Below are 115,343 nucleotides of genomic sequence, written 5' to 3' on the forward strand. Positions count from 1 at the left end.
AGGCACTAGCTTTATCTTCCTTTTCGGGTCTGATAAAGACGCTCTCCTTTGGCATGGTAATCATAACTTCAGCGCTTTTGACTCCGCTAATCTTTGTCATCAAATTTGCCAATTGCTTTTGAATCGTTTCCCGCTCAATGACATCCAATTCCTGCTCGGTCACCCCAAATTTTAAATCCTTCGTCTGATCTGAAAAGCTGATGGGACCGCTTTTAGGAAGACCTTCAGAAGCCAAATTCACAATGAGATCCGGCGCCGATTCCTTGGGAACAAGGATTTGCGTGCCATTGCTGGCGATTTTGTAATCGGTGAACCCTTGTTTTTCCATAGCGGCTTTGATGTCGCCGATTTCTTTTTGACTTAAACTATTGCTATAAAGGGGTACATAATTCGTTCTGAATAAAAAGAATAGGGCAAAACTGATAATAGCAATAAAGAAGATAAAACTGCCAAGATATAAGGTTTTGCTTTTTGGGCTAGTATTTTTCCAAAACTGCGATATTTTTTCCGTAAAGCCTACGATCTTTTGTTTCATAGGATCTCCTCATTAAACTTGCATTCTCATAATTTCCTGATAGGATTCAACCACTTTATCCCTTACCTGGGTGGTAAGTTGCAGTGCAATTTGTGCTTTTTGTGCTGCAATGGTGACATCATGAATATTTTTTATTTCACCGGTTGCGATTTTTTCGGACATTTTTTCTGCGTTGACAATCGTTTCGTTGGCGCTTTGCAATGCTTCCCCTAGAGCTGAAGAGAAGGAAGTTTTTGGGTGTGAAACAACATCAACATTACGGTTTGTTTGTAAAAACGAGGATGCGGATGGAATGAACTGTTCAATTTTCATCTTTTAAACTCCTTATTTACCAATATCTAAAGCTTTTAAAGACATGGTTTTTCCAACATTGAAGGCCGTTACATTTGCTTCATAGGCCCTGGAGGCACTCATAAGATCGACCATTTCTTTGGTGATATCGACGTTTGGCATCATGACGTACCCTTCTTTATTTGCATCTGGATTGGTCGGGTCGTAAACGGGCTGAAACGGGGTCTTATCCTCCACAATCCCAGTTACTTTGACACCATTTGCACTCATTTCATTGTTTAAATAGGAACTAAATGGCGCTGTTCCATTTGGTTCGACCTCAACCATCTTTCTTCGATAAGGGATCCATTCCCCATTCACCAATTTCCCTCTAGTTGTGGTGGCATTGGCGATATTGGAAGAAATAATATCCATTTTCAGACGTTCCGCTGTTAAGGCGGAAGAACTGATATTTAATGGCTGGAACATGGACATGGCTAATCACCTACCTTGACCTTATGGCTGTTTTTAATAGATTGAATTCTTCACCTATCTGATACGTTAACGTTTGGTACCAAATGGAGTTTTTGGTTAAGTCAGTCATTTCCTGATCGACGTCAACTCCATTCCCACTATTTTGCATCATCACTGGTTGCTCGGTAACATAAGCTTGAGTGAGTGAACCCCCAATTGGGATATGCTTGGAACTTGTCCGTTTCCCGATAAAATTGGAGTTTGTAAGTTCCCCCTTTAACATTTCCTCAAAAACTACTTTTTGTGGCTTGTAATTAGGAGTACTAACATTTGCTAGATTGTTTGAAATGGTATTGTGTCTTAACACAGAAGCATCTAAAGCTTTTTGAAGGATTGAAATGTTTTGAAGCATAAGTAACCTCCTAAAGATATCGGAAAATATTCCTAATCCGTTTAAAGGCAAAAAAATGCACTATTCCGAAGAATAGTGCATAGCAAGCTAAACTATAACTCTTCGGCAACTGGCTGGCATAATCTTGATAGATGTTAGCCCCTATAGCTTTGCGTCCCTGGATTTCCCCAGGTTTGCCATTATCGGATTGTAAATGTCGTTTTCTGGTATTATTGGTCGAATTTTCACCAATATTATTATATTACAATGTACTAATAAATATTACAATGATAAAAAACAAAAAAAGACCTACTTATGATTAAGCAGGCCTTACCATTTTCATTACCTCTATCCAAGTACCTAGCAATTCTGTCAGCATTTCCTGGATTTCATGCAAAATTACAGCGTCTTTTTTCACATTCGCTTCAATTAATCTTCGTTTCATATAGTCATATAGTAGGACGAGTGATTGTGAAATTTCTATGTCCATATTGAGAGTCACCATTAATTCTGTGATAATATTCTGTGCTTTAATAATCCGGTTATGGACTCGTTGCCAATCGTTTTTTTCGATTGCTAGTTTTGCCTGCTCAATAAATTTTATTGCCCCTTTAAATAAAAGCAGGGTCAACTCTTCCCCCTTTGCATATAAAACTTGATTATTTTCATATGCCTGGTAGGCTGTGTTAAGTGACATAATCTTCACACCTTTCCATTATTTTCTTTTATCATAAAATAAGCCTGTGAAAACAGCAGCCGGCTCCCCGTAATGCTGTTTGATGTTTTTTTCTTTTTTTAACGAGTAAATGTTTGCTAGAATCTTTTGCTTTTGTGCGTTTAGTTTATCCTGAAGCGCTTTTTCCATTGGAAAGATGCTCTGCAGTAGTTCCTTCAATGCCGGGTTGATGAGAATCTGCCCGGCGCTTCGATCGAGTTGGTTTATTTCTTCGATGCAATTTTGGCGTTCATTCATTAGTGCTTGGATGGGTTCAGGTGCTTCGTCATTGATTTCGTTAAGTAATTGCCTGGTTAGCTGGTAATAGGTTTTAAGTAATGCCAATTTTTGTTGATACAAGATTACATTCCACCGCCCATTTGCTGCATTAACCAGCTGCTTTGTGAGTTTGATTTTTGGATGGCTTGTTCCATCGCCGTAAACTGCTTCCAATAGTAATCTTCTTTTCGCTGCAATCGCTTCTCCCAGGAATCGACTTGATTATCAAGCTGGCTTAGTGATTTCGTAAGGTAAGCGTCATTCGAATAACCCGCCGTTTTGGTGATTTCCTTCATCGTTTCATTGATTTGGTCGTACAATCTCCAGCCAATGCCGCTATTGTTAAATTCATCAGGCTGATTGGCCTCGTTGTTGTCGGCCTTGCCTGTATCGTATTTTTTTGAAAATAAGAGGGAAACTTCCTTCCCATTATTTTCAATCGCTTCTCTTAATTTTTTTTCATCCAGGACCAGCTTACCGTTATCTTTATAATTGGAGCTTGTGGTGATGCCAATCTCGGCCAGCGAATCAAATTGACTGTTCATTTTGGCCGGATCTGGATCACGGACATTGGAGTATAGTGTTAACCGCAACTTGTCTAGTGCCGAAGAAATGATGCGATCATTTTGCAATAAGCCGCTTTTCGCTTTTTCCTCCCATAATTCAATCTCTTTATCTTTCATATCCTTTTTCTGGTCATCCAACAGTGGTGAATAATCTTTGTAAGTCTTTTCCCCTAATGTATCGCGCAAGGTTTTAACGGTATCGTTATATTTATCAACAAAGCTTTTGATGCCATCAAAAATGGCATCCACATCAGCCTTTTTCGTAATTGTTACAGTGCCGCCAGCCGGGATGTCGCCCTTGATGGTAAAGGTAATTCCGTCATAAGTTAGCTGATTGCTTTTTAGGGTAAGTGTTGTCCCGTTGATTGTGACCTGCCCATCGGTCGGTTTCACTGCCGAGCTTCCGGTCGCACCACTTAGGTTGCCTGCCGGGAAATCGTTTTGCGTTTCGCTGATAATTCCCGGCGCGATTTTAAGCAGGTTATTGCTGTTTGTAACGTTGGAAATGCTAATAGTTGTCGCTGCATCCTTGGATGTAAAAACAATCGCCTGGTCACCGCTTGAAAAGCTTGCGGTAACACCCGTTTTATCGGCTAAAGCATTGATTTTACTAATCGAGCTTTTCATTGAGTCTTGGTCGGTAAGATTAATCGTTTCTCCGTTCAATGTAAAGCTAAAGCCCTGTCCTGCACCCAATTCAACCGTATCGCTGCTTAAAGAGGAGGAAGCAAATTTGACGGAAGAAGGTGCCCCGGGCTGATAGGCTTTGGCGTCAGAAATAATGTAGTCACTTCGGCTCGGTACGCCGCTCAAGGTTACATCCACCTTGCTGCTATCAGAAGAGGCCAATTTGCTTTTGGTAAAAGTCGACTCCAGCCTTAGATTCTCGATCGCTGAACGCAGATCCAGGAATTTCGTATTCACATCCCGATAAGCATCGATTTTCCATTGGGTCTTGGTCTTGTTCTGCAGCACCTTATTTAATTGCACTTTTTCCGCATCCATTAATTTTTTTACAAGTGATTCCGTATCCATTCCGGAAGCCAACCCGGAAAACCGAAGATTATTTGTAATCATTCTGTTACCCTCCGAACTCTTAGTATCTATAAACGGTTAACGGCATTTTGGAAGTGCACGTATAGTGTTTAATTAAAACTACAATGGGGATTTATAGTGACCATTGACTGGAAAAATGACTTGGACGGGCATCCTGGGCTGTTCACAGTGCCCGTTGGTCAGTTAAAAATACTTGGATGGGCACTCTGCCCACATAAAAAAGGCCGATTCACATGGAATCAGCCCTTGATCGATTAATTTATCGTTTTAGTCAATATTTCCGTAATGCGAATACCGAAGTATTCATCAACGACGACAACTTCCCCTTTGGCGACGATTTTTCCGTTGATTAACAAATCAACAGGTTCCCCCGACACACGGTCCAATTCGATGATCGAACCCTGGGACAGCTCTAAAATCTCGTTTATTTTCTTCTTGGTTCTGCCCAACTCCACGACCACTTCCAAATTAATGTCCATTAGGAGGTTCATGTTGATGGAATCGTCTGCTTCTTCTTTTTCAGGTTTTTCTTCTAAGTCCTTAAATAAAAACGGCTTGGTTTCCTCTTCCTTTTCCCCTAACAAAGCCTCTAGTTCATCTCTTGTAATTTTTCCATCATTACTCATCTTTTTTTACCTCTTTTTCAAAAACAGTTTCTATTTCAGCTGCGAGCCGGGTCTTCTTCACACCAGGTTTAACAAGAAATTTTACATCTTTGCCGACCATCGCCTTTAATGGTTCCTCATAAAGCTGGTCGAGCTGCACGATATCTCCGACGCTCAAGGATAAAAACTCTTCTATCGTAATGCTGGAGCGCCCCAGTTCTACTTTTAGCGGAATCTCCAACTCCTGCAGTTTGGACTTTAATAATTTGGATTCCTCGGGACTATTCGTTTTATTACGGTTTGAAAATAGTTGATAGGATGATAATTTGGGCAGGAATGGCTCTAAAATAATATAAGGAATGCAAATATGCATAAGTTCTTCTATTTCGCCAATCTTGATATTGAACGCAATAACAATGACAGTTTCATTCGGAATCGCAACTTGCAAAAACTGTGGATTAGTTTCAATCTCAACCGCAGTCAAATTCACATTCATTAAATCTTTCCAGGATTTTTTCAAGTTATCCACAAAACCTTCAAACAGTTTTTGAAGAATTTTATTTTCAATTTGCGTTAAAGTTGTTTTCTCAATAGCGGAATCGGCCAGGTCCCGGCCTCCTAATAAACGATCAATAATCGCAAAGGCCATTTTCGACTTTAGTTCCATGATCATCCGGCCTTTTTCCGAGGTTTCAAAGATATTTAAAATTGTAAAGGGTGGTAGCTCTTTAATGAATTCTTCATAGATCATTTGATTGACTGAGACCACCTCGACTTGAACAATCGTCCTTAATTGCGTCGAAATGGCAGAAGCCAGCTGATAGGCAAAATTATCATGAATTCTTGTTAAGACCCGAACTTGTTCCATCGACAATCGTAATGCCTTTTTAAAATCGTATACTTTCACGTCATTGTTATTTTCATACAGTTTCATAGTTTTTCCTCACCACCGTAACATCATCCAAGGGAAAGCAAATCCTTGCCCTTTATTCTATTATCGTTTTAAATTCACAAGTTCTTCTAAAATAGAGTCAGAAACAGTAATCACTTTGGCATTTGCTTGAAAACCGCGCTGCGCGATAATCATTTCGGTAATCTCTTCTGAAAGATCCACATTAGACATTTCAAGCTGGCCAGAAACAATTTGACCGGCATTATTATCCTGTCGCTTTTTGATCAGATTGTCAATCCTCGTTTCCTGGTCGGAATTTCCGCTTAATTCATACATGGATCCGCCCACTTTTTTCAAACCCCCTGGATTGGAAACAACAACTGTACCTAATGTAGCAATGTCTGTTGTCGTACCGTCTGCCGCTACCCCCTTCACAACCCCATTAAAATCAATCGTGTAAGATACATACAAATCCGAATCAATATTAATTGGCCCAACGGCATTCGTCGTAGGATTAATCCCCAAAACCTTATATCCTTGTGAAGTCACGAGATCGCCATTGGCATCCCGGTCAAAGTTTCCTGCCCGTGTCAGGTATTTGGAGCCATTATCGTTTTGTACCACGAAGAAGCCATTGCCATCAATATATAAATCAGACGACAGATTCGTCGTGGTCGGGCTGCCTGGTGTTTGGATCGTATCAACAGAGGCTGTTTTTACTCCTAAACCGATTTGAACAGGATTCGTTCCTCCTGCGTTTCCATTAGGAGTGGAACTGCCGCGGACCGTTTGGCTTAATACATCCTGAAACATGATCCGGCCCTTCTTGAAACCAACTGTATTTACGTTTGCAATATTATTACCGATGACATCTAATTTATTTTGGAATGCTTTCATTCCAGATACGCTTGAATTTAATGAACGCAGCATTTTCTTTACCTCCAATGATTATGATTCGAATTGTTTAGCCGAAGTGATGTTTTCAACTGGAATTTCTAGATCATTAATTTGATAATAGAATTGATTTTCTTTTCGTACAATCCCTTTAATTACGCCTGTTTCCTGTCCGCCCTTTTCATCATTAATCCACGAAACTTCCTTATTGATCATCATCGAATACTGACTGATATCTCCTTGTTGTGTGACCAAGAACTGGTTAAAGGCTTGATTCATGTTGGAAATTTGTTCAAGCGTACTAAATTGGGCTAATTGGGCAATAAACTCGCGGTCCTCCATTGGCTGGGTAGGATCTTGATTTCGTAATTGCGTAGTTAAGATTTTAAGAAAAAGATCTTTATCTACCTGGCTCTTTTGCTGGTTTTGGGTCGTGCTGCCAGTCGTCATTTTTAAGGAATTAATCGTTGTCACCTTATTTACTCCTTTAAGCAAGAATATTAATCGTGGTTTCCGTGCTTTTTTGTCTATAATCCTCAATTGTGGTATGACTTTGATAAAACTCCTCCAGGCTGATTTTCTTTTTGGAAAAACGCTGTTGAGATTGTTCCTGGCGCGATTTTCCCTCCTGCTGTGAAAAAGAATGCTGGAATCCTTGGCCGCCAAGAGATACCTCGATTTTATCCACTTGAAAACCTTGCTGCGAAAGCGAAGAGCGCAATTGTGACAGTTGCGCTTCCAACGATTCTTTTCCCAGAAGCGTTTCGGCTGTAAAGTGTGCCACTACTTGGCCTTTATGAATCGACAATTTCACTTCAATATCCCCAAGCTTTTCAGGAGTCAGTGAAAATTTCGCTTCCACAAATTCAGACGCTTTTTTTAGACTCGCATGATTTTTCAATAATTCTACTACTTCAGTAATAAACTGATTGACTGAAACCTTGGGTGAATTCGGCCGGTCTACCTTGGCATCTGGCGCGGCATTCATTGATTGAAACACAACCTCTTTCCCGTCAAATTTGGGCTGGAAGTCAAAATCTTGGTTTGACGTTTTTTCTGAAAAAGGTGACTGGAATGGGACCTCCATGGCTTTTTGCAAGGATGGCGCCGCCGCTTTATTTTCCGTGTCACTTGACAGCAGCCGCGGTAATTTGTCAAAGGTCATCTCTTGCAGATTGCGGGTATTATGTAAATCACCTTGTAATTGTGACAGATTGCCAGGATCGGTGTTGTTTTGGAAAAATACACTTAAAAAAGCTATCAGGTCATTTCTCGTTTGCGGTTTGTTTTCATCATTTTGTTCTTGTTCAGTTTGATTAGCAATTGGACCGTTTTGCTCGTTCACTTGTGCAAACCATCCATTCATCACCGAAATGAGATCATTGGTTTGGCTGCCGGGTTCTGTCTCTTTTATTAACCCATTCAAAAATTCCATAAACGCGCCAGCATTTTGCTGATCCGGATTAGCATGACTGCTTAATTTGTGACGGGTTGGATTCAAGGATGCTGATTGAATCACAAATTTTCTCCTTTCAGGTAGAGGATACTCTATTTCTAAAATAAGTTTTTTATGGTCGAATAACAATAAAAAATGAAAAATTTTCCGCTTGTAAGATTTACCCTATTTTTGAAATAGAGTAAAATAATAGATAATAAAACTGACTACAGGAGCAAAAACAATGAGTATAGGTCCCGTTTCTTCAGACTGGTTTAAAAATATCGCACTGCTTTCAATCTCAAAAAATAATTCAGATATTGCTAGTGTTACACCATTTCTCCCAACAGGAAATATCTTTGAAGCTATTTTGCAATCGGTATTGGAGAAACAATCTCGGATTAATACCAATCTAAATAAGGAGTTTTTTGCAGCAAATACGATTCTTCCCGCGATAAAGGATTACTCCCATGTATTAGGTGCATCAACGACCTTGGATTATACCGAAGCCTCTTTACAAAAATTAAATTCAACCTTAAAAGGAAAATTAGCCGATCTGGGTGAACTTTTTATCGAAGCTGGGAAAAAATATAATATAAATCCAAATCTACTTGCCTCGGTCGCTATTCATGAATCTGGAAATGGCAAGTCAAGGGCGGCTAATGAAAAAAATAATATTGCCGGAATGATGGGCAGAGACGGCCTAAAACAGTATGATACAGTTGCTGAGAGCATCTTCGATATGGCCAGAAATCTAAGAAAGAATTATTTAGATAAAGGGTTCGATTCGATTGCCAAAATCGGTACCAAATATGCGCCTATCGGTGCAGACAACGATCCGACCGGATTAAACAATCACTGGGTAAAAGGTGTCAACAACTACTTTCATTCTCTTTTTTCATCATAAGCAGGTTGAGGATGTCCTAAAAGCTAAGCTTTTTGGGACATCCTCTTTTTTGTTTATTCAATCAAGCTTAAAACAAGAAACCGAATAGCCAGTTATTGTCGCAGCTCTTTTTTTGATTATTGATCACATCGACTGTGGTGCTTCCAACCACTAGAACACCGCCAACCTTTGCACGGAAAACTAGTAGCTCTTTGCTTTCGTCCCAAATAAAGTCATCACGCTCGAATTTAAATTGGCCATTCTTTGCTTGGTTCTGTAAGCCCTTGCTATCGCTCAGTGCATGCACGTTGTTAATTGTTACGGTAGATAAGTCAACGTTTGCAAAGCTGTAGCCTTTTGGCAATGTAGCTCTTACAGTAAATTCACCATTGTTGCAGTTGATGACCTTTGGAGTAACTTCGATCGTCGCTTGAATATAGGTTGATACTGTTTTTTCTACGACCGTCTTTAATCCCGCGTTGTCGATGGCCGTAATTTTAATTGTATAATCGCCAGGTTTATCAAAGGTGATTTTTCCTGTTGTGTTCTTGACGCCATTGACTTCGACATAGCTTTCTTTAATGCCAGAGAGATTATCCGCCGCTTCATATTTAAGCTCTACGCTTGAACCAAGTGCAAACTCCGTTGGAAGATCTGCCTTAATCGTTGGCACGGTTTTGTCCACGTTTACTTCGACTGTATGCTTGGCTTCAATGTTTCCAGCGTTGTCTGTGCTGTAGAAGGTTAAAGTGTGTTTGCCTTCTTTTTCTACTTTTAGGAGAGTTCCTTCAATGAAGGCTGCTCCGTCGATTGAATAATAGGTGGCTTTTACACCGCTTAGATCATCGGTTGCTGTCAGTTCAACGTTAACAGTATCTGTGTACCATTTATCTTCGACATTGCTTACTGTAGTTGGAGCAGCCTTGTCCACGTTTACTACTACTGTGTGTTTGTCCTCGATGTTTCCAGCGTTGTCGACACTGTAGAAAGTAACTTCGTGTTTGCCTTCTTTTTCAACCGTAAAGCTTGTTCCTTCGTTGAAGTCAGCGCCATCGATAGAATAGTAGGTGGTTTTTACACCGCTTAGATCATCGGTTGCTGTCAGTTCAACGTTCACAGTGTTTGTCTGCCATTTTTCTTCGAGATTGCTTACAGTCGTTGGAGCAGTTTTATCCACGTTTACTGCTACTGTGTGTTTTTCCTCGATGTTTCCAGCGTTGTCCACACTGTAGAAAGTAACTTCGTGTTTGCCTTCTTTTTCAACCGTCAGGCTTGTTCCTTCGTTGAAGTCAGCCCCATCGATAGAATAGTAGGTGGCTTTTACTCCGCTTAGATCGTCGGTTGCTGTCAGTTTTACGTCCACGGTGTTTGTATTCCATTTATCTTCGAGATTGCTTACTGTCGTTGGTGCAGTTTTGTCCAAGTTTACTGCTACTTTATGTCTTTCCTCTATGTTTCCGGCGTTGTCGACACTGTAGAAAGTAACTTCATGTTTGCCTTCTTTTTCAATCGTCAGGCTGGTTCCTTTGTTGAAGTCAGCGCCATCGATAGAATAGTAGGTGGCTTTTACACCGCTTAGATCATCGGTTGCTGTCAGTTTTACATTCAAAGAGTCTCTATACCATTTATCTTCGAGATTGCTTACAGTGACTGGTGCAGTTTTATCTACGATTACTTCGATTGTCTGCTTAGCTTCCATATTGCCGGCGTTATCGATGCTGTAGAAAGTAACGGTGTTAACTCCTTGTTGATCAACTACAAAGCTTGTACCTTCTGTGAAATCAGATCCGTTAATGGAGTAGTAGGTTGCATGAACTCCGGAAAGATCATCAGTGGCTGTTAATTCCACCAAACTATTATCTTTAATATCTGCTGTAGTTTTTGGAGCTTGTTTATCCATTTTCACCTCTACGGTCCGTTTTTCCTCAACGTTCCCAACGTTGTCTTCGCTGTAGAAGGAAACCGTATGAACACCTTCTTTTTCAAGAGCAAAGTTCGTTCCTTCTGCAAATTCTGAGCCATCAACAGAATAATAGGTTGCTTTTACTCCTGATAGATCATCGGTAGCTGTTAAATTGACATTTACATCATTGTTATACCAGTAAGCGCTTGTATTGATCACCGTTTCTGGCGCTTGTTTGTCAATTTTGACATCAATTGTTTTAACTTCCTCAACGTTTCCAGCATTGTCCACACTATAGAATGAAACGGTGTTAACTCCTGCTTGATTGAGGGTTAGTTGTGTTCCTTCTGCAAATTCTGAATGATTAATAGAATAATAGGTGCTCTTAACGCCGCTTAAGTCGTCAGTAGCACTTAAAGTAACTGAAACATCGTCCTTTGACCATTCAAGTTTTGTGTCGGCAGATGTAACCGGCGGGGTTACGTCAGAAGGCTGATTGATATCAACTGTAACAGTAGCATAGTCGATTGACTCTGTTCCGTCTTTTGTAACTGGAACGATTTGATATTCGTGCGTGCCTTGTTCTTCTGGTTTATTTAGTGTGTAGTTTGGATCGGTAGTGGTTCCTACTAGAACTCGTTCACCGTCAACTACTTCGTAAATGTTGTATTTGTCTGCGTCTGGGACTGTGTCCCAGGAAAGGTTGACGGATTTGTCTTTTACTTCTGGTTTAGCATCTTGTGGTGCCCTTAAAACTGGAGCAACATCTACTACAACAATATTAGAATATGGGGATGAACCGAAACGTTCAGACTTCGCGATGATCGCGTACTCATGTTTCCCTTGTTCTAAATCAGTAGCATAGTATGAATTATTAGTAGTGGTCTTTATTAAGTTAGGCACACCATCTATAAGCTTATAAACCTCATATTCAGTTGCATACGGATCCGAAGACCATCTAATTGACGCACTGTTTTCTGTATCCTTTACTGCATAAGCAATTGGAGTTTGTATTACAGGAAACGCAATTGTTGTGTTGTATGTCCCAGGTGTGGATTCCCCAAATCGCTCGCTTACAGAAACGATTTCAAAAGTATAGTCCCCTTCTGGAAGGTTAGTAAAGTAATGGGAACGATTTGAAGTGGTTTCAATTAATTCCTTCTGACCATTTACTATCCTATAAAGTTTATAAGTGTCTGCATAGTCTGCTGCAGACCACATGAGCAAAAGATCATTTCCGTTATAGACATAAGAATAAATTTGGCCAGGAGGTAGTAATGTTGGATAAACTATCTCTATTTTAGTTTGACTTCCTGTTTTTGATTCCCCAAATTTTGATAAGGCCGTTACTTCATAAACATGAAATCCAGCAGAAACGTTTATTACATACTGGTTTGTATTTGTAGTAGAATTGACAAGTTTTCTATTCCCATCAACAATTTCATAGATATTATAAGAAGTGACATTTTGCACCGGATCCCATCTTAAAATAACATTATTGACATTGTTAATATAAGACTTTATCCCTGTTGGAGCAGACGTTTCAGGATATATAACGTTTACTTTAATAGAACTTGATGTGGACTCACCGAACTGGGTATTGTAAGAAGTAACCTCATAAAGGTGTTCCCCTTCTGATACAGTCGAAAAATATTGGCTCGCCTTGGTCGGTGTAGCAATTAATTGCCTTTGGCCATTAATTACTTCGTAAACCTTATAACTAGTTGCAAATTCCGTTGCACTCCAGGTTAACGAAACATCATTGCCGTTTACAACACTGTAAGATAGTCCGTTAGGAGGTTGCATAGTTGGATATTTTATTTCGACGGTCAACAACGATGAAAGCTGTGACTCTCCTGTACTATTAACGGTAGTAACCCCATAAGTATGAGAACCTTCTTTAACACCTGCAAGATAACGATTAGGTGACGTTGTTTGAATGATTAAAACTTTGTCTTGGTCTTTAATCTCATAAATCCGATAAGCAGTTGCACCATTTACATCGTTCCACCTTAAAATGACATTATCGATCCCATCAAGAACATAGCGAAAATTATCAGGGGCTGGTAAAGTTATTGCGGCAAATACAGACGTGACTGGTGAAAATAATTGCAATATTAAAGCAGCTAAAACGAATAAAGAAAGTTTTTTCTTTATTTTTTGCATACCTCTTCCTCCCTTTCACTTATTTATCTGTAGCTTAAAAAGAAGCCCCTTCTTGCAAGAGACTTCTTTTCAATTGGAATAACCCGTTATTAACCACGAAGAAGCTGTAATACACCTTGAGGCTGTTGATTAGCTTGTGCAAGCATAGATTGTGCAGCTTGAGAAAGGATATTGTTTTTCGTAAATTCCATCATTTCGTGTGCCATGTCAACATCTCTTAAACGGGATTCTGCAGCCGTTAAGTTTTCTGAAGAAGTACCAAGGCTGTTAATTGTATGCTCTAAACGGTTTTGGACAGCCCCTAGTTTAGAACGTTCAGTTGAAACTGTACTAATAGCGGAATCAAGAACCTTAATCGCTTTTTCAGCGCTAACTTCACTCATTAGAGAAATATTTACACCATTGTTTTTTAGACCCAATGCAACCGAATCCATTGCATTAATGCCAATTTCTAGAGTTTGTCCCTCATTTGCTCCCACATGAATCGATACAGTATTGTTTGCTGAACCTACTGTGATAGTAGAAACCTGATTATTCGCAGGATTTCCGGCAGCGTCAACAATTGAACCGTTAAATGTTAGTTGCAGATTAGATACTTGTACAACCGAGTTTGCGCGGACAGCAATTCTTCCATCTCCAGCACTAGCTCCAGCAGGACCAATGTCAACTTGTGCTACATAGTCACCTTTGTTTGCTGCAACTTGAAGTTGTTGTAACCCGCCATTTTTCCCTGTGTTCAATGAACTATTAAATGATGTACGATCAATACCTTCTGATGAAGTTGCTGTGATGCTGAATGAGCTAATGTCATTAGCTGCACCTTTTTGACCAGTAATTAACATTGCTCCATCGGTACTAAGCCCAGACACTGGCGCATCAAGACCTAAGGCATCAAGATCAGATCCAAAATCACCAACACCATCTGCAGTGTCCATTGCTACTGAGCTAGACCCTAATGTATTTTTTACAGTGGACATAAAATCGTCTAAAGTACTGTTAGCCGACACTACATAAACTGCATTCTTTACTTCGCCACCTACTACTGCGGATAGAGTAATTTCATCGCCCACTTTAAGCCCGTAGTTTCCACTTGCATCTCCGAGATCTGTGAGTTTGGTATTGTTAGTAACAGCGGCTGCAACGCCTGAAGTGTAATCTTTTAATGCACCTGTTTGCCAAACTGCTGCAGTATCAGCGGTTAACGCAGTACCTGTAGTGACAGTAGTGGTTCCAGAAGCAGCAGTTGAAGAAGAAATTACATTAGCTACAGATCCACCTGTTGACTGAGCAAATTTAGCAGTTTTAGAGATATCACCATTTAAAATCTTAAAGCTGTTGAATTCGGTATTATTTGCAATTCGATCCACTTCATCAATTAATTGATTAACTTCTGTTTGGATATTTTGTTTATCCTGAGTTGTTGAAGTCCCATTTGCCGCTTGGTTCGAAAGTTCACGAACACGCTGTAGGATACTATGTGTTTCGTTTAACGCACCTTCGGCAGTTTGAATTAACGAAATCCCGTCTTGAGCATTCTTCTGTGCTTGATCCAAACCGCGGATTTGAGCTCTCATTTTTTCAGAGATTGCTAGACCAGTTGCATCATCAGCTGCACGGTTGATACGTAAGCCCGAAGACAATTTCTCCAAATTTTTCGATGAAGCCGATGAGTTTGCACTTAGTTGATTATAAGCATTTAGTGCGGAAATGTTATGATTGATTCTCATTTCGTTTTCCTCCTAGTCGTTTTGACAAATTTTTATTTGTTTTTGTCTTGCTACTAGTAAGTAACGACATTTTTCAGCACGTGGAGAGGGATTTTTTGATATTTTTTATTTTAAATAGCTGTTTTTGTACGAGAATTTACAAAAAAAAGCAGAAATTTGATAGGAAAAAACTTGTTTACAAATTTATCGGCGATTCTAAGTGATTTATCGGCGAATTTTTCATTTTATCGGCGAATCTGAAGCATTTATCGGCGAATTTCCCAATTTATCGGCGAATTGAATTTCCCCTGAAGAAATCTTCGTTTGGAAAGTACACTCGACCCTTTTTTGTTCCAGAACTATTAAGATTTGCAGAGCGAAGGAGTCTCTTTGCAACATCCTCCGATTTTATGTGGCAAAACTCCCGAAACTGTAGATTCGTTATTTTCGTATCGATCAGTAAAAAAAAGTCCTGGAGAGCGTTTAGGTGAGCATCTTTTGAAAAATGGCCGCAGGTAGGAATAGGACAAAACCATTTCTGCTTCTTACGAATGAGTGGAATATGATCGAAGGTGGGGCAAAACACACCGGTTTTGATATCTTCCTTTTTAATTCCATATTTAGTCAAAATGTAGTTTGTCGGAATTGTATTCATTTTAACGAGGAGGCGGCTAAGTTTTCGGAGGTCTTTTGAGGTTAAGAGTGGACTTGAATACATATTTTCGAAAAACTGAATTTTGTTTAGTAACGCATCTGATTTACATACCCGCGGCTTCACTTTATAAGCGTCTTTGCCTGATATAACATAGGAGGCATAATTATTGCTAATCACCACTAAATAATCAACAGGAACTGGTGGAAATTTATGATCTGCCATTAGTTTCTTTATGTATTCTTGATGCCTTTCAGCTTGAGAGATTGGATCAAGGTAACCCTTTTCTTTTTCATTAATGATTTGCATAAACTGCCTGTTTTCGGTATCAAATATCAATTTACCGGCCATATTTTTCACATCAATAATTAGGGCGAATTCTGGTGTGAGGAGAAGGGTGTCAATTTGACAGTTATAGTCACCATCAGGGAGGTATAAATCGTGGAGTATCAAGTATTTATCATTCGGGAGGAGGCGTAAATAATAATCAAGAGCTACTTCTCCTTGGTATCCAGCTTGCCTCCTTCCAAGTTCCTCTAAAATTTGCTGGTATTTTGGGAAATTCAGTGGAAGACGCCGGCATAATGCCTCTAAAATGAGAATTACCAATGGAATTTTTCTTTCTTTTACTATCAAAACGATCACTCCTTTCAATTTACCTGTAAAATTCTTAAAAAGAAGTTGAAATACCTGCCGAATTTTAGCGAAATTTGTTAACAATTTTTGACCAGTTATTTTATCGGCGCTTTTTGAGTGTTTATCGGCTAATTTACATGGTTTATCGGCGAATCTGGAGATTTATCGGCGAATTTTCCAATATATCGGCGAATCCATATTTAAGTAAAAAAAAGAGCCCCGAAAAAAATTCGAGACACTCCTATCGCAAAAAATCCACCAATGTTGGCATGATTGCCTTTGCACCGGAAGATAGCGCAGCATTCAAGACCGTTTGCTGCGTGGTAAAATTGGTAATTACCTTCGTCAGATCTGCATCTTCCGTTTTCGATAGCATGCTTTTGGTTGAAAGCTCTGTTTGATCATGGCGGTTGACCATCATCTCCAATTGATTCACATTGGAGCCAACAATCGAGCGATGGGCGAGGAGATTGTTCAATTGCTTATCCAAATGGTCTAAATATTGCTGCGGGTCATGGCCAGCCTCTAGTTCACCGGCAATTTTTTCAACCGTTTCAACAAGATTGAAACCTCCCGATTGAAAATTGAATATGTCCGTTCCGTTCACATTGACCTTCATATAAATACCCTGTCCGACATTCCAATTCAGTTGCTGATCATTCGAACTCACGAAACCGCCATTCTCAAATGGAGCCGTATCGGTATCAGTTCCCGCGAACAAAAAGCGATCGCCCAGTCTGGCATTGGCGATATCGCCGATGTTACCTTTTAAGGATTTCAATTCCTTCGCAATCGTATCTAAGGAATCTTGATTGTTGACGCCATTGCTGCCTTGAACCGTCAGTTCGCGAACCTTTTGCAATACCTGGGTTAAATCATCAAGGGCATTGTCGGTTGTTTCGAGCCAATTCAACCCATCTTCGGCGTTCCGCTTGAATTGTTCCGTTTCCGCCAAAGCCGACTTGTAGGACATAATTTGCACCGATTTCACGGGATCATCGGAAACCCGATTAATCGCTTTCCCAGAAGAAATTTGCTCCTGATAGCTGCTCATTGCCCGGTAATTCGTTTGAATATTCCTGATAACCTGTGTGCTTAACATATTCTGTGTGACACGCAATCCATTCACCCCCTAGATACCAACCCGGCCGGTTCCATTAATTAACTTATCAAGTACTTCATCCATTACGGAAATGTATCTGGATGCAGCATTGTACGATTGCTGGAATTTAACCATATTGGTCATTTCTTCATCGATGGACACACCGGAAACCGATTGTCTGCGATTTTCTGCTTGCTGCACTAATGCCTCCGAATTCGTTTCCATTTGGATTGACTCCTGCGTTTTGATCCCAAGATCGCCAACAATTGTCCGGTAAAAATTATTCAACGTCGTCGTTTGATTAGAAAAAGAAACATTCTTAAACTTTAAGTTGTTTAGTAAATTGGCATTACTTGCATCACTAACATTTGCCGCTCGTGCAGCCGCTATTTTACTTAAGGAGGCCACAATGGCAGGATTAACTCTGATTTCTCCGGCCGTTGCCGGATCGCTCGTACCGCCCTTCGCCACAAAAAACGGAATTTGGTCAAGCGCCGCACTTGGGTCATTCTTTCGATTTTGAATATCGTCCAAATTCATCGCACTAGGATCACTGTGAATTTGATTGACTTCCTTACTAAACGTCGTCACAAGCTCATTGATTTTTGCCATAAACGAGGGGATATCTTTTGTCAGCGATTCGACCATTCCTGTAATTTCCCCGGATTTCAATGAAATGCTTTTCCCGCCCAATGATAGTTGATTCATCGCCGAATCAAAGGAAAGAGGTGAATTTTGGTCACCCTTGACCAGGTACTCTTGTCCTATGAAAATATCAACCATTCCATTGTTCGCAGGCTTCACCTGGATATCCGCCATTTTTGAGATTTTATCTATTAATAAATCGCGTTGGTCCATTAAATCATTGGGCTGCTGTCCAGCCGCAGAAATTTTGGCAATTTGCAAATTCAAGTTGCTGACCTGCTTCGTCAGATTATTCATTTCCTGCATCTTAGTAGAAAGCTGATTTTGCAAATCCGTGCTCAGATTATCGATAGAATCTGAGATTTGATTAAACCGCCCAGCCAAGGCTGTGGCATTAGAAAGCAGGGCGGCCCGGGAGGCGAGACTGTCCGGCTCCTTCGAAAGATCCTCCCATGATTGCCAAAAGCGGTCCAGGCTTGCTTGCAGGCCATTGTCTCCAGGCTCGTTTAACGTTTCTTCTATCTTGGAAAGCGTATCCTGCTTCACATTCCAATAGCCGAGCTGTTCATTTTGACTGCGAAACTGTCCATCTAAAAACGAATCACGAATCCGATTGATTTCCTTTGTTTCGACACCTGTCCCGATCTGCAAAGGGCCGTTTCCCACATTCATACCGGGATATGACAGTGGATTGGAAGCTTGCGTGATTGCATTTTGCCTCGTGTAGCCTTCGGTATTGGCATTGGCGATATTATGCCCGGTTACACTTAGTGCCGTAGCTTGAGCAAAGATGGCTCTTTTTCCAATTTCAAGTCCGTGAAAGGTAGAACGCATTTTCCTTTCCTCCTTCCTTGTAGTGATTACACCTTTGCCTCAAAGAAGCTTCTGGAATGGATGCTTTCTTTGGCATAAGGCTTTGCCGAATATGTCATCGATTGGTCTTGTTTTTGTGTAAATAGACTCAGCATATTATGAATATACTGTAACGACGTCTCAATCAGTCGCTGATTCAATTGATGCTGTGACTCTAATTCCTTCAACTTTCCCTTTAATTCATTTTGATAGAATAACAGTTCCTCCTTGTCATTTGCCGAAGAAGTGTTTTCGATCATCTGGCTCAAGGAAACAGATTGAAAGACAAGCGTCTCGGCCTGTCTTTTCCCTTCGAGCAAACTAATTTCTTTGATCAAAACGGACTCTCTTGGAAAAATGGACAGCAACTGCTCAGGGTCACCTTTTATAATGGCCTGTTGTTTTTCTTCGCCTACATCCAGCAACTTTTCATATACCGTAATCATTTCTTGTAAAATGGTTTTCAGCGGTTCAGATGGTTTCATTGTTCAGTTCCTTTGTTCCAAGAAGAAAGCAATTTTTCAGCAATCATTTGGCTATCCACTTTATATGTGCCATTTTCGATTTGTTCCTTCAATGCTTGGATTCTTTTTTCTCTTTCCGCACTAATTTTTTCCTGGGCAGCTGGTGAAAATTCCACTTTATCTACTTGCACTTTTTTTGTTACTTCCTGCTGAGTTGGTTTGCTGATGTTATTTTTATAGGATTGCAGTCCTTGCAGACGGTTAAAGTCATTGATTTTCATCTGTACTTCCCCTTTCTAACCCCGAATCAAGTACATCTACTAAGTATTATCGACATTTTATCAAGAAGTGTTTAACTATTAAAAGTCTTTTCATAAATGGATTAAGATGGTAAATTTATAGTAGCAAATATTTAGGGGAGTTCGAAGTGAATACTGCTTATTTAGCCGATGCAGCTTTTGTTTTGATAGGTTTGATTCTTCTTTTTCGTTTTTCTACTAGGAAAAAAAATAAAATCCTACCAAAAAGGGAAAATCGGAGGAGTGCCTTCCGCCTTAGTTTATGGGAGCATGAATGCACTTTAACAACCGCTTCCTCCCCAGGCACCGTTCTTTATGGTTCGATTCGTGATATCAGCTTGACCGGTATGAAACTCATTTCTTATGAGGATTTAACCAATATTGATGAACTCACGATACATTTTGAGTTGGAGGAAATATTCTCTTTACCCGGAAAAATAGAGCGACGGAAACGATTAGCCAATGGAATATACGAATTCGGAGTCCATTTTATCGAATTGGATGAAAAAACCGAACAAAAGCTATTCAAAATCCTTTGGGATAAAAGCAGAGAAAAAGTCGTTTTATAATGCAAAAAGAGCCTATTTTTGAACTGCACCCCCAATTTTAGAGAGTGTCTAAAGTTTGGGGTGCAGTTTATCTCAAGGCTCTTTTTTATTAACTTCTTATGATTCCATTGGCGATTCCCATCATTTGATCAGCATATGAGATAGACCTGGAATTGAATTGGAACCCCCGCTGGGTTGTGATCATGTCCGTCACTTCTTTACTCAAATCCACATTAGAGGATTCAATAAATCCCTGCTGGATGGCGACCGAAGTATTGGCAAGAATTTCATTGCCTGCTCCTGTGTAACGAAAAACATTACCACCCTCACCAGTCAATTTCTGCGGATTGACAAACTCAACCACCCCGATTTGCTGGTTAGTAGAAGCAATCATTCCGGACTCGTTGACTGAGAAATCGACATCGTTTGGTATTTCCACCGGCTGCTTATTTTTATCCAACAAATAGTAGCCCTCAGCATTCACTAGGCGATAGGTTCCATTGTCCATGGGGCTTTTTTGAAACGAGCCATTTCTTGTATAGAAAACATCGCCCTGTTTTCCAACTTGAAAAAACCCTTTCCCCGAAATCATCAAATCAAGTGGATTATCTGTTGCTTTTGGAATCCCCTGCTCCAACATCAGCTGCGTGCCGTTCATATGGACCCCAAATCCGGCACGAATACCATTGGGCGTCATTCTGCCTGCTTCCCGATTGGCAGCCTTTTGGTTTTCAATCGAAATTGCTAAATTTTCTTCAAAGGAGGCCTCTCTTCGCTTAAAGCCCGTTGTTTCAGCATTGGCAATATTGTTTGAAATCGTATCCAGCTTTTTCTGGTAGGAGTTTAAACCGCTTGTGGCAATATACAACGAAGTATTCATGAGTACTCTCCTTTACACTTTTCCGACTGAATTTAATAATTCCAATGACCGGTCGTAAGCCTGCAGCACTTTTTGATTTGCTTCGTACAAACGGACATTTTCCATCATGTTTGTCATCGTCATCGTTGGATCCACATTCGAGCCCTCGATCATTTTCTGATGGAGCACGACGCCCGCTGGGAGCTCTTTTAAAATCGGAGGATTTTGTCCTTCTAACCTGAACAATCCATTTCCTTCTTTGATCAATTGGTTGGGATTTTCGATCAAAACTAATCCAATCGTATCAACCACTTCACGCTTGGCAGGATCATCGGGATTGACAATAATTTCTCCTTGAGGGCTGATGGACACCTCACTGGAAGCAAGATCAGGATCAACTTGTACCGGTTTCCCAAGATTGTTTAATACGGCGTTTCCTTCCAGGGTACGAAGTTGTCCCGTTTCATCAACTGTAAATCGTCCATTTCTTGTATAGCGGATTTCTCCTATCGCATTAACAACGGCAAAAAACATACTTGGCTGTTGACCGCCGGCGGAAGGGAGATTTCGATCATCAATCGCCACATCAAATGGATTATTCGTTTCGACCAAGTCGCCTTGAAGAAAGTTCGAAATATTTTCTTGGGCATAGACTCCCTGCTGCATCGAACCAATCCAAGAAAATCCGGGTGCATTCTCCGTTGCAGTCGTTTGAGAATCATTGATTCTTTCAAGGAAAACCTCCGGAAAAGCACGCAAAGTGGTATCAACCTTTTTGTAACCGGGAGTTTCAATATTAGCCAGATTATTCGTTAACGCTTCCTGCCGCCTTTGCAGGGCAATCATGCCGGACGCTGCTGTATGTATTCCTCTAAGCATCGGTCAATCCCCTTTACTGTATAAGTAATTCTGTCGTATAAACATTAATAATTTTTCCTTCGGAGAATCTTTTGTTTAGTTGCTCTTTTACTTTATTCTCAAAGACAGCAATATCCTTAAAATCTTCTTTTTGGGATTTTGAAAGAATCTTGATAATATCGCTTTCGATGATCGGAATAATCTTTTCTGATTGCTTTTTCGTATCCTTTGAATCTAGTTCAATCGAAAATTTCACCTGAATAAGGTTGTCGGAATTGAGATTCGTACTGATCTGGCTGGTTTGGATGGTTTGGTCGGCCAATCGATCAATCGATACTTCCGCAGCGCTGGCAACATGGGCTTTATTATATTGATAGTAATAGAATCCCCCGCCGGCTAAAACAACTAGAATGGCGGTTATCGTTAAAAACTTTTTCATCCTTTACGCCCCCGTTCATCATGATAGCTATAAATAAAGGTCGATCAACAGACCCTTTATTTCCCCTATACTATCTAATAAACGGATGTTTTCGTCTTCCTGTTCAATCATTTCTTGAGAAAGTTTCACTAATTTTTCGTCAACCTCTTTTATTATCTTTAATTTTCGTTCCCGACTAGACATGGATGAAAAAGATGTCGTTTCTTCTAAGGAGAGGCCAAATTTCACCACATCCTGTAAAAAAGATTTGATCAGCCCTTTATACTGATGGAGATCCTTCAATGTTCGTGAACGAGCCAAGCGCTCCCCTTGCCGATGGATATCCTCCAAAAGAGCATGTAATTGTTCTTTGGCAAAATAGGTTTGTTTTTCTGAAAATAATTGTTGAAATGAAGGTGCTTCTGTTGATTTTATTTCTTTTTGGGAAAACATAAAGTCTTTTTGAATCCCGAACCCTTGACCAACTTTCAAATCTAAAACACCTCTCCGAATGAAAATGATATTGTCGAATTTTGTACCCTTGAATACAATTGTGATTATAATTTTTTAACAATGAAAAGAAAAGGAGAATTTCATGACGACCATTATCGGACTTATCTTAGCGATTGTCTTTATTGGTGTGGGTATGGTGTTAAAAGGGGTATCCGTTCATGCCCTTGCCAATCCAGCCGCTTTTTTAATTATTTTTGGCGGAACCATCGCTACTCTGTTCGTTGCGTTCCCTATGAGTGAAATCAAGAAGTTCCCGCTATTGCTAAAAATCGCTTTTATAGAACCAAAGCTGCCGACGCAATCAGAAGTGATCGACATGATGGTGGAGTGGGCCATCGTCGCCAGGACGGAAGGCGTGTTAGCGTTAGAGGAAATTGCTGATTCTGTTGATGATCCATTTTTAAAAAATGGCTTGGAAATGATTATTGACGGCAGTGACCGCAAGCAAATGGAGGAAATTCTTTATGATGAACTTGAGGCGGTGACGGAAAGACATAAGGTGGGCAGCTTAATTTTCAGCCAGGCGGGCATGTATGCGCCAACGCTAGGGGTTTTGGGCGCTGTTGTCGGCTTAATTGCCGCATTAGGTAATTTAAAGGACATGGATAAATTAGGCTACTCCATCGCTGCAGCCTTCATCGCCACGCTATTGGGGATCTTTTCTGGTTACGTCCTTTGGCATCCGATTTCCAATAAATTAAAGCGGATATCCAAAAAGGAACAAGATATCAAAGTTATGATGATTGATGGATTACTGGCCATTCAAGACGGGTTAACTCCTAAATTAATTGAGCGAAAACTGTGTGTTTATTTACCTTCAAAGGGACGTTTAAAGCAGGAGGAAACAATCAGTGAAGAAGCGGAGATCGCATAACCACAACGACGAACATATCGACGAAAGCTGGCTCATTCCCTACTCGGACCTATTAACTTTATTACTTGCCCTGTTTATTGTTTTATTCGCATCCGGAAGTATTAACAACGATAAGCTCCAACAAATTATGATTTCGATGAATACGGCCCTAAAAGGCCAAGGAAATAGTTTGATTATAAAAGAAAACGCCGGCATCACGAAAGAAGTGGAAAAAAAGGACGCTAGCAAACTTGCAGAAACAGAAAAACTGCAAAGCTTAAAGGAGCAAATCGAGCAGTATATTGAGACAAAAGGATTGGAGAAGGTGATCACGATAAAGGACGAACCAAAAGGAATCAAGCTATCCTTAAAGGACGTCATTTTGTTTGAATCCGGCAGAGCGGATTTAAAAGGGGACTCATTGATTATTTTGAATGATTTATTGGATTTGATTAAGCAAGTGCAAAATCCAATCAGTATCGAAGGACACACCGACAATGTCCCGATTACAGGCGGCAGGTATAAATCCAATTGGGAATTGTCAGCAGCCCGGGCTTTATCTGTTCTTTATTTTTTCGAGACAAACGGAATCGCGTCCAAGAAACTGCAATTTGCAGGATTTGGCGAACAGAAGCCCGTTTTTCCAAATGACACTCTTCCGCACCGGCAAGCGAATCGAAGGGTAGATATTACCATTTTAAAAACAGAATGATAAAAATCGCTAAACAAATCAAGTTAATCATCCGTTATGTATGATTAAAGGCATTCATTAAAATGAAGATGAACGCATTATGATTAAGGGCACCGTTTTTTTGCGGTGCTCTTTTAATTAGAAACAGGACTCGATTGATAAGTCCTGTCCCTTGGTTCTTCATCAAGCTTCTCGTTCATTTATTAACATTTGCGCTCAATATATGGGCAAGATGATGGCGGCCATGCCAGGCATAAAGGCCAATATTTTTCCCTACAGACACTTCACCTGATTCTGGATGAAGAAACGTCTTTTCATATTCGGTAGGGGTTAAACCTCGCAATAAGTGAACCAAGCGAATGTGCAATGCTTCCAACATTGAAAGTGAAATCTCAACCGGCAATCTTGAATCCGAGAGCTCCGCCCATTTGCCTTCTTCATATGGCTTGATTATCGGATTTTCCTCGGTAAGAGCTAACTTAAAACGGATGTAAGCATTCATATGACTATCGGCAAGGTGATGGACTACTTGCCGGATGGTCCATCCTCCTGGTCGATACGGTGTATCCAGCTGTTGATTATTTAAGTCTTTTACAGCTGCCCGTACCATACCAGGCAATGCTTCAATTTCATTGATCCAGCCTTCAGTAGACTCAGCGGTGACCTTGTCAGAAAACTGGAATTTTCCAATAGGATATCTTTGATCCATCTATATTCCTCCTTCTTTATAAATTTTCAAGGGCTATTCAAACAACTTAATAAACTCGTCAAACCCTTCGTCCTTAAGCTTGTCTTTGGGCACAAACCGAAGTGCTGCAGAGTTGATGCAGTAGCGGGCACGATCGGGACCTGGTCCATCGTCGAATACATGACCGAGATGAGAATCGGAGGTTTTGCTGCGAACCTCAATTCTTCGCATTCCATGAGAGGTATCAAATTTTTCTTCCAATTCATAGCGGCGTAGCGGCTTGGTGAAGCTTGGCCAGCCACAGCCAGCATCATATTTGTCCTTTGAACTGAACAGCGGCTCCCCTGAAATAATATCGACGTAAATTCCCTCTTCCTCATGATTCCAGAATTCATTCTGAAACGGCGGCTCAGTCGCATTATTTCTGGTCACTTCAAACTGAAGCGGCGTCAGCTCCTGCCGCAATTCATCATCGCTTTTGCGCTTTTTCCAATTTTCACGAATGAAGAGGGCACGGCCCGAACCTTCCCGGTAATGATTGTAGTGAAAGGGCATTTTTTTATAATAATATTGGTGCTTTTCCTCCGCCCTATAAAATGGGCTTGCCGGAAGAATTTCCGTCACGATTGGCTTTGCAAAGCGTCCACTCGCAGCAAGCTTCCTTTTTGAAGCCTCCGCCATTTCACGCTGTTCTTCATTGTTGTAAAAAATCGCTGTTCGGTAGGATGAACCACGGTCATTGAACTGGCCTTCCGTATCCGTTGGGTCAATTTGCTGCCAAAATAATTCAAGTAATTTTTTATACGGGAAGACGTTTGGATCGAATGTAATCTGTACCACTTCATAATGTCCTGTTGTATCCGAACACACTTCCTCATATGTCGGGTTTTCAGTGTGGCCTCCTGTATAACCTGAGATGACTTCCTTAATCCCAGGCTGCTCGTCAAATGGTGATACCATGCACCAAAAGCAGCCACCTGCAAATGTTGCTTTTTCCAATAAGATCAACTCCTTTATAAATGTCTACTTATTGATTAAGTCTGTACCATTTTTATTGCAATGTCACACTTCTTAATAAACTCTTTTAATTCGTGCTCCACAATAATCCCTCCATGATATTAATATCTTTATCACTAGCTTTTTAAAACTAATTTCCACAAAAATTTCCAACATCCTTCAAATAATAAAAAGAAAAAAACCGAAGGATATAATCCTCCGGTTTCTTTGACAATAGTTTATTCTTTTGTAGCAGTCTCAACAGTAGTTTCATCAGTTACCGCTTCTTCAGAAACTTCTGTTCCAGCTAATACAGCTGAATTTGCTGCTGCATGTTGAAATGCATTTTCACTTGCTTTTACGCTTGCATGAGCTTTTGCTTTGTTAGCTGCAGATTTGTTTACTTTTGATGTTTCTTCTTTGTTTACTTCAGTAGTTTCTTCTCCAGCTTGGTCAGTTACTACTTCAGTGGCTTCTTGGCCTGCTTCGTTAGTTACCGCTTCTGTTTCTTCTTCTCCAGCTTCGTCAGTTACTACTTTAGTGGCTTCTTGGCCATCTTCGTCAGTTACTGCTTCTGTTGCTTCTTGACCTGCTTCGTCAGTTACTACTTCTGTAGTTTCTTGGCCTGCTTCGTCAGTTACTACTTCTGTAGCTTCTTGGCCTGCTTCGTCAGTTACTACTTCTGTAGTTTCTTCAGTTGTTGCAGCCTCTTCAGAAACATTTCCATCTGCATGTACAGCGGAATTTGCTGCTGCATGCGCTTTAGCTGTTTCGCTTGCATGTTCGAACGCTTGAGATTTTACTTTGTTGGCAAATGAAGGATTTACCTTAGCTTCTTTCTCATCGTCCTCTAAAGTAGCCTCTGCTTCGTCTTCATCTTTTGTTTTTACAACAGCATCAGTCTTAATAGCTGGCTTTTTAGAATCGGAATCTTGATCATCCGCATCTTCTTTATCTTCAGTTTTTACTGCTGAATCCGCGTCAACCTCTTCAGCCTTTTCATCTTCTTTAACTGCTGCTTCGTCTTCTTTAAGGGCTTCATCATTTGTTGTTACAGCCTCATCTTTTTCAACTTCTGTTGTTGCAGCGGCTGCATCTTGTTTTTCAACTGTAGTGTCAGTCGTAACGTTAACACCCTCATCTGTAGTTGGTTCTTGAACAGGAGTATCTTCAGTTTTTGCCTCTTCTGTTTTTCCAACCTTGCCTAAAACAGCAGAGTTTGAATTCGCATGCCATTTTGCATTCTCGCTGGCATGCACACTAGCTTGAGACTTGTTCACTTTTTCAACTTTGGGCTGCGCCTTTACTACTGGTGCCGCTGGCTTCGCTGGAACAGCAGGCTTTGCATTCACATGAACTTTTTCGCTGTGTTCATTTTTCACATGAACGGTTTGCTCAGCTTTTTCCTTACCAAGACCAGCCGCTTCAGTAAAATGACCTCCAGCAAAAATTCCAAAAGATAATGCTCCAGCCAATACAAAAGATTTCATAACAAAATTAGGGTTTAAGTAATGTTTCATTTTTTAATTCGCTCCTTTTATTATCATGTTCCGTGGCTATTAGCTGCGGGTAACCAATTTTAATAAAGGAGCTTTTTGTGGCGGTGGTGCCGGCGGCGCATTCACCCATTGATTACTCAATAATGCATAGCGTGAAAGATAAAGTTGGACAAATTTGATTTCATAGTGTTTATTCCATTCAAACCACTTATCCAACATACTCATAGAACTCAATCCCTGGCTTACCCGATCATTTGATGACCCGCCTGAATTATTAGAACGTTGAGTCGGACTCATTGGCCGATCAGCGTTTGGCACATCTTCCTTCCCGACAGGGGCTTGTCCCTTACTTGAAGGCTCCGGCACCAGCGGTTTATAGGGTGCTGCCTTTTGCGTCGACAGGTGTGAACCTTCTCTTTGAGGAGTCACTCGCTTCAATGATTCAGCTTTGTCGCGCATTTCTGCATCAAATGGTTTATGGGAAATGGCAACAGTTTGCTTGTCGTTTCCTAAACCTCTGTTATTTTCATGTATAGTTTCACTTTTCTGTTGACCAGGAGCCTCAACGTTTTTCTGTCCCTTATTTATAGAAGGCTGGCCATTCCCTTTTGCCTGGTTCGGCAAACTTTTTGGCGTTGCCGCTTGTTTTGGGACCAACGTTTGTTGAGGATTATGGTTGGATTCCTGTTGTCTTCCTACCCCCTGATTTTTAACAGCGGGTTCAGGTGCCACCTCAGTTTTCTTTGCATTTTCAGCTTTCACTGGAACGTTAGGTTGTACGGAAGCATCATCAGTATTTCCTGATTGATTGGCATGTAGAGAAGAAGTTTGTGGATTCTGCTGTACATTTAACCCATTCTTTTCTGCAAAGGCATTGTGTGGTAAAAAAAGAGCCGCTCCAACCATAAGACCTGAAATAAGAAAATGGCGGAAGTGCAATATCTCACCCCCTTTCAATTAATCGTCAATTCATGACACGATTCGACCAATCCAAAGATTTTTTGACCGTTTTCTTTTCTGTTCAGCGTAAACGATTCTTTAAGCCTATCTCCTATGATTCAATTGGCAGGTATGAATAATAACTTTTTAATAGGATTGGACTATTTCTTGACGAGTCAGGCCTCATTCGTGATAGGGATGTTACCCAATATCATAAAATTAGGCGTATCCCTTTTTTATTTTTCTTCAAATTAGATTGCGCACAATTTAATAGTTGACAATATTTAAATTTAAGTTTAATATAATCCTGTAATAATTAATTGCACACAATTTAATTTCGAAAAACTAAAAAGGAGTGATTTTTGATGGAAGCATTGTATACAGCAAAAGCAACAGCTGAGGGTGGAAGATTAGGGAAAGTAACAAGCAGTGACGGCACTCTGGATTTAACATTATCTATGCCTAAATCTCTAGGAGGACAAGGGAAGGAAAATGCCACAAATCCTGAACAATTATTTGCAGCGGGCTATGCCGCTTGTTTCGATAGCGCCTTAAATTTGGTCGCACGTCAAGCGCGAAAGCGAATTGAATCTAAAGTTACAGCAGAAGTATCAATAGGCAAAGACACTGAAGGCGGCTTCAAACTCGCAGCCGTTTTAAATGTAGCAATAGGTGGTATTTCAATAGAAGAAGCTAAGGAATTAGTTAAAAAAGCACATGATGTATGTCCATATTCTAAAGCAACTAAAGGGAATATCGAGGTTGAATTAATAACGACCGTATTGTAATAAAGTAAAAAATGGGAAAGGCACCCTGCCTCTCCCATTTTTAGTACACATGTCATTTTAAAGCTTCCAGGTCGGAAACTCATCCTCTTTTTGATTCTCATACTCCTTCATTCTTGAGTATGCGTTTGCCAGCTTAGGCAAAATGTATCCTTGAGGGCTTTGTGTTTTAACTTGACCATTTAATTCTTGAATTTTAATATTCGTAAACATATTAGCTACTTGCGCTAAATTTTCAATCGTGTCCATTAATTCAGGGTTGTCATTGTAATTACTTTTAGCAACATAGTAAATATAATCAAGTTTATTCCTTATTTGCTTCAACGTATCGATATCAAACTGTTCGTTTTCCATTACATTTCACCCCTTATGTTTAAGCATATGGAACAAAAAGCAAATTGGAACGAAAATGTATAAATAAATTTTCAGGGAGCAGGACAATAAAGGAGTGAATTTCTATTTTTAATGCGTCCCTGTGACGTCTAATGTAGTATTCGTGACATGCTTTTTCTCAAATGTGGAATGGGTGATTTTTTCTTGTAATTTTTTTGCAACTAAAATACTGAGGGTTCTTAGAGTTCATCCAAAAGGATTAAGCTTGTCGCAAATTGCCAAAGAAGTGGACATGGCCAGGTCTACAGTGCAAAGGATTGTTACGACCCTGGAACAGGAGAGGTTCATTGCAGCTGCTTCTGCTAACGGCGGTTACCGTCTTGGTCCTGAGATTACGATGCTTGCCGCCGCATTCCATAGTGATTTAAGAGAAGAAATTAGGCCATTTTTAATAAAACTATCACATCAAATCAATGAAACGGTTGACATCTCCGTATTGGATAACGGAAAAGTGCTTTTTGTTGATCAAATCATCGCTCCGCATCCATTGCAGGCGACTTCACAACCTGGTGCTTCTTTTCCACTACATTGCACGGCAAACGGAAAGGCCATACTCGCCTCCTTGCCGATTGCAGAGGTTGAGAAACTGTTACCAGAGGACCTGCAACAGTATAATGATTATACAATTAAGAATCGGGATGAATTGTTAAAAGAGTTAGAAAAGGTTCGTAAAACAGGGATTGCTTTTGCAAGGGAAGAACACATTCAAGGAATTTGTGCAGTGGGCGCAACTGTTTTTGATCGCTTCGGAAATTTAACCGCTATCTCGATTCCGCTCCCATCTACTCGTTTTTATGGTAATGAAGAGAAATTGGCAACTGCCCTCCTCCATGCTTGTCAAGCAATCATCCAGCACTTTAATAGAACATAGTTGAGAGGTGGAAAAAAGAATCAGTCCCCTTAAAAATGCGGGGACTGACCCAATCTTACTTCCATTTCCTTTGGAATTTAAAAACCTCTTGTAAATAACCGTACACCGACACGGGGGACATAATCAATTGATAACCAAGAAAGTAAAGAATAAAGCCTAATATATTCTTACGAATTCTAATATGTAAGCTTCGAAATACAAAATTTCTTTGATAGAAAAATAGAATACTATAACTGATAAGTGTTAAGGGCAAAACGAATACTGTCATTGGACCCACTATCAAAAAGTTCCCGAAAAACGCTAATATTAGTCCGGGAATCCAACATAAGGTGTAGGTTAAATCCAAGTACGGCATGATTAAATTGACTCCAGTCATATATTTCACAAAAATTTGCGGTTGTTTCCATGGTTTCACTTCATGTAATCCTTCAATCATGCCTCTTGCCCATCTTGCCCGCTGCCGTACCAAATGCTTAACTGAACTGGGAACTTCAGTAAAGGCAACAGCCAATGGTTCAAAGTATACCTTCCATTTTCTATGGAGCAGACGCCATGTTAAAACAATATCTTCACCGATTGCATCAGGCCAACCGCCCACTTCTTGAACACATTTAGTCTTGTAAAGACTGTAGGCACCTTGGGCAACTAACGTTCCTTGATACAACCCCTGAAGTCTTTTAATGGAGGCGATACCCAAGAAATAATCCCATTCTTGCATCTTAGTCAATAAATTCTCTCTACTGTTTTTCACCAAAACACTGCCTGCGACTGCACAAACTTCCTCAGGACTGGACTTCATCCTTGATACAAGATGGCGGATAGAAGCTGGATGTAGTAGAGTATCAGCATCCAAGGTAATGAAATAGCGAGTGGAAACAGACTTTAATGCGTGATTTAAAGCATGAAATTTTCCCGGCTTCTCTTCATGAAGCAACTCAATTTTAGTTGACAATTTATTCTTTGCCTTTAATACTTCATTAATCGTTCGATCAGTTGAACAATTATTAATAACTGTTACTTTTATTTTTCCTAAATAGTCTTGTTTATCTATATATTGCAGCGTTTGAAAAATTTTATCTTCTTCATTATGCGCAGCGATAAGGATAGTAATCTCTTCATGCGGAGAATCCATTTTAAAGGGCGGCTGCCGATCTAAAATGAGGCTAATGACCAAAAAAGCATTCATATAACCGGGAATGTATGCAAGCCCACCAATAATAAGTAATGCCAGTGGAAAGGATACATGATAAGCTAAATCTTTTAACCAAGGGTAAGCTATATAAATCGAAGCGCCTAACCATAGAAGTGCAAAACCATGACTTATCCAAAATTTACCTACAACTGGAATGTATAAATGGTTGTCTCTGGTCACCACTTGTGAATCGATTGGTTTTAGTTTAGGTATCATACATAATGCACCTTTCACAATTAAATTAATTACATCTCCATCGCTCCGGAAAAAGTCGAAATACTAAATTAATTATTCGACAGAACCCTTCCAATTCCTCCAAAAATAGATAAATTATCCTATTGATTTTATAATCGGAATACTTTTAACAAAACAAAGAATATTCATAAATATCTGTCATAATATCATCACAATTCATCGCTGCTTTTTGGTGTAATATGGAAATAAGCTAATAAAATTGAGGTGTGGGATATGAAAAGACAGTCAGTAAGAAAATCGGTCATTTTCGTCTCATTTTTACTTTTTCCTATTACCATATATTATTTATCACCAATGTTAAGTTTATCGGGTGCTTATTTTGGGATAGTGTCAGGCAGTTGTGTTGTATTTGGATTACTATTTATTAGCTCCTTCATAGTTGGCAGGGGATTTTGCGGTTGGCTTTGCCCGGCTGGAGGAATGCAAGAAAGCTTCTCGACCGCAAGCGGGAATAAACGGTTCCATTTAGGCAAAAAAAATGGGATTAAATACGCCCTTTGGATCCCTTGGTTTAGTAGTATCATTGTCTTATTTTTGCTAGCGGCCGGTGAAAAAAAAATCCAATTCTTTTATCAGCTTTCTTCAAAAATTTCAATACTCGAGGAGTATGCGTTATTTGTTTATTTTTCATTAACATTGCTAATTATCGTTCTGACCCTAACCTTCGGTAAAAGGGTTTTTTGCCATATAATTTGTTGGATGTCCCCATTTATGGTTTTAGGAAACATCATAAAAAACCGATTAAAAATCCCTTCTCTCCACTTAAAATGTGAGCCATCTGTCTGTAGCGGCTGTAATCTCTGCACAAAAAATTGTTCGATGAGCTTGGATGTAAAAAAAATGGTCCAAAAAGGAGACATCAACCACTCCGAATGCATCCTCTGCGGGGAATGTGTAGATTCATGTCCGAAAAAAGCCATTCGATTCCATTTTGGGAGTCATTAGCTAAACACACCAAAATCTTTACATAGACAGAAAAAAAGCGTGCTTAAACACACGCTTTTTTAAGATCTTTCATGTATTCATGACACTTGAACTGGTTTCCCGCTTGTTTCATGTTCTGCTGAATCGTTTGCCTTAAAGCGTCCTTCAACAAAAGCGGTAATGAGAGCTCCTACGACCATCGCAAAACCTAATACGTAAAATCCATTGATTAATTACCATCATGTGCCACCGCACCGACAACGATAGGACCGACAATTCCGCCGAAATTCCCGCACAGATTAATGAGACCATTAGCGTCCCAGCTTGTTCACGCGGCATTGCTGGGGGTTTTGCAGGATATGAAGATTCAAAGAGTGGGTGGAACGAACTCGATTCCCATCGATGTCCGGATTATCGCGGCCACAAATGCAAATCTGGAAGAGCTGATCCAAGCAAAAAAATTCCGCGAGGACCTATTCTTCCGAATCAACGTGCTGCCCATCCACGTCCCGCCGCTAAGGGAGAGGCCGGAGGATATCTTTGTATTGCTTATGCATTTTCTTCAGATGTTTAACGAAAAACACGGCAGGAAAAAAACGTTCTCCCCCCATGTGATTGAACAGCTTCTTTCCTATCCATGGCCCGGAACCGTTCGGGAACTGAGAAATGTAGTGGAGCGGCTTGTCATCTTATCCGATGACGATTTCATCCATGAATCCTTGCTTCCGCCTACTATCTATCAGCACAATCCGGAGAAGCCGTTTCCTGTATCCCAGGACATAAGGGCTGCAATAGATCCAATGCTTTCCCTAAAAGATTTGGTAAATGAATATGAAAAGACCCTATTAGCTTCCTATTTATCTACTTATCGTCCCATGAAACGGTGTGCCGAAATACTTCAAATCGACCTGGCTACCCTTGTCCGCAAGAAAAAAAAGTTTGTGCTGTAAGCATGGACGATGCATGAAACTGAAATATCTACTTGCAAAATCAACAAAACAAATAGAATAATATAGAAAAAGTCTTGCTAACTTGAACCTAAGTGAGCAAGACTTTTTCTGATTTACCTTCATTAAAATTTGGTTTCCGTATTGACAATATACCAAACATTGCCGACGCCCTGACCTGTTACATCGCCTTTTGCTTTGTCTTTTATCCAATAATAGAGCGGGAAGCCTTTGTATGTCACTTGCTCGGCCCCATTATCTTCCCTCACAATGGTACCAAAATCACTTTTGTTAAAACCTGCCGGCACTGCAAAATCTTTTGCAGAAAAAGCAGGCCAGTTGATGAGACATTGCCCGCTGCAGTTGCTTTTACCAGGTTGATCTTTTGTAAAATAATATAAAGTCATGCCCTTTGAATCTGCTAAATATTTTCCGATATTGGCGCTCTCCAATAGTTGTAATTGATTGCTAACTGCCGTTTCGAATGTGGTTTGGCTGTTGACGATAAACCAAACATTACCGACGCCCTGACCTGTTACATCGCCTTTTGCTTTGTCTTTTACCCAATAATAAAGTGGAAATCCTTTGTAAGTAACTTGTTCAACTCCATTATCTTCACGCTTGATGGTACCAAAATCACTTTTGTTAAAGCCCTCCGGCACTACAAAATCTTTAGCAGAAAACGCTGGCCAGTTTTCTAAACATTGCCCGCTGCAATTGCTCTTTCCAGTTTGATCCTTTGTAAACCAATACAACGCCATACCTTTGGAATCCGCTAAGTATTTTCCGACATTTACATTATCTAATAATTGTAAACCATTATTCTCGGTTTTGCTTCCTGTGTCACCCGATACCGTTTCACTTTTCGGCTCATTCTTTTTCGTACCTTCTTCCTTCTGACTATTGCAAGCAGCTAATACTATGAAGACTGAGAAAACGGTGATCAAAAATGCCCATTTTTTCATGGAAGTTCCCCCTTTTAAATTGTTTACACTTTAGGAAACGGACAATGTTTGAAAACGGTTTGATAAAAATTTAATTTTTTATGGCCCTCTTATTAAATTTTTATTGGGTACTATAAAAGGGTGAGCCACGTATGCTCACCCTTTTTGAATATATCTTGTTTGGCACTGAACGTAAGCCAATTTTAATAGATTTTATGTTAAATCATACGGGCTGTTACAATGCCTTCAATCTGTTTGATTTTTTCTTCTAAACCTGGAATAACATCTCCGTTAACTTTACTGTCGATATCGATCATCGTATAAGCGTACTCCCCCCGGCTTCTGTTCACCATATCAGCGATGTTTAAATCATAGCTTGATATCGCTGAAGTGATTTGTCCCACCATATTAGGAACGTTTTTGTGGAATGCCGCCACCCGTCGTTTTCCTGTATAAGGAAGGGACGCATTTGGGAAATTCACGGAGTTTTTAATGTTACCAGTCTCAAGAAATTCCTTTACTTGACGAGCTGCCATAACCGCACAGTTTTCTTCAGACTCTTGTGTAGAGGCACCAAGATGAGGGATTGGCACCGTATTTTTCATTTTCAACACATATTCATTTGGAAAATCTGTAATATATTTTCCGACCATTCCACTTTCGAGTGCACTTTCCATATCCGGTTCGTTCACAAGTTCGCCGCGAGAGAAGTTCAAAATATGCACACCCGTTTTCATTATGCTAAATGTCTGGCGGTTAAACATTCCTCTTGTATCATCGGTTAACGGAACGTGTACTGTAATATAATCAGACTCAGCAAACAGCTGCTCAATCGTCATCGCGCGTTGAACATTACGGGACAAATTCCAAGCCGTATCGACAGATATGAACGGGTCATAGCCGATGACATCCATATCTAAACCAATCGCATCATTCGCTACAAGGGCACCGATCGCTCCTAGTCCGATTACCCCCAAAGTTTTCCCCTTAATTTCTTTTCCAACAAATTGCTTCTTTCCTGCTTCGACCAACTTTGGAACTTGTTCACCTTCATCTGCTAATGTCTTTGTCCAGGCCACACCATCAAATAGATTACGAGAGGAAGCCATTAATGAGGTAAGGACCATTTCTTTTACGGCGTTTGCATTCGCGCCAGGTGTATTAAAAACGACGATTCCTTTGTCTGTGCATCTGTCGACCGGAATATTATTGACACCCGCTCCAGCTCGTGCAATGGCTTTTAAATGATCGCCAAATTCCAATGAATGCATGTTAAAACTCCGAAGCACAATGGCATCCGGATTGTCATAGCCATTGTCAATTGCATAGTGGTCCTTATTGAATACCTTAAGCCCTCTTTCGGCTATATTATTTAAAGTTTTAATCGTTTTAACTTTTTCTAAAGTGGTTGTGCTCATGCTTTTTCTCCCCTTTTGGCTAATGTTGTTGTCCTAAATAAACAGAAAGAGGTAAGGGATAAATCCCTTACCTCTGCCCAGGCGAACGGCTGCGACACTATGTGCTCCCCCGCGGTTATCCGCGCTTCGCCAGTTACACATAGCCTTTTCATTTATCTTAATTTATCAAATTCTCAATCAACTTTCAAGCTATAAAGTTATTATTTAATTTCTATCCACAGAAATTTTAAGTGATAAATAGCAATTCGCCGATAAAGTGGATAGATTCGCCGATAAATCTCAATATTCGCCGATAAACATTAAAATTCGCCGATAAAATGGGTATTTCCGCCGATAAGTAGCTCAAGGGGAAAATTATCTTCCATTATTTACACAATTAAATCAAATTCAGCTGGCTTTTCATGAGATAACCTCAAAAACGATCAGAAAATCCGCTAAATTTTAGAGATTTCTTCTAAAAAGATGCGATTTCTCCATAAAAACTGATGTTAAACCTTCTTAACAAACTCAGATTTTAATTTCATCGCTCCGAAGCCTTCGATTTTGCAATCAATATCGTGGTCGCCATCCACTAATCGAATATTTTTGACTCTGGTCCCAATTTTTAAGACAGAGGAACTTCCTTTTACTTTCAGGTCCTTAATGATGCTAATGGTATCGCCATCGTGTAAGACATTTCCATTGGCATCTTTGAAAATCTTTTCATCTTCAGCTGTTTCTAATTCTCCAGACCACTCATGCGCACATTCCGGACAAACAAACAGACTTCCATCTTCGTATGTATATTCTGATTGGCATTTAGGACAATTTGGCAATGACATTTTCGCACTTTCTCCTTTTATTATGGTAAATAAAGCATAATTCAGCATCTATCCATTTGCAAACTTTTGTTTTTTCTTGTGTGAAATTTGTACAATACTTAAGACGTGTGTCAAAATAGGAGTATATGGATACGATTGGAGGAATTTAATCATGAAAACCATGAAACTAGGAAGCAGTTCATTAGAGGTGCCTGTCGTTGCAGTCGGCTGTATGCGAATTAAATCGCTTGAAAAAGCCGAGGCAGAACGCTTTGTCCATTCCGCTTTAGAAGAAGGGGCGAATTTCTTCGATCACGCCGATATTTATGGCGGCGGAACATGTGAGGAAATATTCGCTGATGCCATAAATATGAATGCAGACATTCGCGAGAAAATCATTTTGCAATCGAAATGCGGCATTCGTAAAGGAATGTTCGATTTTTCCAAGGAGTATATTTTAGAGTCAGTAGACGGGATCTTGAAACGCCTAAAAACAGAGTATCTTGACGTTCTTCTTCTCCACCGTCCAGATGCACTTGTTGAACCGGAAGAAGTAGCGGAAGCATTTGAACTACTTGAAACTTCTGGAAAAGTACGCCACTTTGGTGTCTCTAACCAAAACCCAATGCAAATTCAGCTGTTAAAGAAATATGTAAAACAGCCCCTTGTGGCCAATCAGCTGCAATTAAGCATCACCAACGCCACAATGATCTCGAATGGAATCAATGTAAATATGGAAAATGATGCTGCGATCAACCGGGATGGAAGTGTGCTCGATTTTTGCAGATTGAATGATATAACCATTCAGCCATGGTCTCCATTCCAATTCGGATTCTTTGAAGGTGTATTCCTTGGTAACGAGAAGTTCCCTGAATTGAATCAGCAGATCGATGAAATTGCGGCTAAATATGAAGTAAGTAACACGACTATTGCCATTGCTTGGATTTTACGCCATCCGGCAAAAATGCAGCCAGTCACAGGAACAATGAATATGGACAGATTAAGAGACTGTATTAAGGCGAGCGAAATCCGCCTGACACGGGAAGAATGGTATAGTATCTATCGTGCCGCTGGCAACATTCTGCCGTAGAACTCTATAAAAGCAAGAAGGCACATCCAATTTAAAGATGTGCCTTTTTTATAGCTGTTTATTATTCCAAATTGCTATGGCGGCTAAACGCTTCGTTATGATTAACTTCATTCAGCTTAGCAAACTCCAAGCAAATCGTATCAAACAAGATATGAACACTTTGGTCAAAAAGAGATCCAAGAGGCTGAATCGTTTTTAATTCATTTTCGCGCCGATACTTAGTTGCTGCCGGTACATGAAGGAGATGAGTCGATGCAACTGCCAGCGGTGACTCAGGATTTGTGGTAACGGCGATAACCGAGCAGCCGAGTGATTTTGTTTTTTCAGCTGTCCATACCACGCTCTTTGTGGTTCCGGAACCCGAAACCGCTACAAGCAGGTCCCCTTGTTCAATCGATGGTGTGATTGTTTCTCCAACTACATAAACGGCTGCCCCTAAATGCATCAACCTCATCGCGAACGATTTAGCCATGAATCCGGATCGGCCTTCCCCAATAATGAAAATCCGCTTGGCATGTTTTAGTTGCACTGCTACTGACTTGAGTTGTTCCTCTTGCACCTGACTAACGACCATTTCCACTTCTTTTAAAATCGTTTGTACCACTGACATTTTCTATTCCCCCATTTGAATCGCTTGTTTAAATTTCCCTGCCGCCTCTGATGGATTGCTTGCTTTTGTAATCGCTGAACCTACAATCACAACCGCTGGATTTAAGGTCTTTCTTAGACTTTCCAACGAATCCATCGTAATTCCACCCGCTGCTGCCAGCTGAAGTGAGCCATCAGTCAGAAGACTTCCGTTCTTTGTTCCCAGGTTCTGTGCTCCGGCTTCCTCTTGTTCATCCTTACTTACATGCGCACAAAAAATGGCTTGGTTATATTTCCGTAATTCTCGGACTTGTTCTTCTGACGTATTCAATAAATCAACCATCACCAATTTGTTATAACGGTTAGCAACCTCCAGGCACACCTCAATCGTGACTATTGGTGACACCCCCATGACAGTAGCGACATCTGCCCCGGCCTTAAAAGCCATTTCGAATTCATAACGGGCATTGTCAATCGTTTTGATGTCAGCCACAATCACTTTATTGGGAAAGGCCTGTTTCAGTTCTTTTACACTTTTCATGCCATATTCCTTGATTAAAGAGGTTCCGACCTCGACCCAATCGATGGAATCCTCGACTTTCTTCGTTAATTCAATGGCATTGGCGATCGTCATCCGATCCAAAGCAAGCTGTAATTTCATAAGCTTAATCTCCTCCTCTTTACTAAACCGGTTTAGTTAAAATTGAAAAGTAGATGGTGTCAGGCACTGCCTACACCATCTGACTTGGAAACACAAACTCTTCAGGCTCCCGCTCTACTTTATTGATTTGATCAAACAACAATTCCGCTGCTTTTCGCCCCATTTCAGTCGCTGGCTGAACAATAAAAGAAATCGGTTTTTCGACTAGATGCGCAAACGGAATATTATCGAAGACAATCAGTTCCACATCTTCGCCCACTTTAAGTCCTTTTTCCTTTAAAAATTCGACCACCTTCAGAAAAACACGGTCATTTCCAGCAAACAAGGCCGTCGGCCGCTCCTCCAAGGAAAACAGCCCTTCTAGTTTATCCTTCATTCCATCAATGCTAGATTCAATTATAAAATCATTGTTTAATGGTAATCCGGAATCGGCCATGGCCTGTTTATAGCCTTCCAATCGATCTTTTCGTGTACTGACGGTTAAAGGCTGCACAGCGAAGGCAATGTTTCGATGCCCTTTTTCAATGAAGGTTTGAATCGCCTTATAGGTGGACATGACATTGTCGGTTAACACCGAAAACGCCTCCAGATTTTCTACCCTGCGATCGACAAACACAACTGGATAGCCAGCCTTAATCATGCGTTCATATAAATCATGATTTTGTCCGGTTGGAAAAATAATCAGGCCGTCCACTTGCTTAGCCCGCAGCATTTCAATATATTTCTTTTCTTTTTCCGGATTATCATCGGCGTTACACACGATAGCATGACAATCATATTCCTGACAGAAATCCTCTATCGCGCGGCTAATCTCTGTTGATAAATAATGCATGATATTCGCAACGATGATTCCAACCATCGAGGTCCGCTTTTGCTTTAAACTTCTGGCCACATAATTGGGTTGATATCCAAGCCTTTCAATCGCTTCTTCAATCTTTTGCTTTGTTTTTTCTCCCATGTATTCAAACCGTTTATTTAAATATTGGGAAACGGTACTTTTGGAGACACCTGCTTCTTTCGCTACATCGGCCATTGTTACTTTTTCCATACAATCTTCCTCTTTCACTCTGCCTCAATGACTTCATTTTAGCGATAAACCAACCAATTTTCCAGTTTCTTAAAAAGCGAGCTGACGGATTCGTTCTTCACGGGCAACCTGAATCTCTTCCATCAGTTTTTTAGCATTTTGGGTTACTTCCATTAAATATTCGTTCGTGAATGTTCTTGAAGGATCAACTAAAGAAGTTCCTACTCCGACCGCAACCGCTCCCGCCTTGATATAATCCTTAGCATTTTGTATGTTTATGCCGCCTGTTGGCATGAGCGGGATATGTGGCAGTGGTCCCGCAATATTTTTAAAATACCCGGGACCGACAGTTCCTGCCGGAAACACTTTGATTACATCGGCACCATGCTCATAAGCGTGGAGAATTTCTGTTGGTGTAAAGGCACCCGGTACACTAATGGTCCCATAACGTTTTGTCATTCGTATCGTTTCTGGATTAACAGTTGGGGAAAAAATAAATTTTGACCCCGCCATGATGGCGGCTCTAGCGGTCTCTGGGTCAAGAACCGTTCCAGCGCCTACTAAAAGTTCATCCCCAAATTCATCCGCTGCTTTTTCAATAATCGCTAATGCTTTCGGCGTTTCCATCGTAATTTCAAGTGCCGTGACGCCTCCCTCTTTTAGGGCATTGGCCATTGGAATGATCGATTCGAGTGTGGCGCCGCGAATAACGGCAACCACCGATCTATTTTTTATTTCCGCTATACTCATAATAAAATCTCTCCCTTAATAGCCAACAGCTTTAGAGAATACTCTAAAGCCGCTGCCTGTTTTTTATGCACCTATTTTGACGTTTTTAGTTGCACTTGGTTTTTTTGCTGCCTTTACCGCCAAAACAGTGAAAATCGCGGAAAGGAATAAAGACCCAGCCATAAAGATGTAAGAAGCTCCAAATCCACCTGTTGCTCCATTTAAATATCCAACAATATAGGAACCTGCAAAAGAACCTAACGCTCCCATGCTGTTAATAAGCGCCATCGCTCCACCTGCAACATTACGCGGCAGAATTTCAGGAATAATTGCGAAGAATGGACCATATGGAGCGTACATCGCACCACCGGCAATGACTAACAGGATGAACGAAAGCCAGAAATGATTTGTTCCAATCGCGTAAGAAGCATAAAACGCCACTGCCCCAATTAATAGGAACGGCCAAACAAACGCGTTACGGTTTAAAGTTTTATCAGAGAAATAAGAAGCTACTAACATAAGAATAATGGCTAAAATATAAGGGACAGAAGATAACCAGCCTGTTTTGACAATATCCATATTTGGCGCCGATTTAAGAATCGATGGCAGCCACATAACAAATCCATATACCCCAATGCTCCAAAGGAAATATTGCGCACTTAACAAAATAACTGGTTTTGATTTAAAGGCTTCGCTGTAATTTTTTACAGGTTTAATACCTTCTTGTTCTTTTGCTAATTGATTTTCAAAATCGATTTTTTCTTGTTCCGTTAACCATTTTGCTTCTCTTGGTTTGTCATTTACAATTTTCCACCAAATAAATGCCCAAATCACGGCAGGGAGGCCTTCAGCAATAAACATCCATCTCCAACCCACTGAGTTAACTAAATAACCAGAAACAATTGACATCCATAATACCGTTGCCGGATTTCCTAAAATTAAGAACGTATTCGCACGAGAACGTTCTTGCTTAGTAAACCAGTTACTTAAAAGGACTAGCATCGACGGCATAACGGCACTTTCCACGACGCCAAGCGCAAAGCGAATCCCAAATAATAATTTAATATTCGTGATCATACCTGTGAAGGAAGCTAATAACCCCCAGGCAATCAATGACCAGAAAATGAGGACCTTCGCACTCTTTTTCTCAGCAAATGCAGCACCAGGCACTTGGAAAAAGAAATATCCTAAGAAGAAAAGAGAACCAAGTAAGGAAGAAGTTCCTGCTGTAATGTGAAGATCCTCCGCTAATCCTGAAGCGGCACCGAATCCATAGTTAGCACGGTCAAGATAGGCAAGACTGTAAGTAATAAAAGCAATCGGAATTAAGCGCAGCCATCTTTGTTTCGCAATCGTTTGTTTCATGTTATTTCACTCCCTGTAAATTTTCTTTTATATATTTTTGAAGCTGATTCATGGTTGGATAACCATCGTTGTCGCCCGGTGATTGAACGGCTAAGGCACCAATCGCATTTCCCCTTGTTACCGCATCTTGAACTTCAAGACCTTCGAGTAATCCACTTATCACCCCAACCGCAAAACCATCGCCGGCACCAACGGTATCAACCACTTTTTCCACATGGAAACCGCAAACCGTACCCTCCTTTGTTGCTGTTTTATAAAAAGCTCCCTCAGCCCCGAGCTTAATGACAACCAGCTCTACGCCCTTTTCTATATAGAAGGAAGCGATTTCACGAGGTTCCTTAAAACCTGTTAAGATTTCACCCTCCGTGATGCCCGGTAACACATAATCTGCTTGGAACGCTGCCTCATTGATTTCCTTTACCATTTCCTCTTGTGATGCCCAAAGGGTAGGTCGCAAATTCGGGTCAAAGGAAACCTTCTTGCCATTCTTTTTCATAAACGCTAAAGCGTGTTTGGCAAAGGCTCTTGCACTTTCTGAGAGGGCTAGTGGAATCCCCGTTATATGCATGTGCTTCGCACGTTGAAAGTACTCTTCATTGAAATCATCATTAGTCAGATGGCTTGCCGCCGATCCTTTGCGGAAATATTGCACCTCGGGGTCACCCTCTAACACCATTGATTTTAATTGAAAACCGGTGGGATACTTTTGGTCGATTAAGACATGTTCAATGTCAACGTTTTCATTTTTGATCCTTTCAATGACAAATCTTCCAAACGCATCGTTTCCTACTTTACTCGCCCAACCAGAGCGCAGCCCGAGTCTGGCAAGTCCAATGGCCACATTGGTTTCTGCACCGGCAAGTTCACGGGTGAATTGACTGACTTCATGTAAGGGACCTGGCTGATTGGCCATAAACATGGCCATCGCTTCCCCGAAAGTAATGACATCTAACTGTTGCATGAGATCGCCTCGCTTTCTACAGCTAATTCCGAAATAAGATGAATATAATCCTTCGTTCTTTCTTTTGGCTCGATTGGGAATTCAAGCGCTTTCAGCATCTCCGCAGGAAAATTCCGCAATACCTGTTTCCAGCTATGATTTCCTTCCCTTTGAAGCGGGACGGTTACTGGACCCTCTTCCACTTGCTTTAAATGAAGATAGATGACATATGGAGAAAGCTGTTCGAGCGCCTCTTCTACTCTTTGCCCAGAATAATACCAATTCCCAGCATCGAAAGTCATTTTGACGGGAACCTGCTGTTCGGTAACGTTTTCAAAAAAGGATGTTAACAATCTGACATTCCCGCCATGGAGTGTCTGATCATTTTCAACCAACAATTGAATTTCTTTATGTTGGTTTAAGAAAGCGGCAAGTTCACGGATGTTTGATGCATTTTTCTGATATTGCCCAAGTGAAACCTTGACCCACTTTGCCCCAAGTAGCATCGCCTCCTGAAAAACTTCTGCTAAAGCGCTAACATTTAATTGATAATCCTCTTTCCATAATTCAATCGGAGCAGAGTATACAGTAAAAAGTCTATGATTGTCGATTTCATTTCGAATCCGACCTAGCTTTGATTCTGGGACCGGCAATAATTCACGGCGAATCTCAACCCCAAAAGCTCCTGATTGGGCAATGAGTTCAATAAAAGATTCTTGCCCATTCTCTAACACTTCGAATCTATCAAAAGCATTTAACGGGATAATCACCTTTTGCATTTTAAAGATCCTTTCTATGATGTAATTTTAAACTAAACTGCTTTACTAAATCGATTTAGTAAATCGATTTATCAATAGTATAATCCTAATGTAAGCGTTTTTCAAGAGGGGATTTTTAAAAGTTTTTTAGGGAGTCTCTTTAATCGTGTGCCATCCATCTAATTTCAATATACAAAATATATACATAAATTTTACATGAACTTAAGAAAGAAGTACCGAACACCTAATATAATTAAGAGGAATTTACTATATTGAGAGGGATTTGATAAAAATTCTTTGGAGGGTACGTAGTAAACGTATTATATCAATCTTACTTTGATTACAACCAAAAACGGAACTATAGGCGTGAGTTTTGTGAGATATAACATTCAAACATTGATAAGGAGTGATTGTATGGATACGAGTTCTCACATCATTATGGGGTTAGGATTAGCTGCCCTCGCTCAAATGGATCCCGTTGTCGCTGATCATAATACCCTATCACAAGCCGTTATTTTAGGTACAGTAATTGGTTCGAACGCCCCTGATTTTGACTTTATCTATCGAGTGAAAGGTAAGGGCAGCTATTTTCGGAATCACAGAGCCATATCTCATTCCCTTCCGGTCTTACCTTTATGGAGCATCGCAGTTTCAGGTATTATTTATTCATTTTTTCCAGAATCATCTTTTCTCCATCTATTTTTATGGACATTATTAGCCGTTATTCTGCATGTGTTTTTTGATTTATTTAATGTGCATGGAACTCAAATTTTACTTCCCTTCTCAAAAAAATGGATCGCCTTTGATTCGCTCCCATTAGTGGATCCCAATATTTTATTGTCACACTTGCTGGGTTTTTGCCTCCTTCCATTCTTTGAACCAGGAAGAGTCTTCCTCATCATCTATATATCTATATTTCTGTATCTTGCTGTCCGGACTCTTTCGACAGTCGCAGCCAAGAGAAAATTACGTCACCATTTTCAGCACGCCATCCGAATCAAATTGATTCCACGGATGTTCTTGTTTAAATGGGACATTATCATTGAAACAAAAGAAGACTTTTTATTTGGAGTTCTTTCAAAAGGCAGTTTAGCAATTGAGCATTCCCTTTTAAAGAAAATAGACTTCCCGGAATTAGTTTCTGACAGTAAAAGCCACCCTTCCGTTTCCGATTTTCTGTCTAGTACTCATTATGCCTATCCATTTGTTCGTGCAAGAAAAAATGGCTATTTGATCTATTGGAAGGACCTTCGTTTTCGTAACAATAAATTTTTTCCCACTCTTGCCATCATATATTTATCGTCCGATTACAAGATTAAAAATTGTTTTATCGGTACTATACACTCCTTAAAACAATACAAACAGGTAATAAGAAAATTAAAAAATACTACTACACTTATCGAAGAACCGACAGCTTAAGGACCCAAAAATGGGCGTTCTATGCATTTCCCATTGGGATGTTACCTTTACACTTTTCCTGCTCTTTCCTTTAGAATTTTTATAACATACTTGATATCAATCACATTATTTTTGGACATTTTCATATAACAAACGGCAGATGGTATTAGAAAGATTTGCAGGATCGATAAAGTATAGATATAGCTATAAGGCTGAGTGAATCGGGTAGATAAAATGCCAAGCATAATGCCAACTCCTGCGTTTCCTACTGTTCTGCCCAGACTATTGAAAAGGTTTCCGATACTAAAGGCAATCCCTCTATGTTCAGGAAGATTTACATCTGTTAAAAGTGCCATCCAATTGGGTGTGTTGGCCGATTGGGCAGCGGAAGCAAAAAGAGATACAACAAACATAAGCGTCATCCACGGATTTATGAATATTTGCCTTAAAATGCTGACTAAAATGATGAATTCATTTTTATCATTTGGTAATGATAGGTTAGTCATTGGTACAATAAATAACAAAATATAAAGGGGCATTGTCATAAAAACAAAAAATGCGGTTAAATAGGCTCTCCCTTTAAAGGTTTTCCTTTGGAAATAATCGCCCAGATGCCCGAATAAAAAAGACGAAATGCCTCCAATCTGAAAAATGGCAAAAAGATAGCCTGAGACCATCACAGCTATTTCCAGGCTGTAGCCTTGCTGCATGATTTTATAGATATATAAGGTTGGAATCCAAATCAGGCTACCTGTAGCAATATTCATAAAGAATGTCTGTAAAAACAAATAGACATTGCTGCCATTTAAGATAAGAAATTTAATATTTCTGGCTTCCAGATTATAGATGTAGGAATTTGTATTTTTTATCCATTCTTTTGACTTTGGTTCTGATTCCACTCGGATTGGCTCTTGCACAAAAAGAAAACTAATGATAACAACCAAGCCTATAAAACCTACTATTTCAAAAGGCATTCTCCAGCTGTTGTTTGCAGTAGTTAATGAAGCCAAAATAGATCCAGCTATTCCGCCCATACCTTGGGCCATGCCCCAAAAACTTAATATGAAGCCCCTTTTTTGATAGGGAATATAATCCGTTAAAACACTGAAACCAATGGATCCAATACAGCCTAAGCCTAATCCGGTTCCTATTTGAAAGATCAATAGTTCAAAATAACTATTACTAAATGAAGTCAAGAATATCGATAGTGTCCAAATGAGTGTACCTATAATCAACATTTTTTTACGATGATATTTCCCTGATAGGTATCCCCAATAAATAGAGGAAATGGAAGTAACCAATATATTGGCAGCTGAAACAAAACCCAAACTTGCAATATCTACATGTAAATCCTTTGCTATGTATTGGATAATAGGAGGAAATAATCCAATTACGATATGTTCAAAAGCTGCAAGTAGAATAATGACAAATATTGTATAAGTGATTTTCCAGTTTGAGCTTTTCAAAGACACTAATGCCCCTTTGTAAACATTTTTTATTTACAATTTTATCTAAGTTTTTAATCTCTTAAATGGATTTTTCAAAACTTTATATGCAATTTACATTTTTGTAACATTAAAGTTTTAATATATTCTTAAAAAAGGGCTGATGTTATGGAAAAGAAATTACTGATTATTTCATCCGATATTACAGGGCATGGGCATAAAAGTATCACAGAATCTCTGTGTGAGAAAGTCCAAACTCATAATGAAGTAAAAATACATGTTGTAGATGGATTTTCGCTTGGTAAACGATTGCTGTTAAATATCGGCAAATCCTACGGTCCCATTACGAGAAATTCAGAAAATCTATGGAAGATGATTTGGAAACTATCTGCTTTAAAACCCCATTTAGTAGACAATTTTATTGAATTACTGATAAGGGATAACTTTCTAAAATTACTGGACGAAGTGAAACCAGATATGATTTTATCCGTTCATCCTAATTTTAATGGCTCCATCTTGAACATTTTAGAAAAGCAAAATATAAATATCCCTTTCTTTACTCTCATTGCCGATCTTGTAAACATTTATCCCCTTTGGGCTGATAAAAGGGCCAATTTCATTATTAGCCCCACTTTTGAAGCCCAAAATAAGTGTATTGAATTTGGGATTCCGAATGAAAAAATCAAGGTTTCCGGATTTCCAGTCCGATCCCGATTTTTTCCGAAGAACTATAAACAACGAAAATTCTATAATAAAGAACAATCTTTAACATGCTTAATCATGAGCGGTGGTGAAGGTGTAGGAAATATGAAGAAAATAGCTGAAAACCTCCTTAATGATTTTGATTGTAAAGTAAAAATTGTAGCTGGGAAAAATGAAAAACTCAAAACTAAGCTGGAAAGATCCCTTAAGGCCAAATATGGTGATCGAGTAGAGATTTACGGTTTCACCCAAAATATCCAAGATTTAATGCTTACTTCTGACATCGCTTTTACCAGAGGCAGTCCCAATGTCATGTTTGAGGCAATAGCTACCAATACACCGCTTATTATTACTGGGGCTTTGCCAGGTCAGGAAGAGGATAATCCAACCTTTGCCGAGAATTTCAATTTGGGAGTGGTATGCAAAAACCCAAAGGAAATTAAAGATACCATAACTGAATTACTAGGAAATGATGGAGAAAAACTAAATGAAATGATATACAGTCAAAGGAAATTTATAAATGCAAATGCAGCTGAAGATATTTTACAATTCATTCTGAAGGTCGGAGAGCCTTACTATGAAGAAGCCAAAGTAAAACTTTCTTAAAAAATAAGCTGACTTAAAAGGTCATTGATGAACCACTTTTTAGAGTCAGCTTTTCTTTTTTCCTTAACTCTTTAAAACAAATTAACATTCGTAACCATTGCTAGATTGTATGCATCAATATATTCTTAAAAACAAGCTCTGGTCTTTCCTCCGTAATTAAATGTCCTGTTTTTTCATACGTAATTAACTGGGCATCCGGCAAATCTCGAACTAGTCGTTGACCCACTTCCACAGGAACAACTCGGTCTTCCTCTCCCCATATTAATAATGTTGGGACTTGAATATCCTGAAGTTGTTGCGGCAGTAAATCACCCTCACGATGACGCAACAGTCGAATTAAAGCTTTATAAAACCCTTTTTCCGCAAGTGGTTTACCGAATTCTTCAATCAATTCATCATTGATCAATGTTTGGTTAAAAAAGACGTTTCGCAAGTGATGTGTGACGTCCTTTCTTCGAATGTAATAATGAAGGAATTTTTCAAAGAAAGGTAAATAGGAACTGTAAATGAGAAGTTTTTTTGCCCGCTTTAAATATCCTGAACTGCATAACAAAAATAATTTGTTAATTTTCTCTGGAGCGATTAGAGCCATATTTAAAGCGATTTGACCTCCCATTGAATGAGCCACAATATAAGTGTTAGAGTACCCAAACTGATGGATGCATTCAATCATTAACTTCGCATAGTTTTCAAAACTATAAATAAACGATGTCGACTTCTCACTTTTTCCAAAGCCGGGGAGATCGACGGCGAGGATGGAAAACTGCTTTTGTAGTAAAGGAATGATACGACGAAACGTATAAGTCGAAGATGCAAAACCGTGGATTAGAAGAATGGGTGGTTTATCATTCAATATGTATTCGCAGTACAAGTTGATATCAGCTACTTTAATGTAGGTTTGATTCAATCCAAAGACAGTCAACGTGTTCCTCTCCTCAACGAATTAATAAGTTGTCTTATTATTTATCAATCGGAACATGAGGATGCAGAAAACATCAACTTAATTTTTCAAAGAAAATCGCTTCACAAATTCCTTGTTTAAAATTAACATCCAATTTACGTTTTAGAAACACAATAGAGAAAAACATATGTTATTTTTAACCTATTATTTTTATTCATTAGCCTTTTTCCATTGTTCTACTAGTCCATACACCAGTTTTCATGAAATTTTGATACTTTCAACCTAATTTATACGAATGGTAATGCAAATAGTTAAATCTCAATCTCTAAAGGATTAAGAGTCTCATCATTTTAAATTAGGAGGATTTCATGAGCATATTTTTTCAGTCATTAAGAAAATTATCAACATTAGAATTAAGCTTAATACTATGTTTCCTTTTACCGCCATTAGGCATTTTTCTGTTATTACTTAGCGGTTTACAAACCATCAGTAAATACTGGAAGGAAAAAAAGCGGTTCGTCTTTTCCTTGAGCTCCTCTTTTTTCCTATGCCTATTTATCTCAACCATTGGAGCTGCCATTTCCATGAAGGAGATATCTTATTTAAATATAAGTGTGATGATTCTAGGATACTGGGGTTTACATGTAAGAATCTTGGAAACGGAAAAGCATCAATTATTACATCATTTTCGATTGATCATGATTTTTGGAGGGGTGTACAACTGTGTGATTGGGTGGGTCTCACAATGGTGGACCTTTCCTCCAGCCCTCGGCTATTTAACGGGCACTGTTCCCTTAGGCTTAGGCCATTTTGATTTTAACCGGCTAGTTGGCAGTCCTACAACCCAAACTTTACTGTCTATATTCTGTTAATTGCCATTTCCTTTCTTTTAGCTTACCTGCTTACTTGTTTGCGAAACTATCGATTCATCAGTTTGGTGTGGGCACTTCCGATGATACTCCTGCTAAGCTATGGTGTTATTCAAACCGGTTCAAGGGCAGGCTTTGCGTCAATGATTTTGATTTTTCTTTTATTTTTATTACGATTAAACCGAACTGCCTTTATTATTAGTACAATCTTCAGCTTGTCGCTTTCTAAATGGCTGCTGGATTTTATGCCTAGAAACGAGTTGGTGAATCAATCAATGCAAGTTAGGCTGGACATCTGGAAATGCGCAATTAAGATCTGGCAGAATCATTCCTTCTTTGGTGTTACTCCAATCGGCTTTGGCCAAGAATATTTAATCAATTACAATGAATTCGTACCACATGCCCACAATATATTAATTGGGATGTTTGCAGAGTACGGGACACTAGGGGGATTAGCTTTTTTATTTGTTATCTGTCTAAACTTTGTAAAGTGTTTTCATTTATTCTTTCCAATACGCAGTAATAAATGTTTATTGGACAGCTTTTTGCTTGGCTTACCCATTGTCCTTCTCACGGGAGTCTTTGACGAGCCTCTATTTTCACCGCAAATAGGATTTTTAACGGTTATCTTATTTGCTTGTTGGGACAAATATACGAAACGGATGCATTATGTCCTAGCATATCCATTAATTTCACGATTTAAAGATTGGATTTATGTACATGTCCTGGCACCGAAAAATCAAACATAAACGATTCATAAGGGTTTTAAAAGCAGTCATGAATTCACCTATCAAATATTATTTAATTTAGCCTCCCTGTACTTGCAGGGAGTTTTTTTATCAATCTATCAATTACGCTATCTCTTATGTAAAAATCAAACCCTAGTATCATTTGTTTTTCGTGCTGCTTTAAATAGATTATCGAATTTAACATTATTGAATAGATTTTAAGGGGGGTTCCTAATGAAAAAAACTTATTCACTTCTCCTTGTGATTCTCATTTTTCTCGGATTATTCTGCTTATCCAATAACTATCATGCGTCCGCGCATGCCGGAAGCTACGGCTTTGCCAAAATCACAGCTGAAGGAGACACGGTATACATCACCCTCCTTATCGATTCATTATCCATCTCCGAATTCCCGGATGTAGATACCAATCATGATGAGATCGTCGATCAAAATGAATTGAAAAGCACCTACGACAAGGTAATCCGTTCCTATATTGAAAAAGGACTGGTAGTGAAAAATAATGGCCGCGTTTTGCCTATGTCCCATGTAGGGCAATCCGTCCCCCAACAATCGATGATTCAGATCGATTTATTATTTAAGGATGTTTCCAAGATCGGAACAGTGTCAATCAGCTATGATTTGTTTTTTGAGCGGTCCGAAAACAAACATACGAATGTAGCCACGTTTGAAACGTTAGACGGAAAGTCGTTCGAATATATATTTTCTAATGATAAAAAAGTGTGGACAGGAACATTTGGAAAAGCTGCGGGATTTTTTGACACGGCCGGGCAGTTTATTCAGCTTGGCCTCGAACACATCTTAACCGGGTACGACCATATGTTGTTTCTGATTGCCTTACTTTTGGTAAAAATAAAGTTTCGAAGTATGGCAGCAGTCGTTACCTCCTTTACTTTGGCGCACAGCATCACCCTGATTTTAGCAGCTTTGGACATCGTGTCGCTGGAATCCCGTTTTGTTGAAGCAACAATTGCTTTAACCATCGTTTACGTAGCTTTGGAAAATCTTTGGTCAAGGGCTCATGGGCACCGCTGGGCTTTAACGTTTGCCTTCGGATTGATTCACGGGTTTGGTTTTGCCGGAGTGCTGCAGGAAATCGGTTTGCCTAAAAATCACGAGCTTACTGCCCTGCTTTCATTCAACCTTGGGGTTGAGTTGGGCCAATTGCTCATAGTGGTTTGCATTTACCCACTGTTAAAAAAAGTGGGAAATTCCCGGTGGTGGCCAAGAGCTGTACAGATTGGTTCCATTCTTGTGGGACTTGCTGGAGCGTATTGGTTTGTTACCCGGGTTTTCACCTGAAATTTATTGCTATTAAACTATAATTAACTGAAAATTCACGAAAATTTTACACTGATATTCACAATCCCTCCATATGCTAAAGTAGTAACCTAATAACGGATTTGGAGGGAGAAGAAAGAGTGAGAGAAACTTTGAATTGGAACGCATTGAAAAAAGCAGTTCCTGCTTTTGTTCTTACGGCCTCATTATCTGCGGGCTTGTGTTTGGCCTCCGGGAATCCGGAAACGCCTTACGGCCTCAAAAACACCGAGAATGATAAGAACCGTTTCATTCAAGTACAATTACTCGGCATTAACGATTTACATGGACAATTGGACATTACCCGTAAATTTAACGGAAGGTATATTGGCAGAGTTGAATATCTCGCGGCCTATTTGAAGCAAAGGAAAGCGGAAAACAAAAACACCCTTTTGGTCCATGCAGGTGACATGGTTGGCGGCAGTGCACCCGTATCTTCGCTTTTAGAAGAGGAACCGACGATTGAAGTGTTGAACAAAATCGGCTTTAATTTAGGAACATTAGGAAATCACGAATTCGATCGCGGTGTTAAAGAAATGATGCGGCTGATCCACGGTGGAAACAACCCGAAGACTGGAACCTTTGAAGGTGCTCAATTCCCTTATGTATGTGCCAACGTTATTGACGAAAAGACGGGTAAACTGATACTCCCTCCCTATGAAATTAAAAAGTTTCATGGCATACCGATTGGCTTTATCGGCGTAGTATTGAGCGATACACCCAAGATTGAGACTGCGAGTGTATTAGCAGGAGTAAAGTTCACAGATGAAGTGAAAGCCATTAATAAAGCGGTGGCAAATCTGAAAAAACAAGGCGTTAAAGCGATTGTCGTTCTTGCCCACAATGGCGGCAGTCAGTCCGCTTTGACCGGTGCCGCTAATGGAGAAATCATTGATATCGCCAAAAAGATAGACGATGAAGTAGACGTGTTGTTTGGCGGACATACTCACACGTATCTTAACACAGAAGTGGACAGAAAGTTGATAGTTGAAGCTTACTCTTACGGGACTGCTTTCTCAGACGTCCACTTGGAGCTTGATCCGGCAACTAAAGATATCGTAGCCAAAAAAGCTGAAATTGTAAACGTCTATCAGGACGCCATTAAACCAGACCCAGAAATCAAGGAATTAATGAAAAAGTACGAAGCTAAAGTCGCTCCCATCGTTAATAAATTGGTTGGGAAGGCTGTAAACGACATTACCAGCACTAAGAACAAAGACGGTGAATCCGCAATAGGCAATCTGATTGCAGATTCGGAACGAATAGCAATGAACTCTGACCTCGCTTTTATGAACCCTGGTGGAATCCGGGGGGACATCCTAGCTGGAGAAGTCACTTGGGGAGAGTTGTTCACCATTCAACCTTTTAAAGAAAATCTTATCAAATTGAATTTAACCGGCGACCAGATCCGCCGTCTCTTGAATCAGCAATGGCAGCCGCAGGGTACAGTGCGAATGCTGCAAATTTCCGGTTTGAAATATACCTGGGACGGAACGAAAGGTGTTGGAAGCAAAGTCATTGATATCTACCGTGCTGATGGAACCCCTATCGATCCTAAAGCAAAATATACTGTTACGGTACCCGAATACCTGGCTAATGGCGGTGACGATTTCAGCGTTTTTCGTGAAGGGACAGACAAAGTGGTTGGTCCCGTTGACATCGATGTGTTTGAAAATTTCGTTAAACAGCTGAAGCAGCCAATTTCCTATTCAATCCAAGGACGGGTCAAGAAAATTCAATAAACAAACGTTAGGTGACATTTGTATTTTTCAACCACTGTAAGCAGAAAATGATATGCCCTGGAATGATATATGTTATAAGATCACAAAAAGAATCCTATTGCAAAGCACCGTTCCTATTTATGCGAAATGCTGTCTTTTATATGTGATATGATAAATTGGATATTAAACAAATAAAAAACAACATGTTGAAATTTGCTAAAAAAATCAACATGTTGTTTTTACTTGTCAATTATTATAGGAACAAACCTACAATCGTTCCAGTTAAGACTGATCCCATTGTTGCGACTAACAATACCTTTAAACCAACTTTAGCTAACTCACTTGCCTTTTCATTATTGATAGCTTGTACAGTTCCTAAAATAATTCCAATCGAAGAGAAGTTAGCGAATGAAACTAAGAATGATGATACGATACCTACAGTCTTATGAGACATATGAGGGATCATTTTCATAAAGTCTAACATTGCAACGAACTCGTTTGCGGCTACCTTAGTACCCATGACTGAGCCAGCTTTAACAATTTCATTTGCAGGAATACCCATGATCCAAGCGATTGGCGCGAATACATATCCAAGTACGCCAGTGAAAGAGATACCAAAGATTGAAGTGAAAATCCAGTTAACTGCCGCAATCAATCCTACATAAGTGATAAGCATAGCGCCTACGATTAAGGCCGTCTTTCCGCCTAGCAAGGTCCAGTTGCCGATTGCTTCGAAAAGAGATTTTTCAGGGATCATTCCCTTAATATCGATTTGTTCATCTTCTTCTTTACGAACAGGACATACGATCGTTGATAAGATAAGTCCAGAGAATACGTTAATTGGTAACGCAACCAATACGAATTCCGCAGGAATCATTTGCATGTAAGCACCTAAGATCGAACAGCTTACCGCAACAAGAGAAGAAGTAACAACAACGAACAAACGGTTACCAGAAAGCTTAGGAATAAATGACTTAACAGAAAGAATAGCAGATGTATCACCAAATACCATAGAATTCACCGCAACAAATGATTCCACTTTTGGTAGACCTGTGATTTTACTTACTGCACCACCAATGTATTTAATCGCTAATGGTAATATTCTTGAATAAGTTAAGATACCTAGAAGAGCTGTGACGAATACAATCATCATGAGAACATCTACAAAGAATAAATGCTTTCCTGCAAGATCACCAAATACGAATGAGATACCGTCATTACCAAAAGAAAGAACTTTGTTAAATCCATCTACGACCTTGTGCAGAACTTTTTTACCGATTGAAGTATTAAGCATAAACCAAGCTAAAATCAACTGAACAGCTGCCATGACACCAACAGCACGATAGTTGATGTTTTTCTTATCATTTGACATTAACCAAGCTATACCTACTAGAGCTAGGATTCCAATGATTCCGATTATGATTGACATATTATTTTACCTCCAAAGCATTATTCACATGGATTGTTTGAATACTTTTTTCTTTTTTATATAAGAATTTCAATTTGAAAAAACTAACAATAAAATACGCAATAGCTAGAATTAATACACAAGTCCAGATTTGATTGACCATTTTTGAACTCCAAACACCTAAAAAATACAGGAGCGCAGGTATGGTCAAGGTTACCCATGACTGAACAAATGCAACTCTGCCAATATAATGGTCAATTTTCTTATTAAGTGCGTTGGCTAAAAAGAACAAAAACCATAAAAATGCCCACATGCCCCATGTTAATGCATTGACAACATTATGAAAGTGAATAAAAGATGTTAAGGTATATACAATTCCTATAACAGCAACCCATAGACTAAACCATCCGAGTCCGCTGCCATCAAGTCCCTTCAATAAAGTGAAACCAACATATAAATAGGTTAAGCCAAATAGAAAAATTGATGCATCATTATAAAGTTCCCAATGATCTTGACTCGAAACAACGATTAAATAAAATGGGATAATCATTTGAATGGTTCCAATGAAAATATTAAAGATCCCTACACTTTTTGCATCGGCTTTTCCTAATAGCATGAGACTGTTTAGAAATAAGACTGCACCTGAAAGAAATAAACCAACAAAACCCATATTAAATGTTGTGAAAAACCATTTTCACAACTTTCCCTCCTTCGCCTTAATCGCGGCATTTTCTTTAATTTACTAACACCAACAGATTCTTCATGAAACGCTTTCACTTTTTAATACCTCACTAATATATCATATATTTTGAACAAATGTTAAATCATATTTGAACAAAATTTAAATTAATTTTTTACCATTTTCTTTAAAAATGCCCATTTTATCATAAAATGTTCAAATTTATCTAAAATATATGAAATTTTGTAAAATCAGCATGAAAAAATGTAAATATCAAAACAATGAAAATAGTCCATATTTTCGTTACGATTGTAAGAAAAACATTAAAATATTTAAATTTCCTGTAATTAGTTCATTATTAATGAGTTTATATTTCACCGTCTCCACAGACATATCGATTTCAAATTTTGGCTAGAATAAGTTGGTATTGAGTGCCTATTCATTGGAATATCCGACAAAAAGAGACACATTTTAATATACTAATGTGTCTCTTTTAATATTTAAAATTTCGAGATATTCTTTCTCTGGTTCATAAAACTACATAATTCCAATATCCCCACACACACTGCATTTCAGCTTTGATTCAGTCATTAAAATATCCCCTTCCATACCAGGATTTTTCATTTGCTAATTCAAGTGTATTACATAACAACAACATATTAAGCAGCGGTAAAAACTAAAAAAAATAGGCCTAATGGAAGGATCGCTTATGATTCAAGGACCTATATTGTTGCAAGACCCCATTCTTATAAAACAATACTTTTTTATATTGCCAAAAGGTTACATAAAGTGTAAAATTACCCTAATATCTCCAACCCTCAGCGGATAACGAAGAATCACATTATTTCTCTAAACGATAAATAAATATTTGCAAATGGCGGTGATGATAATGAAATTAAAGAAAATTATAATCGCTATCATATTAATTGCTATCATTGTTATAATAGGGTATTTCCTAAATGGATTATTTGGAAATCCCATAAGTAAGAGTATTGCTGAAAAAGAAGTTTTAACCTATTTTGAAGAAAAATATAACAAGGACTTTCAAGTTTATTCTTCTAACTATAATTTTTTAATTCCAGATTATAACATTAAGATGGGACCTAGTGATGATCAAGAAGTTGTCTTTGAAACCTCTAGATATGAATTAAAAAGGTTTGACTCATACGGTGCGTATTTGGCTCAAGAGGAATTAAAATCGAGAATGCTTGAAATTATTGCTAAAGATTATCCAGAGATTAAGTTTACACTTCAGGTTGAGGAGCAACATGATATAGATGTTGCGGGTGTTGAATTTGCCTTTTTTGCTTCAAATCCTCAGATAAGATTAGAAAAGAATTATTTTTCGACCAATATTTCTTGGGTAGACACTGGACTTAGCAATGATGAAACCATCATGCTGATGGATGAAATTGCCCTTAAGATAAACAACGAACTAAAAGGCATTCCAAAAGAACTTGCTTTGGACATTTCTGTAAAAGACAAAAAAAGCGGAGAAGAAATTTTCTATAGATTTTATGTCAAAGGAAAAGCTATTATCAAAGATTAGCAGCCGATTACTTCTAATACAGGTAAAAGGGCAGACGAACGTATCGTCTGCCCTTTTGGTAAATCCTACTTTGAAAGAAAATCATCTAAATATTTTATGACTTCCTCTCGCTTACCCGACACTTTTGCTGCCCGCTTTTCGTCTTTATCGAACTTCTCTAAGGATCCCTTTAAAATTTCTTGTTCTACTTCTTGAGGAATGATCACGACGCCATCGGCATCACCAACAACGATATCTCCCGGATGGACAGTCGTTCCACCGCACGAGATAGGAACATTAATTTCTCCCATACCTGCTTTTCCACTGGCTGCAACAGCCGTTCCTTTGCAAAACACCGGATAATTCAACGCTTTTATCCCCTGAATATCCCGAATAACGCCGTCGACAATGATGCCTTTAATCCCCAATGTCTGTGCCAAGCCAACAATAAAGTCTCCCGCGATTGCCCGGTAAGTGTCCCCTTTGGCATCAATCACTAAAACATCTCCTGGCTTCGCTTCTCTGATGGCCTTTAGTACAACCAGGTTGTCTCCTACAGGCATTTTCACAGTAAAAGCCCTACCTGCCACTCGATACTCATCTTTTAATGGCTTAATCGCTGGATCCAAATTGTTGAGGCCTTGCATGGTATCAGATATACATGTTGTTGGTACTTTCTCAAACTGGTCCACAATAGTCATTGATCATATCTCTCCCTATTACCAAAATTTAAATTCTATTAAGCAAATATTAACTCAAAAATTTGATATTTAAAGAAATGGTTTTCATTCATGTACTGCTATTCCTATTTAGAATATCCTACAAAACCTATCTACGCCCTTCAGACGGTGGTTAAATTTGTCCAAATCCATGGAAATAGGTTAGGGAATTCGACACATTTTTTCAAAAACCGCAAAAAACGGACAAACTTCTTAAGTTTTTTCTCGAATTATATAAGGCAAAATTTTAAGCCGAAAACAAACTTACATATACATTCTATTTTTTTAACCACTCTCTTATTCAAAAATCTATAAAGCAATATAAGATATTAGGAGGTTTGATCAGTTGAGATCTCAAAAAAAGAAAAAGAAGCGTAGACTTAGAAAATGGGTGAAGGTGACGGGCACCATTCTTCTTCTGATGCTAATTGGCGGAGGAGTTTACGGATACTCTGTCTATAAATCTTTATATCATGCCGTTGAAGCGATGCAGCAGCCGCTTGAGCTAAAACACTCTGAAAAACGGAAGGAACCGGTATCAGTCAAAGCAAAGGATCCGTTTTCGGTATTAATGCTGGGGGTTGATGAGCGTGAAGGCGACCGGGGCCGCTCTGATACGATGATCCTACTGACGGTCAACCCAAACAATAAATCAGTGAAAATGCTTAGCATTCCGCGTGACACTCTGACTGAAATAATCGGTAAAGAAAAAAAAGATAAAATTAACCACGCCTATGCATTTGGCGGTATTCCAATGGCGATGAGGACGGTTGAAAACTTCCTTGATATTCCGATAGACTATTATATCGAGGTTAATATGGAAGGCTTCACCGATATGGTCGATGCCGTTGGCGGTGTAAAGGTTCAAAATGATTTAGATTTCACCGAGGACGGATTCCATTTTGCCAAAGGGAAATTAACTCTTGATGGAAAAGAAGCCTTAAGCTATACAAGAATGCGACATGAAGATCCGCGAGGCGACTTTGGCCGCCAATCAAGACAGCGCCAAATTATTGAAGGCGTGGTCAAAAAAGGAGCTAGTATTTCAAGCTTAACAAAGTTTTCCGATATTTTTACTGTCCTCGGAGAGAACGTAAAAACAAACCTTACCTTTGACCAAATCGTCTCGATTCAAAAAGGCTATAAACATATCGGCTCATCTATTCAGCAAATGGAGCTAGAAGAACAAGGAAAAATTATTGATGGCATTTATTACGGACTAGTTTCTCCTGAAGAAAAGCAAAGAGTCCAAAATGAATTAAAAAATCAACTTGAATTAAAGAATAGTGAAAGTTGATTGAAGTTTAATTCCATTCTGAAAAAACACCCATGAAATTAGGTGCTTTACCATGTTAAAGAAGTAAGCTCCCCGCCATAAAAATCGGGAGCTTATTTCTTTTCCAACTCAAAAAAACAGAAATTTTTCTAAAAAAATATATAAACATAGTATTAATGTTGTTTAAGGTGGTAATCTCTGATGATTTCTCCTGCAAGTTTAACTATACGTCGGCTCCTTCAGCCAAAGTACCTCTGACACATGCTGGGGATTGCACCCATACAGTTCACTAACTTTAAAAGCATGTACTTCTACATATGTATCTTTGATTCGATCATAGACCCAATGTTCCGGTGTATGTACGGGCGACCAGCAGAAAATGTCCATTTTATTCAACTCTTTTGTGACCACATGGATTCTTTCATAACCAATGCCATCCATCTTTAAGAAACCATTCTTTTCATAAAACCGGATTCTTTTTTCCGAATCAGGATCCCTTGGTGTAGCCGGCTCAACCTCCAATATGATGGCTTTCCCCTTTTGTTTTAGCTCATTAAGAATCACGCTGCCCCTGCCCTTACCCCGGTTGCTTCCGAACACGATAATAAAATCAATAAACAAATAATCTGCTTTTTCGAAATAAACAACCACGTAGTCTGGACCTTCTAGTAATTGATAGATTCCTTGCTTTTCTTGAAAAAGTAACTCAAAATGCCTTTTTGATTTCATTTCTTTTTCTGGAAAATACTCTGTTAATCTACTATACCAGTCGCTCATCAATATTACCCTCCCAATAACATTTGTTCACAACACCACCTATTCTAAAACGATGACAATAATTTTCCTACGGAGATATTGTCGAAAATTTCTAACATATTCCAACAATAAAACAATTTTTCCAACATAAAATCGACAAAATAACTGGATTTTTTGCCGAAATATCAGGAAAACGGCATTACACTCGTGTCATAAGCTAGATTTTCGTCGAATATTGTAAATATTTTTTATTATTCAATAAATAGTTTTTTGATAAAATTATCACTGGTTACACGTACATACATCAAAAGGTAGGGGTGTTATGGAATGGTAGAGAAAAAAGGTAGTAGAACAGCATTGTTGGGCTGGAGCCTGCAAGCCATTGAAGCAATAGACAAAATGAAACGTCCGTATGTTGTCGTTGGTCCTCCTGAATTTAAAGATTTTGCAGACACAAATGGGATCCCGTTTATTCCATGGCAATTTGACCTTTCAATCGAAAGATCTGACGAACTTTGTGAAAAATTAAACGAGTTCAATACGAAAGTAACGGTTCCAATTTATGAAGAAACCGTTGAATGGGCTGGTATCCTGAATGCGAAGCTGAGAAATAACCCCCGACTTTACAAAAAATCCCTGCTTTTAAGAGACAAGGGCTTAATGAAGCGTAGAGCACAATTAGCCGGCATCCGAGTCGGAATATTTGAAGAAGCCTACTCAAAAGATGATATTTATTGGTTTTTCAAACGAGTGAATGAAGCATTACTGAAGCTTGATGGAGAAGTCAATGAACCGATTCATGTCAAACCTTTTGATAAAGCCGGTACAGTCGGCCACCACATGATTAGGGACCCACGAGATGTGGATAAAATTAATGATTCTGAATTTCCTCTTCTAATGGAAAGTCACTTGGAGGGCCAGGAATTTTCGTGTGAAGCCTTTATACATAATGGCAAGGTACGATTTTTAAATATTACCGAATATGTTGAGCTTGGCCATTCCAATTTCATCCCTGCTTCTCCTTCCCTTGAAAAATGGCGGCCGCAAATTACCGTAGCAATTGAGAAACTAGTAGCTGCTTTTGAGATCGAATACGGCATTATCCATCCTGAATATTTCGTTACACCAGATGGAACTTTGTATTTCGGGGAAGTAGCGGCGCGTGTTCCTGGCGGCCATATTTTTGAATTAATAGAAAAAGCATATGGCTTTAGTCCGTTTCAAGCCCAGGTGCTTTGCAGCGATCCTGACACAACCGAAGAAGAATTGAAAGCCTTTTTCCCTAAAGAAGTCGTTTCAGCACAAGGCCATGCCGGCAGTTTAATGGTTTATCCAAATGTAAAATCCATCAACAAACTCAATCTGCCTGAAGAACTGAAAACGCATTCCTATTTTGATAAACATGATATGTTCATTCCAGTCACCTCGAAGGTGGCCGAACGAGTGGGCTTTGGAAATCACTACGGCACCATTTTCTTTTTTGGAAAAGACAGCGAAGAAATCAGGTCGCTCATGAAAAAATATGAAAATTATGATTTCTATCTATAAGGGGGGAATAGAAACATGAGCACAGTAACAATGAAGAAAAAGATGAACAAACAAACTTTCGTTTTAAAAAATAAATTTGAAACGGCGCTAGACAAGCTTGAACAGGCAAAGCCTTTCGCGAAAAGCCTCTATCAGACAGAGGTCTGCCAACTGGCGATTGAGCTTGCCGGGTCAGATGATGGACTTTCCGTCCTTTATGAAAATGCCAATCGGTTTGATCATGCGGGTGTCTTCCACGGCGGCCTATGGGAGGACCCGACTAAAATGCAGCCACCGTTCGTTGGCGGTTCATTAAAATTAAAAGAAGGGTTCAATTCCATTCTTGAATTATTAAATGAAATGAGAATCCTTTCGATTGCCAAAGGCGATTACATACATAAAGACATGAGCATGGGAGAGGCAAGTTCCTTTTTAAATGAAGTTCTTGCTCTTAATCTTGATCTGTTATTCCCGGCGGATGTAGTGGTTGAAGATCATATCATCCGAGCGCAGCGCTTGTTCCATTACCTTGGTCAGGAGCTTTCCTTTAAAGCTATAGCGGCGAAGATTGTTCAAGAAATAGAACGTCTTACCGTACAGCGGCCGATCATCACAGGCCGGATCTTAAATATGATCAACATGTCAGGTCCACTAATTAAAAGCGGCATTGAGGAAGATACCGCAGAAGCGCTTGAAAAGTACTCACGTGCTGCTAATGCGCCAACACCGCTAAGCAAGAATGTGGCAAATCAAAGAGATTACAGACTTAACTTAGAAAACGCTTCTGAAGATAAGCTTGAGGATGAGGCTAAAGTTTTTGCAAAAGCGATGAAAGATACGGGGCTTGTTTCCCCTTATCATGCGGTTCTGCTTCGCTTCCTTAATCGGAAGAATAGCACGCTGATTCCAGCGTCCCTTGATTTATCCGAAACAGGACTGGCCAGCTATACGGCCAATCAAAAACTCATCCATGACATCATCCAGATTTCCATTTATCCTGAAACCCGGCAGGCCATTTATGGTCTTGCAAGGATGCTTGACCGTGGAGTGCTAGCGCTTGACTCCACCCGATATGCCTTAAGCAGCCTGTTCGAGCTTCCTATTCATGCTCTTGTACGTCAAGCGCTCACAAATTCTGAGATGGAACATGGTGGAATCAGCATCAACGGATTGCTTATTGCCGGAGTCATGAGTGTGATTGGACAGCCGCTTGGAGTGGGACAAGGTCATAATCCAACCTGCCATTCAGCGAGGGCCATTTCCCTCTGGTCTCAGCATGCAATCGGACAGCTATTGGAACACATTATTCGCGCCGCACGTGACCATGACATCAACATGACATTTGAAGGAGAACCCATCCATTCAAGTCTGCTTTTAGGCGAAGCGGCAAGTGAAAGCCATCACGATTTGGATCCGGTATCGATTATTCTAGTACCACATCTCGATAAAATTTATAAAGAAATGTTGAGACGGACCCTTCTTCGCGGTGAGGATGGACATAAGTGGGTGAATCCGGAATTTTACGGTGAGTGGATTCCAAGAGGCTTTATTAATGTGATTGACCAAATAACACTTAATGTCACAAATTATCCAGCTTTCGTCAAGTTATTCTATGCCACCCACCACCCAGAATATAATGAAGGCTTTGAATTGATTTATCCAAATCCTGTTGGCATTTTCAGTACAAACGTACACGGGGAACTGCTAGGGCTTCACGCTGTTTCCATCCAAAGGATTAAGAAAGACAAGAACGGTGAATACCGGATTTATTTTTACAATCCTCACAACGATTCGTCCCAGAATTGGGGTCAGGGCATCAAGGCAAGTGTCTCAGGATTCGGTGAACTCGAAGGAGAATCATCCTTGCCGTTCCATGAGTTTATTTCTAGAATGTATGCTTTCCACTATAACCCCTTTGTGCAAGGCGACACTTATATGGTGGAAGACCGCCTAGTGGAAGAAGTGGAAGCATTAGCAAAAGAAAGTTGGGGGAAAAATTACGTTTGGGCTTGATACGAGAAGTCCAGGCTTTGGATTGATGCATATGGACTAGACCGCACTTCCTGAGATAAAGCTATCATCCAACGATAAAGAAAGCATATTCTCAAAAATAGGAAAGAGGGATTTTATGCATTTACAGGAAAACAACGGAACACATGAACTAAAGAGGACCATGAAGACAAGGCATTTATTTATGATCTCACTTGGAGGGGTCATTGGATCGGGACTTTTCTTAGGCTCGGGCTACACCATCAGTCAAGCTGGGCCGACAGGGGCGATTCTTTCTTATATCGTGGGAGGCTTTATCATGTTTCTAACGATGCTATGTCTCGGCGAATTGTCTGTCGCTATGCCGGTTTCTGGATCGTTCCAAACGTATACAACAAAATTCATTGGTCCTGGAACTGGCTTTGCCCTGGGCTGGCTTTATTGGTTAGGCTGGGCTGTTACGGTGGCATTAGAATTTTTAGCTGCTGGACAGCTGATGCAAAGATGGTTTCCTGATGCACCTGTTTGGATCTGGAGTGCTATTTTTGCCGTCTTATTATTCTTACTAAATGCTCTTTCAGCAAGAGCGTTTGGTGAAGCAGAATTTTGGTTTTCAAGTATTAAAATCACCGCAATTATTCTGTTTATCGTCTTAGGTGGAGCCGCAATGTTTGGATTCATCGAAATGAAAGGCGGCCATACGGCACCATTTTTAACGAATTTCACATCACACGGGCTTTTACCTCACGGATTTTCAGCGTTAATTGTGACGATGATCGCAGTGAATTTTTCCTTCCAAGGTACCGAATTAATTGGGATTGCTTCTGGGGAAAGTGAAGAGCCGGAAAAGACGATTCCGAAATCGATTAAACAAACTGTCTGGCGTACCCTCTTCTTCTTTGTTTTAGCGATATTTGTCGTAGCCGGTTTAATCCCGATGGAAAAAGCCGGAGTGGTCGAAAGTCCCTTTGTCGTCGTATTTGATAGTATCGGAATTCCTTACGCTGCGGACATTATGAATTTTGTCATTCTTACTGCCCTGCTTTCCGTTGCTAACTCTGGTCTATATGCTGCCACTCGGATGTTGTACGCGATGTCAAAAGAAAAAATGGCAAGTCCTTATCTTACCAAAGTAAATAAACGCGGCGTACCAATTAACGCCCTTTTGTTTACGCTCGGAATTGCTCTATTATCACTCCTTTCAGGATTCTTTGCAGAGGAAACGGTATTTATGTGGCTCTTGTCTGTAGCAGGATTAGGTGCTCAGGTTGGCTGGATTTCTATTTCAGCCTCGCAAATCGCCTTCCGCCGAAGATTTATCCGTGAAGGCGGCGATGTGGCTGACCTTAAATTCAAAACACCGTTTTTCCCAGTGCTGCCTCTCATTGGATTGTTGTTAAACATTTCTGTACTGGTAAGCTTAGCCTTTGACCCTGCACAGCGATTAGCCCTTTATCTTGGTGCACCGTTTGTGGGAGCATGCTACCTCATCTATCATTTTAGAATTAAAAAGCATCGTGAACAGGACCTTGAAGATAAACATGAAATAGATTTGAATGAAAATAAAAAAATGGTTATTTAATTCTAGTAAAAAGGGACCCGAAATATCATTTTCGTGGTCCTTTTTTTGTTTTATTTTGTAAAAAGAAATACTTTTATTCGTGGCTCCTAGACCTTCAAATATTTATTACATATTTTTGGCCCCTTATAACCTATTTTTAGCCGCTTACTACCTTTTTTCGGACACTTACTACATATTTTACAATACTTACGACATTTCCTGGATTTTAACTGGAAATTAAACAAATCCTTAAATACTTATTACATAATTTTTAGCACTTACTACATATTTTCGAACACTTACTACATATTTTACAATACTTACGACATTTCCTGGATTTTAACTGGAAATTAAACAAATCCTTAAATACTTATTACATAATTTTTAGCACTTACAACATATATTCGAACACTTACTACATATTTTACAATACTTACGACATTTGCTGGATTTTAATTGGAAATTACCTCTGATCTTTTTGTGTAAAAATATTTTATTTGAATTATCCATTATCTATATGTTACATTAATGAATAATCACTTTAATTTTTGTAATATTCATAAAATTAAATAAATTAATATTTATTCCTTTTTGTTTTTTCCTCTTATTTGTCATGCACAATAAATATCATCAATAAGATACTGTAGAAGAAATTTTCTGGAAAGGAAAATGGACATATGGGACTTTTTCTGTATTCTTCAGAGAATTCGTTTCAAAAAGCATTACATCAGCTGCGGCAAGCATCCAATAAAAGTTTTTTTCAACAAGCCGTTCTAGAAGAAGCAGCTGCCCTGCTCATCGAGCCCAATGGATTGGTAAAGCTTTTTAAATATGCACATCTCTTGGACGAAGCCGGGCTATTTGCCGGAAAGCCATGGGAGAATGTCAAAAAGCTCAACCCAGTTCTCGTGCGAGGTACCTTCCATGCCGGCGGGACTATGGCAGCAGCCGAAGCCTTAAGCGAGCTACGAATTCTCGCCATTGCTAGAGGTGATTATGTCCATCCGGAAATGTCAGCGTTTGAAGCAACTGAATTTTTGACAAAGGTAATGGCACTAAACCTGGATCTATTATTAATGAGGGAAACGGAAGAAAATCGCGTCATGCAGTTGTACAAAGATAAACAGGCGTCGGAGATTTTAGGATTTATCTCAGACCACTGCTTTTCGCCGCTCGTTTTTCAAAGCCTGTATCAGGAGGTCGATAATCTAGCCGTCCAAAGGCCGATCGTAACGGACAAAATACTGAAATTGATTGCCAGCGCCAAAAGATTAGCCGGCGGCCTCGAAGAAAAAGATTCCAGCTTGATGCATTACGAAAAAGCAGTATATTCGCCATCCGAGCTATCGGAGTCAACTTCCATCGAAAAGTATGAATTGATATTGAAAGCGAGTAACGATTTAGTATTAATTCGGGAAGCGGGGCAGCTGAGGGAATCCATGCAGAAAACCGGTTTAGTTTCACCGTTCCATGCCATTTTCTTAACCTATATCAATAAAGAAAAGCAAGATTTACTGCAAAGTATGTTGTGTCTGGACGAAACAGCCCGAAAAAACATACGTTTAAATCAGTCGTTTATATCAAAATTAATTGACACAGCCGTCACCATCAAAACACGGAGAAGCGTTTATGGGTTAATCCGCCTCCTGCAGAGGGATATTTTTTCAAAAGAATTGATGGAAGAACTAGAAAAGCTGATGAAGGTTCCCCTTCATAAAAAAATCAACTCAAGACTGACTGGAGTTCATAAAAATCAAGCTGTGCATCGTTCCTTGCTAGTCTCAGAAATGATTAGTGTTCTAGGGCAGCCGCTTGGTATTGGTCAAGGATTTAACCCAACCTGCCAATCGACAAGAGCCATCAGCTATTGGTCACAAAAGGAGCCAGTCAAGCTCCTCAACATGTTTAACGAGTTCCTCGAACACGGCAAAATCACCATCGAATTTGAGGGAAGGACCCTTTCCTCTGATTTGCTCACGCAAGCACCTATGGACGATGAAGATAATATCGATACCGTTTCGCTGCTCTTGATTCCTCACCTTGATTCCATTTATTTTGAGATGTTAAACGCTGCTAAAGGACGCGGGCAGGATCCCCATAAATGGATCAACCCGGCTTTTCATATCAAAGGAATCTGGAATGAGTTTTCTGATGCCTTTAATGACTTAGAGTTTATCGCCAAATTCCGCCGTTACTATCACCCTCTGTGCAATCCAACGATAAATGAAGGGCTCCCTCAGCCGGCCGGCATTATTATTTACAGCCAATCTGGTCAAGCGCTTGGAGCCCATGCTGTCCTGATTCAAAGGGTTGGCCTTGACCCAAAAGGCTGCCTGCGCGTTTATTTTTACAATCCCAATAACGACAGTCTTCAAGTGTGGGGCAACTCCATTCGAACTAGCGTTTCCGACAATGGCGAGCTTGAGGGTGAGTCGTCTCTTCCATTTGATGATTTCCTTCACTGCTTATACGCTTTTCACTTTTCAAATTAGAATAGATAACCGCATACGTCAATGGTACTTCAGATTATCCCCCTTCACTTAATTGTCGCGAAGGGGGATATTTAAATGAATAGAAAGGGGAAAACATGAAATGAAAAAAACGTTTATTAATGGAAAAATATTTACCGCAAATCCTGAGCAACCCTATGCCAGTGCCATGATCGTACGTGATGGTAGGATTTTCTGGATTGGTGAACAAACAGAATTAGAAAAAATCGAAGGGGATATTGTGGACCTAAACGGCAGAAGAGTGCTTCCGGGACTGATTGATGCCCACTTGCACCCTCTCTGGCTTGCCAATGCTTCGACTCAAATCGCCTGTACCCCTCCACTCGTTAATTCCATCACAGATTTAATTGAACAAATTCGGAATGTATCTAAAACCCTGGAAAAAGGCCAATGGATTGAAGGCTGGGGGTATGATGAAGGGAAATTGCTCGAGCAAAGAGCACCAACACGCTGGGATTTAGACCAAGCTACATCAGACATTCCGATTTTTATTACTCGGACATGTACTCATATTGCCGTTGTAAACAGTAAAGCATTAAAACTTGCAGGCATTACGAAAGAGACAGCTGACCCTGAAGGCGGAGAGATTGACCGGGATTCTAGTGGCGAACCAACAGGAATCTTACGGGAAAATGCCAAAGATCTCGTTCATCGCATCATGCCGGCGAAATCTCTTGAAGATACCGCCGTATCCCTTGCTGCGTTAGGCTCCTTCCTGCTCTCACATGGAATTACCGCGATAACGGATCTTTCGAGCAGAACTGAACCTGAAGATTACATCGAGTTGTATAAAACAGCGGTCAAAAAAGGGCTAAAACAGCGGTCGGTGCTTTATTATCTTTGGGAGGATTTGAAGGAGCAGCCACGATTGAATCCCGATCATCTTAATCGAGAAAATCAAATTCATATCGGAGGCATCAAGCTGTTTTCAGACGGCAGCGTCTCTGGAAAAACGGCCTGGGCCCATACGCCATTTTTAGGAGAAGAAGAAAATTACGGGATTCTAACGACGTCTAAGGAAGAGTTAGTCGCTGCGGCAAAAGCAGCCAAACAGCACCATGTCCAATTGGTCATCCACGCGATGGGCGGACAGGCGATTGACTTAATCATTGATACTTTCTATGGCGAAGAAGGCTGGTTGACCGATACGCCATCGATTCGAATGGAACATGCAGCAATGCCAACACCTCGGGCCCTTAGGCGCGCTGCTGAAATGGGCATGGCGATTGTGACCCAATCTATTTTTATCTTTGCCGAAATTGAAAGCTACCATAATAATCTTGGGTTGGAGCGGACCAAGCAGACCTATCCAATTCCATCAATGCTGGAAGCAGGTGTAAAAGTGGCACTTTCTTCCGATGCCCCATGTACTGCCTGGGCAGATCCTGCAAATCCGTTTGTTGGAATCAAGTCAGCAGTCACCCGTTTGTCCTATAATGGGGCGGATACTGGTCAAGAACAACGAATCGACGTCGCCACCGCCATTAGGCTTTACACAAAAGAAGCAGCCGAGATTACAGGAATCCCCGACGTTGGTCAGCTGGCTCCAGGCTATCATGCTGACTTTATCGTGCTTGAACAGGACATATTGGAAATGGATAATGACAAGATTGATAGAATTCGGGTTGAGGAAACTTACATGGCTGGGAATCTAGTTTTTCAAAGATAATTGGCGGGCAAAGAGGATGGAATCGAAATACGTTATTGAAAAAATAGAAGAGCCCTTTGGGACAAAATCAACTATTAATCTTGGAAATTGTCCCATAGAACCTCCCTATGGGACAAACTCTACTTTCTATACTTGAAAACTGTCCCATAGAACCACTCTATGGGACAAACTCTCCTTTCTAAAATTTGAAAATGTCCCATAGAACCACTCTATGGGACAAACTCTACTTTCTATACTTGAAAAATGTTCCATAGAACCTCCCTATGGGACAAACTCCACTTTCTATACTTGAAAAATGTCCCATAGAACCTCGCTATGGGACAAACTCCACGTTCTATACTTGATAATGTCCCATAGAACTACGGAAACATCAACAACCTTTCGAACATGATACCAAATTTAGGTTATTTCAACCTTATGATCCTTTTTTGCGGTAGATTGGTTCTTGGAACCTAGTAAATTAACAACGATGACTCCAGCAATTGCAATAACACCGCCATTAATGGAAAGCATCGTTGGCCATTCTTGTAGCAAAATACCCGCAACTAGGACCGCAAATACCGGTTCAATATATAACATACTCGTAACAGCCCCTGCCTTTCCCGCCCCGAGCGCGATTGCCCATGTGACATAACCAATAGCCGTCGGAAAAATACCGATATAAAGCGCGGATATATTGGCCTCCATTGTCGCATGTTGAATATCCTCAAGCAGCCCTGGAAAAAAAATAAAAAATGGCAGCGTTCCAGCCCACGTAAAATACACGGTTAATTCCATCGATGTATAGCGTCTCAAGAGAGGTTTTTGGTAGGCAAACAACACAGACGTCGCCACGGCAGACATGAGAACTAAAAAGGCGCCTTTGGATATTTGGAAAGACGGGCCTGCAGTTCCCAATGTAATAATAGCGATTCCCACAAAACCTAAAGCCAATCCAATCCAGCCAAACAAACCCATACGTTCTTTTAAAATAAATACAGAAATAAGTGCAGTAAAAATAGGTGCAGAAGATACTAACATACCAGCAGTCCCCGCTGATACAGTTTGTTCACCAAACGTAACCCCGATATGATAAATGCTGATGCCAACCCAGCCAAGAACTAGAACTCGCAGCAAGTCTTCTTTTTTCGGCAGCCTAAATTTCACACCAGGCCATAAGGCATATATAGCAAAAAGAACTGACGCAATCAGGTAACGGCTGAGAATTAAGTGGCCGGATGAATAGCCCCCTTGTAAGCCGATCCGAATCGCAGCAAAAGTCGACCCCCAAATGATGACCGTGATCGATGCCATGATAAAAGCTTTGGTGTTCAATTCTTCTCACCTCCATCAATTCGTACCGAATCAAGATTATCATGGAAATATAATTGTGGCAATAATTTGAATTATTGCCATATAAAAATGAATAAGACTTTGCCAGCCTACCCCCAAAATCTTAAATTCTCAACCTAAACTTTTAAAGATTAGTCATTTTTTGTCGAAAAAACTGTCCGCTGAGTGGACAACATTAGGATAAATTCTAGTAAACGTTCCTTTTTACAAAATCAAACTATCTAAAATGGTTATACATTTTTCGACACTACACCTAGAGGGAGGAGTCTAAGTGAATCGAGTTTTCAGATGGATTGTTAGATCATTGTTTGCACCTGTCACTGGAAATGCTGGTGCAGTTGCAAGTACAATTGGTTTTTTTCTGGCCTTTTTGCCTTTATATAGTTTAAGGATTCCACTATTATTTGTTTTTTCACTTTTGTTTCGTCTAAATATCGTCGCCCTATTCCTTGGAACGTTGATTCCGATTTTTATTCCTAATATTCGTCATTTACCATTCCTGGACATACATGTATTGGAAGATTACTGGTTATTTTCTGCCCTGAAAACGAAAATACAATCTTCACAAACCATTGTATCAGGGGCCTTTGGAGGTCTGATTGGTCTTCTCTGCTATTTTTTCTTCCATTGGTTTTACAATTTAGGGCTAAAAAAAAGGGAGCGAGATCAAGAACATGTTTTCCTTGATCCTACAAAAAGACGCTGGTCCATTATTAAACGAATGAGTGTAGGATTTATTGTTTTCATTATTTTAATATCGACTATTTTTATTGAAAGCCTGAATTCGAACCCAGAATTTCCGGAGTTACAATTGAATAAAAGCGCAAGCGGAATCGAGCCGATTAATAAAAGTTTCAATGAAGTTGAGCTCGCCTCACAAATACAAAAAACAAGTACTTCACCTCTTATTCAGAAAAATATGAGTCTATTGAACAAAAAACAAGAAGTTTATAGTTTTTACGTGAATTGGGATGAAAACAGCAAAACTTCTTTTAAAAAGAATATCCATTCTATTACAACATTAGTGCCGGAGTGGCTGCAGCTAACCCCTAGCCTTACCCTTAAAACCAGCACTGACAAGTCCATTGTTGCAGTGGCAAAAGAACATCATATAAAAGTTCTCCCATTAGTTACTAATTATATTGATAATGAATGGGATGCCGAAACTCTTCACCGGTTATTTACTGCACCCGGCGCTGAAGATCTTTTTATTAAAAATATGTTGGCTTATGTGAGAACAAATGACTTTGATGGCATAAATATAGATTTTGAAGAAATCAATCAAAAGGACAAAGATCATTTCACTCATTTTATGGATAAAGTTTATGAAGCTTTTCAACAACATGGTCTCATGGTCACACTGGATGTCCCTCCGAAGAACAATAGTTTTGACTATGCCTCTTTGGTAACAAATGTTGATCGAATGATTGTCATGGTGTATGACCAGCATAGCTCCATGAGTAAACCAGGGCCTGTCGCTCAAGCCGATTGGGTAAAAGAGAGCATAAACCAGCTCCATATTCCTTCCCAAAAGTTAATTGTGAGTTTAGGAAGCTACGGTTACGACTGGGAAGAACACTCCAAGCAGCCCGCAAAAACGATGACGTTCGGCGATATCATGAATCTGGGAATTGGAACCAAACTCCAAATCCATTGGAATGAACAAGCAGGCAACCCTTATTTACGCTACAAATTGAACGGAAAAAACCATATCGTTTGGTTTTTAGATGCGGCTACATTTTATAATCAAATGAAGTTATCGATTGATAGCGGATCAAGAGGAATAGCGGTTTGGCGTCTCGGTTCTGAAGATCCTTCTATTTGGAATTACATGAATAAACCAAAAGAAATGACTGATCCAACCAATGCCCTTAAAACGTTAGACAGTCATCAGCCTGTTCATTTTACTGGCGCTGGAGAGATTTTGAAAATTGATTCTCAATCAGAAAAAGGAAAAAGAACGATTCAATTAGATCCACAAGGGATGATTCAAACCGAAACCTATATGAAGTTACCAAAACCTATCGAGGTGGAACGGTATGGCAAACCGAAAAATAAGGAGGTTGTGCTTTCCTTTGATGACGGTCCGGATCCTGCCTATACACCTCAAATATTGGACATTTTGGAAAAGAATCATATCAAAGGGACCTTCTTTATCCTTGGAGAAAACACAATGCAGCATCCAGAACTGGTTAAAAGAATGTATAAATATGGCCATGAAATTGGCAACCATACCTTTACCCATCCTAATATAGCATCCATCTCACCATTTCAAACGAAAATGGAGCTAAATGCAAATCAGCGTTTATTTGAGGAAATTACGGGTCATTCGATGACCCTCTTCCGACCGCCGTATGTGGCCGATGCGGAACCGACCACAGGAAGCGAACTGAAGCCTATATGGCGAGCACAGAATATGGGCTATACCACGGTCAGTGAATTTATTGACTCAGATGATTGGCAAGGGCTCTCTAGTGAGAAAATAGTGAAGCGGGTATTGGAACAGTTGCCAGAAGGAAATGTTATCTTGATGCATGATTCTGGCGGTGATCGCTCCAACACTGTAAAAGCCTTGCCTATTATTATTAAAGAACTCAAAAAGCGCGGCTACACATTTACCACCATTGCTGATCTAATTGGAAAAAGTGATAGTCAGATTATGCCTCCTGTTAAGGACAGCCCATATTTGGTTTATAATAAGGCCGTATTCATGGTAATGCAAGGCTGGAAAGTAGGTTTAAGTTTCCTGTTCTACTCAGCAATCCTTTTAGGAATCTTGCGTCTGGTTATCTTCGTTTTCCTTTCGAGAAAGCAGGTAAAAAGGTATAAAGAGACCGAGATCGACCCTAGCTTTACACCTTTTGTTAGTGTCGTTATTGCGGCTTATAACGAGGAAAAAGTAATTTGTAAAACAGTAGATTCTATTTTATCCAGCGATTACTCAAGCTTCGAGATACTGATTATCGACGACGGATCAAAAGATGATACCGCGCTTGTGGTTCAAGAAACTTATGCAAACCATCCTCTTGTCAGATTAATTAGAAAAGCCAATGGGGGCAAATCATCGGCTGTTAATCTTGGTTTTAAAGAGGCAAACGGCGAAGTCGTGGTGGCACTTGACGCAGATACGCTCATCGCTGAAAATGCCATCTCATTGCTGGTTAACCATTTTAAAAATGAAAATGTGGCTGCTGTTTCAGGTAATGTGAAGGTCGGAAATAAGGGAAATCTCCTGACAAACTGGCAGCATATCGAATATGTGACAGGCTTTAACCTGGAGAGAAGGGCTTTTGCCGCTCTAAATTGCATTACGGTTGTACCAGGTGCGATCGGCGCATGGAGAAAGACGGCGGTAGAAGAAGCAGGGTACTTTCAAGAGGATACGCTGGCAGAGGATACCGATATCACTCTTACTCTTTTACGTCATGGAAAAAAGATTGAATTTGAAGAAAAGGCTTATGCCTATACAGAAGTGCCGGAAGATATGAAAAGTCTAGCAAAACAGCGTTACCGATGGGTTTATGGGACGTTACAATGTTTATGGAAACATCGGGATGCTTTATTTAATAAAAAACATCACTCATTAGGATATATTGCCCTCCCAAACATGTGGCTTTTCCAATATATTTATCAAACCATCTCACCTATTGCAGATATATTGTTCATTTTTGCCCTTTTTAACTCACATCCGGAAAGAGCAGCGATTGGATTTGTTCTTTTTTACTTGCTGGATTTCTTAACTTCTCTTTATGCGTTTCGATTGGAGAAAGAAAGTCCCAAACCACTAGTCTCATTGTTTCTGCAACGAATCTTGTACAAACAGCTTATGACTTATGTGGTGATAAAATCCATCTTCTCGGCAATAAAGGGAGTGACCGTTGGTTGGGGCAAACTAAAACGCAAAGGTAATGTAACTCAGGAAACCTCTATTGTGAAGGGTAAGGAAACTGCATAACGGAATCTTTGCACAGGTCTTTCCCATTTTATTTTGGGAAGGCCTTTTTTATATGATTAAATAAATTAAAAGGATCACCAGCATTTTTTGGTGACCCTTTTTGAAGGAATTACATTTTCTTACCGTTGTTTTCATTTTTATCCCGATTGCTCGCAGCCTTTTCTTTTGCGGCTTGAGAAACTTCTTGTCCATGGTTGGTTGCTGTGGTGGTTGAAGCTGTTGTATTCGTTCCCGTCGGCGTCGATGGTTTTGGTGGTGGTGTACTTGTTGTATTCGTTCCCGTCGTTGTTGATGTTGTCGCTGGTGCTTTTGCGCTTGTCGCAGGGCTCTTTGTAGCACTCGTATTGGCAGAGATTGTTGTAGTTCTATTGCTGGTTGATTCCGTATTTTGTTGAATGGTTGCAACAGTCATACCACTCTTGTTTGTATTTTTTAAAGAGACGGCGGCAATATTTTGAGAGAGCTTTGTTTCTACGGGTTTCGTATTCGTTGTTGGCGGTTGAGCTTTCACCGTTTTTTCAGCAATTACTTCCGCTTTTTTTGGCTCTTCGGATATAGTTAAAGCATTTTGTTTTGCTACTCTTATAGTTGATGGATGGACTAACAAGGCATTTGCGATAGAAAACGTTACAGATCCAGCTAATACCATTGAAAGGGCTCCCTTGGTTAGTTTGTTCATATTATTCCCCTCGTGTTCTTTTGTGATCGTATTAATAGAATACGAACAAATCAAAATGTATTATGGGGGTAGTAAGAGTCAATTTAACCTCTACATAAAGGATAAATTTACCTTCGTAAAAATTAACTCTATTAATCATTGAGAAATAACCTCTATAAATAGTCATCCAGCTTCAGACCAAAATAACCAAAAAGAACGATATAACCAAAATATTGTCAGACTATTCTCTAAAATTTATACTTCATTTATTGATAACGAGTTTCTATCAATTTCACATTGCTAAACTTGTAAGTGTTTACAATTATTTAAACTTAACAGATTAGGAGGATTGTTAATGAAAATCAATTTAAAAAGTCTGACTACGCAGGTTTTGCTCGCCATCGTTCTTGGGATTATCTTTGGTGCCCTATTTCCGAAAGAAGGCGCTGAACTTAAGGTATTATCCGATATTTTTGTCAAAATGATTAAAATGGTGATTGCACCGATCATTTTCTTAACCATTGTCGTCGGCATTGCCGGTATGGGAGATATGAAGAAGGTCGGCCGGATTGGCGGGAAAGCCTTACTCTATTTTGAAATCGTTTCCACTATATCTTTAGCCATCGGCATTCTGTTTGCTACGATTTTCAAGCCGGGGGCAGGCGTCAATGCCCACAGCGCCAAAGGTGACATTACCCAATTTACCAAGCAAGCAGCCGAAGGAAGTCATAGCTTCATGGATTTTATCATGGGCATCATCCCTGATAACTTTATGGGGGCTATGGTAAACGGCCAGCTCCTGCCGATTCTATTCTTGGCCGTCCTTTTCGGAATTGCCTTATCCGGACTTGGCGAAAATGGGAAATCCGTAATCAATCTATTCGAAAAGCTATCTGAAACCTTCTTCCGCATCGTGAACATTATTATGTATTATTCGCCCATTGCGGCTTTCGGGGCCATTTCCTATACGATTGGCCAATTCGGGATTGGTTCTCTAGTATCCCTTGGAAAATTGTTCGGCTTAACAGTATTGGCCATGGTCTTATTTATTGTGGTCATTCTCGGTGGAATTGCAAAGTTTTATCGTTTTAATCTCTTCAAGTTTATCAACTATATTAAAGATGAAATCTTTTTGGTGCTTGGGACATCTTCATCAGAATCGGCACTTCCTAAAATGGTAGAGAAGCTTGAAAACTACGGCTGTTCAAAATCCGTCGTCGGTCTCGTTATTCCGACTGGCTATTCCTTTAATCTAGATGGGACCTCCATCTATCTTTCCATGGCAGCACTATTCATCGCTCAAGCTTTTGGGGTTGACTTAACCATTGGGCAAGAAATCACACTATTGGGTGTATTAATGCTTACCTCTAAAGGAGCTGCAGGTGTAACCGGCTCCGGATTTGTTACCCTGGCAGCAACCCTAGCAGCGTTCCCAACTGTTCCAGTCGAAGGAATTGCCCTCCTTCTTGGGGTCGACCGCTTTATGTCAACAGCTCGTGCCCTGACAAATCTCATTGGCAATGGGGTTGCAACCGTGGTTGTCTCCAAAATGGAAAATGAGTTTGATGAGAATGCGGAAATAAAGTCATCGTTGAGCAAAACGGCATAACAAATCCATCGCGTTAAATAAATAGCGATCAGCCACGGAATCCGTGGCTGTTTCTTTGGTTATCCCCTAAAATTTAAGCTATAATGGCAAAAAAGCAAGGAAAGGAGCGAATCCATGGAGCCAATCCGAGTTTTAATTGTTGAGGATGATCCGATGGTCATGGAAATTAACGCGGAATTTGTATCGAAGCTGGCAGGCTTTGTGTTAGTGGGAAAAGCCTTTACGGCTAAAGAGGCCCTATCTTTAATAAAAGAAGTCCATCCCCAGTTCGTCTTACTCGATTACTTTTTGCCGGACATGAACGGGCTTTCCCTGTTGCAGTTGATTCGAAACGAAAACTATCCCTTAGATGTCATTCTATTAACGGCCAACCGTGAGCCCCAGCATATCCAGGAAATCTTCCGCGCCGGGGTTGTCGATTATATCGTCAAGCCGTTCCGGTTCGACCGATTCCAATCCGCGCTCGAACAGTACCGCTATACATTTGAAAAATTCAAGGAAAATCAACCGCTTGAGCAGGCAGATTTGGATGCGATGACAAAGGTCCAGACAAAGCGGCCTGAGGTGGAGGATTCCTTGCCAAAAGGATTAAATGACCGGACCATGAAGCAGGTTTTGCAATTTTTAAAAGGACAATCAGAACTTCTGTCTTCTGATGAGGTTGCAGCGGGAACAGGATTAGCGCGGGTTACCGTTCGCCGTTATTTAGAATATCTGGAGAAAAAAGGCTCCATCGTCATGGAAATTCAATATGGTTCCGTGGGCAGGCCTATGAATAAATACCGGTTATAGAAAGAGGGGGTCCTGTGCGAAATAAAAAACCTCGGTTTCGTCTGCAAACGACGATTACCTTCCTCGTCTGCGGGGTTGTAGCATTAGCTCTAATGGTAACTGATTTACTTATTAGTCAGGAAATCGGGAATACGACCAAAACCAATCAGTCGGAAAAGGCGATGAATATTGCCAGGATGACCGCTCATTCTCCCCTTGTCATCGAAGCCCTTGAGCAAAAGCGGAGCGAGGGTGACATCCAAGGCTACACCAATGATATGGCGAAAGCGACTAATGTCGAATTTATTGTGGTGCTTGATATGAAGGGAATTCGGAAATCACATCCGAATCCAGATAAAATTGGCGAACGGTTTGTTGGCGGGGATGAGGGGCCCGTCCTCCAAGGCCATGAACATATTTCAACGGCCAAAGGGACATTAGGTTACTCTTTAAGAGCGTTTACGCCCATTTTTGCCAGCAATGGGAAACAAATCGGAGCGGTTGCAGTCGGAATTTCCCTTGATAAGGTCAAACAGGATGTTAAAAACAGCAAGAAGGTTATATTGCTTGCCGTTATTTTTGGGGTCCTCATCGGCGTAATCGGAGCTGTTTTTTTAGCAAGAAAAATTAAAAAAAGCATGTTTGGGCTTGAGCCATTTGAAATTGGAACATTACTTGAAGAGCGAAGTGCGATGCTTCAATCGACTAAGGAAGGAATTCTGGCGGTTGACCAGGATGCCCGAATCACACTCATTAATAACGAAGCACTTCGTTTATTTGAAGAAGCAGGGATCAAGGACAATCCAGCAGGCCGTTTGGCAGATGAATACATCCCTCAGCTTCATATTAAAAATGTTCTGGAAACCGGAGAGCCACGACTTAATGAAGAAATTGACTTATCAGGGATTACCCTGTTAACGAATCAACTGCCCATAAGACTCGGAAATGAAATGGTCGGGGCGATTACGACCTTCCGCAACAAAACGGAAATCAATAAACTCGCCAAAGAGCTTACGGGAGTCACTCTCTATGCGGAAGCCTTAAGGGCCCAATCCCACGAATTCCTGAACAAGCTTCATGTGATTCTAGGGTTAGTGCATTTAAAGCGTTATGAAAAGCTGGCCGAGTATATTGATCAGATTTCCGACCACCTTCAAAACGAGGTCGGTTATCTCATCAGTAAAATAAAGGATCCGGCATTAGCAGGATTCATTCTCGGGAAAATGAGCTACGCCAGAGAGATGGGAGCGGAGCTGACCTTCACTGGAGAAGGAGTTCTGCCTGAACCCGCGTCACCAGAAATCACTCATAAATTAATCACCATTATCGGCAATTTAATCGATAACTCTTTAGAAGCCTTTACAGACCAGGAACACAAACAGGTATCGGTTCATGTTGATTATTACGACCACGAAATTTTCATCGAAGTCGCCGACAACGGGCCTGGGATTGACGAAGAACTGGCTGAAAAAATCTTTTTGAAGGGCGTTTCGACGAAAGGAAACGACCGGGGCATCGGATTATTTCTCATGAAACAAAGTATAGAAAAGCTTCAGGGGAATCTTGAAGTTTCAACAAAGGTTGGCGAAGGAACAAAATTTACGCTTACAATCCCCTATCTAATTAAATAGGGAATTTTAATAAAAATCACCATCAGAGAGCAGGTACAAGTACACATATTATCATGCGTTTACAATTTTTCCGACCTTCAAAAATATTGAAAAAACAAAGGGGCCAGTGTGGAAACACTGGCCTCTAGCTTTTTTCCTAACCTCCATTTCCCATTACAATGAAAAGAACTTTTTCAGCCTACCCCCAAAATCTTAAAATAACTACATAATCTTTCTAATACCCTGAGAGACATACTACTGAGCTTTTTCTTTGAAAAGGGCTTTAGAAACGCCACATTATCTGATTATTCGTTGATTTTAGACATATTTCTGCAATATAAATGCCACGGATGTAAACGATTTAACTTCTCCCTGTTCTTTTTCTCAGAAAATTCTATGTTACGATGAAAAAAACATAGCAACCAAAGAATATGGAGGGTAAAAGAATGCTAAAAAAAATTATATCATTGATAGCAGTTGCTGTACTCTCAGTAACTGTAAGTGCTAATGTACAAGCAGCAACGGTAACAGTACAAAAAGGAGATACCCTTTGGGATCTATCACGCGAAAATAATATATCCTTAAAAAATATCCAAAAGTGGAATCGTCTTAATATGGACCTCATCCACCCAGGAGATATACTAACTATTTCACCTAAAAAGCAATATACGGTTAAACAGGGTGACACATTATGGAACATAGCAAAGGATAATCACATAACGGTTCTGCAACTTAAAGAGTGGAACGAATTACATACCGATCTTATCCATCCTGGATTAAATCTATTAATCTTTGATAGTTTAAATAATACTAATAAGACTGTAACAGAAAAAACAACGGAGCCTGCTGCACAGGCAACAAAGGAAAGTGCACCTGCGGCACCGGTTGCATCAACGGGTAATACAAGTTCGAAGGAAATGACAGTAAAAGCTACAGCCTATACGGCTTCCTGTGAGGGATGTTCCGGTACTACGGCTACTGGAATTAACCTTAAAACAAACCCAAATGCAAAGGTCATCGCAGTTGACCCATCTGTTATACCACTTGGCAGTAAAGTGTATGTAGAAGGCTATGGTGAAGCAATCGCCGGAGATACCGGTGGAGCCATTAAAGGCAACCGGATTGATATCTTCATTCCTTCCGAACATGATGCCGTTAATTTTGGAGTAAAACAAGTAAAGGTAACGATATTAAACTAACGTTCGAAACATCCTATCCTAGGGATATAAAAAACACTGAAACCCCTTAATATATCAGGGTTTCAGTGTTTTTTTGTATACTATTCAAGTTGAATTAAATCCAGGGATCGTGAAAATTGCTAACCGAACATTCATATTGACTGAATGAGACCCTCATTCAAGCATCATCCGCCATTACCATTACCATTATTACCATTACCGTTACCTGTATCAGTACCATTCACATTACCACCTTCAGCACTATCAACAGTCACTGAAGTAGAGGCTGGGGCACTGGTACCTGTGTCATTTGATGCTGTTACAGTAATGACATAAGTTTGACCTGGCACCGGGTTACTTAACGTTGCTCCTGATTCTGATGTGGTTGTTAAAGTTTGCGTACTTCCATTCACAGAATAAGTAACGGTAAATTGGGTATTTTGAGTATTGGCATTATTGTTGCTCCAATTAATCACAATACTATTCGAATTTTTGTCATAGTTAGCTTGTAAATTACTTGGGCTGCCAGGTGCTTCTTGTTTTGCTTCAACCGTTAGGGATGCAGAGGCTGGATTGCTTTTGGTGCCTCCTGAATTAGCAACAACCGTAAATACATATGTTTTTCCTTTTTCCGGGCTTTGAAGCACTGCTTGCCTATCACTTGTAGATGTTAGGTTGGTTGTATTTCCATCCACTGTATATGAGACATCAAAGGTTGTATCTGAACCCGATTCAGAAGCGAAATTCCATGATAATTGAATGCTATCTGAAGCTTCATCATATTTCGCTTGAAGATTCGTTGGTTTATCAGCCTTAGGCGCCTGTGGCTTTTCTCCGCCTTTTACATAGTATTCCTTGCCTAATTTTCCAACACTGCTTGGCTGTTCGAAATTTTCCGTGCTAGTAGCTACTTGTGACATAATCGCTTTAAACGCCAATTTCGAGAAGTTAGCGCTATTGCTTCCTAAAAAGTCATCAGAAGTCGTAGTTTGTGTATAGCCGGTCCAAGCCGCACCGGTGTATTGCGGCGTATAGCCTACAAACCAGGCATCTCTTGTCGCATTATTTGGTAAACCATATTTTTTAATAGCTGACGGATCGAAGCTGGTTGTTCCGGTTTTTCCAGCTAAATCAAGATTTCGAACATTTGCCATTGTTCCTGTACCTGAATCCACAACTGTCCGTAACATATCGGTAATGAGGAAGGCAGTCGAATCTTCCATTACCTTTTTCTTCGTTGAAGCTAAATCCTTTTCTGTTCCATCAGGATAAATGATTTTGGAAACCGTATAGGGTTCAGCATAGTAACCACCATTCCCAAATGCGCCATACGCTCCAGCCATAATGAGAGGAGATGCTGCATCAATGGCACCAATGGCATTCGATTCATTGGCTTTTTGTGTATCTGTAATCGGAAAACCAAGGCTATTGGCAAAATCTGTGGCATAGTCTGCCCCTACTTCCTGATACGTTTTTAAGGCCGGAATATTACGTGACCATGCCAAGTGATCCCGAATCGTCTTCGTTCCTGCATAGGATTTGTTTGCATTTCGAATCGGGGTTCCATTCGAGTATTGATACTTTTCATCTTTTATCAAGTGCCCAGTCGACCAGTTGAATTTTTCAATGGCTGGGCCGTAGTCAAGAATCGGTTTAATCGTTGAACCAGGGTGACGTTTAATCTTGGTTGCATAGTTAAAGCTGCCGGTTTGATAATTTCTGCCTCCACCAATGGCTTTAATGGCTCCCGTTTGTGTATCTGTAATCACAACCGCTGTTTGCAGCTTATCATTATTAGGAAAGCTGATATAGTCATTTGTTGACAGAACATTTTCCGTTACTTGCTGGATTTCCGGATCAATGGTTGTATAAATTTCCAAACCATCTTCAAAAATATTGGCACCTGTTTTTTCCTGCACTTCAGTAATGGCTGTATCCACAAAGGCCTGATATTTCTTTGCCGGTGGTTGTTGAATATTTAATGTCTTTTCAATAGGAGTACTTTGTGCTTTCTCCATTTCTGCTTTGGAAATATATCCATGTCTATTCATATAGTAAAGAACCATATCTCGGCGCTTTTTGGCTACAGGCAGGTTACTTTCAACCGTAGGCATATAGTTATTTGGACTCTGCGGAATCCCTGCCAGGAGTGCAGCTTGTTCCAGCGTTAATTTATTTAGCTCATCAGGACCAAGCCCGTAGAATCGTTCAGCTGCCTTTGCGACACCATAGACATCATTACCATATAAATTTTTATTAAAATACATTTCGAGAATTTGATCTTTCGAGAACCTTCTTTCCAATTGAATGGCTAAATACCATTCCTGCACTTTTCTTGTCTTGGTTTTTTCGATTGATAAAAAGGAATTTTTCACAACCTGCTGTGTAATCGTACTCCCTCCTTGAGATGTACCAGAAGTGATATTCGTCCAAATGGCAACGAGGGTACGTTTCACATCTATTCCATGATGCTGATAAAAACGGGCATCCTCTGTTGCCAGAACCGCATTTTTTAAGACATCAGGGATTTGCTTAATCGTGATTTCATCCCGTTTTTCCCTGCCGACCTCGGCAATAATGGTTTTCCCGTCACTAGCATATACTTTAGACGATAAGGGATCCTTTAATAGAGTTTCGTCAAACTTAGGAGCGTCTTTAATGATCCAGAAAAAAGCGCCCACCCCAAACAAGATCATAACCAATCCAAGTGTAAGACAAGTATATAAGAATTTTTTCCAAAACCCTTTTCTTGGCTTCTTGTTCTCTTTCTTATTAGAAGAACTTTTTTGCTGTTCTTGCATTTTTTTTCTTCGCTCAGTGCGAGAATTATAATTTTCTGACATGCTAATTTTTCCTGCCTTTATTTGATAATGGTAATAATAGATACTACATCCATGATAGCCCTCTGATAGATTAGTTTCAAATATTTTATAGAGAAAAGAAATGCTCACTACCATTAAAGATACAAATAATCCTTCCTTAACAAGAAAAGAACCGCTATGCTAGAATCATTTGCAGCGGTATTACAGCCAGCCTGTCCTAATTGATCCATCACGATCCATAAGTGCAGGGGTTTGGTTTTTGGTTATTTATTCTGAATCTCAAAATAAAATTGATATCAGTGGTGTTAAGTTGGAAAGGGTGATCGGAATGGAGAAATTCGTTTTGCACCTTAATGAAGTTGACAAAGATTCATTACCGTATGTTGGCGGAAAGGGGGCAAACCTTGGTGAAATGACGAAGGCTGGCTTCTCTGTGCCGCAAGGCTTTTGCGTGACTATATCAGCATATCAGGCTCATTTGGAAAAAGGTACGGAGATGGATCGGTTCCTTACTGAGCTTGACCATGTTCATGCGGATAGCCTCGAACAAATTCGCATATTGGGGCAAAAAATTCGTAAATCTATAGAGCACCTATCCATTCCTTGGGAAGTACAGACAGCCATCGTAGAAGCATGGCAGCATTATGGGATGGGGAAAGCCTATGCGGTTCGTTCGAGTGCAACCGCTGAAGATTTGCCTGGAGCTTCTTTTGCCGGTCAACAAGAAACTTATCTTAATGTGCGAGGCTTGCAACAACTCCTTGATTCCGTTCGTCGCTGCTGGGCATCGCTGTTCACGGACAGGGCCATTTCATACCGGGCGAAGAACGGTTTTAATCACCGGCAGGTATTTCTATCCGTGGTGGTTCAAGAAATGGTCTTCCCGGCCGTATCCGGCATTATGTTCACAGCGGACCCCATTACGGGAAATCGGAAAATAACCTCTATTGATGCCAGTTTTGGATTAGGCGAAGCCTTAGTATCCGGACTGGTATCAGCAGACCTCTATCAGGTTAAAGGCGGTCAAATCATCCAAAAGAAGATTTCCGATAAAAAAATTGCAATCTACCCCGTTCCAGATGGCGGCACATTAACAAAGGATTTATCTCTGGAGCAGCAACAGTCCCAAGCTCTTTCGGATGAACAGATCCTACGGTTAGCGGGGCTCGGGAGGGAGATTGAAGATCATTACGGAACCGAACAGGACATTGAGTGGTGTTTCGAAAACGGCGAGTTTTACATTGTTCAAAGCCGCCCAATCACGTCGCTCTACCCCTTACCGAAGATTACTGATAATCGTCTTCATGCCTTTATCTCGATGGGGCATCAGCAAATGATGACAGATGCCATTAGTCCTTTGGGCATTTCTATTCTCAGGACGATGTTTCCACTTGGCAAATCAGGATCTATCGGGTCTGAGAGTTCATCAATCCTGGAAGCAGGAGGTCATTTGTTTTTCGACCCGACTGAATTGCTATTTCTAAAACCAGTCAAACGAATGCTGCCTCGATTACTGCGTCTCATTGACGAACGAATTGGCAGCGCCATCGGACAATTGGTTCATCTTCCCGAATTTAAGCATCCAGCAGATAAACATGTTAAAAAGGCATTTTATCGAACCGCCCGAACCGCTTTTCGGACCGTTCTTCCCGGTTTGTTTGTAAAGGATTACGCCGCTGCTAGGCAGGATATCAGCCATTTCATGAACCAGAGAATTCAAGAGACTGAACGCCTTCTGTTTGAGGTGTCAGGTACTGAACGTATTTCGAGACTCCAAGAAAACCTCGGCAACTTAATCTTATCAGTTATAAGGAAAATAGCCCCTTACATGTTCTCGGGTCTGGCTTCGAAAGTGTTGACTGAGACTTTGGTAAGAAAATGGCTGGGTAATGATGAGAGAGTGCATATACTTAACAAATCCTTGTCCGGCAACGTTACTAGCGAACTCGGTCTAATGATTGGCGATCTTGCTGATATTGCAAGAGAATATCCCCAGGTCGTAGAGTATCTACAGAGAGCCGAGGATAACACATTCTTTGATGGTTTGTGTCAGGTTCAAGGAGGAAAGGCATTCGTGAAGGAATTCGAGCACTTCATGCGCCAATACGGTATGCGGTGTCCGGGGGAAATCGATATTGCGAATACAAGGTGGCGGGAGTCACCAACGGCACTTGTTCCCTCTATTATCAGTCACATTCACAGTCTTGCACCTGGAGAACATCGGGATAAATTCCTCCAAGGCGAAAAAGAAGCACAGGAGGCCGAAAAGCAAATCATCTCCGACGTACGCAGGACCCCCGGGGGGAGCTTTAAGGCCCGAATCCTTTCTCGGCTGATACGTAACTATCGAAATTTGGCAGGGCTTCGGGAGTTTCCCAAATACACCATTATTCGTCATTTTGACATCTATAAGCGCGCAATCTTGGACGAAGCCAGTGTACTTGTAAAGCATGGAAAACTGTATAGAGAATCAGAAGTATTCTACCTTTCCTTAAGTGAGCTCTTAGCCGTTAAGGACGGTACATTAGATGGGGTCATTCAAAAACTGATTGTACATCGCATAGGGCAACATCAAGGAAATATAAAACTCATACCTCCCCGGGTCATGACCAGTGATGGTGAAGTCATTACAGGGGAAAGGCGTGATGTGAAAGCCCCGGACGGTGCATTAATTGGAACACCCGTTTCATCTGGAATGGTCGAGGGATTTGCTAAGGTAGTGCTTCGTCCTGAAGATGCGAAACTCAATTCTGGAGAAATCATGATTGCTCCGTTTACAGACCCAGGATGGACACCATTGTTCCACTCCGCAAAGGGTTTGGTGATGGAAGTCGGCGGTATGATGACGCATGGGGCTGTCGTAGCCCGTGAATATGGAATACCCGCAGTAGCAAGTATTGATAATGCTACCACAATTCTAAAAGATGGATCTTACATTCGGATAGATGGTACTCATGGTTACGTTCAAGTTTTAGAGGATCCGACAAGCCTTGCCTGAATCTGAAAAAACAAGTACAAAAACAGCAGCGATGGACAATAAAATCTGTTGTCCAACCGCTGCTGTTCTATTTCTTTTTATTTAAATACGAATTTCCTAAAACTTCAATTAAAAGAAGAGCTGCATCTATTAGCACAGGTGAAAGGGCAACTTGTTTTCGATTTTTATTCAGTATATTTAGTATTTTTATAGAAGGATTCGTAGCAGGAGATTCCTGTTTTAGATTATGTGTGAAGTTATGAACTGTTTTGAAAAGAAGATCGTCATACTTCTTTCTTTTTTCAACATTTTTAAGAACTTCATATGCTTCTTTAACTCTTTTAAACTGTTCAGAATTCCCTTTGTCCTTATCTGGATGTACTTCTTTTACTTTTCTTCGATAAGCTTCTTTAATTTCACTAAAATCTGCATCATAGGGTACATCTAAAATACGATAGTAATTTCCAATGGATCCCATGTATTTTTCACCCTCTTTTGCTTAAAATAGCTCCTGATTCTCCATTCTAATCCTTCCAAAATATTATTCAGGTTCTTTATAAAATATTCATATTTAAAGTAAGGTATAAGATGGATTTTCCATTATTCATAGGTTACATATGAAAAACGGGCGGTGTAAAAAGAATACTTATTAATAATAAGGTTCATAATAATTCATTCAAATTTTTTCGCCGTTACTTATGGTAAGGTTCACCACGATTAATCCGGAAAAATGCACATAACACAGCCTACAAGAAAAAAATTTAAATATCCTGATTGTATTTTCATATAAAATAAACATCCCCTTGTCATTCAAAACAAGGGGATTCATTAAAAAAACTATTCATATTTCGACCGATCGGTAAAAGCAACATAGACCAAGTAGATGGCCATACAGATGGCTGTCGTCAAAAATCCCCAACCCAGGGTTAATTGGTCGATCACGAGGTAGTTGTTGCACAATTGGATCGGCACATTGACGTACAGTAAGCCCATTCCAAAATATTTCACAGTAAAAATGATAATCAGGATATTTTTCCCGCGCGGGCTTAACTTTTTCCAGCTGTCCCTTAATGAAACTCCAGCCAAAAATGGCAACGTCATAAATTTAAATACTTCCGCACTTTGAACCGTTAGCGTCTCATCCATCGTTTTCGGAATCGTCCAGTATACCATCACAAAGATAAATAATAGTACACCTGGAATTCCGTTCCGATTCCATTTTTCAAAGAAGCCGGGGAACTTCAATTGAAAAAACCGGGCCATTAAAAATCCGGAAAAAACGAGCAAAGGCATTTGCATATGCATGTGAACAATCATGATAGATTCCAATAAATGAGCAACTGGAGGAAGAGCTAAAACGAAGTAGATTAGTAAACCATAGACTGCCTGTTTCATTGCTTATTCCCCCGTTTCCCTTTTCAGAATCTCCATAATCTTCTTCGCCGCTTCATCGGTCTTTTTATAATCCATTACATCCACTAACACACCTTTAGGGTCCACCAAATAGAAGGCTGAATTATGAGTGAAATTTCCATACCCATCAGGAATCACGATGACACCAAACGCTTTTAACAGAGCATCCAATTCTGCTTTATTTGGAATACGAGCCATTCTCCACGTTTCTCCATCACTATGAAAATAGCCGCGATATTTTTCGAGAGTGGTTGGATCATCCCGCGTTGGGTCAAAGCTAATACTTAAAAAAGTAATATCTTTCCCGAAATATTTTTGCGGCAGCTGCTCATACACCTTGGACATATTCATTTCCAATTGCGGGCAAACCGTTGTACAGGAGGTATAAAGAAAGGTAATGAAGACATATTTCCCCTTAAACTCCGAAATTGAATACTCGCGCCCTTTACTATCCTCAAAGGTTACATCAGGGAATTTAGGCTTCTCTTGAACTAGTTTATTCACCCTTGCCGTTTCCGCCGTAAACGCGCTAAACCCATCTGTGCCGATATAGTACATTGTCAATCCGAATAGCAGGATGAGGAAACAAGCTAAGGTTGTACGCCAATCCTTGATCATTACGACCACTTCCCAAATCTATTATACTTATAAAGCAGAAAGAGACAGCCCTCCAATTCGAGCTATCTCTTTTTTTGAAAAATTACCATGTCTTAAACGGGGGTGACCCTGGAGGTGCATTGACGATAAAATCGGTGATTGGGATGACATATGCCATTGCGACCACTAACAGCATCACGACAATCCACATTCCCCAGCGCTCAGTCCAATATGGAGTAGTTGATCCATCTTCTTCTGGTTCGGCAATTGGGAATTCAGTTTCTCCTTTTGGTGCAAAAAACATCATGTTGATAACGGCATACACTTGAAGAATCACGCCGATGACTAACAACGTTCCACCAATCGCTAAGAACAATAAATATGGATTCCAGCTTAACGCAGTTGCGTTATCTCCATAGGTTGTAAAAGAAGTTCTACGTGGTGAGCCGAGTAAGCCAACCGTATGCATAGCCCCTGACATTAACACCATACCGACTGTCCAGATCCAAGTTTGGATCACACCTAAGCGATTAATTTGAGGTGTTAACACCCGTTTAGAAATGTATGGAACTAACCAATAACTGATGCCAAAGAACGTCATCACAACGGACATCCCTAATGTTAAGTGGAAATGTCCCACAATCCACATGGTATTATGAACAACTTGGTCCAATTGGTTCGTTGATTGCGCAATACCACCTGCACCTGCTGGGATAAAGGCAACCATCGCGATAAACGGTGCAAGGAAACGAACATCGCCCCACGGCATTTTTTTATACCAGCCAATCCATCCCTTTCCGCCCTGTTTTCTAGCAGTACGTTCAAATATGGCAAACATGGCCCATGCGGTCATTAAGGACGGGAAGCCAATCGCTAAACTCATAAATACATGCAGGAACTTAACCGCTGGTGCAATACCTGGGTCAATAATCTGGTGATGGAATCCACCGGTAATGTTCATGACCACTAAGGCGATGATCACGACGCGAGTGAGCGTGTCACTCCAGCGTCTGCCGCCCATAATTTTTGGAACTATGACATACCAAGCAGAAGTAGCTGTTAAATACCAAATATTAACTAACGTATGACCGAAGGCCCAAAACAGGGTACGAGCAAGCATGACATTGATCGTTTTCACCCAGCCGAATGACCATGGAATAATTAACACGATAACTTCGACTGCTACAGGTAAAAGAGCGAAGAACAATAGGACAAACACACCAGTTGCAAAGTAGGAAAGAATGGGAACATGCTGTCCTTTATGATTTTTCCGCCAATTTGCTACATTGATAAAGCCTCCGATGCAACAAGCCCATACGCCTAATACAATGAATACTAAAGCGATATAGAAGATAGGTGCTGCTGCCATTGGCGGATAGAAGGTATACATGACAGAGGCATCGCCCATTAAAATCGGAATAACCGCTAAAACGAAGCCAATGATCTTCAGTCCAAACCCAGTCCAAGCGATTTTTCTTACTTTAGGAAGCAGTCCGCCTAAATTATGGGACATAACAGCATAAAAGTATCCTATTGTGAAGAAAGCGGTTAAAACAACCACCAATAATAGCCCATGTGCGGTTAAAACTTTATAGTAATTAAGCCATGTTGGCAGCTCCAGCATACCAGCCCGGTTTAACCCTTGTAAGAGTCCTAACAATCCGCCCAAAAATAAGGCGACAAATGCGACAAAAATATATGATTTTGTTAATCTTGCGTCCTCATTGCTGATTCCCATTACTCTATTTGCATTATCATTAAATGTGTTTAATTTTGCTGTTTGCACTTTGCTTCCCCCCTTTATTTAACCGTAATGGTGGTACTCATCATTTGGTGGCCTGCACCGCAATATTCATTACATAACACTAAATATTTTCCTGGCTTATCAAATTTCTGGCTGATTTTTTGAATGTGCCCAGGCGGTACCATCGCATTTAAATTCGTTCCAGCTACTTCAAATCCATGGACGACGTCTTTTGAAGTTAAGGTAAAATGAATGGTGGATCCTGCAGGTACTTCAATATTGCCTGGATTAAAACTAAAAACTTGCAGCGTCATGACGACGTTATATTCCTTATCGCCCACTTTGGTAATACCAGGTTTATCGAATGGTGCAGTTTGATCAACCTTTTGTGGATCGATGAGTTCTTTATTACTTGGTGGTGCCATATCTAACGCAAATGCTTGATAGCCTGTGATGAGCATAAAAATTACGATGATCCCAAAGCTTAAGGTCAGCCATATCTTTTCATCCAGATGCATCTTCATCTTCTTCTCCCCCCTATACTCTACCCATGTATAGTCCGAATAGGACAAAATACGTAACAAGAATCACGGCTGTGACGACCCCGACTGATATCCAGGTGCCCACATGTGTTTCTTTTTCTGCCTTTTTTCCTTGGTTAACTTTTGCTTCTCCCATCCAAAATCAACCCCCTATTTAGTTCTTGATTACATCATAATTGGGAATGATTTTCATCGTAGTGAACTGCGTCACACAAAGTTTGGAATTCGAAAAAATAGGATGCATTTTTCTTGACAGGTATGTAAAAAGAATGTTCCAAACCGCGTCGTTTCACGGTTTCCAATATGGTTGTATGAGAAATGAACAATAATGGCAATTCCGTGAACAATAAGAAATGCGCGGTTTTGGACTTTCTTTTACCGTAGATGCCCACTTTTACCGGTTTGGGTAAATGCAATGCTTTTCCATTTACCGTAGAGGCTTACTTTTTCGTTTTTGGGTAAATGCATCGCTCTTCCTTTTACCGTAAATGCTTACTTTTTCGCTTTTGGGTAAATGCAACGCTTTTCCTTTTACCGTAAAGGCTCACTTTTTCGCTTTTGGGTAAATGCAACGCTCTTCCTTTTACCGTAGATGCCCACTTTTTTGTTTTTGGGTAAATGCAACACTCTTCCTTTTACCGTAGAGGCTTACTTTTTCGTTTTTGGGTAAATGCATCGCTCTTCCATTTACCGAAGTTGCCCACTTTTCCCTTTTTGGGTAAATGCATCGTTCTTCCTTTTACCGAAGGGGCTTACTTTTTCCCTTTTGGGTAAATGCATCGCTCTTCCTTTTACCGTAGAGACTCCCTTTTTCGCTTTTGGGTAAATGCAACGCTCTTCCATTTACAGTAGCGGCTAACTTTTTCATTTTTGGGTAAATGCAAAAAAACTGCCTCAATCTGAGACAGCCACACTTAGATATGAACTTAAAAAATAGGTAATGTCACGATCACCACAAGCAGAAAAATAATCATGATGTAATTGACCGAATAGAGAAAAACCAAGCGAGCCCATTGTTGATTCTTTTGTGTAAAAAATCCATAGATACTCACCACTAACCAGCCGACGTTCAGCAATGTGGCAATGATTACAAAGGTCATCCCGATTGACATTAAGAAAAATGGCAGCGGCAGCAAGCATACGGCATACGCTAAAATTTGCCGCTTTGTAACTGCAAAACCACGCACGACAGGAAGCATCGCCACCCCTGCCGCTTTATACTCATTATATTTTCGCATCGCGATCGCAAAAGTATGCGGCATTTGCCAAATAAACAAAATGAGAAACAACATCATAGGGACAACATGAAAACCAGATTCAATCGCTGTCCAGCCAATCAAAGGTGAAACCGCACCAGAAACACTGCCAATCACCGTATTAAAGGTATACCTCCGTTTTGACCACATCGTATACAAAAACACATAGGTGAACCATCCAACAAATCCATATATCGCTGCTTCTAAAGTGGTAAAAAGTAAAAGAATGAATCCAATGGCCGTAAAAACAATGCCCATGGTTAAAACGATATTCAGAGAAATGGTACCCGTCACCGTTGGTCGATTTTTGGTTCTGTCCATGACCGAATCAATGTCCACATCGTACCAGTTATTAAGGACAAGTGCTCCGGCCATCACCAAGGTACTTCCAATCATGATGAGGAAAAAATCTCCCCAATGATCATTTAAGGATGCATCCGTAAAATATAAGGCGAGCCAGAATCCGGAAAAGACAGGCAGTACATTAGCAATTAAAACACTCGCCTTAAAAAGAGCTTTTAAATCAGCAATTAGGCTGCGGCGATTTCCCGTATTCGATAACGGAGCCTTCTGTATATGACAAGTCAATCCATCTTTATCCATCATTTATCCACCTACCCTCTTTTAGTATATCGTTTTTATTTCATTAAATCATACCTGTTAACATTGGAACATTGATTTACATCACACAGATAGTGATAACCACGTTAGAAAAATAGTCAAAACAAAAAGGCCGGCTCACCTTTCATGAGCCCGGCCTCCGAATTTAGGATGTGGTCTTCTCCTTCTGGGAGAAGCTTTTTTCCCTGCCTGTAAAATAGTCATCAAGCCACCGCTGACCATCATAATGATTCCAGCCAAATCATTCGCAGCAAAAATCTGTGCGCCGGAAATCATTAAACCAACACCAAGGATGGCGAATACAATTTTTCTTGTTTGAAAAGCTTGCTGATCCAAAATCTTTTTTTCAAAAGCCTTCGAAGGCTGAAGGCGAATTTCTCCTGATTCCAACTGGTCAACAAGCGTTAATACTTTTCGGGACGCTGGGATGACCTTTAAGAACGTACTCTTAACCTGTTCAAGCACCGTTTCTTTCGCAGAGTTAGCCTCACCGTTGTTCATGATATCCTCCACATATGGCTTGGTACTGGCGATGATGTCGAAATCCTTATCTAGCCCATTGCAAATACTAAAAACAGTCAGTATTGCCTTTCCCAAAAAAGTCATTCTCGACGGAATTTGAAAGGGTTGTTCATAGAGAAATTCACGCAACTCCTCAAGAACTCCGTCATTTTTGAGCTTCTCAATGTTAAACCGGCCGTCTGAAAAACCTGCAAGAACCACTTTTATATTTTTCGATAAAGCCGATTTATCGGCATTTTTCCGCAAAAATCCAAGCTCATCGAACGCTTCAACAATCCCTCCGGCATCCTTCAAGTAGATGGACATCGCCAGCTTGACCATGTTTTCCCTTAAAGAATCGGAAACCCTGCCTACCATGCCAAAATCAATATAAGCAAGCGTGCCGTCACTTTTGACTAACAGGTTGCCAGGATGGGGGTCGGCATGAAAGAAACCATCCTCGAGCAATTGTTTTAGATAGGACAAAAACAGAATCGAAGCCAGTTTCTTTTTATCAATTGAAGGACCGATTTCATTAATTTTCACACCTTCAATAAACTCCATCACGAGCACTTTACTGGTTGTTAGTTCCCAATAAACCTTCGGCGTCGTGACACCTGGAAATTCACTAAAGGAATATTGGAATGTCTCAATATTCCCTGCTTCCTTCATATAATCCAGTTCTTCTGTTATCACTTCTTCAAATTCATCATAGACATCCTTTAAATCAACAAACTTACTCACTTTTGTAAAGCGCTTGGCAAATGCCATTAATACCTTCAATGTTACCAAATCAAGAGCAACCGTCGCCTCGATTCCAGGGCGCATCACCTTAACCGCAACCTTCTCACCATTTTTCAATACGGCTTGATGCACCTGGCCTAACGATGCCGCAGCAACAGGCTTCTTTTCAAAGGAAGCAAACAAATCGAAAACCGTTCCGGACAGTTCTTGCTCAATACGAAGGATGGCATCCTCTGATGGTACAGGAGCAACCGAGTCCTGAAGCTGTGACAAGATGTAGGTGTATTCCTTTGGTAAAATATCAACCCTTGAGCTGACAAATTGACCTAATTTAATGATGAGGCCGCCCATTTCTACGGCAATTCTAGCAAACTTGTTCGCTTGAGACGTATAGATGGCCTTATATTTTTCGTTGACTTTTTCTTTATGTAAAAAACTCTTTGTTTTTCCTAACCACCAAAACTGCCAAAAGAAACCGATAAACATGAAAAACGTTTTACGAAATCTCTTGTTGAATAGTAAGCGTGTAATTTCACGCATCCTTGTCCACCTCTTTCCATGCCATTCTCCACGGGACAAGCCTGCGTGGTGTTCTCCATGAATTATTCTTTTTCTTCGGCTTCTATTTCCGTTTCTGTTTTTTCAAAAATCTCATTCGCTATTTTTTCAAATTTCTTTGACTTGTTAAAAAAGAAGTTCGCAAACTTGTTCATAATCTCTGATTTCACGAGAATAACAGTTCCCTTATGGGCATTCCCAAACACAACAAACTTTTCGCCTGACTTGATTCCCAGTTCCTCTCTTGCTTCCGATGGAATGACCACTTGGCCTCTTTCGCCCATACTCGTGGTTCCATAAATTTTCCCATGATTCATCATCATCAATCACCTCTCTTGTAGGATAATTCATACTTTTCATACCAACAATACAGTTCACAGATAATACATATGGCGGTTTTTTGTCTAAAAAACAGTGTATCAAAACCAATTTTTATAATTTATTAAAATTTCATTAGAAAGAGAATTAATTTTACACAAATTCAAAAAAAACTGATATTATCACTTTTGAATAGGTAAAATAACCCAATAAAACAAGGGAACGGGGGAATAAAAATGACGGCTGCGAAACAACAAACCATCCACATGGGCCAGCACACCATCGACATAAAAGAAACAAAAGAAGGCAGTGTAGTCGCCAAACTTAAATCCGGATTATCATTTGGCGTCTTAGAGCTTGAGAAAACGGAGAAAGGCGACATCCGATTGAAAGAAATGGAGCTCGGCTCTGCCTATGTGACGGCTGAACAAGTGGCCATTTTACTTCATCATACGAATCTAGCAGATGACCTATTGGCTTCGCTTAAAAAAGTGCGTCAGTTAATGACGAAAACAGTCGATTCTGTCCAATTAGGAGATCGAAATATTGTGGTATCCGTTAATAAAAGCGGACGCAAAACTGCGAAGTTGAATTCCGGAGATAGTTTTGGAGTTTTGGAGATGGAGAAAACATCTGAAGGCATTCGTATAAAAGAAATGGAAGTGGGGTCTGCCTTTATCACTCCTGAACAGTTTGCCGCTGTGTTATTCTATGCCGATTTAGATGAGGAAATCCAATTAGAAATCAAAAAAGTAAAGGCATACTACAGCAACAAGTAACAATCGTATTTACAGAGCGTTGACGAAAAAAAGACTGTCCATGCAGGAATAGCACGAACAGTCTTTTTTCAGTTATTTTTCCTAGTGGATTAGTTTCACTTTTTGACCCGGCAGCAGAAAAGAAAGCAGTGGCAAATCCTCTTCCTCAACTCTTCCTGCCACATTGACCCGTTCATCCGCAGGAAGATCCTGAATCGCAATTTGCACCTCGCCCCGATAGCGGCCATAGCGGTCATTATCGATGGTGATCGTTCCAATTGGGCGTGCCCCGGTATTTTCAGGAGGTACCGGCTCCGAACTCCTCGTATCCATAAGCCTTAAGACATCTCGTGAAAAATCAGGGCGAAGTCGGAACTCTCCCTCTTGAAACCCTACGATTCGAACCGAAACAAAAGCATCGCGATCGAATGCCATTAATTTTTCCAAAAGATTTGCACTTACCTCCGGGTCACCGATATACACATCCTCAACACCCGCCTTGAACAACTCCAATGCTGCCACAAACGGGTCCGCTTCACGATGTTTTTCCAGAGTTGGCAGCCCTTCAAACAGCGGACCGCGTTTCTCGCCGTCACCTGGAATATAAGCACTAACAGGAATTCCAAAACGCGCATAAAGTTCATTTTGCGAATGAAAAAACGATTCTGCTAAACCCGTTTCCCGTCTTGGATAAAAATTATGCCAGGCAAGCAATTGACTAGTCTCAAGTCCGCCACCCAACAGCGCCCGTAAATCTTTTTCAAACAAAATGCTAGCATTCAGTGCCAGCTTGAAATCCTTCGCTAGCCCCAAAATCGTCTCATTGTCAAAAAAATCATCCAACCGCAAACCGCCAACCCCTAAGGATTTTAACGAAGACAAGCTCTCCAATCCTAAATGGGCGGGAGTCCGCGCTGATACATCCGCATAAACTTCTATTCCAACTTCCTTCGCTGTTTGCAGCAGCTTTTTAGCGCGAGCTGCTAAATCCCCAGACTCTTCAGGAATATGAAGCGAGGTAAACGCCCGCTTCACACCCATTTTACCAGCAAGAATAATCCGCTCTTCAGCTAATGGATCATTCAAATAGAAGGAAATGCCGATCAATCAAATTCACCAGCCATCTCATCTTTGAAACCGAACAAATACGTGAACGCAAAACCTGCTGCGTAGGAAATTAAAACTCCAGCTAAATAGAGTAGAACTTGACCCGTCACAACTAGGAAAGCAAGTGGTAAACCGGATACCCCTACAGCGATTGTAGCCACATGGAAGGCTGCTTGGAAGGCACCGCCGACACCAGCTCCTAGACAAGCAGTTAAGAATGGACGGCCTAATGGTAACGTTACACCAAAGATTAATGGCTCCCCGATTCCAAGAATTCCAGCAGGAAGTCCCCCGCCAATCGCTCTTTTTAAACGTGTTTTCTTTGTTTTAAAGTAAATTGCAAACGCTGCTCCTACTTGTGCGGCACCACCCATAGCCAAGATTGGAAGAAGCGGGTCATTGCCAAGTGAATTTATTAATTCAAGGTGTATCGGTGTTAAGCCTTGATGTAAACCCGTTACAACAAGCGGCAGGAAGGTTGCCCCGAGGACAAAGCCTGCAACGACGCCACCCATATCCAGTAAAGAAGTTAAACCTTTTGTAATCGCATCGGAAACGAAACCACCAAGCGGCATAAAAACAAGATAAGTTACAATACCAGTAATCAATAAAGCAACCGTTGGTGTGATAAATAGATCAAGAGATTGTGGAACCCAACGACGAACTCGTTTTTCAACAAGGGCGATAAAAATCGCGGCAAATAAGACACCGATTAAACCGCCGCGCCCAGGAAGCAGCGCTGTATCAAATAATTTAATTCCAGCAACTGCCGGGTTAATGATTAAGATACCGGCAATCGCCCCAAGTGCTGGTGAACCGCCGAATTCTTTCGCTGCATTCGTGCCAACCAGAATTCCTAGGTAACCAAATAATCCACCGCCAATGACGGATAAAATCGTCGCAAGCTGGGAATCCCCTGCCAGCCAGCCAGCTTGAATGATCGCTTTTGTAATCCCTGTAATCAAACCGGATGCCACGAGGGCCGGGATTAACGGGATGAAAATGCTTGAGATTTTTCGTAAAAACAATTTAAATGGTGTGGCATTCTTTTGGTTAATTTCTGCTTTCTTGCTGGCGGCCTTTTCTTTTAAATCAATCCCGCCTGCAGCATCAACTAATCTACCAAACTCTTCTGTTACTTTATTAACTTTTCCAGGACCAATGATAATTTGCAGGGTTTCCTCTTCGACAACCCCAAGTACCCCATCTATTTTCTTAATAGCCGCTTTATTGACAATCGAATCATCCTTTGGTGTCACACGAAGTCTTGTCATACAATGTGTGTAATTGCCAATGTTCGCCGGGCCGCCTAATTGTTCCAGAATCTTTTCTGCTAAAATTTTATTCTCTCCAGCCATGGTACTTCCCCTCTCTCTGTTGCTCTTTATTTTTTTAAATAATGACCCTATTTCCCTAAAACTGCTCCTTGCAAAAGGACAATAAGTGCACATCACCCCCTATAAGGATTATTTACCTTCTTTAATAAACCGAATGGCTTCTCTTGTTTTATCAATCGAATGAATCGTGTCCTCATATTGCACGGTTGCCATCGATAAAAACAAAATATCCATCATGTATAACTGTGCCAGCCGTGATGAAGTGGCCGCGCTTCGAAATGGTGCTTCACCGGAATAAGAGGTAAACAATTTGATATCCGCTAGGGATGAGACAGATGATTGTCCGTACTTCGTTAGACTAATCGTTTTAATACTTCGCTCTTTAGCAAGTGTCATAATTTTGATCACTTCGGATGTTTCCCCTGAGTGGGAAATCCCAAACACCACGTCATCCTTATTGGCATTTGCAATTAAGGTTGCCACAAGGTGGGTATCGGTAAAAGCGGTTGCATTTTTATGAACCCTAAGAAGCTTTTGCTGTGCATCCTTAGCGATAATGTTGGAAGCGCCAATGCCAAAAAAATGGACATTTTGGGCGCCAGACAAGGTGTGGACAGCGCGTTCTAATTCTTCATAATTGATCATCTCTTCTGAATCGCGGATGCTTTGGATACTATTGCTGGTTGTTTTCTGAACAATGGAGAAAAAAGATTCACCAGGTTCGATATCTCGATACCCTTGTTCGACTGGCTTTACTAAATCCCCGGCAATTCGTACCTTTAAATCTTGAAAACCGTTCAAGCCCAGTGATTTGCAAAGCCGAATAACAGCGGCACCACTTGTATGGGCCTGCATTCCAATGTCATGGACGGTACTATTTAAAATCGTGTGCGGATTTTCAAGAATAAACTCAGCAATTTTCCGCTCAGAAGCTGGAAGCTGTTCCAGCATATTTTGGATCATTTTCAAACCGCCTGCTGCCACACCAAAGACCACCTTTTTTAAAAAATTACTTTTGGATTGCTATTTTTACATAACCATTGGCATCCGCCAATAATTGTTCCGCTTCTTGTTTTGTCGTTTCCGTTTTAATCATGACGATTGCCGTTTTCACTTGCAGGTCTGCTTTTTCTAATGTTTCCAAAGCCTGCTCATATGAAACACCGGTAATTTTTCGGATGATGCCAATGGCCCGTTCCTTCAGCTTTTGGTTGCTGACGTGGACGTCAACCATTAAGTTTTCATAGGCTTTTCCTAACAGAATCATCGAGGAGGTCGAAATCATATTTAAAATCATTTTATGGGCTGTCCCCGATTTCAACCTTGTAGAACCAGTGAGTACCTCTGGACCGACAATCACTTCGATGGCTTGGTCCGCTTCTTTGCTGATCAAAGCATTTTTATTGCAGGAAAGGGCAACCGTTTTCGCTCCAATGCTTCGCGCATATTGTAAAGCGCCGATGACATATGGGGTTCGGCCGCTCGCCGCGATACCAATCACGGTATCATTTTTGGTTAATCCGATTTCCTTTAAATCGTTAACACCGAAGGCTGGTTGATCCTCAGCTCCTTCTACCGCTTTCAGGAAGGCTCCTTCCCCTCCGGCGATTAGTCCTTGGACCATTTCAGGCTCCGTACTGAAGGTTGGAGGACATTCGACGGCATCCAGTACCCCTAATCTTCCGCTCGTTCCTGCCCCGACATAAATGAGGCGTCCGCCGTTTTTAAAGGATTCAACAACGAATTGAACAGCGGCCTCCACATCAGATAAGACTTCTTTAACTGCTAAAGCTACTAATTGATCTTGCTCATTCATCATTCGTAATATATCAAGCGGACTGGCGGTATCTATTTGCATGGTTTGTTCATTTCGCGATTCTGTCGTTAATAATTCGAGATTTTCTGCCATTGTATCGTTCTCCTCCGTTAGTTTTTTCTGAGTTGAAAGCGATTACCCACACTCATATTATATCTTTATTGAAATTTAATTTCAACATTTTTATATAAATACTAAAATGTTATTTTAAAACAATATTTTAACGAATCGATTTGTCCCTTAATAAAGTAAAAAGCGGCGAATAGCTTGCGCAACACCTGCTTCATTATTATTCCCGGTCACCTGATCCGCTAATTGTTTCACCTTATCAGGGGCATTTCCCATCGCAATCCCCAGACCTGCAACCGAAAGCATAAGCGAGTCATTAAAATTATCGCCAATCGCAGCCGTTTTTGCGATGGGAATCTCCAGCTGCTCCGTAAGCTTCATCAGCGCTGATGCCTTGGTCACGCCGCCGGGGGTAATTTCTAAATTAACAAAATCGAAACTGCTGCTAATTTCCAAATCCTCAATCTGTTCTGAAATCCTCTTGGTAAAACCATTCAGCTTGTCACCGTCATCAAAAACGGCGATTTTGGTAATTTTGGGCTGATGCTCCTTAAAGTATCCGTAAAAATCATCTATCACCTTTACACAGCATTTTTCCCGGACACTTATACAGTGATTGAGCTTGGCCCCTGTTTTTTCAAGGGCAGGGATATTGTTTTCAATCCATTTCTCGTTCCATTTATTCCTGCTTGGGACCAAGAGCATGTCCCCTTCATAAAAATGGGCATAAATGCCCTCACTTTGACATAACTCCCAGAAACTTACTAGAGGCCCATGCTGAAAAACCGATTGCTCACTGACCTCTCCATTCTCATCAAGGAGAATCGCCCCATTATAAGCAATGATCGGTTCACCCTTTAACCCAATGGTACGAGCAATCCACTTCGTTGACAGAGGAGAGCGCCCGCTGCAAATCACGACCCTCCCTCCTCGTTTGCGATACTCATCAATCGCCTGAATCGTCTCGATATCAATCTCTTTTTGACTGTTTAATAAGGTGCCATCCAAGTCTGTTGCTAATAGTGGATACTCCATGGTTAATTTCCCCTTTGTAATTTTGTTTTATTTTTAATATAATTTTATTGAAATTTTATTTTAAAATCAAATGGTATTCGACACCTTTATTATGATTTACACTGTAATAAAAATGATAATCACCTAAAGGTTTATCACCAAAAACATAGAATTTAAACAAGTAAGGGAATGGGGGAAGAAGAATGCTTTCGAATGAAGTAAAAGAAAAGCTTATCTCGATTGTCACGAAAAAGAATTATGATGATTCTAAAATAGAACGTTTAGTTTACTCGTATGATGCCACACCGAACTTCCAGTCGATGCCGGATGCTGTCGTCAGTCCGAGAAATACAGCGGAGGTTTCACAAATTTTGAAGGTTTGCCATGAATATCGGGTTCCGATTGTACCTCGGGGCTCCGGGACGAACCTTTGTGCCGGGACCTGCCCGACCGAAGGCGGGATTGTCCTGCTTTTTAAACATATGAACAGAATCCTTGAGATCGATGAGGAAAATTTGACCGTCACCGTACAGCCTGGTGTCGTCACCCTTGATATGATCCATGCTGTTGAAGAAAAAGGGCTGTTTTATCCACCAGACCCAAGTTCAATGAAAATCTCGACCATTGGCGGCAATATTAATGAAAACTCCGGTGGTTTACGCGGACTTAAATATGGGGTTACCCGCGATTATGTCATCGCACTCGAAGCGGTTATGCCGAATGGCGATATGATCCGAACCGGTGGGAAGCTGGCAAAGGATGTGGCCGGTTATGATTTAACTCGGCTGTTGGTCGGCTCGGAAGGAACATTAGCAGTGATTACCGAAGCCACACTTAAATTAGTTCCGATGCCGGAAACGAAAAAAACGATGCTGGCACTCTACCAGGATTTATCGGCGGCTGCAAAATCAGTTTCAAAGATCATTGCCAATAAAATCATCCCGACAACACTAGAGTTCCTGGACCAGCCTACTTTAAAGGTGGTTGAAGATTTTGCCCAAATTGGATTGCCGACAGATGTAAAAGCCGTCCTCTTAATCGAACAGGATGGCCCACCAGAAGTCGTGGAGCGTGATTTAAAAAGAATGGCTGAGGTTTGTAAACAGGAACAGGCAGTCTCGATTCAAATCGCCGCATCCGAACAGGAAGCCGATGCCTTAAGAACAGCACGGCGCGCAGCCCTTTCTGCGATTGCCCGCTTAAAGCCGACAACCATTCTTGAGGACGCGACCGTGCCAAGGTCCGAAATTGCCAATATGGTGAAGGCAATCAACGAGATTACGGAGAAATACAAGTTGACTATTTGTACCTTTGGCCATGCCGGGGATGGGAACCTGCATCCTACTTGCGCCACGGATGCAAGGAATCATGAAGAAATGGAACGGGTCGAACAAGCCTTTGCGGAAATTTTTGAAAAAGCGATCGAATTAGGTGGAACGATTACCGGCGAACATGGAGTCGGTGCGATGAAGGCTCCGTATCTGGAATGGAAGCTGAAAGCCGAAGGAATCGCGGCGATGAAGGCGATTAAACAGGCCTTTGATCCCCATAATATCATGAATCCAGGGAAGGTTTTTGCTAAAGACAGCAAGAAACGCGTGGTGATCACAAGATGACAACTTTAATGGAACAAGAAAAGATTCAAGAGCAATTTAAAGCCCGTATGAACGAAGATGAACTACTAAACTGTATGCGCTGCGGCTTCTGCCTGCCGACCTGTCCGACCTATATCGAATCAGGCTACAAAGAATCTCATTCGCCAAGAGGCCGGATTGCTTTAATGAAAGCCGTAGTGGATGGGCTGATTGAACCGGATGAGGATTTTGAGCGCTCGCTCGAACTTTGTCTTGGCTGCCGCGCCTGTGAACCGGTCTGTCCTTCCGGGGTGAATTATGGCCATCTCTTGGAGGACGCAAGGGATATTATCAATCAAAACAAGAAGCATTCTTTACCGGCGCGGGTTGTGAGGAAGACGGTTTTTCATGGATTGTTTCCTCATCAAAACCGAATGAGGCAGGCTGTCGGGTTACTTGGGTTTTATCAGCGCTCGGGAATTCAAACGATCGCCCGAAAAATCGGTTTTCTTGGTCTCCTTCCGGAACACTTAGCGACGATGGAAAAAGTGCTGCCGCAAGTGCCAATGATGAAAGAAATGAAAAACCGGCCAGACTATCTCCCGGCTATATCTGAGAAGGTTCACAGGGTTGCTTTCTTCAGCGGCTGTTTAATGGATACGATGTTCCTGAAAACAAACGATGCCACTATGAAACTGCTACAAAAGGCTGGCTGTGAGATTGTGATTCCGAAAAGGCAAACGTGCTGCGGCGCGCTCCATGGACATAGCGGGGAGAAACAGGCCGCGAAGGATTTGGCGAAACGGAATATTATGGCCTTCGAGGATTTAGACGTCGACTATATTATTACCAATGCCGGGGGATGCGGCGCCTTTTTAATCGATTACGATCATTTACTGAAGGATGAGCCAGATTGGAAAGACCGTGCCAAAGATTTTAAGGAGAAGATTAAGGATATTTCCGAGATTTTAGTTGCCGTTGGGTTTCATAAAAAGGTCAAATTGGGGCTCCCTGCGCAGGTTATCACGTACCAAGATTCCTGCCATCTTCGCAATGTGATGAAGACGGCCTCTGCACCACGCATTCTCATTCAAGCGATTGCGGGGGTCGAATATAAAGAAATGAAAGAGGCGGATCGATGCTGCGGTTCGGCCGGAATTTATAATATTGTCGAATCCGAAATGTCGATGGTGATGCTCGACTATAAAATGGCTCAAGCCAAAGCGACGCATGCCACCACCATTGTCACCGCCAATCCCGGTTGCCTTTTACAGATGCAATTAGGTATCGAACGGGAAGGGCTGTCTTCTAAAATGCGTGCGGTTCATATCGTGGACTTGTTAGCTGAGGCTTCAAACATATAAGTATAAAGAGTGAGTGGTCGGTTTTACCTTAACAGGTGACCGGCCTTTTTTTATAAAAAAATGGCTGCTTTTTTATGATTCGCCGATAAAAGTGAAAATTCGCCGATAAAGTCGTTGGATTCGCCGATAAAATGGAAAATTCGCCGATAAACCTGCGAAATTCGCCGATATATCATAAAAAGATAGAATGGAATAGTTTCCATATTTTTTACATATCGTACATCGAATTTTTTTGTTAAACTAAGTAGCAATTGCAATAAAATTTGTAAGTTTCTAGGAGGTTTTCTAATGAGATCTCAAAAAAAGAAATCTAAAAAGTGGATGAAAGTGACCGCTGCAATCCTTGTCGTCATGTTACTTGGCGGAGGAGCGTACGGATACACTGTATATAAATCTTTTAATAATGCCGTTGATTCGATGCATCAACCGATTGACCGAACCAAATCGGATAAACGTGAAAAGCCCGTCGAAGTAAAGGCAAAAGATCCTTTCTCTGTGTTAATGCTGGGTGTGGACGAGCGTAAGGGTGACAAAGGCCGCTCTGATACCATGATTGTTCTAACCGTTAACCCAAACAACAATTCCGTGAAAATGTTAAGTATTCCGCGTGATACTCGAACTGAAATTGTCGGAAAAGGAAAAGAAGACAAGATTAACCACGCCTACGCCTTTGGCGGAGTTCCAATGTCGATGGATACCGTGGAAAATTTTCTTGATATACCAATTGACTATTATATCCAGGTAAACATGGAAGGCTTCACTGAAATGGTCGATGCGGTTGGCGGTGTTACAGTCCAAAATGATTTAGATTTTACTCAGGATGGAATCCATTTTGCCAAAGGAGAACTGACTCTTAACGGCAAGGAAGCATTAAGCTTTACAAGAATGAGATATGAAGATCCTAGAGGTGATTTTGGCCGTCAATCAAGACAACGTCAAATTATTGAAGGCATTATGAAAGAAGGGGCGAGTCTTTCGAGCTTAACCAAGTTTTCCGATATTTTTACCGTCCTAGGTAAAAACGTAAAAACAAACCTGACTTTTGATCAAATGGTCGCAATTCAACGAGGCTATAAACATGTAGGAACATCGATTCAGCAAATGGAATTAAAAGAACAAGGAAAAATGATCAATCACATCTATTATGGAATGGTTTCAACAGAAGAAAAACAGCGTGTACGTAATGAATTAAGAACACAACTAGAATTATCCGGAAATAGTGAAAGCTGATTGGGGTTGAGCTCCAACCAGCTTTTTTTCTAAAACCCTATATCCCCTGTATTGAAGGCAATATAAAGGAGGATAAATAATATAATCATTGTAATGGATGTCGAATACCCAAAAACTTTTACCCTTGGAAAAAAGACCATGCAAATGATTGGTACCAAAATTACAATAATAAAGTAAAAGAGCGTTGAATTTACATATTGTAATAAGTACTTCAGAATTTTAACACGTTCAATAGCTGTCATATAAAACATGATGAAACCAGCAATTACTCCGATAAAAACTTGAATAAGTGTATACATGGTTATGTTCCCTTCAACCATTAAATTTAAAGATAAGGGGACCGGATAAATCCCCTTATCATAAACCCTTAATCAGCAATCTTTACATTTGCTTTTCCAATAAACTTGATTCCCGTGCGTAACTCACCCGTAATAATGACCTCTTGATTACCAACTGGTAACGATTCTCCCAATGTACCTTGATAAAACTTAAACATAAATTGTTTCTTTCCATCTCCATTGTTTTCAACAATTGGATTTTTTACATATCCATATTTAGAATCTGTAATTGGACCCACTTTATTGTTGATAAGTATTGAAGAAAGTCTGATATCTCCTAGATTATATTTTAAATCTAATTGAATATAACCTGTTCCAATAGCATTGTTATTTTTGTTTTTCTTTATAGAGTTTGGATTAATTTCAATGGCCGCAGGAATATAGACTGAGAAGTTTACTTTTCGGATTTCTTTATTTCCCGCTTTGTCCACAGCTGTTACTTCTAAAATATTTTCACCCGGTTGAAGTAAGGTGACTTCCTCATTTTTTGCATATGGCTGACCATTTAAAGTTGCAGAAATAGAGTCAACTCCAGATATATCATCCGCGGCATGGAAGTTAAAGCTTATTTTATCCCCAACCATTATGTTTTGCGGTGGTTCCGAAACTTCAATTCTTGGTTTCGTTTTATCTATTTTTATTTCAGCCGTTTTTACATCATAATTTCGATTTTTATCTAAAGCTTTCATGTAGAGATTGATCGTACCTTCTGAAGTGATGGATACAGGCTTGTCATATAATTCCTCTTGACCATTGTTTACGTTGTATAGAATCTGATGGACACCAGCTCCCTGATCGGAAGCCTCTAGGTTAACTTTGACATCAGAGGTGTACCAGCCATTTTCTCCTTCATCCCCATCGATTGTGTAGGATAATTCTGGAGCAGTAATATCCTGAGAACCCACACTGTCTAGTACAACTGTAGGACTAATCGTTTCATCAATCACGTTATCCCCATCCTTATCGAGGGAAAGAGTAATTTCGCCTTCTCTTGTCGTTGTTGTTGTGATTTTTGTGGTAGGACTTAAAGGAACATGATCAAAACGAACAGTTTTTTCTTCCTCATTATTCTCATCATACCATACCAATGTAAACGTCATCTCACCATTATCTGTACCAAGCAATTTCACTTGGTATTCCCCATCGTTAAGCAAGGCAATTTTTTCGTCACCGAGTAAGTAATAGGTTCCTGATAAAATGTTCTCTTCAAGGTTATTTTCTGATACCGGCCCTATATGATTCCCATTTTGATCATATACATGAAGATCTACTGGACATTCGACCTTTATTTTAAGCTTCTTCGTTTCTTTTGGATTTTTCCGCATTCCTTCAATTCTTGCAGGACGATTATTTAATATATTTACTACTTGATTAATGACCGTCTGATTGTTTGCTAGTTCATCATGTTTGGCCTGAATATAATAGGTTTTATCTGGATTAGTACTTGCGTTCATATTTGCACTCTTTACAGGTACAGTTCCATCACCATTAATTGGCTTTGTGTCATCGATGTGGGCATAATTATATCCATCTCGATTCCATGTTTCATTCAACTCCGGAACGACTACACCAATCGATGAAATTTGATCACCAACAATAAAGTATCTGTCTACGGAATTGATTCGGGAGGCATTATTGTTTAACGAATTAGCCAAAGACTCCGCTAAACTGAAATGGTCCTCATTGAGCCATTCGTCACGATAATCCTTATAAAACTGTAGTGTCTGGGCATAGCTTAACTTTTTATATTCATTCTTTCTAAATGTATTGTCATACCTAACCTGAACGTAGTATTGATCATCATCAAAGTAATCTTTGGTTGGAAAAAGTTGATAAATAGACTTCATATTAGGAGCCAATTCCCGAATAACTTTGCTGATAACTAAATTTTTCCCCCAAGAAGCAATATCTCCTGTTTCCATCATGTATAATGCTTTTGGAGCTCCATAATAAGGGGTTCCCAATGTGATAAATTTATCCACTTTGTCTGCATTTGATTGTTTATTAGCAATATATTTTGAGGCAACAAGCCCGCCCATGCTATGTGCAACAATCGATACATGCTCAACATTTAAACTATTAATTGTTTCTTCTAATTTAGTGGCATTATAAGCATTACCTAAGCGCCAATCATATCCAAATTCTACTACGTGATAGCCCTCATTTTTTAGCAACCTGACCATTTGTCCATAGTATTCGTCAATCGGGCCCCGGATATCTAGATCGTTAACAGAGTCACCATCTCCATTAACCGCCAGTTCCCTCGTCTGTTCTCTTACGTTTGTGACATTAGATACATCACCAACCGGCATCCATCTTCTTTCAGCTGCACCGCCATTTTGGGGATTGGTCCAGATTTCTGTTCCCATGATTCCTGGGATAAAAATGACCGTTTTTCCCGCATCCGGTGAAGCAGGAACTTTTACTTGCTGAGTTAAAATCTTTGTCTCTGCATTGCTAGCTGACAGCTTTACCGAATAATCAAGGAGCTTTTCTTCTGCCTGCGGTTCAATTTCCACTTCCCATGAAACCTGTTTAATCTCTCCTTGTTTGAGGGTTCCAATTTGAACTTCCTTTTGACCATCTTTTAACTTTAAACCCTCTGGCAGAATTAAACCGAGTTGAACATCATATGCTGTTTGATTCCCGATGTTTTGAAAATAAGCCGTAATGGTAGTCGGATTTGGTTTGTATTTCCCCGCTTCATCCAATTCAATAACCTTTGGACCCGATAAACTTAAGGCAATAGGAGGTCGAAGGTCTTGAAGGAACTCACTTAACCCATAATATGTAGTGTACTCTCTGCTCTCTCCTGGATTAATAGGCCTGTTATTCCAATAAATACTAACCGCACTATCCCCGTTACTTGAATTTGGAGAAATGGAATAATTCCACGAATTATCATACACCCTTCCCCAATTGGTAAATTGAACTTTGTCTGGCTTGTTATCCGTTTTCGTTAAATGACCTTGGGCAATGACAGAGGGGTTTTCCAAATTGTCAAACGCCTGCCAATACTCTGGTATATTATCTCCTGTGAATTCCTTTTCAGTTGTGACAGCCCCTAACCCAGGAATTCGAAACGGTGCACTGTCGTTATTACCAAGCATCGTATCCATCATTATTCGCAGGCCGATGTCATGCAATTGGGAATCATTATTTTTTATGACATACTTGATTTCTACAGAGTCTTCTCTGTTAGTATTTGGATTTTTAACAATTTTCAAAATTTGCTGGATACTAATTTGCTTATTGTCAACCTTTAGCTCCGAGGTATTACTTAATTCGGAAGCGTTTGTTGTCGGTAATTTTGCATTGGGCTGGTATTGAATGATATCCCCATCAATATTGATGGTTGAATAGGATGACCATGGAGAAGGATGACCAAACAGTAAATTCTTGTAATCATCCTTTGTAATTTCAGGGTTGCCATTAATGGTTCCTATCGTAAACCTTCCATTGCCATCTACTGAATATTCCAAATAATCATTTGAAACTCTTCCATTTGTAATTTCTTGGGCTAAAACTTTAGGCGCGTGTAAAAATGATGAAAGAAAAGTAGATACTATTAAAATCATAGTATATAAAATTGGTAAAAATCTTTTCATATAACCCCCCCTAGGAATGTGTTTAGAAAATCCTTGCAGATTTATTTGAAATAGTAATTACAATTAAATTACCCCCTTTCTAAAAAAACCTAAATCCCCCCTGACCCCCTATTAAAGGAAAGGTTTTAAAATAGTAATTTAGGTAACATAATTATAGGGGATATGAAAATAAATGAAAAACAGGAAAAATAAGTAAATTTAAATAAAAATAGCCAATAATACCTATATTTCTTAATTATTCTTTGACTTTCTTTACTTTCTACTAAATTGAAATTTAAAGTGTGAGGAAGGTGAGGAGGACGAAAATTTCAAGGGCATTCTATAAAAAAACTTGCAGATCAAATAAAACTTTTGCCATATTAAATATAAAATTCCGCTGCTAAATGGTAACAGCGGAATTTTTCAGATAGTAAATCGTTCTATTATTTTTTACGAGCCGCTACCACAAGCGCACCCAGTGATAAAACTACAGACACAATCGATAAAATCAACGGTAGTGAATTGGAATCTTCGTGGTCCGCAGATGTTGTTTGAGTAACTTTTTCCTCTTTAGCCGGTTTTTCTGTTTGGGCTTGATCCGCAGCATGATGATCATCTGTTGCTCCGCCTGCCACGATATCCGTAATCGAATGTGGAGAATCCGAACCTTCGTCTCCGGTCCATTCCACTACACTGCCATCTTTATAATATTGGAAAGCATCCCATGCTGCTTTTGTGGCATTTTCAGGATTTTTCCCTACAAACGTGAAGGATTGGAATTGACCTGGCAAAATGCCTTCGCCAGTAGCTTCAAATGTAAACGATTTAACAATGCCTTTTGCATCTTTTTCATCAGAATACTTCCAGCCCGGAACTGGCTGATATGACTTAATTTCTACTCCAGCGGGTGCCTTAATCGTTACCTTTGTTGTCGCTATATCCTTTTCAACCGGAACCTTAACCGTATACGTTTCCCATGCCCCTGTTGTCGACGATTTTGGAACAACGGTCACATGCGCGCTTGCGACACTTGAGAAAATGAATAACCCTAATACTGTTGGTAAAAATACTTTTAATAATTTTTTCATAATGAAATCTCCCCTTTTTATTGACTTCCTACTAGTACTTTAAAATCTGTATCCATGGTTTCTAAATCTTTGGTCAGGACGTGAACGCGAACATTCCAGCGGCCCGACATATTGAAATTCAACCCTTTAAAACTATACTTACCTTCCTTCACACGTGACAATTGGACCGTGTCGTCGCCCATCTTCATCTCGAGCGATTTAAACGTCAGCGTTACCTGCTCGATTTTTTTAATGGGTTGGCCATTTCGGTCTTTTAAGGTTACTTCGAAAGTATTTTTTCCAATCACATTCGGAGTTGCCGCAAACGTGATGTAGTTTCCACCTTTAACCTTATTCGTTTCGTTTATAGGTCCGGGCGATGCCATTGCGGTCGGCAGGTTTGTTAAAATAACAGACAGAATCAGAACGATAATTCCAGCTGAAAATTCTCCCCACAAGGAACGTTGGATTCCTTTTTCGTGGCTGCGCTTTCCTTTTATAAAATTAACCCCCGCAAACAACACCATAATTACGAGGAGAATAACCTTACCCAACAAGGCTCTTCCGTAATCCGTTACGACTAGAGAGCGCCAATTAGGAATGTATAACAAGCTGCCGTAAAGGCCAGTTGCTGATAAAATCAATACAATAGCAATTCCCCATTTGGAAAACCTGCGGATTGTTTCAAAATAAGCTTGATTTTTGCGATACGTCAGCAAGGCAATCATAGCAATCAAACTGCCGATCCAGATCGATGCTGACAATAGATGAACAAAATCCATCGCTATCGGGAGCAAGCCCTTTTCCGAAGAAGCTGCATGACTCGTGAATGTCTTCGTTCTTAGCATCCCGATTCCAAGTGCCAGTGAAACCCAAGCCCAAATTGTTTTTTTAAATGGTTTATAACATAACAGAAACGTCGATGGCCACAAAATTAACAGCATGATAATTGCGGTAATCCATGTTTTTCCAAATACACTGTTGGTCAACATATTCCCTAACACATTAATGTGAAAAACCTTTCCCCAAGACAAGCCCGATTCGATCGTTGCCTGCAACGGCAGACTCAAGATAATGCTAAAGCATAAAGTGATGAAGGAATATACGATGATTTTACTAAAACGATTACGAACACTTATCTCCTGTCCCAATTCTTTTGGCAGTACGAATAGATAAAAGAACAGAATTCCGACATAAACGGCGCTGCTCATATATTGCAGCCAGCGAAGGATGATTAAATCCAGTTTCGGCATATATCCCTTTGAGCCTGGGGCTATTGCTGTGCCCTTCGCTTCTTGGCCAATTTGAAAGGGAATCACCCCTTCAATGGGATGTCCGTCACCTGAAACCACCCGCCACTGGATACTGTAGGTATCATTCGGCAAGTTTCCCTGCAGGTCAGCCTCAATGATCGCAGGATTAGCAGGATCAATTCTCTCATTCTTCTGATCCACCCTTTTCCCCTTCGAATCAAACACTTGCAACGAATGATAATCAGGTTGAATGGCTTCATCAAACTGAATGGTTACCTTCTGTGGCGGCTGATCAAATACCTCATTTTCAGTTGGAGTCGATTTTTTTATATATGCATGGGCGGATGGAAAGGTCGGAAATAGAAAAATAAATAGGATGGTTAGAAGTAAAATGTGATTCCTATTTACTCTCATTCCACCAATCCCTCTCGATTACTACAACCACATCCCTTCTTACCATTCATCCTTGTTTGAATTTCTTCGATTGCTTCCTCAAAGGAAAGGATCCTTCCGCCAAAGCCCTTCTGAAATTGCTCCGCCTGTTTGAGTGAATCAAACGTCAAAACTTGGGGCTGGCAGCAATTTAAATTAAAATCTGCGTCGATTAAAAAATAGGCCATTTTTGCACTGATGGTCGTATTGTGAAGGAAATCCCGACATATAATTTGGGAGACCTCTTTTTCAATATCCCTGTATCTTAATAAACCGCAATGAGGACAGCATAACTGCTCGACCCGCAAATCATGCGTGATGATTTGAACAGGGTGCCGGTTATTCGCTTCCTTGAAGCAGTATGTACAAGCTGTCGATGAAGCAGTAGTAACTGGCGCTAAACTGATTCCACCTGAAGTTTTTAATATTCTTTTTTCATCTATCAGCGGCTTAATGTCTCGATAAATGGTCATTTCCGATACATGGAGACGCCTGCTGATTTCCGTTATCGATAGTGCGCCTTCTTCCTTCAACCATTCCAGTAATTGTTGCCTACGTTCAATTGGCAGCATTTTCACACCCCCTACGGTAAGATTAAAACACTTTATATCCTTATACAACATGTAAATGTGAATATCTTGTGAAACTTTAACATATTACTAACATTTTTTAACACGTTATTAACATTATGCACTTATCAGTCCTACTATGACTAAAGTACTGCAGCTAACATAAAATTCTAAAAAGCATCATATATTGCTGTCGACATGGTTTATTTTTCAAAAAAGGTGGAGAAGCCAAATGGTGCTTTCGTTAAGTATACTGTTAGTTTTCCTCCTAACAAGTTATGTTACCTACCTAACGTACCTGAAAAGGAAAAAGATCACAACGATGACCGGCATGATGGTCAGCATGTCCAGCTCGACAATGGCAAGCCTGACACTGGGAATAATTCTAGCGATTAGTCTGAAAGATAATGATTTAATCCTGCCAACAATGATCGCGGTGTCGATCGGTATGGTAATCGGTCATCTAACCGGAAAGCCCGTATCCCTCCTGGCCTCATTAAATGGCATCCTCTCCGGCATCATGGGCGGGATGATGGGGGCAATGTTAGGCGTTATGTTAAACCCGAGCACCGCAGTAGTCATGATCTACTTTATTATTGTTGTCTTTGTATTGGTCAACATCCTTCTTATTCTCTTAATCCATGAACAAACACAACTCTCTGGCAAAAGACCCTAGAGTTGTGTTATTTACAAGATTGAAAGAGCGGCATGCAGCCTGCTCTTTTTTTCATTTAGCTGTGTTAAAGTCAGTGTTTAATTTGCACCTTGTTGATTGGAGCGGAGGGCACTCGACTCCTGCGGGATAGAGAGGTCACTGGAGACCCCACAGGCGCCAGAGCGCCGAGGAGGCTCCAGGACCTCCCCGCGGAAAGCGAGTGCCCGGAGCGGAAATCAACAACCAAATTTAACACAGCCCTTCTTGTATAAAAAAGTTTCCCCCCCACCCTGTCGTTTCTACCTCCTAATCCCTATATAAAAGGTGAAAGGAGGTGAGAGACAATGGCACAAGCATTACTAGAAGGTACAAAGCTTCGCTTAGTTTTCGAAGCTGGCATGGATGAGAAGGGCAACCCTCTTTACAAAGCCAAATCGTATAGCAATGTCAAAAAAGAAGCAACGGCTGACCAGTTCAACCAAGCAGCCCAAGCGATCGGCGCATTAACCAACGCCGTCCTAAACAAAGTCGAGCGAAACGACAGCTCCGAAATCCTTTAATCAATGAAGCTTACAAAATGAAGCGATAGGAGGTGAAAAAAATGGCTAAAACATTAGAATTGCAATTTGGTACGGAGTTTGGCAAGACAGCTCGTTTATCAATCGATAATCCAAAGGAACCGGTTGATGAGGCGGTTATTAAACTTTCAATGGCACAAATTATTGCATCAGAGGTTTTCACTACTGCTAGCGGCAAATTTGTAGATGCAAAAGGAGCAAGAGTCATTGACCAAAATGTAACTGAATATGAACTTGTATAAATAAGAGGAGGCCGGATTCACGTTCACGTTGAAGCCGGCCTTTTTTTCAAGACTCTTTATAGAAAGGAGCGAATCCTCGTGGAGCAAATCATTCCAATCATCAGCGAGGTAGGATTCCCTATCGTGGTGACCCTTTATCTACTTTACCGGATTGAGTCAAAGCTTGATATGGTCGTTCAATCGATACAGGATCTTCCCGATAAAATGAAAGCATAAAGGTAAAATCGATCATTCGCTAAATTACTAAACACCTCAGGGCATTTAATTCTTTCAAGAAACATACCCGCCAAACACGCAGGAAGCCGTTTGCTTGTAAAAAGCATACGGCTTCAATTTCTTCACAACCCAAGAGAATAACAATAGACTACTCTTGCTCCACTCCTGGCTTTCGCTCTTGGTTCGTACCTGATCCCGAACGGGCCAATCTCTCTTTTACCCTCGGATCAATACCCTCCGTCCGTGTCTGCCAAATGCTATATTTAATCGAATTTGGTGAATTTGTACTTTCATTTTTCATGATTTCCACCTCCATTACTATCGTTTCTACATTGGATAAATCTATACGGAGAAATAAAATGGAGCAAAAGTGGAAAATTAAATAAAAACTCGTTATAGGAGATGATGAAATGGATCTATCCGTCATTTGGAAATCCCTCGTATTGGTCATGTCAGGGATTTTACTGCTAAAAATATCAGGAAGAAAATCAATTGCCCAAATGACCTTGGCACAAACCATTGTCATGATCGCCATTGGCACTATAATTGTTCAACCAATTGTCGAAAAGAGTGTAACAAGAACCATCGTTGCATCTGCCGTTTTTGTGGGAGCCTTACTAATTATAGAATACTTACAAATCAAGATTAATTCTGTTGAAAAATTTCTGACCGGCCAATCTAAGGTCGTGATTGAGAATGGCATCTTAAATGTTCAAACATTAAAAAAGCTGCGGATGACCGTCGATCAACTGGAAATGCGGATGCGTAACGAAGGACTTACCAAAATCGAAGACATCAAATATGGTACTATTGAACCTAATGGCCTGCTTGGATACGAACTAAAAGATGAAGCCAAACCCGTCACTGTCGGGGAACTAAAAAAATACTAGACCTTTATTTTTCAAAAGAAAATGCTCCTTTCCCCACATCAAATAAAGAACAACCGAACATCTTTACTGAAATTAATGAACCAAACACAAAAGACCATCCTAGCTATTTGCAATAGGATGGTTTTTTCCACTCAAAATTAGCAATTTAGCGACTTCCAGCTCACATGGGAAGGGTCTTTTAGTGGGTTAAATTTCGTTTTTGCCTTTAACACCATTAATAGAGTAACTAACTGTGATATCTGCATTCAAAGAATGGGAGACGGAACAATATTTGTCTTTTGACAATTGAATCGCCCGGAAGACCTTATCTTCAGGAAGATCCCCTTCTAACGCATAATGAATGTTAATTGTGGTAAATCGTTTAGGATGATCATCAGCACGTTCACCCTTCACATCCATATGAAAAGACGAAGGCTCTAACCGCATTTTATGTAAAATGGAGATGATATCAATCCCAGTACAGCCAGCAACTGCTTGCAGCAGCAGTTCCATCGGCCTCGCACCGGAATTCTCTCCACCAACTTCAGGAGCCGCATCCATATTAATTTCATGCCCGGAGGGAGTAACCCCTGAAAATGCCATTTTCTCTTTCCACTTAATCGTTAACTCCATATCTATACCCCTTTCATTTTGATATTGTTGCCAATCGAAGTCTTCCTTATTTGTTGACTCTGTTAAATTTGGCTGTTGATTTCCGCTCCAGGCGCTCGCTTTCCGCCAATTGGGTTTTCATGGTTGA

The 115,343-nt window shown here is 40.3% G+C and carries 106 protein-coding genes, 1 pseudogene and 2 riboswitches (2 of these 109 only partly in view); of the genes and pseudogenes, 37 read left to right on the forward strand and 70 right to left on the reverse strand.

The genetic code is table 11. The features are described from left to right. The 12 genes and pseudogenes from fliF to ABES02_RS00370 form a co-directional block, all read right to left on the reverse strand. A protein-coding gene (gene fliF / locus ABES02_RS00315) for a flagellar basal-body MS-ring/collar protein FliF (protein ID WP_430129243.1) crosses the window boundary here: on the reverse strand, positions 1-535 show its 5' end (the start). Its footprint begins 1,076 nt before the window's first position; 535 of the gene's 1,611 nt are visible here — the first part of the coding sequence; the start codon lies at positions 533-535; its stop codon lies off the left edge, out of view. Positions 536-547: 12 nt separating this feature from the next. Further along, positions 548-847, reverse strand: a complete 300-nt coding sequence (gene fliE, locus ABES02_RS00320) for a flagellar hook-basal body complex protein FliE (protein WP_430129245.1) — start codon at positions 845-847, stop codon at positions 548-550. Positions 848-859: 12 nt separating this feature from the next. Further along, positions 860-1,294: a flagellar basal body rod protein FlgC gene (gene flgC, locus ABES02_RS00325; RefSeq protein ID WP_430129703.1), complete on the reverse strand. Its 435-nt coding sequence runs from the start codon at positions 1,292-1,294 to the stop codon at positions 860-862. Between the two features lie 16 nt (positions 1,295-1,310). Continuing rightward, entirely contained in the window at positions 1,311-1,691 is a 381-nt protein-coding gene (flgB, locus tag ABES02_RS00330; protein ID WP_430129248.1) for a flagellar basal body rod protein FlgB, read from the reverse strand. A gap of 101 nt (positions 1,692-1,792) precedes the next feature. Beyond that, a riboswitch (cyclic di-GMP riboswitch) is annotated at positions 1,793-1,879 on the reverse strand. A 110-nt stretch (positions 1,880-1,989) separates the two neighbouring features. Continuing rightward, positions 1,990-2,367 carry a flagellar export chaperone FliS gene (gene fliS, locus ABES02_RS00335; protein WP_430129251.1) on the reverse strand — a complete coding sequence of 126 codons (378 nt, stop codon included), beginning with the start codon at positions 2,365-2,367 and terminating at the stop codon, positions 1,990-1,992. Between the two features lie 18 nt (positions 2,368-2,385). Further along, positions 2,386-2,745, reverse strand: coding sequence for a hypothetical protein (locus ABES02_RS00340; protein ID WP_430129254.1), 360 nt, complete (start codon positions 2,743-2,745; stop codon positions 2,386-2,388). 2 nt (positions 2,746-2,747) lie between these two features. Further along, on the reverse strand, positions 2,748-4,307 hold the full coding sequence (fliD, locus tag ABES02_RS00345) for a flagellar filament capping protein FliD (protein WP_430129257.1): 1,560 nt from the start codon (positions 4,305-4,307) through the stop codon (positions 2,748-2,750). Between the two features lie 233 nt (positions 4,308-4,540). Next, positions 4,541-4,783, reverse strand: a pseudogene (gene fliN, locus ABES02_RS00350) (flagellar motor switch protein FliN); the annotation flags it as partial. A gap of 121 nt (positions 4,784-4,904) precedes the next feature. After that, complete coding sequence (gene fliM / locus ABES02_RS00355) at positions 4,905-5,825, reverse strand: flagellar motor switch protein FliM (protein ID WP_430129260.1); 921 nt, start codon at positions 5,823-5,825, stop codon at positions 4,905-4,907. Between the two features lie 60 nt (positions 5,826-5,885). Beyond that, positions 5,886-6,713, reverse strand: a complete 828-nt coding sequence (locus tag ABES02_RS00360) for a flagellar hook-basal body complex protein (protein ID WP_430129263.1) — start codon at positions 6,711-6,713, stop codon at positions 5,886-5,888. Between the two features lie 18 nt (positions 6,714-6,731). Beyond that, positions 6,732-7,151, reverse strand: a complete 420-nt coding sequence (locus ABES02_RS00365) for a flagellar hook capping FlgD N-terminal domain-containing protein (RefSeq protein WP_430129265.1) — start codon at positions 7,149-7,151, stop codon at positions 6,732-6,734. A 13-nt stretch (positions 7,152-7,164) separates the two neighbouring features. Further along, positions 7,165-8,196 carry a flagellar hook-length control protein FliK gene (locus ABES02_RS00370; RefSeq protein WP_430129268.1) on the reverse strand — a complete coding sequence of 344 codons (1,032 nt, stop codon included), beginning with the start codon at positions 8,194-8,196 and terminating at the stop codon, positions 7,165-7,167. Between the two features lie 160 nt (positions 8,197-8,356). Between ABES02_RS00370 and ABES02_RS00375 the strand changes: the two genes are divergently transcribed. After that, the gene (locus ABES02_RS00375) at positions 8,357-9,019 is read left to right on the forward strand and encodes a glucosaminidase domain-containing protein (RefSeq protein WP_430129271.1); all 663 of its coding nucleotides are present in this window, start codon (positions 8,357-8,359) and stop codon (positions 9,017-9,019) included. A 67-nt stretch (positions 9,020-9,086) separates the two neighbouring features. On the opposite strand, the gene ABES02_RS00380 is transcribed toward ABES02_RS00375, so the two are convergent. The 7 genes from ABES02_RS00380 to flgM all read right to left on the reverse strand — a co-directional run bounded on the left by ABES02_RS00380 (position 9,087) and on the right by flgM (position 19,405). Beyond that, complete coding sequence (locus ABES02_RS00380; RefSeq protein ID WP_430129275.1) at positions 9,087-13,067, reverse strand: OmpL47-type beta-barrel domain-containing protein; 3,981 nt, start codon at positions 13,065-13,067, stop codon at positions 9,087-9,089. A gap of 89 nt (positions 13,068-13,156) precedes the next feature. Continuing rightward, the gene (locus ABES02_RS00385) at positions 13,157-14,794 is read right to left on the reverse strand and encodes a flagellin (RefSeq protein WP_430129278.1); all 1,638 of its coding nucleotides are present in this window, start codon (positions 14,792-14,794) and stop codon (positions 13,157-13,159) included. Positions 14,795-15,059: 265 nt separating this feature from the next. After that, on the reverse strand, positions 15,060-16,061 hold the full coding sequence (locus ABES02_RS00390; protein ID WP_430129281.1) for a nuclease-related domain-containing protein: 1,002 nt from the start codon (positions 16,059-16,061) through the stop codon (positions 15,060-15,062). Positions 16,062-16,302: 241 nt separating this feature from the next. Beyond that, positions 16,303-17,181 carry a flagellar hook-associated protein FlgL gene (flgL, locus tag ABES02_RS00395; RefSeq protein WP_430129284.1) on the reverse strand — a complete coding sequence of 293 codons (879 nt, stop codon included), beginning with the start codon at positions 17,179-17,181 and terminating at the stop codon, positions 16,303-16,305. A gap of 12 nt (positions 17,182-17,193) precedes the next feature. Then, positions 17,194-18,642 (reverse strand): flagellar hook-associated protein FlgK, encoded by a 1,449-nt coding sequence (flgK, locus tag ABES02_RS00400; protein WP_430129287.1) that lies wholly within the window; start codon positions 18,640-18,642, stop codon positions 17,194-17,196. Between the two features lie 26 nt (positions 18,643-18,668). Further along, a complete protein-coding gene (locus ABES02_RS00405; RefSeq protein WP_430129289.1) occupies positions 18,669-19,145 on the reverse strand; it encodes a flagellar protein FlgN in 477 nt (158 codons plus the stop codon). Next, on the reverse strand, positions 19,142-19,405 hold the full coding sequence (flgM, locus tag ABES02_RS00410; protein WP_430129292.1) for a flagellar biosynthesis anti-sigma factor FlgM: 264 nt from the start codon (positions 19,403-19,405) through the stop codon (positions 19,142-19,144). The genes ABES02_RS00405 and flgM overlap by 4 nt, the downstream gene beginning before the upstream one ends. A gap of 146 nt (positions 19,406-19,551) precedes the next feature. Between flgM and ABES02_RS00415 the strand changes: the two genes are divergently transcribed. Further along, a complete protein-coding gene (locus ABES02_RS00415; protein WP_430129295.1) occupies positions 19,552-19,992 on the forward strand; it encodes a PilZ domain-containing protein in 441 nt (146 codons plus the stop codon). Positions 19,993-20,080: 88 nt separating this feature from the next. On the opposite strand, the gene ABES02_RS00420 is transcribed toward ABES02_RS00415, so the two are convergent. Genes ABES02_RS00420 through ABES02_RS00435 form a run of 4 tightly spaced genes read right to left on the reverse strand, consistent with a single transcriptional unit; the run spans position 20,081 to position 22,598 of the window. Then, complete coding sequence (locus ABES02_RS00420; RefSeq protein WP_430129298.1) at positions 20,081-20,851, reverse strand: flagellar hook-basal body protein; 771 nt, start codon at positions 20,849-20,851, stop codon at positions 20,081-20,083. 12 nt (positions 20,852-20,863) lie between these two features. Then, entirely contained in the window at positions 20,864-21,709 is an 846-nt protein-coding gene (locus ABES02_RS00425; RefSeq protein ID WP_430129301.1) for a flagellar hook-basal body protein, read from the reverse strand. Positions 21,710-21,722: 13 nt separating this feature from the next. Continuing rightward, positions 21,723-22,127, reverse strand: a complete 405-nt coding sequence (locus ABES02_RS00430) for a flagellar basal body-associated FliL family protein (protein ID WP_430129304.1) — start codon at positions 22,125-22,127, stop codon at positions 21,723-21,725. Positions 22,128-22,154: 27 nt separating this feature from the next. Next, the gene (locus ABES02_RS00435) at positions 22,155-22,598 is read right to left on the reverse strand and encodes a YaaR family protein (RefSeq protein WP_430129307.1); all 444 of its coding nucleotides are present in this window, start codon (positions 22,596-22,598) and stop codon (positions 22,155-22,157) included. Between the two features lie 103 nt (positions 22,599-22,701). Here ABES02_RS00435 and motA point away from each other — a divergent pair, with 103 nt between their 5' ends. Both motA and ABES02_RS00445 read left to right on the forward strand, forming a co-directional pair. Continuing rightward, positions 22,702-23,493 (forward strand): flagellar motor stator protein MotA, encoded by a 792-nt coding sequence (gene motA, locus ABES02_RS00440; RefSeq protein ID WP_430129309.1) that lies wholly within the window; start codon positions 22,702-22,704, stop codon positions 23,491-23,493. Beyond that, on the forward strand, positions 23,471-24,184 hold the full coding sequence (locus ABES02_RS00445) for an OmpA family protein (protein ID WP_430129312.1): 714 nt from the start codon (positions 23,471-23,473) through the stop codon (positions 24,182-24,184). The genes motA and ABES02_RS00445 overlap by 23 nt, the downstream gene beginning before the upstream one ends. 175 nt (positions 24,185-24,359) lie before the next feature. Here ABES02_RS00445 and ABES02_RS00450 read toward each other — a convergent pair whose 3' ends face one another. The 4 genes from ABES02_RS00450 to ABES02_RS00465 all read right to left on the reverse strand — a co-directional run bounded on the left by ABES02_RS00450 (position 24,360) and on the right by ABES02_RS00465 (position 28,285). After that, positions 24,360-24,872, reverse strand: coding sequence for a YfiT family bacillithiol transferase (locus tag ABES02_RS00450; protein ID WP_430129315.1), 513 nt, complete (start codon positions 24,870-24,872; stop codon positions 24,360-24,362). A 33-nt stretch (positions 24,873-24,905) separates the two neighbouring features. Further along, a complete protein-coding gene (msrA, locus tag ABES02_RS00455; RefSeq protein WP_430129318.1) occupies positions 24,906-25,850 on the reverse strand; it encodes a peptide-methionine (S)-S-oxide reductase MsrA in 945 nt (314 codons plus the stop codon). Between the two features lie 236 nt (positions 25,851-26,086). Next, entirely contained in the window at positions 26,087-27,322 is a 1,236-nt protein-coding gene (locus ABES02_RS00460; RefSeq protein WP_430129321.1) for a hypothetical protein, read from the reverse strand. An 84-nt stretch (positions 27,323-27,406) separates the two neighbouring features. Further along, positions 27,407-28,285, reverse strand: a complete 879-nt coding sequence (locus ABES02_RS00465) for a hypothetical protein (protein ID WP_430129324.1) — start codon at positions 28,283-28,285, stop codon at positions 27,407-27,409. Positions 28,286-28,650: 365 nt separating this feature from the next. Between ABES02_RS00465 and ABES02_RS00470 the strand changes: the two genes are divergently transcribed. After that, a complete protein-coding gene (locus tag ABES02_RS00470; protein WP_430129327.1) occupies positions 28,651-29,073 on the forward strand; it encodes an organic hydroperoxide resistance protein in 423 nt (140 codons plus the stop codon). 57 nt (positions 29,074-29,130) lie between these two features. Here the strand turns inward: ABES02_RS00470 and ABES02_RS00475 are convergent, their stop codons facing one another. Next, on the reverse strand, positions 29,131-29,424 hold the full coding sequence (locus ABES02_RS00475) for a hypothetical protein (protein ID WP_430129330.1): 294 nt from the start codon (positions 29,422-29,424) through the stop codon (positions 29,131-29,133). A 172-nt stretch (positions 29,425-29,596) separates the two neighbouring features. Here ABES02_RS00475 and ABES02_RS00480 point away from each other — a divergent pair, with 172 nt between their 5' ends. Next, positions 29,597-30,334 carry an IclR family transcriptional regulator gene (locus tag ABES02_RS00480; RefSeq protein ID WP_430129333.1) on the forward strand — a complete coding sequence of 246 codons (738 nt, stop codon included), beginning with the start codon at positions 29,597-29,599 and terminating at the stop codon, positions 30,332-30,334. 55 nt (positions 30,335-30,389) lie between these two features. Here ABES02_RS00480 and ABES02_RS00485 read toward each other — a convergent pair whose 3' ends face one another. Then, complete coding sequence (locus ABES02_RS00485) at positions 30,390-31,742, reverse strand: glycosyltransferase family 2 protein (RefSeq protein WP_430129336.1); 1,353 nt, start codon at positions 31,740-31,742, stop codon at positions 30,390-30,392. Positions 31,743-32,075: 333 nt separating this feature from the next. On the opposite strand from ABES02_RS00485, the gene ABES02_RS00490 reads away from it, so the two are divergent. Together ABES02_RS00490 and ABES02_RS00495 are read left to right on the forward strand one after the other, a co-directional pair. Then, positions 32,076-32,726, forward strand: coding sequence for a 4Fe-4S binding protein (locus tag ABES02_RS00490; RefSeq protein ID WP_430129706.1), 651 nt, complete (start codon positions 32,076-32,078; stop codon positions 32,724-32,726). A gap of 281 nt (positions 32,727-33,007) precedes the next feature. After that, positions 33,008-33,655 (forward strand): sigma 54-interacting transcriptional regulator, encoded by a 648-nt coding sequence (locus ABES02_RS00495; RefSeq protein ID WP_430129339.1) that lies wholly within the window; start codon positions 33,008-33,010, stop codon positions 33,653-33,655. A gap of 122 nt (positions 33,656-33,777) precedes the next feature. On the opposite strand, the gene ABES02_RS00500 is transcribed toward ABES02_RS00495, so the two are convergent. The 3 genes from ABES02_RS00500 to ABES02_RS00510 form a co-directional block, all read right to left on the reverse strand. Next, positions 33,778-34,617, reverse strand: coding sequence for a hypothetical protein (locus ABES02_RS00500; protein WP_430129342.1), 840 nt, complete (start codon positions 34,615-34,617; stop codon positions 33,778-33,780). A 197-nt stretch (positions 34,618-34,814) separates the two neighbouring features. Beyond that, entirely contained in the window at positions 34,815-36,014 is a 1,200-nt protein-coding gene (locus ABES02_RS00505; RefSeq protein ID WP_430129344.1) for a phosphoglycerate dehydrogenase, read from the reverse strand. 68 nt (positions 36,015-36,082) lie between these two features. After that, positions 36,083-36,161, reverse strand: a riboswitch (ZMP/ZTP riboswitch). Positions 36,162-36,502: 341 nt separating this feature from the next. Further along, positions 36,503-36,835: a zinc ribbon domain-containing protein YjdM gene (locus ABES02_RS00510; protein WP_430129346.1), complete on the reverse strand. Its 333-nt coding sequence runs from the start codon at positions 36,833-36,835 to the stop codon at positions 36,503-36,505. 151 nt (positions 36,836-36,986) lie between these two features. On the opposite strand from ABES02_RS00510, the gene ABES02_RS00515 reads away from it, so the two are divergent. After that, on the forward strand, positions 36,987-37,904 hold the full coding sequence (locus ABES02_RS00515) for an aldo/keto reductase (RefSeq protein WP_430129349.1): 918 nt from the start codon (positions 36,987-36,989) through the stop codon (positions 37,902-37,904). Between the two features lie 61 nt (positions 37,905-37,965). Here the strand turns inward: ABES02_RS00515 and hxlB are convergent, their stop codons facing one another. From hxlB to ABES02_RS00550, 7 genes are all read right to left on the reverse strand, one after another. Next, entirely contained in the window at positions 37,966-38,514 is a 549-nt protein-coding gene (gene hxlB, locus ABES02_RS00520) for a 6-phospho-3-hexuloisomerase (RefSeq protein WP_430129352.1), read from the reverse strand. A 3-nt stretch (positions 38,515-38,517) separates the two neighbouring features. Then, positions 38,518-39,153 (reverse strand): 3-hexulose-6-phosphate synthase, encoded by a 636-nt coding sequence (gene hxlA, locus ABES02_RS00525; RefSeq protein WP_430129354.1) that lies wholly within the window; start codon positions 39,151-39,153, stop codon positions 38,518-38,520. A gap of 70 nt (positions 39,154-39,223) precedes the next feature. Continuing rightward, positions 39,224-40,201, reverse strand: coding sequence for a LacI family DNA-binding transcriptional regulator (locus ABES02_RS00530; RefSeq protein ID WP_430129357.1), 978 nt, complete (start codon positions 40,199-40,201; stop codon positions 39,224-39,226). A 69-nt stretch (positions 40,202-40,270) separates the two neighbouring features. After that, entirely contained in the window at positions 40,271-40,930 is a 660-nt protein-coding gene (locus ABES02_RS00535) for a bifunctional 4-hydroxy-2-oxoglutarate aldolase/2-dehydro-3-deoxy-phosphogluconate aldolase (protein ID WP_430129360.1), read from the reverse strand. 63 nt (positions 40,931-40,993) lie between these two features. After that, a complete protein-coding gene (locus tag ABES02_RS00540; RefSeq protein WP_430129363.1) occupies positions 40,994-42,274 on the reverse strand; it encodes an MFS transporter in 1,281 nt (426 codons plus the stop codon). Position 42,275: 1 nt separating this feature from the next. Beyond that, positions 42,276-43,235 carry a sugar kinase gene (locus ABES02_RS00545; RefSeq protein WP_430129366.1) on the reverse strand — a complete coding sequence of 320 codons (960 nt, stop codon included), beginning with the start codon at positions 43,233-43,235 and terminating at the stop codon, positions 42,276-42,278. Next, entirely contained in the window at positions 43,223-43,993 is a 771-nt protein-coding gene (locus tag ABES02_RS00550; protein WP_430129369.1) for a sugar phosphate isomerase/epimerase family protein, read from the reverse strand. The genes ABES02_RS00545 and ABES02_RS00550 overlap by 13 nt, the downstream gene beginning before the upstream one ends. Before the next feature lie 393 nt (positions 43,994-44,386). On the opposite strand from ABES02_RS00550, the gene ABES02_RS00555 reads away from it, so the two are divergent. Continuing rightward, on the forward strand, positions 44,387-45,391 hold the full coding sequence (locus tag ABES02_RS00555; RefSeq protein WP_430129371.1) for a metal-dependent hydrolase: 1,005 nt from the start codon (positions 44,387-44,389) through the stop codon (positions 45,389-45,391). Between the two features lie 47 nt (positions 45,392-45,438). Here the strand turns inward: ABES02_RS00555 and ABES02_RS00560 are convergent, their stop codons facing one another. Continuing rightward, positions 45,439-46,836 (reverse strand): MFS transporter, encoded by a 1,398-nt coding sequence (locus ABES02_RS00560; protein ID WP_430129374.1) that lies wholly within the window; start codon positions 46,834-46,836, stop codon positions 45,439-45,441. Between the two features lie 147 nt (positions 46,837-46,983). On the opposite strand from ABES02_RS00560, the gene ABES02_RS00565 reads away from it, so the two are divergent. Beyond that, complete coding sequence (locus tag ABES02_RS00565; protein ID WP_430129377.1) at positions 46,984-48,123, forward strand: MGDG synthase family glycosyltransferase; 1,140 nt, start codon at positions 46,984-46,986, stop codon at positions 48,121-48,123. Between the two features lie 100 nt (positions 48,124-48,223). Here ABES02_RS00565 and ABES02_RS00570 read toward each other — a convergent pair whose 3' ends face one another. Next, positions 48,224-49,045 (reverse strand): alpha/beta fold hydrolase, encoded by an 822-nt coding sequence (locus ABES02_RS00570; RefSeq protein ID WP_430129379.1) that lies wholly within the window; start codon positions 49,043-49,045, stop codon positions 48,224-48,226. Positions 49,046-49,392: 347 nt separating this feature from the next. Between ABES02_RS00570 and ABES02_RS00575 the strand changes: the two genes are divergently transcribed. The 4 genes from ABES02_RS00575 to ABES02_RS00590 all read left to right on the forward strand — a co-directional run bounded on the left by ABES02_RS00575 (position 49,393) and on the right by ABES02_RS00590 (position 53,701). Further along, positions 49,393-49,896: a hypothetical protein gene (locus ABES02_RS00575; RefSeq protein ID WP_430129382.1), complete on the forward strand. Its 504-nt coding sequence runs from the start codon at positions 49,393-49,395 to the stop codon at positions 49,894-49,896. 80 nt (positions 49,897-49,976) lie between these two features. Continuing rightward, positions 49,977-50,642, forward strand: a complete 666-nt coding sequence (locus ABES02_RS00580; protein WP_430129385.1) for an O-antigen ligase family protein — start codon at positions 49,977-49,979, stop codon at positions 50,640-50,642. Between the two features lie 213 nt (positions 50,643-50,855). After that, positions 50,856-51,941 (forward strand): HupE/UreJ family protein, encoded by a 1,086-nt coding sequence (locus ABES02_RS00585; RefSeq protein ID WP_430129388.1) that lies wholly within the window; start codon positions 50,856-50,858, stop codon positions 51,939-51,941. 119 nt (positions 51,942-52,060) lie between these two features. Next, entirely contained in the window at positions 52,061-53,701 is a 1,641-nt protein-coding gene (locus ABES02_RS00590) for a bifunctional metallophosphatase/5'-nucleotidase (protein WP_430129391.1), read from the forward strand. A 232-nt stretch (positions 53,702-53,933) separates the two neighbouring features. Here the strand turns inward: ABES02_RS00590 and ABES02_RS00595 are convergent, their stop codons facing one another. Then, positions 53,934-55,109, reverse strand: coding sequence for a NupC/NupG family nucleoside CNT transporter (locus ABES02_RS00595; protein WP_430129394.1), 1,176 nt, complete (start codon positions 55,107-55,109; stop codon positions 53,934-53,936). Between the two features lies 1 nt (position 55,110). After that, on the reverse strand, positions 55,111-55,758 hold the full coding sequence (locus tag ABES02_RS00600) for an AmiS/UreI family transporter (protein ID WP_430129397.1): 648 nt from the start codon (positions 55,756-55,758) through the stop codon (positions 55,111-55,113). An 898-nt stretch (positions 55,759-56,656) separates the two neighbouring features. On the opposite strand from ABES02_RS00600, the gene ABES02_RS00605 reads away from it, so the two are divergent. Then, positions 56,657-57,316, forward strand: a complete 660-nt coding sequence (locus ABES02_RS00605) for a hypothetical protein (RefSeq protein WP_430129400.1) — start codon at positions 56,657-56,659, stop codon at positions 57,314-57,316. Positions 57,317-57,381: 65 nt separating this feature from the next. Here ABES02_RS00605 and ABES02_RS00610 read toward each other — a convergent pair whose 3' ends face one another. Beyond that, on the reverse strand, positions 57,382-57,996 hold the full coding sequence (locus ABES02_RS00610) for an RraA family protein (RefSeq protein ID WP_430129403.1): 615 nt from the start codon (positions 57,994-57,996) through the stop codon (positions 57,382-57,384). Between the two features lie 364 nt (positions 57,997-58,360). Here ABES02_RS00610 and ABES02_RS00615 point away from each other — a divergent pair, with 364 nt between their 5' ends. Next, positions 58,361-59,311: a LytR family transcriptional regulator gene (locus ABES02_RS00615; RefSeq protein ID WP_430129406.1), complete on the forward strand. Its 951-nt coding sequence runs from the start codon at positions 58,361-58,363 to the stop codon at positions 59,309-59,311. Positions 59,312-59,509: 198 nt separating this feature from the next. On the opposite strand, the gene ABES02_RS00620 is transcribed toward ABES02_RS00615, so the two are convergent. Continuing rightward, the gene (locus ABES02_RS00620) at positions 59,510-60,067 is read right to left on the reverse strand and encodes a GNAT family N-acetyltransferase (protein WP_430129409.1); all 558 of its coding nucleotides are present in this window, start codon (positions 60,065-60,067) and stop codon (positions 59,510-59,512) included. 306 nt (positions 60,068-60,373) lie between these two features. Between ABES02_RS00620 and ABES02_RS00625 the strand changes: the two genes are divergently transcribed. The 5 genes from ABES02_RS00625 (at position 60,374) to ABES02_RS00645 (ending at position 69,302) form a co-directional block, all read left to right on the forward strand. Next, positions 60,374-61,594, forward strand: coding sequence for an ATP-grasp domain-containing protein (locus tag ABES02_RS00625; protein WP_430129412.1), 1,221 nt, complete (start codon positions 60,374-60,376; stop codon positions 61,592-61,594). A gap of 15 nt (positions 61,595-61,609) precedes the next feature. Next, complete coding sequence (locus ABES02_RS00630) at positions 61,610-63,586, forward strand: hypothetical protein (RefSeq protein WP_430129415.1); 1,977 nt, start codon at positions 61,610-61,612, stop codon at positions 63,584-63,586. Positions 63,587-63,701: 115 nt separating this feature from the next. Next, complete coding sequence (locus tag ABES02_RS00635; RefSeq protein ID WP_430129418.1) at positions 63,702-65,144, forward strand: amino acid permease; 1,443 nt, start codon at positions 63,702-63,704, stop codon at positions 65,142-65,144. Between the two features lie 656 nt (positions 65,145-65,800). Next, a complete protein-coding gene (locus ABES02_RS00640; RefSeq protein ID WP_430129421.1) occupies positions 65,801-67,615 on the forward strand; it encodes a hypothetical protein in 1,815 nt (604 codons plus the stop codon). Positions 67,616-67,715: 100 nt separating this feature from the next. Then, positions 67,716-69,302: an amidohydrolase gene (locus ABES02_RS00645; protein ID WP_430129424.1), complete on the forward strand. Its 1,587-nt coding sequence runs from the start codon at positions 67,716-67,718 to the stop codon at positions 69,300-69,302. Between the two features lie 399 nt (positions 69,303-69,701). On the opposite strand, the gene ABES02_RS00650 is transcribed toward ABES02_RS00645, so the two are convergent. Continuing rightward, positions 69,702-70,616, reverse strand: a complete 915-nt coding sequence (locus ABES02_RS00650; RefSeq protein WP_430129427.1) for a DMT family transporter — start codon at positions 70,614-70,616, stop codon at positions 69,702-69,704. Between the two features lie 616 nt (positions 70,617-71,232). Here ABES02_RS00650 and ABES02_RS00655 point away from each other — a divergent pair. Further along, positions 71,233-74,589 carry a polysaccharide deacetylase family protein gene (locus tag ABES02_RS00655; protein ID WP_430129708.1) on the forward strand — a complete coding sequence of 1,119 codons (3,357 nt, stop codon included), beginning with the start codon at positions 71,233-71,235 and terminating at the stop codon, positions 74,587-74,589. Between the two features lie 109 nt (positions 74,590-74,698). On the opposite strand, the gene ABES02_RS00660 is transcribed toward ABES02_RS00655, so the two are convergent. Continuing rightward, positions 74,699-75,268 (reverse strand): hypothetical protein, encoded by a 570-nt coding sequence (locus ABES02_RS00660; protein WP_430129430.1) that lies wholly within the window; start codon positions 75,266-75,268, stop codon positions 74,699-74,701. 334 nt (positions 75,269-75,602) lie between these two features. Between ABES02_RS00660 and ABES02_RS00665 the strand changes: the two genes are divergently transcribed. The 4 genes from ABES02_RS00665 (at position 75,603) to ABES02_RS00680 (ending at position 80,436) form a co-directional block, all read left to right on the forward strand. After that, complete coding sequence (locus ABES02_RS00665; RefSeq protein ID WP_430129433.1) at positions 75,603-76,856, forward strand: dicarboxylate/amino acid:cation symporter; 1,254 nt, start codon at positions 75,603-75,605, stop codon at positions 76,854-76,856. Between the two features lie 114 nt (positions 76,857-76,970). After that, on the forward strand, positions 76,971-77,648 hold the full coding sequence (locus ABES02_RS00670; protein ID WP_430129436.1) for a response regulator: 678 nt from the start codon (positions 76,971-76,973) through the stop codon (positions 77,646-77,648). 14 nt (positions 77,649-77,662) lie between these two features. Next, on the forward strand, positions 77,663-79,258 hold the full coding sequence (gene dcuS / locus ABES02_RS00675; protein WP_430129439.1) for a DcuS/MalK family sensor histidine kinase: 1,596 nt from the start codon (positions 77,663-77,665) through the stop codon (positions 79,256-79,258). Between the two features lie 425 nt (positions 79,259-79,683). Continuing rightward, positions 79,684-80,436 (forward strand): LysM peptidoglycan-binding domain-containing protein, encoded by a 753-nt coding sequence (locus tag ABES02_RS00680; protein WP_430129442.1) that lies wholly within the window; start codon positions 79,684-79,686, stop codon positions 80,434-80,436. Positions 80,437-80,600: 164 nt separating this feature from the next. Here ABES02_RS00680 and ABES02_RS00685 read toward each other — a convergent pair whose 3' ends face one another. Then, on the reverse strand, positions 80,601-83,258 hold the full coding sequence (locus ABES02_RS00685; RefSeq protein WP_430129445.1) for a PBP1A family penicillin-binding protein: 2,658 nt from the start codon (positions 83,256-83,258) through the stop codon (positions 80,601-80,603). A gap of 238 nt (positions 83,259-83,496) precedes the next feature. Between ABES02_RS00685 and ABES02_RS00690 the strand changes: the two genes are divergently transcribed. Beyond that, the gene (locus tag ABES02_RS00690) at positions 83,497-86,235 is read left to right on the forward strand and encodes a phosphoenolpyruvate synthase (protein WP_430129447.1); all 2,739 of its coding nucleotides are present in this window, start codon (positions 83,497-83,499) and stop codon (positions 86,233-86,235) included. Between the two features lie 67 nt (positions 86,236-86,302). Here ABES02_RS00690 and ABES02_RS00695 read toward each other — a convergent pair whose 3' ends face one another. From ABES02_RS00695 to ABES02_RS00735, 9 genes are all read right to left on the reverse strand, one after another. Further along, the gene (locus ABES02_RS00695; protein ID WP_430129450.1) at positions 86,303-86,692 is read right to left on the reverse strand and encodes a J domain-containing protein; all 390 of its coding nucleotides are present in this window, start codon (positions 86,690-86,692) and stop codon (positions 86,303-86,305) included. A 359-nt stretch (positions 86,693-87,051) separates the two neighbouring features. After that, positions 87,052-87,609: a hypothetical protein gene (locus ABES02_RS00700; protein ID WP_430129453.1), complete on the reverse strand. Its 558-nt coding sequence runs from the start codon at positions 87,607-87,609 to the stop codon at positions 87,052-87,054. A gap of 3 nt (positions 87,610-87,612) precedes the next feature. Further along, positions 87,613-88,245 (reverse strand): SCO family protein, encoded by a 633-nt coding sequence (locus ABES02_RS00705; protein WP_430129456.1) that lies wholly within the window; start codon positions 88,243-88,245, stop codon positions 87,613-87,615. Between the two features lie 82 nt (positions 88,246-88,327). Further along, a complete protein-coding gene (locus tag ABES02_RS00710) occupies positions 88,328-89,962 on the reverse strand; it encodes a cbb3-type cytochrome c oxidase subunit I (protein ID WP_430129711.1) in 1,635 nt (544 codons plus the stop codon). Positions 89,963-90,024: 62 nt separating this feature from the next. After that, positions 90,025-90,492, reverse strand: coding sequence for a cytochrome c oxidase subunit II (locus tag ABES02_RS00715; RefSeq protein WP_430129459.1), 468 nt, complete (start codon positions 90,490-90,492; stop codon positions 90,025-90,027). A gap of 13 nt (positions 90,493-90,505) precedes the next feature. Beyond that, the gene (locus ABES02_RS00720) at positions 90,506-90,646 is read right to left on the reverse strand and encodes a hypothetical protein (RefSeq protein ID WP_430129462.1); all 141 of its coding nucleotides are present in this window, start codon (positions 90,644-90,646) and stop codon (positions 90,506-90,508) included. A gap of 790 nt (positions 90,647-91,436) precedes the next feature. Further along, positions 91,437-92,369 carry a heme o synthase gene (gene cyoE / locus ABES02_RS00725; protein ID WP_430129465.1) on the reverse strand — a complete coding sequence of 311 codons (933 nt, stop codon included), beginning with the start codon at positions 92,367-92,369 and terminating at the stop codon, positions 91,437-91,439. 135 nt (positions 92,370-92,504) lie between these two features. Continuing rightward, positions 92,505-94,172, reverse strand: coding sequence for an ABC1 kinase family protein (locus tag ABES02_RS00730; protein ID WP_430129468.1), 1,668 nt, complete (start codon positions 94,170-94,172; stop codon positions 92,505-92,507). A 62-nt stretch (positions 94,173-94,234) separates the two neighbouring features. Continuing rightward, a complete protein-coding gene (locus tag ABES02_RS00735; RefSeq protein ID WP_430129471.1) occupies positions 94,235-94,513 on the reverse strand; it encodes an AbrB/MazE/SpoVT family DNA-binding domain-containing protein in 279 nt (92 codons plus the stop codon). Positions 94,514-94,744: 231 nt separating this feature from the next. Here ABES02_RS00735 and ABES02_RS00740 point away from each other — a divergent pair, with 231 nt between their 5' ends. Next, entirely contained in the window at positions 94,745-95,287 is a 543-nt protein-coding gene (locus ABES02_RS00740; RefSeq protein ID WP_430129474.1) for a hypothetical protein, read from the forward strand. Between the two features lie 81 nt (positions 95,288-95,368). Here the strand turns inward: ABES02_RS00740 and ABES02_RS00745 are convergent, their stop codons facing one another. The 5 genes from ABES02_RS00745 to ABES02_RS00765 all read right to left on the reverse strand — a co-directional run bounded on the left by ABES02_RS00745 (position 95,369) and on the right by ABES02_RS00765 (position 100,630). Next, positions 95,369-96,373 carry a MupG family TIM beta-alpha barrel fold protein gene (locus ABES02_RS00745; protein ID WP_430129477.1) on the reverse strand — a complete coding sequence of 335 codons (1,005 nt, stop codon included), beginning with the start codon at positions 96,371-96,373 and terminating at the stop codon, positions 95,369-95,371. After that, the gene (locus tag ABES02_RS00750; protein ID WP_430129480.1) at positions 96,370-97,731 is read right to left on the reverse strand and encodes a PTS transporter subunit EIIC; all 1,362 of its coding nucleotides are present in this window, start codon (positions 97,729-97,731) and stop codon (positions 96,370-96,372) included. Before ABES02_RS00750 ends, ABES02_RS00745 begins: the two co-directional genes overlap by 4 nt. A gap of 108 nt (positions 97,732-97,839) precedes the next feature. Then, positions 97,840-98,694 (reverse strand): MurR/RpiR family transcriptional regulator, encoded by an 855-nt coding sequence (locus ABES02_RS00755; protein ID WP_430129483.1) that lies wholly within the window; start codon positions 98,692-98,694, stop codon positions 97,840-97,842. A 25-nt stretch (positions 98,695-98,719) separates the two neighbouring features. Then, a complete protein-coding gene (gene murQ / locus ABES02_RS00760) occupies positions 98,720-99,619 on the reverse strand; it encodes an N-acetylmuramic acid 6-phosphate etherase (protein WP_430129486.1) in 900 nt (299 codons plus the stop codon). 147 nt (positions 99,620-99,766) lie between these two features. Continuing rightward, positions 99,767-100,630, reverse strand: a complete 864-nt coding sequence (locus ABES02_RS00765) for a Cof-type HAD-IIB family hydrolase (protein ID WP_430129489.1) — start codon at positions 100,628-100,630, stop codon at positions 99,767-99,769. 182 nt (positions 100,631-100,812) lie between these two features. On the opposite strand from ABES02_RS00765, the gene glcD reads away from it, so the two are divergent. The 3 genes from glcD (at position 100,813) to ABES02_RS00780 (ending at position 104,777) form a co-directional block, all read left to right on the forward strand. Beyond that, positions 100,813-102,225: a glycolate oxidase subunit GlcD gene (glcD, locus tag ABES02_RS00770; protein WP_430129492.1), complete on the forward strand. Its 1,413-nt coding sequence runs from the start codon at positions 100,813-100,815 to the stop codon at positions 102,223-102,225. Beyond that, on the forward strand, positions 102,222-103,547 hold the full coding sequence (locus ABES02_RS00775; RefSeq protein ID WP_430129495.1) for a (Fe-S)-binding protein: 1,326 nt from the start codon (positions 102,222-102,224) through the stop codon (positions 103,545-103,547). The genes glcD and ABES02_RS00775 overlap by 4 nt, the downstream gene beginning before the upstream one ends. A gap of 288 nt (positions 103,548-103,835) precedes the next feature. After that, a complete protein-coding gene (locus ABES02_RS00780) occupies positions 103,836-104,777 on the forward strand; it encodes a LytR family transcriptional regulator (RefSeq protein ID WP_430129498.1) in 942 nt (313 codons plus the stop codon). A gap of 29 nt (positions 104,778-104,806) precedes the next feature. On the opposite strand, the gene ABES02_RS00785 is transcribed toward ABES02_RS00780, so the two are convergent. The 5 genes from ABES02_RS00785 to ABES02_RS00805 form a co-directional block, all read right to left on the reverse strand. After that, entirely contained in the window at positions 104,807-105,076 is a 270-nt protein-coding gene (locus ABES02_RS00785; RefSeq protein WP_430129501.1) for a hypothetical protein, read from the reverse strand. A gap of 68 nt (positions 105,077-105,144) precedes the next feature. Then, positions 105,145-108,723 (reverse strand): OmpL47-type beta-barrel domain-containing protein, encoded by a 3,579-nt coding sequence (locus ABES02_RS00790; RefSeq protein WP_430129504.1) that lies wholly within the window; start codon positions 108,721-108,723, stop codon positions 105,145-105,147. A gap of 422 nt (positions 108,724-109,145) precedes the next feature. Further along, positions 109,146-109,790, reverse strand: coding sequence for a YcnI family protein (locus ABES02_RS00795; protein WP_430129507.1), 645 nt, complete (start codon positions 109,788-109,790; stop codon positions 109,146-109,148). A gap of 17 nt (positions 109,791-109,807) precedes the next feature. Beyond that, positions 109,808-111,436 carry a copper resistance protein CopC gene (locus tag ABES02_RS00800; RefSeq protein WP_430129509.1) on the reverse strand — a complete coding sequence of 543 codons (1,629 nt, stop codon included), beginning with the start codon at positions 111,434-111,436 and terminating at the stop codon, positions 109,808-109,810. Next, complete coding sequence (locus ABES02_RS00805) at positions 111,433-112,026, reverse strand: DeoR family transcriptional regulator (RefSeq protein ID WP_430129512.1); 594 nt, start codon at positions 112,024-112,026, stop codon at positions 111,433-111,435. Before ABES02_RS00805 ends, ABES02_RS00800 begins: the two co-directional genes overlap by 4 nt. Before the next feature lie 229 nt (positions 112,027-112,255). On the opposite strand from ABES02_RS00805, the gene ABES02_RS00810 reads away from it, so the two are divergent. The 4 genes from ABES02_RS00810 (at position 112,256) to ABES02_RS00825 (ending at position 113,714) form a co-directional block, all read left to right on the forward strand. Then, the gene (locus ABES02_RS00810; protein ID WP_430129515.1) at positions 112,256-112,699 is read left to right on the forward strand and encodes a hypothetical protein; all 444 of its coding nucleotides are present in this window, start codon (positions 112,256-112,258) and stop codon (positions 112,697-112,699) included. A 323-nt stretch (positions 112,700-113,022) separates the two neighbouring features. Next, positions 113,023-113,238: a DUF1659 domain-containing protein gene (locus ABES02_RS00815; protein ID WP_430129518.1), complete on the forward strand. Its 216-nt coding sequence runs from the start codon at positions 113,023-113,025 to the stop codon at positions 113,236-113,238. Between the two features lie 41 nt (positions 113,239-113,279). Beyond that, entirely contained in the window at positions 113,280-113,498 is a 219-nt protein-coding gene (locus tag ABES02_RS00820; protein ID WP_430129521.1) for a DUF2922 domain-containing protein, read from the forward strand. 78 nt (positions 113,499-113,576) lie between these two features. Further along, a complete protein-coding gene (locus ABES02_RS00825) occupies positions 113,577-113,714 on the forward strand; it encodes a YvrJ family protein (RefSeq protein WP_430129524.1) in 138 nt (45 codons plus the stop codon). Between the two features lie 148 nt (positions 113,715-113,862). Here the strand turns inward: ABES02_RS00825 and ABES02_RS00830 are convergent, their stop codons facing one another. Continuing rightward, positions 113,863-114,015: a hypothetical protein gene (locus tag ABES02_RS00830; protein WP_430129527.1), complete on the reverse strand. Its 153-nt coding sequence runs from the start codon at positions 114,013-114,015 to the stop codon at positions 113,863-113,865. A gap of 109 nt (positions 114,016-114,124) precedes the next feature. On the opposite strand from ABES02_RS00830, the gene ABES02_RS00835 reads away from it, so the two are divergent. Continuing rightward, the gene (locus ABES02_RS00835) at positions 114,125-114,604 is read left to right on the forward strand and encodes a DUF421 domain-containing protein (protein ID WP_430129530.1); all 480 of its coding nucleotides are present in this window, start codon (positions 114,125-114,127) and stop codon (positions 114,602-114,604) included. Between the two features lie 186 nt (positions 114,605-114,790). Here ABES02_RS00835 and ABES02_RS00840 read toward each other — a convergent pair whose 3' ends face one another. Both ABES02_RS00840 and ABES02_RS00845 read right to left on the reverse strand, forming a co-directional pair. Next, positions 114,791-115,216, reverse strand: coding sequence for an OsmC family protein (locus ABES02_RS00840; RefSeq protein ID WP_430129532.1), 426 nt, complete (start codon positions 115,214-115,216; stop codon positions 114,791-114,793). A gap of 117 nt (positions 115,217-115,333) precedes the next feature. Further along, positions 115,334-115,343 carry the 3' end of a YiiX/YebB-like N1pC/P60 family cysteine hydrolase gene (locus tag ABES02_RS00845; protein ID WP_430129535.1) on the reverse strand. The gene runs 581 nt beyond the window's last position, so the window shows 10 of its 591 coding nt (coding positions 582-591); the start codon falls outside the window, past its right edge; the stop codon is at positions 115,334-115,336.

Source organism: Neobacillus pocheonensis, assembly GCF_050477905.1.
GTDB lineage: Bacteria > Bacillota > Bacilli > Bacillales > Cytobacillaceae > Neobacillus > Neobacillus pocheonensis_A.

Coding starts and splice junctions, on each gene's coding strand:
- fliE (WP_430129245.1), bottom strand. CDS start 847: ATGAAAATTGAACAGTTCATTCCATCCGCATCCTCGTTTTTACAAACA.
- flgC (WP_430129703.1), bottom strand. CDS start 1,294: ATGTTCCAGCCATTAAATATCAGTTCTTCCGCCTTAACAGCGGAACGT.
- flgB (WP_430129248.1), bottom strand. CDS start 1,691: ATGCTTCAAAACATTTCAATCCTTCAAAAAGCTTTAGATGCTTCTGTG.
- fliS (WP_430129251.1), bottom strand. CDS start 2,367: ATGTCACTTAACACAGCCTACCAGGCATATGAAAATAATCAAGTTTTA.
- fliD (WP_430129257.1), bottom strand. CDS start 4,307: ATGATTACAAATAATCTTCGGTTTTCCGGGTTGGCTTCCGGAATGGAT.
- fliM (WP_430129260.1), bottom strand. CDS start 5,825: ATGAAACTGTATGAAAATAACAATGACGTGAAAGTATACGATTTTAAA.
- ABES02_RS00360 (WP_430129263.1), bottom strand. CDS start 6,713: ATGCTGCGTTCATTAAATTCAAGCGTATCTGGAATGAAAGCATTCCAA.
- ABES02_RS00375 (WP_430129271.1), top strand. CDS start 8,357: ATGAGTATAGGTCCCGTTTCTTCAGACTGGTTTAAAAATATCGCACTG.
- ABES02_RS00380 (WP_430129275.1), bottom strand. CDS start 13,067: ATGCAAAAAATAAAGAAAAAACTTTCTTTATTCGTTTTAGCTGCTTTA.
- ABES02_RS00385 (WP_430129278.1), bottom strand. CDS start 14,794: ATGAGAATCAATCATAACATTTCCGCACTAAATGCTTATAATCAACTA.
- flgK (WP_430129287.1), bottom strand. CDS start 18,642: ATGCGTTCTACCTTTCACGGACTTGAAATTGGAAAAAGAGCCATCTTT.
- ABES02_RS00405 (WP_430129289.1), bottom strand. CDS start 19,145: ATGAAACCATCTGAACCGCTGAAAACCATTTTACAAGAAATGATTACG.
- flgM (WP_430129292.1), bottom strand. CDS start 19,405: ATGAAAATCAATGACTTTAACCGTCTGCAAGGACTGCAATCCTATAAA.
- ABES02_RS00420 (WP_430129298.1), bottom strand. CDS start 20,851: ATGAATACTTCGTTGTATATTGCCACAAGCGGTTTAAACTCCTACCAG.
- ABES02_RS00425 (WP_430129301.1), bottom strand. CDS start 21,709: ATGCTTAGAGGAATACATACAGCAGCGTCCGGCATGATTGCCCTGCAA.
- ABES02_RS00430 (WP_430129304.1), bottom strand. CDS start 22,127: ATGAAAAAGTTTTTAACGATAACCGCCATTCTAGTTGTTTTAGCCGGC.
- motA (WP_430129309.1), top strand. CDS start 22,702: ATGACGACCATTATCGGACTTATCTTAGCGATTGTCTTTATTGGTGTG.
- ABES02_RS00450 (WP_430129315.1), bottom strand. CDS start 24,872: ATGGATCAAAGATATCCTATTGGAAAATTCCAGTTTTCTGACAAGGTC.
- ABES02_RS00470 (WP_430129327.1), top strand. CDS start 28,651: ATGGAAGCATTGTATACAGCAAAAGCAACAGCTGAGGGTGGAAGATTA.
- ABES02_RS00475 (WP_430129330.1), bottom strand. CDS start 29,424: ATGGAAAACGAACAGTTTGATATCGATACGTTGAAGCAAATAAGGAAT.
- ABES02_RS00485 (WP_430129336.1), bottom strand. CDS start 31,742: ATGATACCTAAACTAAAACCAATCGATTCACAAGTGGTGACCAGAGAC.
- ABES02_RS00490 (WP_430129706.1), top strand. CDS start 32,076: ATGTTAAGTTTATCGGGTGCTTATTTTGGGATAGTGTCAGGCAGTTGT.
- ABES02_RS00495 (WP_430129339.1), top strand. CDS start 33,008: ATGAGACCATTAGCGTCCCAGCTTGTTCACGCGGCATTGCTGGGGGTT.
- ABES02_RS00500 (WP_430129342.1), bottom strand. CDS start 34,617: ATGAAAAAATGGGCATTTTTGATCACCGTTTTCTCAGTCTTCATAGTA.
- ABES02_RS00505 (WP_430129344.1), bottom strand. CDS start 36,014: ATGAGCACAACCACTTTAGAAAAAGTTAAAACGATTAAAACTTTAAAT.
- ABES02_RS00510 (WP_430129346.1), bottom strand. CDS start 36,835: ATGTCATTGCCAAATTGTCCTAAATGCCAATCAGAATATACATACGAA.
- ABES02_RS00515 (WP_430129349.1), top strand. CDS start 36,987: ATGAAAACCATGAAACTAGGAAGCAGTTCATTAGAGGTGCCTGTCGTT.
- hxlB (WP_430129352.1), bottom strand. CDS start 38,514: ATGTCAGTGGTACAAACGATTTTAAAAGAAGTGGAAATGGTCGTTAGT.
- hxlA (WP_430129354.1), bottom strand. CDS start 39,153: ATGAAATTACAGCTTGCTTTGGATCGGATGACGATCGCCAATGCCATT.
- ABES02_RS00530 (WP_430129357.1), bottom strand. CDS start 40,201: ATGGAAAAAGTAACAATGGCCGATGTAGCGAAAGAAGCAGGTGTCTCC.
- ABES02_RS00535 (WP_430129360.1), bottom strand. CDS start 40,930: ATGAGTATAGCGGAAATAAAAAATAGATCGGTGGTTGCCGTTATTCGC.
- ABES02_RS00540 (WP_430129363.1), bottom strand. CDS start 42,274: ATGAAACAAACGATTGCGAAACAAAGATGGCTGCGCTTAATTCCGATT.
- ABES02_RS00545 (WP_430129366.1), bottom strand. CDS start 43,235: ATGCAACAGTTAGATGTCATTACTTTCGGGGAAGCGATGGCCATGTTT.
- ABES02_RS00550 (WP_430129369.1), bottom strand. CDS start 43,993: ATGCAAAAGGTGATTATCCCGTTAAATGCTTTTGATAGATTCGAAGTG.
- ABES02_RS00555 (WP_430129371.1), top strand. CDS start 44,387: ATGGATACGAGTTCTCACATCATTATGGGGTTAGGATTAGCTGCCCTC.
- ABES02_RS00565 (WP_430129377.1), top strand. CDS start 46,984: ATGGAAAAGAAATTACTGATTATTTCATCCGATATTACAGGGCATGGG.
- ABES02_RS00575 (WP_430129382.1), top strand. CDS start 49,393: ATGAGCATATTTTTTCAGTCATTAAGAAAATTATCAACATTAGAATTA.
- ABES02_RS00580 (WP_430129385.1), top strand. CDS start 49,977: ATGATACTCCTGCTAAGCTATGGTGTTATTCAAACCGGTTCAAGGGCA.
- ABES02_RS00585 (WP_430129388.1), top strand. CDS start 50,856: ATGAAAAAAACTTATTCACTTCTCCTTGTGATTCTCATTTTTCTCGGA.
- ABES02_RS00595 (WP_430129394.1), bottom strand. CDS start 55,109: ATGTCAATCATAATCGGAATCATTGGAATCCTAGCTCTAGTAGGTATA.
- ABES02_RS00600 (WP_430129397.1), bottom strand. CDS start 55,758: ATGGGTTTTGTTGGTTTATTTCTTTCAGGTGCAGTCTTATTTCTAAAC.
- ABES02_RS00605 (WP_430129400.1), top strand. CDS start 56,657: ATGAAATTAAAGAAAATTATAATCGCTATCATATTAATTGCTATCATT.
- ABES02_RS00610 (WP_430129403.1), bottom strand. CDS start 57,996: ATGACTATTGTGGACCAGTTTGAGAAAGTACCAACAACATGTATATCT.
- ABES02_RS00620 (WP_430129409.1), bottom strand. CDS start 60,067: ATGAGCGACTGGTATAGTAGATTAACAGAGTATTTTCCAGAAAAAGAA.
- ABES02_RS00625 (WP_430129412.1), top strand. CDS start 60,374: ATGGTAGAGAAAAAAGGTAGTAGAACAGCATTGTTGGGCTGGAGCCTG.
- ABES02_RS00630 (WP_430129415.1), top strand. CDS start 61,610: ATGAGCACAGTAACAATGAAGAAAAAGATGAACAAACAAACTTTCGTT.
- ABES02_RS00635 (WP_430129418.1), top strand. CDS start 63,702: ATGCATTTACAGGAAAACAACGGAACACATGAACTAAAGAGGACCATG.
- ABES02_RS00640 (WP_430129421.1), top strand. CDS start 65,801: ATGGGACTTTTTCTGTATTCTTCAGAGAATTCGTTTCAAAAAGCATTA.
- ABES02_RS00645 (WP_430129424.1), top strand. CDS start 67,716: ATGAAAAAAACGTTTATTAATGGAAAAATATTTACCGCAAATCCTGAG.
- ABES02_RS00660 (WP_430129430.1), bottom strand. CDS start 75,268: ATGAACAAACTAACCAAGGGAGCCCTTTCAATGGTATTAGCTGGATCT.
- ABES02_RS00665 (WP_430129433.1), top strand. CDS start 75,603: ATGAAAATCAATTTAAAAAGTCTGACTACGCAGGTTTTGCTCGCCATC.
- ABES02_RS00670 (WP_430129436.1), top strand. CDS start 76,971: ATGGAGCCAATCCGAGTTTTAATTGTTGAGGATGATCCGATGGTCATG.
- ABES02_RS00680 (WP_430129442.1), top strand. CDS start 79,684: ATGCTAAAAAAAATTATATCATTGATAGCAGTTGCTGTACTCTCAGTA.
- ABES02_RS00685 (WP_430129445.1), bottom strand. CDS start 83,258: ATGTCAGAAAATTATAATTCTCGCACTGAGCGAAGAAAAAAAATGCAA.
- ABES02_RS00695 (WP_430129450.1), bottom strand. CDS start 86,692: ATGGGATCCATTGGAAATTACTATCGTATTTTAGATGTACCCTATGAT.
- ABES02_RS00700 (WP_430129453.1), bottom strand. CDS start 87,609: ATGAAACAGGCAGTCTATGGTTTACTAATCTACTTCGTTTTAGCTCTT.
- ABES02_RS00705 (WP_430129456.1), bottom strand. CDS start 88,245: ATGATCAAGGATTGGCGTACAACCTTAGCTTGTTTCCTCATCCTGCTA.
- ABES02_RS00710 (WP_430129711.1), bottom strand. CDS start 89,962: ATGGGAATCAGCAATGAGGACGCAAGATTAACAAAATCATATATTTTT.
- ABES02_RS00715 (WP_430129459.1), bottom strand. CDS start 90,492: ATGAAGATGCATCTGGATGAAAAGATATGGCTGACCTTAAGCTTTGGG.
- ABES02_RS00720 (WP_430129462.1), bottom strand. CDS start 90,646: ATGGGAGAAGCAAAAGTTAACCAAGGAAAAAAGGCAGAAAAAGAAACA.
- cyoE (WP_430129465.1), bottom strand. CDS start 92,369: ATGGATAAAGATGGATTGACTTGTCATATACAGAAGGCTCCGTTATCG.
- ABES02_RS00730 (WP_430129468.1), bottom strand. CDS start 94,172: ATGCGTGAAATTACACGCTTACTATTCAACAAGAGATTTCGTAAAACG.
- ABES02_RS00735 (WP_430129471.1), bottom strand. CDS start 94,513: ATGATGATGAATCATGGGAAAATTTATGGAACCACGAGTATGGGCGAA.
- ABES02_RS00740 (WP_430129474.1), top strand. CDS start 94,745: ATGACGGCTGCGAAACAACAAACCATCCACATGGGCCAGCACACCATC.
- ABES02_RS00750 (WP_430129480.1), bottom strand. CDS start 97,731: ATGGCTGGAGAGAATAAAATTTTAGCAGAAAAGATTCTGGAACAATTA.
- murQ (WP_430129486.1), bottom strand. CDS start 99,619: ATGGCAGAAAATCTCGAATTATTAACGACAGAATCGCGAAATGAACAA.
- ABES02_RS00765 (WP_430129489.1), bottom strand. CDS start 100,630: ATGGAGTATCCACTATTAGCAACAGACTTGGATGGCACCTTATTAAAC.
- glcD (WP_430129492.1), top strand. CDS start 100,813: ATGCTTTCGAATGAAGTAAAAGAAAAGCTTATCTCGATTGTCACGAAA.
- ABES02_RS00775 (WP_430129495.1), top strand. CDS start 102,222: ATGACAACTTTAATGGAACAAGAAAAGATTCAAGAGCAATTTAAAGCC.
- ABES02_RS00780 (WP_430129498.1), top strand. CDS start 103,836: ATGAGATCTCAAAAAAAGAAATCTAAAAAGTGGATGAAAGTGACCGCT.
- ABES02_RS00785 (WP_430129501.1), bottom strand. CDS start 105,076: ATGTATACACTTATTCAAGTTTTTATCGGAGTAATTGCTGGTTTCATC.
- ABES02_RS00790 (WP_430129504.1), bottom strand. CDS start 108,723: ATGAAAAGATTTTTACCAATTTTATATACTATGATTTTAATAGTATCT.
- ABES02_RS00795 (WP_430129507.1), bottom strand. CDS start 109,790: ATGAAAAAATTATTAAAAGTATTTTTACCAACAGTATTAGGGTTATTC.
- ABES02_RS00800 (WP_430129509.1), bottom strand. CDS start 111,436: ATGAGAGTAAATAGGAATCACATTTTACTTCTAACCATCCTATTTATT.
- ABES02_RS00805 (WP_430129512.1), bottom strand. CDS start 112,026: ATGCTGCCAATTGAACGTAGGCAACAATTACTGGAATGGTTGAAGGAA.
- ABES02_RS00810 (WP_430129515.1), top strand. CDS start 112,256: ATGGTGCTTTCGTTAAGTATACTGTTAGTTTTCCTCCTAACAAGTTAT.
- ABES02_RS00815 (WP_430129518.1), top strand. CDS start 113,023: ATGGCACAAGCATTACTAGAAGGTACAAAGCTTCGCTTAGTTTTCGAA.
- ABES02_RS00820 (WP_430129521.1), top strand. CDS start 113,280: ATGGCTAAAACATTAGAATTGCAATTTGGTACGGAGTTTGGCAAGACA.
- ABES02_RS00830 (WP_430129527.1), bottom strand. CDS start 114,015: ATGAAAAATGAAAGTACAAATTCACCAAATTCGATTAAATATAGCATT.
- ABES02_RS00835 (WP_430129530.1), top strand. CDS start 114,125: ATGGATCTATCCGTCATTTGGAAATCCCTCGTATTGGTCATGTCAGGG.
- ABES02_RS00840 (WP_430129532.1), bottom strand. CDS start 115,216: ATGGAGTTAACGATTAAGTGGAAAGAGAAAATGGCATTTTCAGGGGTT.